Raw genomic sequence first — 115343 nt, 5'->3', positions numbered from 1 at the left:
GCCATCTAGATATACAGGAATTTATCCCTAATTCGAATCTAGCAAAAACGTTCCTTTTTGTTTGATAGCAAAGTCGCACAGAAAAGCCCAAAGCAATCAATTTTATAACAACAGATTTTTGTGGATGGAGGGCGTTGTCATGGCAAAACAATCACAGCCTATGCGCACAAAACAAACACCGCTTGGCGGCATATTCCCATTAGCGGGTTTTATCATTGGTTATGTCTATGCGATTACCATTTTAGATTCGTTTTGGCCGAGCGCCATTGTCGGGATTATCTGCTTTGGAATTGGCTTTCTGATTGAGCCTATTGTCTACCGCATCCTAGTTATCGCGCTGTGGGTTATCGCCATCATCGCGCGGCAGGCTTTGTTTAGTGCTTTATTCGATAGCGCACTGTTACTTGAGCAACCAAATGAGCCAGCCCCATATGTACAATATAAGGAGAAAAATTATGCGTAAATTAATAGTAGCTCTGGGCTTGCTCTTAGCAGTGACAGGCATCGCTCAAGCTGATGAATTTAAAGCACGGGATTTTTTGAAATGGCCTGACGTGCAAAAGAAATATTGGATACGCGGCGCTATGGACGCTCTAGGGCAAGTAGCTGCAAGTAAGAGTAAGGAAAAAGGATTGTGCGTAATGCAATGGTATTACAGCGACAAGCGCGCAGAACGAAACAGTCTCATATTGTCCAGCATGAAGAAATACCCTGATATTATTCCAAGTGCCATTATGGTCGCTTTGACAGAGCGAGAATGTGGAAAGTATTGGGATTAGAATTTTAATTCTGGTACGACAACTGGCGTTGAGTCACTGAGTTGTAGATTTGCATCTTGTCCAGACATATCAACTGTGCGCTGAATTTCTTCCATTTCTTTGGTTAATTCTTCCGTGCGTTCTTTAGATGGCGGATGTTCTACATCTCTAATCTCATGCTCAATTTCTTCTAAGCGATCACTATGACGCTGAATTTGAATATTGCGCTCTTGTGCTTTTTCAACCGTTTCTGTGCTGTCTTTGAATTCAGACCATGATGGGCTGTTGTCTTTCCATTCCACTTGCACAAATTCATCTTCGGTAAGTTTGCGGCCATCTTCGGTATAGGCACTGCCATCATCATCTAAAAATACCCGCGTACCATCAGACATTGTGCTGGCGCGCTCTAGAATATCATTGTGTTTGGCTTCAGCTAATTGCAGCGCTTCGCCAGATTCCTTGAGCGCTTCATAAACAGCGTTCTGTGTTTCATATAGAGTGCGAATGGCGTTGTCGTAGGCAGCTTTATAGGCTGCATCCAGCATTAATTGCTCAAACATGCTGAGATGGCGGCGCTCATCTTTTTTCTTCTTGTCATCGCCGTAAAAATCAACGGCGCTATCAGGAAGAAAACGTGCAATACGTTCAGCCGTTTCGCCCATGATTTCGGTGGCGTAATCCACCTTATCTTGAATATCTTTTGGTTTGCTATCCAAACCCACATGTTCAGGGCTTGCATATCCATTATCACCTACCACCCAACACCATCCTTGTTATTGTTTCGGCATAAATTATACCCTTCCAACATACAACAAAAAGGTTAAAAGAGTCAAAAAGTGCGTGATTATTGTTAGAGAGAATGAACTTACGGTTAGTCTATGAAGTATTCAACGACATCATCCGCTGATAATTCATCCGTATCGATGATGCAAAATTGGTAGTCTGGATGCGCGCTTTTAAGAACGTCTGTGACGTTTAGTGGCTCATCACCAGCAAATAAAATCCCTATCTTTATGCCCGTAATTCAGCTGAGGTGATGAACGCCTTGAGGAAAGTCGCATTAAATATCGTTAAAAACGATGCCACTCGCAAAGCCAGTATGAAGCTAAAATTCAAAATGGCTGCCTTAGACGACAATTTTAGAGCAAAACTATTGCTTGGAGTTTAATTTCCATGTGCTCTTACCGTGAATTTTTTTAGTTTCCTGAACAATAAAATTTTAGAAGTCATTCTTTTGTAATACTATTCAAATACCTTTTTATCCAAAATCCATGGAACTATTAAAAAGGAATGCACGATGACGTCTTCGATGGCAAATATTCACAGCAAAACTTTTCCAAATTTCTTTCTGTTCATAGTATTTAACTTATATAGCTGCTTGTCTTTAGCCGAGGGCTCTTCAACCGATTTCTCTGACGTGGAAGACTTAACTTCTCCGGAATATTCAATTGAAGAAATTTATGCTAACGATTTCCCTTCTTCCAATGTAAGTTTACAAACTGGTGAACTAAGTTTGTCTGTTACAGACATGAACATTCCAGGTCCCAGAGGAATGGACGTAGCGATTAAGCGAAAATATTCTTCACATTACTCCCCTGCAAACACTTTTGTTCAGTTTGGTCCAGGATGGACATTTGATTTTCCACGAATAAAAACGACTCGGTTAACTGGTCCCGGTACTTATGTCCCCGAAAGACCAAACTGTACAGAAGTTGATACAATCGAGATTTATGTGGATGGTAAAGTTCTGGGCGCTAGCATAGGGATGGCTTCTACATCAGACCTTAAAATGAACGTTTCATCTACTGCCTCATTATTGATCGGAAATTATATTCTAGATGGGTGTTCTGATAATTTTATTATAAACACACCTGATGGACGGAAGATCTCTTTTTTAAACGGTCATACCCACTATTATCAAGCAGGCAGTAGTACTGGAAACCCAGACTACCAGTCTAGGCAATACTATGTTGATAAAATAGAAGATAGGTTTGGAAATTTCGTAGACTTTAGTTACGAATATATAACTGTAACGTCAAATGGGAAGACGTTCTATAATGTCCCTCTTCTGAATAAGATAGAAAACTCAGAAGGAACAGAAATTAATATTACTTACATTGATAAGTCGACATACCCGAAAGTCTCCACCATAGCCTATGGCACAACTATATTAAATTACAGCTACGCTGGAACAAACAACAATTATTTAGATGAATTTGAAGACGGCGAAAATCAGGTTACATCATACAATTGGAGCTTATTCGATCCGCCAGGTAATTTTGATAGATCTATAATTAGTAGTATTTTATTGCCTTCCGGTGCAGAAACGATCTTTTCATTTGAAACCCTTGACCAAAACGGCTCTGAAACAGTCTGTTCCACCTATTTGCCATGTACCCCTTGTCCAGGAATTTGTTATCGGCCGGTTGTAAAAACACAAGTCGTTAGTGGAGTTGGATTAGATACAAAAACAATCACGTACTCAAGAGAGTATGAAACAAGTAATATCATCACTACTAAACAAGAAAGTAGTTCTGAAAAGTCATATGAATTTGTAAGCACTTTTAAAAGGGTGACTCAAAATCCTACTAATAGAGGCTCAGGTTTAGCTGCAACGGATGGATTGCTTTTAAGTGAGTCGATATATGAAAATAATGTGTTGAAATATACCCTTACAAACGATTGGGACTTTTTAAAATTAGGTGAAGTCGGTTGTACGAGGTTTTCAATACGAGAATTTAAAAATTGCGGCCAGTCCCGCTTAGTTAACAAAATTGAAAAATTTTACAATAGTGGTGGTATTGACGAGTTTGAAATAGAGTATTTATCTTTTGATAAATACGGGGAACCGCTAAAATGGAAAGAATCGAATAATTTTAATAGTAATGTGAGATATAATAATGTTGGATTGTCTCACAGTCGATTATTGTGGATTCTGAATCGGCAAACGTTTCACTCGATTTCCAGTACCGATAGCAACTATAAAAAAGTCTCTGGTATGACCTATCACTCCGATAGTGGTGATTACAAAGGCTTGCCAAACTACGTATATAAGAACGGAATGTTGCTTAAACGCTTCAGTTCATATCATTTATCTGGTTCGCATATTGGGGTTCCTAAATTAATCATTATTAATGATACAAATAGGCAAATTGAATTAGGGAACTATAAAAGAGGGCAAGCTCAACAATTTAAAAAGTACCTCCCTGAATCTACCGGTTTTCAATATGCTTATCGTTATGTGGATAACTCAGGACGAGTAAGCCAAATTAAAGACTATGAGAATAAACAATGTAATAACTACAGTTGGGATGACGCTTCAAGACTAATTTCCATATCTTATTGTTACGGCTCTTGGGAACCTACATTCATCACTTATTCGCTTACCTCGGGTAATGATGGTTTATCACATATCGTTTCTGGCATGCAGAAACAAATTATTCAAACAGGTAACAAGCGTTCAACTATTTATTATGATGGTTTTTATAGAAATGTTTTAGAAAGAACCCAAGATTTAACAGACTCACTTACCAATACATTTATGTATCATAAATATGATGCGTTCAATAGAAACACATATGTTAGTAAACCAAGTAATAGTTCTTCGGCTATTTATGGTACCAATCTAGATTACGATGTTCTTTCTAGAGTGCTGTTGGAAAATGACAATACGTTCAGCGGTTCAGTAACTTATGAATATCTAAATCAAAATAGGCGAAAAAGAATAGACAATAAAGGAAACGAATTTACTGATAAATTTTTAGCTTTTGGCAAACCCTATAATGAGCAATTAGTTCAAATAATTGCCCCTGAAAATACAATTACGAATATCAATTATAATGTTTTTGAAAATGTAACAAGCATAACTCAGGGGGGAATCTCTGAATGGCGCGTTTATGACAGCAAACAAAGGCTGTGTAAAATTGTTCGTCCAGACAGTGGTGCTACCGGCTTTTTGCACAATAACATTGGGTTGGTGATAACTAAGGCGTCTGGTAATAGCGTATCCACTTCAAACTCCTCTTGCGATACGTCATTTTCAAGCTCACAAAGAATCGACTATACCTACAATAATCATGGCCAAATAAAAACAATCGATTACGGAGACTCATCGTTAGATAAAACATTTGTTTATGACAGAGACAAACGTTTAGTCAAAATAGTCACAGATAGGACAGAAAACAATTACAGTTACAATCAGGTAGGGCTTTTAAGTGCAGAAAGTATGACTGTCGATGATAGATTATTCCAGTTTGTATATGGATATGACGATCTTAAAAATTTAAGCAGTATTATATATCCCGATAGTGAATTAGTAACGTTTTCTCCTAATGCTCTAGGTCAGTCTACCAATGTTGGGGCTTACGTCACTGATGCAAGTTACCATGCAAATGGGTCTATCAAACAGTTTGAATATGGAAATGGCTTTATTCATAGTCAATTACAATACAATTCAGGTTTACCTAAAGACTTTACTGATTTAAAAGGGGCAACTGTAGCCATTGACCAATATTTTGAATACGACGCTAATGGAAATATGAAATTTTTGAGAAATGATCAAAATAGAACGTATGACATTGCTTTGATTTATGATGATTTGGATAGAATAAAAACAATTAGTGATAGTTTCAAAGGGGCTGGTTTAGTCGACTATGACGAAATGGGTAATATAGAAAACTATAATATAGGTTCACAAAGCATAACGTATCACTATGACACCAACAAAAAGTTGATTAGCACATCCGGTTCTCACATTAATAACTTTTCTTACGATGACAGAGGTAATGTCAAGAATAATGGCTCAATAACATTCAATTATAATTTGGCTGGGCATACAACTTCACTCACGAAATCTGGTCAGACTTCAAGTTTTCTCTACGATGGTAATGATAAAAGAATAATAAAATACGCCGATGGTGACTCGCAATATTTTCTTTATGGATTAGATGGTACATTGCTGTATCAGCAAGACCAAAGCACGTATATCAACCATGTCTATCTTGATAAGAGACAAGTTGCAGAAAAAAGCGGAGTGTTATCGACAACGCCACCAAGTGGGATAACAAGTATTATTATAGATGGAGCTTCTCAAAACTTATACTCTTCCTCTCAAACAGCAATCTTGTTTAGTCAAAACTTGGATAACGATACTGCTGCTCCAATGCAATGGAATGCGGGAGGAAGCTCCTTAAAGATTGAGTATAAAGTTGATTTTGGAACCAGTGGAAACTCAAGCAACTATGAGGATACCGATTGGTTACACAAATATACTTATTTACCTAATGAGAGTACAGGCTCGATTAGCTTCACTTCTCACTTACCATATTCCGGTTTGTCTGGCTCAAAGGTTGGCGCGTATCCATATAACTCAAGTTCGAGTTACTACAACCCGAACAACTACGCAAAACTCCATTATCGATTTAGAACGGAAGGGCCAAATGGATCTAGCTCTTGGCGCTATTTGAAACCTATTTGGATTTATTACAATGACTAAACTAAACATTTTTTGCAAATTAAAAAACAGAAGTAACTTTTGGACATGTTTGGCTCTTGTATTAATTGGAGTTTCAAATTTTGTATACGCGGGTGTTACCTATATTCATACAGATTCGTTAGGATCCGTTGTAGCTAAATCTAATAGTAGTGGGCAGGTATGGGCCAGATACCATTACACTCCATTTGGGGAACCGGAAAGTTCAAATGGGTTAGAAGATAAGGCAAGTTTTACCGGGCATGTTTACGACGACGAATCCTCTATGATTTATATGCAGGCACGATACTATGATCCAGTCATCGGGCGGTTTTATTCGAATGATCCTGTAGATGCGTTAAGTTTTATATCTAAAGGAAATATTCATGGGTTTAATCGCTATACATACGCAAGTAATAATCCTTATAAATACACCGATCCCAATGGACGAGAACCGATTCCGTTAGAAAGACAAAATGATCAAGCGGTTAAGGATTTAGCAGCTGGAAATATTACAATGGAAGAGTTTAATCCGCCTGAAACTTTTCCTAGTTCAGGTACACAGGCAACGATTGTTGAAGTAAATTTAGCAGGCGGGCCTAGTGTTTCTTTAGAAGCAGGTTTTGTAAAAGACAGTTCAGGTAATAAAGGTATTCAATTATCTATTCAATATGGTGGAGGTACGCCAGAAGCCTCTTTAGAAGCTGGGATGGAATTAACGAACGCAGGAAATATTACAGACTTAAACGGATCATCTGGAACTCAAACTATTGGAGGTGGTGAGGGGATAGTCGGGTCTGGAAGTGCTATATTTGCTCCCACTTACACTGGTGGTTCTATTACTGGCGGTGTAGGAGTTGGTCTACCTGCTGGTACAAGCGGTGGAGTAGAGCATACTTTGATAATTCCGTTACCAAGTAGAGGGAAAAAATGAAACTAAAACAAAAGGTAGTTTTGTATTTTGCTTTGTTTGTGATTATCATTTTTATTGTTGCTGCATTCTTTATGTTTAAAGAGTCAGCAGAGTTGAGGTCATTAGAGGTTAATTTAATTGAGCACTCAAATACGTCAAAGATTTACATTTGCAATACGACTATCACTGATGATTTAGGATTCATTGGTGACTTTAAAAAAAGAAGTCAGACAAAAGTAAGCGGTTCAAGCCCAATACGTTTTTACAAGTTAGAGGTTAAAGCTGGTGACCTTAAAAATGAATTCTTTATTGGGCAAGATTCCGTTGATAGTAATTTGTTTTGGATTTATCCCTATGAAAAGCCCAAAATAATGACCCCATTGGCCTATTTGAGAACGAATACGTTGGCAGAGTCGATCAAAAATGACTGTACTGCGGTAAAAGATGAGTGGGTTAATATTTATATCCCGAAATAATAGGATTAAGACAAGTTGGACTTCCCAGCTTTCACTAGACAGTTTGTTGTTCCAAATAATACGCTTCTTCGAACTTAGCTGGTGATACACCGCCTGTATGCGAATGGCGTTTTTTGGGATTGTAAAACATTTCTATAAAGTTAAATATCTCAGTCTTCGCTTCGTCTCTTGTCGTATATATCTTCTTTCTGATCACCCGCTTTTTAAACGTAGCGAAAAAGCTCTCAGCAACAGCATTGTCGTGGCAATTTCCTCTGCGGCTCATAGAAGGAGTAAGGTTGTGCTCTTTCATAAAGGCCAAATAGTCAGCGCTGCCGTATTGACTGCCTTGATCGCTGTGTACCAATACAGTTTGTTTGGGCCGACGTTGATAAACAGCCATCAGCAATGCACGGATAACCAGATGCTTGTCCATGTTTTTATCCATTGACCAACCAACAACTCGCCGAGAGAACAAGTCTATAACCGTCGCCAAGTACAGAAACCCCTCATAAGTGCGCACGTACGTGATGTCACTTACCCACGCTGTGTTAGGCGCATCAGGGGCAAAATCACGCTCCAGTACATTGTCTGCAATCCGTGATGGCTTGCCGCCTTTGATGTATTTACGCTTATAACCGATCTGCGCTCTGAGATTATTCAGTCGCATAATCTTAGCAACTCGATGCTCGCTACAAGACTCACCCGCTTCACAAAGGTCACGATGTATCCATGGGCTACCATATGTTCCGCCGCTGGCAATATAGGACTCTTTGATCAGTTTGAGCAGGCGATTATCTTCAATTGCTCTTTTGCTTAACGGCTGCTTAAGCCATGCATAAAAACCACTACGATTGATTTTTAACACGCGGCACATGGCTAACACTGAAAATAGTTTCTGATGATCTCGGATAAAGGCGTACTTCACTCTGGCTGGCTTGCAAAGTACCTTGCGGCCTTTTTTAAGATGTCCCGTTCCTCCGTGACTCGCTTTAATTCTGCCTCTAACTTCGCTATGCGAACCGAATCATCAGAAGACTGACGAGCGATTTTATTGCCACTTAACTGGCTTCGCCAGTGATATAGCGATTTAGTTGAAATACCCAGCCGTTCAGCAACTTCCTGAACCGAATAACCACGCTCAGTAATTTGCTTAACTGCTTCAATCTTAAACTCGTCGGTATACCGTTTGCCTTTGCTCATAAACACCTCTATTTGAAGTTACATTGTAACTATTAAAAGCGTCTAGCAAAGTCTGGGAAGTCCAGTCCTCTGATTTAGTTGACGCATCCAAACCAGATAGATATGTCACAAATTCATCACTTGATATCGCGTTATTTTGCAGCTCATTTAGTTTTTGAAGGAACTTGTTCGTAGATGTAAATGATTTATTGCTTGCCAGCACAAAGAAGGTTTTTTTTACAAAATGTTTTTGAGCGTCTACATTTTCTCTACCGTCGTTTTTATCAGATATTACGGATACCCAGTTATTCAACGTCTTCCAGAGGTCAATATCTAATTCGGTTAGGTTAACGGCATTATTGTCAGCTTTCTTTTGCACAGTGTGCTTTACTTGAATTAGTACTTGATGCTCTGTATCCAGTTCAGTATGCACATCATCTAAAGCTTCAAAACCAATAGACTCATCCTTTTTCAAATTCAGTAGCTTATAAAGAAAGAAATAGTACTGAAAATCTAGACCTGCGACTAACCCAGCAGCCGAAGTTTTTTCTGTATGAGATGTACCTATCAAATCAATTCCCTTAAAATGTCAATGCCTCACTTGACCGAACTAATCATAGCGTCATTAAACACAGAAGAAAACGATTTACCAACGTCAGTTGTCAATAACTAGTAAGTGCATGATGCAGTCTTGCTCGTGCAAGTTCTTGAATTACTGCTCTTTGTCCTAAGAAGCCTTTCAATTCAAAGCAGTGTATAGTTTAGCAGATATGTCGGCTATAGCGTCAGTTCTAATCCAATAGCATGGAACAGTTCTCCGAATCGACTTTCTTGCCTGTTTGGAGACTCGGACGGTATTGCATATTCGCAACCACCTTGTCCTGTTTTGCGTAAATTATGCTCCAATTTTTTGGCGGTAGGAATAAAGTGTTGCGAACTCCCGCAACCACATTCAAGGCCTCGATTATTCGAGGCCTTTTTTGTTGCTGTATATTTTGTATTTCCTGCTGTAATTGTGCTGAAAAAAATATGATCTTCGTTTAACCGTCGCAGTCTTTCACTAGATAATATATCTTAAAAAATTCGTCTATTAAAATAACAATTCCTATGTTAACTTTCTGTAAATTAAGGATGCAATTAAAAGGAAGTTTGGATGTACCTTGTCGCCAGCAAAACAAAGCAATTAAATACGTTCGTGTTGATGATTGCCAGTGTTCTTTTCTTGAATACCTCCGTAAATGCAAAATCATTTATGTTTGAAGTAGATGTAAATGAATATTTCCCGCCGCTTATCAGAACTGATCAATCACCCTATTTACGTGATACAGATAGTGACTTCAGCCCGTCACTAGAGAGTAAATTTTATCAATTGGGCAATAAAAAATTGTATGTCACAAAGATTGAAGGGGAATACGAAGAACTATACTCACTCGATCTCTCCTCAGACGAGGTTATCCTTCCACTAAGTAATTATTACCCAAATAGCAATGAATTTAAGCGCAGCAGCATATCTATCAAACCATTCAGTAATAATGAAATATTGGTACATACAGTAAAATTAAATAATGATACCGAGCTATACATTACCGACGGTACAGTTGAGGGAACTAGAACATGGAAGCCTCCGTATCCGAAGATCTCGAATTCGCCATTCAATAATTGGCATGCTTTTCAACGATTTGAGTGGAAAAATGACAACGATGACTATTACTATTCATTTGGAGGAACTGTTTTTAAATACAATGACATAAGCAAAGAAGTGGTGTAGTTAGGTGATAGTCCTAAAATTTATTCCAATAATTCGTCGAATAGTTTCTTAGGAGGTTACTTCTATTATGAGGATAAAAAGACACATTTTTATGAAATAGTTGATTTGAGTGAATCGATTAATTTTGATGAGTCATTGTATTTTGAACAAATTGGCCGCACCGGCTTGAATATGGATATAAACATGGTTTTTCGTCACCAATTTTATTTCACTCATCGGAAAGAAGGTATCCTCTATCTTGCATCATTTAGTGCTAGAAAAGGATTAGTTGATTTGGCAAAACTCGACACTGTCCAACAGTGTCTAGAACCAGAGGGAGTTGAGCCTAAAATCAGCCAAGTTATTGAAAATGACCGTTTCATCTATTTCAAGAGCGAATTCGACAATCATCAAACCTGCATTAATCGATTTGACAAACAAAGCAATGATATAAAAATGTATTCCGACGAACAAATGGGCTTACACCATGATATCGAGATATATGCTGCTAATGACAAAGGACCGTTGATACAGGGAAACTTGCTCAAAAATAATCTAAATAGGAACCATAATTATTACAATATTTTTCAGGTGGATTTTGACTCCAATGCTGTTACGCCCCTTTTAGCCCAAACCCTGTTTTTTAGCAAATCGATTCAGCTAGTGAAGAGTGATAATGACTATCTATACCTATTTGTTACATACGAATGTGATTATAGGGAGACCTGTGACAGGAAGTCATTTTTCAGAGTAGATGTTAGCTCCTTTAGTCGTGAGACTGTAGGGGGCCGACTTAATTTTGCCGACAGGCGAAGTTGGTCAGAGATGGAATGGCCCCTTTGGAATAGCCTGTTTATTGAACAGGGAAATCTTTATTTGATGGCTGCTTTGCCGCATCCGGGTCTCTACAAAACGAATCCGGAAATGAAGTATTTTAAGTCGCTACAGCTACAAAACCTAAATCGTCATACTGAATATAGTGGTATCAATGAAATTCACGCTATTGGCAATGGATGGCTTGTAAGAAGCGATCAAAGTCGCAGCCCCACTGAACTATTCGATGCAGTTAGATATTTTGTGATTACACTTGATGGACAAAAGCATCAGATAACGCTGCCCTATGGACTCGGTTCTGATCAGGTATGGTTTAGCGGCACAGATACAGCATATATCAGTACTTCTTCAGACAATTTGTTTTCCGTAAACCTTATCGACTTTTCAAGTTTCAGTATTGATCTGGATAACATAGATACTGTTCACAATGTTATTGACGGAAAAATCTATGGTCGAGACAGAGATAACCTCGTCATTATGGACATTGCGACAGGTGAAGCTTTTGAATTTGAAAACATACCTAATACACAGTTTTTTTCCTGCACAGATCAGATCTATTCAACTTATTCGGATGGTATCTACGATCAACTTTTCCAGATCAGCGAAAATCAGGTGGAAATCGTGATTGATGAAGAACAACAAGCCAAAATCTATTCTGACACCAGTGAAACAGGTAAATTAGTCGTCATATACGCCAATGATATCAAATTGTTTGATTGTCACTCACAATCACTAACGACGGTCTATACCACACCTTTAGATGAGCAAGTGGAATATCGCCCAATAAATTATAGAACAGTTTTTTATAATCCCTTTGACCAAAATACCTATGGTATCTGGTTAAATTCATTGTATAAAATATCGATGCATAACGGCGATTTTCAATGGGTTTATCGTCGTGACCCGGCAGACGACTACAGTATTTCTTTAAGTTTTAGTTATATTCCAATCTTTGCTCAGAATGAAGTCTATCTTAGGTCACCCCCCCTCAATGATCTATATAAGGTTGAAGGTCAACAATTGCATCTCGTGTTTAACTCGGTGCTGGAAGATCAACGGACTGAGTTTTCAGATATAAAAACGTCTAGTGATGGTAAGTATCTGTATGGGAGTTATAGCGAAAGCAAACTCGACGGTATTTTCCTTAATTATGAAGAACCATTTATCTTTGATACAGAAACGGACACAATGCACAAACTGGATCTTGTCTCTGGGGTATTAAAATCTGTAAACCGAAGTAGGTTGTTCGAGGAAAGTAACGGTCTTATTGCATACCCCAAAGCAGGTATCGACAAGTCAAACGAATTAGGTGTAATTGATATAGCCTGTCTATTGGAACAATATTGTATCAACAGTGTGCTCAACCGACCGCCAATAGTATCTCAAGGCGAAGAGTTCTTCTATGAAACAGGAGACCTAATTAATATTCCTTTTCGAGCTTCAGATCCAGATTTGGATTCACTCAGTTTTGAGTTAATCAATAACCCTGATTGGATGTCGATTGACAATAATGGACTTATTCATGGCTTTATTCCAGATAGTGCAGTAGAGAAATTTGACAATGTTGAGGTAGTTGTCTCGGACGGGCAAATTCAAATGACGTCAACTCCTATTACATTTACAATAAATCCTAGGAATAGGACGCCCTTAATAAATGCTGCAAATATTCCCCAAATTGTGCTTGAGCATGGCGAGAATACTGAACTAAGTTTATTTCCCTATGTTGAAGATGTTGATGCAGATTCTCTGACGATTGTGCTTAATTCCAATATTTCTGGCGTTGAAATTGATAACAATGGGACTTTGTTGATCAATAACCCTTCTGCCGGCAATCATGCAATCGAATTTTCAGTCAGTGACTCAATATCTGAAAGCGTTAAAGGTACTGTATCACTTATTGTCAAAGAAGAGTTATCGACAAATAACCCAGCACCCAATCCAACACCAGTAACGCCTAATGAATCAGGTTCAGGTGGAGGTACATTCGGTTCTTTCTATTGGTTATTGGTTCTACTGATTTTAGGTTTACGGAAGCAAGTTATTTAATTAAGCGCAAAACGAACTACACCATGGGCGTAATGTTAAACGGACATTTTAAAGCTTTTGCGTAACCGTAGCGTGGAGCATAAAATTAATTGAAAAAAAATCAATCACTTTAGCTTTGCTTTTCGAAACTTGGAGTATAAGACAATTAAACCGCATTCCTGACCTATGAAGTAGGGTGTGATATTGTTCAGTACAGGGGATAAATTAGCATCCAAAAGTGATGCGACTAGAGTCAGAAACATAACCCAGCTTCATGCATTCAAGGCCTCGATTATTCGAGGCCTTTTTTGTTTGTGCTAGATATACATTTAACTCCATATTCTCATTTAATTGCACATTCAAATTGTGCTTGGGTTATCTGTACCGAATTTTCAATTACTCCACATAAAATACATTGTCCTGTAGTTCGTCACCTATGTTGGTATTATTGCGGATCACTTCTGCTAGGGTGACATCTTCGACGAATTCGAGTTCATCATCAGTTAAGTACCGGCTGTACCAAAAGCGATCGCCGGCCCTTAATTCGTCAAATTGCTTTACATTAATCGCGGTAAATAGCTCGCTTAGTTGTGATCCTTGAGATGTCAAAGGATCTTCGGCTAAGCCGCCGATCCAAAGCTCAATATCATCAACCGAACCATAGGCATTGAACAGTCCTGCTTGTAAACTGGTGTTGGTGGTAATGTCGGCAATACTGACTTTGGCTTCTAAATCCATTGCTATTCGCGTTTGGTTATAGGTGTTTAAACCGTGATCTCTGCCACGCTGAATATTAAGGGAAATTAAATCAAAGCCGCCAGATCCAGGGTTTCCGAATAAGAAATTTCGCAAACCATTGACCACTTGAGTATCGATGGTTTGGTGTCTTTGTTTTGCCAATCCTCGCAACACGGGATCAATATCATTTTCATTTTGGTATAAGTTTATGCCAGTAAAAAACGCATCGCGAATGGCTAGGTTACCTTCCTCAATGGTATTGCCATCTGCGTCAAGTCGTAAAATACTGTCACTTACTTCACTGTGGCCCAATCTATAGGTCGCAGCGGAAAACTCATTATAAATAGTTGGGTTGATGGTTTCATCATAGCCTTGGTAATCAGGCATACTGTTTTCACCTAGCAATGCAGGCAAATATTCGTTATAGGTAATAATTTGAATTTCGGCTATAACTAAACGTCTCGCTTGCTCATAGATTGATTCGATGGAAGCATTGGTTTGCGAAGACTGTAAAATTCTAGCAATACGATTGTGTTCACGTAGCCAAACCGTGTGCATAGCGGTGAGTACGGCTTGTTCATTAACCCGTAAGTCGCCACCGATGAAAAGGCGACTAGGATCCGCGACAAAGCCGTTTGCATTGGGGATATTATCGGAATTGAATGGCAACAGGTTGTTACTGCTGGTTGCTAAAAACGGGCTATTATCTCCAACCCTCAAGGCACTGTTGCGCTCATTATCAGAACCATAAATCATTGATCCATCTATCCAGCTAGTAATTTCATTTTCCTGTTCTCTTACATTCTCAATACTTGTACCCGTATCAGGATCGTAAATAGCACGGTTGAAAGGAATAACGACTTCTCCGCTGCCATTGGGATCAAAAAACACATCCCCTCGTGGGACGGGTATGTTCTCTTGTTCAGGTGTACTGCCATCTGTTAAGCCTATATCATGATCGATAAACTGCCCCCATTGCCATAGGTAATCACTGGTATCAAAACTGTTTTCAATGCTTTGGCCTTGGGCCTGAGAAACCAATAAGTTACTTATTTCCCGCGCACTTTTTTGAGTGCTTCCCGCCATAGACGATATTCCGTCGGTGTAGTTTGCTTCGGCAATACGTTGTAAATGGGTAAAAGTAGCGCCCCAAGTCGGATGTTGTTGATTATTACTGGTGCCGTCATAGGAGCGAATTTCTCTACCGTCTTGTTCATTCATTTGCATCTCATCTCTTCCCGGCCGATTGAGTTCATTGTTTCTTCTTACTTCAACATCTTCATCTATCCCTTGGGAAGAGCGAGTGTTACTTCCGCCTCTTTGTTGGTTGGTTTGGTTATCCTGGCTTATCTCTGCTGTTGCTAATGTTACAGCGTCTGAGTTGGAAGCAGTTTCCGATTCACCACTTCCACATGCCGAAATCATAGTCAGTTGGCCGATTGATAAGGGGATGATTAAATAACGTTTATTCATTAATTTATTCCTACTATTTTAATTTATTTATCATTTACGGCTTTTTTCCTTCTATTTGTATAGAACAGTTATATGAGGTGAATTGCGATAGGCGCTAAGGGGTAGATAGGTTAAATAAATGTTAGTTCGTGATTAATTGTGGAGTTTAGGTGTGGTTTTTGTGCAGTTTTAGCGCAGTTTACTCGAGTAAAGTGTGAAGTTTGTGTAGCAAAGATTGTAAAAGTGATTTAGATGTGTTGACAAGGAGACTACGGATAAACGCGATTAGTGACTAACTGGTGGCTGCGAGTTAAACTAGGCATTCATTCATTTTCAAAAGTAAACTTGTGTCGTCTCTTAAATATTTATCTGCGTATTCCCCTGACTTACAGCAGCAAATAACTGAATTGCTAGATTCAAACCGGTTAACCGATTATCTGCTTCAGAAGTATCCGCTGGTGAATAGCGTGCCTAACGACAATGCACTGCGTGAATATGTTCTTGAACTGAAAAATCAATACATCAAAAAGTCAGCACCGCTGAGTAAGGTGGTATTTGATAAGAAGATTCACGTTGTTGAAAATGCCCTTGGGTTGCATAGTTTTGTATCAAGAGTGCAGGGCGGTAAGCTTAAAAGTAAAAATGAAATACGCATTAGTACATTGTTTAAAAATGCACCTATTGAATTTCTTAATATGATAGTGGTACACGAACTCGCCCATTTGAAACAAAAGGATCACAACAAAGCGTTTTATCAACTTTGTTGCCATATGTTGCCCAATTATCACCAAATTGAGTTTGATGTGCGTGTTTACTTAACGCATCTTGAATACAAAGGCGAGATTTATAAAAACCTGTCACCCAATCATCAATAAGGTCCTTATGAATTATCAATTTATACGCAATTTGCAAGGTGAGCCAGAGGCTCAGTTCGAGATGGGCCATGAGGCATTTTCACGTTGGTTTACAGAAGAACTTGGAACAAGGGAAGATAACATATCTGCACTTTTTACGGCAATTGACGCATTACAGAAACACCAAATGAAAGGGTATCTGTTGGAGGGGAAAGAATTTAATCTTCGACTGGATTGTGATGAGGTAGAAGTCAGGTCAAAAGATTTGGATATGGATGGGCCTGATGAGCTGCCAGAAGGTACAGAGTTATATGATCAAGAATCTGTTTCAGGGTGTGGATTGGACGACTTCATTCAGGTTTTAAGTTCGTGGCGAGATTTTGTTTGTGGACAATAACTCGATTATTGCCAAACCATCATCAACGAAAAGTACGATTGTTGATAATTTTGTAGCACCAAAATGCCTAGAAAAAATCAGCATACTTTATCAAGATGAGTCGATGTTACTTATTAACAAGCCCAGTGGTTTGCTTTCTTTATCAGGTAAAAACCCCATAAATTCCGACTCAGTACATTTTCGGTTAGTACAAGATTACCCTTCTGCCACTATGGTTCACCGCTTGGATTTTGGTACATCAGGTATTATGGTAATTGCTCTGAATAAACAGGCTAATAGCCACTTAGGGAAGCAATTCCAGATGCGCACAGTACAAAAAACCTATGTGAGTGTGTTGCATGGACACGTTTGTCAAGATTACGGTCAAATCAGTCAACCTATCGCTAAAGATCCTAGCTTGTTTCCAAAAGTGAAAATATGTTCTATTACTGGCAAAGAAGCCATAACTCAATATACAGTGTTAGAGCGATTAGATAATCCTTGTTCCACTCGAATTCGTTTTCATCCACAAACCGGTAGAACGCATCAATTAAGGATCCACAGCGAACATCTAACGCATCCTATTTTAGGCTGTGATTTATATGGGACTGAAGAGAGTTACCAAAGAGCCAATAGACTCATGTTACATGCAGAAAGTGTAGACTTTGAACATCCTACAACAGGTAAGAAGGTGCAAGGGTTTTGCCCTGCACCTTTTTAAAATCGCATGTACAAATAGTCGCTGATTTTCGCCTTTCCTTTTAATTTGATAGCTGTTCAACTTTCTCATTGTTAAACACACAGACTTGGTTTTTTCCTTGAGATTTTGCCTGGTACAGGGCGTGATCTGCGCTTTTTATTAAAATATCACACTGCCGCTTTCTGTCTGGAATTAAACAGTGCAAACCAATACTCACAGTGGTTTTAATACTTAAATGTGTATCCTGACTTGTATCTATACAGACCATTGTTTGCTCAATTAAGTGACGAATATCTTCAGCCACTTTTGACGCACCAGCAAGGTCAGTGTTAGGAAGAATACAGGCAAACTCCTCACCACCATAGCGGGCCACTAAGTCATCAGGTCGGTGCGCGCAGGTGGTTATTTTTTCTGCCAACACTTTCAAAAATTTGTCACCTGCTTGATGGCCATAAGTGTCGTTTAACTGTTTGAAGTTATCTGCATCAATCATCAAAAGTGCTAACGGCGTTTGTTCTCGTGCACAGGATAGCCAATCAGTGCGCAGTTGGTCGTCAAATTGATAACGGTTGCTAACACCTGTCAAACCATCAACTAAGGCGAGTCTGCGCAACAAATCTGATTGGCGTTTGATTTGCGCGTGACTTTGCACCCTGGCCCATGTAATGGTGGGATTAATAGGTTTGCGAATAAAGTCGACACCGCCGACTTCAAAACCTCTGACTTCATCGGCCTCATCGATATTCGAGGTAATAAAAATCACAGGAATATGCGAAGTGAGTACGTTTTCTTTTATTTTTTCACATACTCGAAAGCCATCTAAATGCGGCATATTAATATCTAAAAGAATGATATCTGGGAGCAATTCATTTGCCATTTCAACGCTTTGTAGCCCATCGCTAGCCATGAAAATATGGAAGTCATTCTGAAAAATTTCATAAATCTGACGAACCACTAACGGCTGATCATCGGCGATGAGCATTATCGGCATTCGATGAGATATATTGCCAAAATTAACCTGTTTATTTGTCATAGTTTGTACTCTGCAAACAGTTTTTTGAGTGAGCTAAGACGAAGTCTAATGCGGGTTTGAATTTTAGCTGCTCAATAAATTTATTGAGAGTTCTCAATTCACTATGGTTGGGAAATTGAGAGCTCAATTCTTTAACGTATTGAATAATAGATAGATCATTTTTTTCTAATAAATGGATGATTTGTTTGCACTTTTCTGGAGGGAACTGGGTATTTTCGTCCTTTTGGAAATGGATAGGAGTATCCGTTTTAACAAACAATTGTTGTAAGCGTTGCAGGTTAACCGCATGCAATCTGGAAAGGGTTTCTAATTTTTCCTTAATTTGATTATTGTCTAACTGCTGGTTTTTGACCAAAGCATGAAATTGAACCACATAGTTGTAAACGTCTAAGGCACCTATTGTTCCGGCCAAGCCTTTAAGGATATGCAAAGATGAAATGATGGTTTTTGAATCACGAGAGTGTTTAAGAATATTTAATTGTTCTATAAACTCCTGAGCATATAGGGGAATTAAATTTTCTACTGCGGTATGGTTTTGACCAAATCGATCTAAGATTTGTTGTTTCAGTTCAGCATCGCTGATAACGCTGGAATCTTGCTCATTATCAACGACTGGTTGGGGGTGTTTTTGCAAAACTGCGAGTACTCCTTCACATAGTTTGTGCAAGCTAATGGGCTTAGCAATGTGAGCGTTCATGCCTGCTTCATAGCACTTCAATTGATCTTCTGCTTGGCAATCTGCTGTGGCGGCAACAATGGGTAATTCGTTAAAACGTGGGTCTAATCTAATTTGTTTAGCCGTTGTTAGTCCGTCCATGGTAGGCATATTAATGTCTAATAAGATGACGTCAAATTTTTTTGGCATTGAACGAAGAGCATGAATAACTTCCTGCCCATTTGTAACCGCTGTCACCGTCGCACCAGACAGTTCAATAAGGCCTTTGAGGGCTTCCAAGGTTAGCCTATTGTCATCAGCGATTAATATACTTAATCCGGTTAATCTTTTCACCTAAAAATTTGCCTTATGAGTTGGTGTATCAGAGACCTTTTTGGCTTTAAATTGAATTGTTCCCAATAAAAACCTCGAAATGTTCTGTCCCTTGCGGAACTCCCTTCAGACAGTAAGAGCAACATTTAGATCAAAGTAACATTTAGATCAAGGCAACATTTACACCAAAGTGAAATTAAGTGTCTGACAAAAATCGAGGTCATACTAGTTGCTGTCTGGTTTTAACAAATAGCAAAGGACTTTAGATTGTTTATTGAATTATAGAGTGATCGAAATGTGTTTATGTCAGTAAAAGTTTCACTCATGTGAAAAATTTGCAGGTTTAAGTGAGATTCAAATTCAGGTTTTCGATTTTAGGGAATATTTTAAAGTTGATAAAAAGTAATGAGTAGGGCAATGTTCTTTCACATTCCTAATAGATGTTTGCAGTTTCAACATATTGATTATTAAAGGACGATGATGTGTTAAAAGTTTTATTAGTTGATGATGACAATGAGTTTACAGACGTAGCTTATCAAATTATTGAATTCTTAGGCCATGAGGTGTCAGTGGCGGGATCATTAAAAGAAGCTCGGCAGTGGTTAGAGCATCAACAGTTTGATCATATTTTACTTGATTTTATGCTGCCCGATGGCAGTGGTTTGCACCTTATCGATGAATTAGATTTAAGCACCGGAAAACAAACCTTCATTACCTTAATTACCGGGCATCCTTCGGTAAAGGGGATGTTAGCCGGATTGTGCGGGCCTAACGTAAATTATCTAGTGAAACCTCTTCAGCGTGAAGATATTGAAGAAGTATTGAATCGTAAGTCTAAAAAAGCAGTCAAAAAAGTCAGTAAAGCGTTGCATTTTGGTTGTTTAATTGGCGAATCTGCGCCAATGCAAGAGCTGTATTTGATGATCGAGCGAGTAGCGAAAACTAACGCCAATGTCATGTTAATGGGAGAGAGTGGTGTAGGTAAAGAGGTGGTTGCTCAAGCAATTCACAGCGCGAGTAAATGCGAAGGTCCATTAATTGCGACTAACTGTGGTGCACTGTCTAAAGAACTCATTGGTAGCGAATTATTCGGCCATGAAAAAGGAGCCTTTACAGGGGCTGTGGGTCGTAAAGATGGTGTATTTGAGCGGGCTGAAAATGGAACCTTGTTCCTCGATGAGGTGACCGAAATGCCCCTTGACATGCAGCCAAATCTGCTGCGTGTACTGGAGTCAAAACGGGTCACAAGAGTAGGGGGAACAAAAGAAATCGATGTGAATTGCAGAGTGGTATCAGCAACCAATAGAAGCGTTAATGAACTGGCTGAAAGTAAGGTACTTAGGGAGGATGTGTATTTTCGGTTAGCGGTGTTTCCTATCGATATTCCAAGTTTGCGACAACGTAAAGATGATATTCCTCTCTTAGCTGAAGCCTTCTTGAATGAGCTCAATGAGGAGAATGGAACGTCTTTTGCTTGGTCTAAACCACAATTAACACGGTTAACTGATTATGATTGGCCGGGCAATGTGCGGGAACTTCGTCATGCGGTGCACAGAGCGTTCATCATGAGTGATCCTGAATCATCAACCATTGATTTACCTAGCAGTTTTGCCTCGCCTTTTGCTTCTAATTCAACATCATCGAATCAGATATCAGCTGGACAAACAATTGAAAATGTTGAAAAAGAATTAATTCGAGCGACCCTTGAAAAAGTAAATGGAAGCAAAACACTCGCGGCGGAAATGCTTGGTATAAGTACCAAGACTCTTTACAACCGTCTTCATGCTTACGGTGACTTTGAAGAATAATAGGAATTTTAATGACAATAGAACGTAATCAAAATAATGATATTAGAACCTTAGTCCATGACGCGCGAGGCCCTCTGAATCGAATTTCGATGAACGCAGAATTAGTCAAATTAGTTTTGGAAAATGATTTACCCCGCGAAAAAGCGGTTGATGCGTTAAGTAAAATTATCGCAGCTTGTCAAGATTGCAGTGACAAGCTTCAGATGATTAGTGATTCGCAAAAAGACAATAACCATTAGCGTTGTCGTTTCAACTTAGTTTAACGTTCAATTTAGTTTAACAATGAGCAACAATTTATGAGACAACGTCGTTTATTTGGAAACACTGTTTTCACTTGGTTTACCGTCACCATCATAGTGCTAGGGGTGATTAGCGTGAATGCTTATCTTGCAGTTAAAACCACGCGAGATTTAGCCAAAGTGCAGGAAAGTCTGACCAACACCGGTAATGTAATTTTAGTCCTTGATGAATTACATATTATGATACTCGCAGCGGAAAGTAGCCAACGGGGTTATCTATTAACTGAAATTGAAGAGTATCTCGCGCCTTATATTAGTTCCGTTAAGCAACTCTCTGAACAGATTGAGAAAGTGCGTGTAGTCAACGTGGAAATCGTCGGTCAAAAAGCGTTGATCGACGAAATAATTAAGCTCACCGAAATGAAAATGGATGAGATGGAAAAAGCCGTTGCCCTTGCCCAATCTGATCGGGAGCGCTCCGCAATCAGACTTGTAAAAGGGGGGGAAGGTAACGAGTTAACGAAAGATCTTGGTCAACTTTTTTCGCAAATAATCGACAATGAACTTTCTTATCGAAATTTTTTGTATAGCAAATTAAATCGCTCGGAGAAAGAATCAGTATTCACTTTTTTCACCTCTGCTATTACTAGTGCCTTGCTACTGCTAGGGTTAATAGTGTTAGCTAGGTTGAATCTAGTGAGTGAAGAGAAATTTAGAAATTCATTAGAACAGCAAAATGAGAACCTTGCATTAAAAGTAGAGGAACGAACCCAAACTTTAACCCTATACTCTGAAGAGCTCGCTCGGAGTAACCGAGAGCTTGAGGATTTTGCCTTTGTCGCTTCTCATGATCTTCAAGAGCCCCTCCGAAAAATTCGTGCATTTGGTGACAGACTCCAGTCTGACTATTCTGAAAAACTGGGTGAGAAAGGCGCAGACTATCTAAATCGCATGAAAAATGCGGCAGAACGTATGTCTAATTTAATTAGTGATTTGTTAGAGTTTTCTCGAGTTTCCACAAGAGGCAAAGATTTTACTGAAGTCGACATGTCCACAGTGATTGAAGCAATTGAAAGTGATTTAGAAATTGCCATTGAAGAAAGCAAAACCCAGCTTATTGTTTCACAGCTACCCACAATCAAAGGTGATCCCAGTCAGTTAAATCAACTATTTCTAAACTTATTGTCAAATGCCATCAAGTTTAGAAAACCAGAAGTGGCACCCATAATCGAATTGCAGTACAAACTAGAAGAAAATCCGTTAGATAATGGTATTGCTGACGGTGATATGCATGTCTTCACCATAAAGGATAACGGTGTTGGTTTTGAAAATGAATTTGCCGAAAAAATATTTGTGCCGTTTCAGAGGTTACATGGGCGCAATGAATATAAAGGAACGGGAATTGGTCTTGCGGTGTGCCGACGGATTGTTGAACGCCACGGTGGTACTATTTCTGCAACCAGTGAGTTGGGTAAAGGCTCTGTTTTTGTGATTAAATTGCCCACTGACGCAGTACTGAATAAAATTGAATCAAACTAATAATTAAGAAAGGAAATAAATGCCTTATTCAAATAAAAGGTCATTAGTCATTTTAATGGCCGACGACGACGATGATGATCGTTTGCTCGCTCAAGACGCCCTGAATGAGAGTCGAGTTCTCAATAGTCTTCAATGTGTAGAGGACGGCGTGGAGTTAATAAACTACTTAAAACGTGTGGGGAAATATGCCGACAAGGAAAAGTATCCTAGACCCGGTTTAATTTTACTCGACTTGAATATGCCTCGCAAAGACGGAAGGGAGGCCCTTGCGGAAATTAAAGCCGATCCAAACTTGAGAAGTATTCCAGTGGTGATTTTAACCACTTCAAAGGAAGAAGAAGACAAAGTGAAAGGCTACGGTTTAGGCGCGGCGTCTTATATTACCAAACCAGTAAATTTTGAAGGTTTGGTGGAAGTGATGAAAGCGTTAGGTAAGTATTGGGTTGAGATTGTTGAGTTGCCTGAAAATAGAGAATAGTCAATTAAGGTGATTGCGTAATATGGATGTGAAATCAGCACGTATCTTAATCGTAGAAGATGATGAAGATGATTATATTCTCACCCAAGATCAATTAGAAAAACTTGATCGTCATCATTTTGAAATTGATTGGGTAACGAACTTAAACGATGCGTTAGATCAATTGCAAAAAAATGTGCATGAAATTTGTCTGCTCGATTATCATCTAGGGGCCTATACTGGCATCGATGTTTTAGAAAAAGCCCAAGCTCTAGGTTCCCATGTCCCCATCATCATGCTTACCGGTCAGTCTGATGATGATCTCGATAGGCTAGCACTGAAAGCTGGTGCCGCTGACTTTTTAGTCAAGGGTGATATTACTAATGCGAGGTTCACCCGGGCTATTCGCTACGCTATTTCTCGAGCTGAGATTGAAAAAGCGCGTCAACAGAGCTTGAACGCGGAAATAGAAAGTCGCTCCAAAGACAGATTTATCGCCCATTTAAGTCATGAGTTGCGTACACCCCTCACGTCAATTTTGGGATACACCGAACTTTTGTTAAACGGTGATAAAGCTAACGATGCAAGCAAAGAGCTTTCTACAATTTTAAACAATGGCCAACACTTACTGAGTTTGCTAAACGATATCTTGGATTTGTCTAAAATTGCGGCTGGAAAACTGCAATTGAAACCAGCCAATATCAAATTAAATAGTTTTGTCGGGGATATCTTGACCTTGATGCAAATGCCTGCAAGTGAAAAAGGATTAGCGCTTAAATTTTATGCATCGGCCCTGGTACCTGAATCCATCTATGCAGATCCCACTCGTTTACGGCAAGTCATCATCAATTTACTTTTTAATGGAATTAAATTTACTGATTTTGGTGAGGTATCTCTTTGTGTGGATTTTGACCCGGCGCAGCCTGAACACATACGATTTAAAGTTTGTGATACTGGGATTGGTATCGCGGAAAGTCAAATTGACGTTATCTTCATCCCCTTTCAACAATTAGAAGATGTGACGTTAAAGAAAGAGCAGGGCGCAGGTCTAGGCTTAGCTATTGCTACTGAGCTGGTGCGGCGAATGGATGGGGAGATCAGTGTAGAATCCAAATTAGGAGAAGGCAGTGAATTTACTGTTAGCCTGAAGTTACCTATTGAGCTAAGAAGCCCCCTTGAAGCCTTAGATGTGAAAGTTTCAGACTCTCAAAGAATTGAAAAGTATCCGCAGCTTACAGGAAAAGTTCTGATTGTCGATGATTTATCTGACATAAGGCAATTGGTCGGCGAAATGTGTCGCGCCTTTGGATTAGATGTGCGTTTTGCAGCAGATGGCAGTCAGGCGATTAAGGCCATAGAAGAGCCTGAAAGTGATTTTGATCTCGTTGTTATGGACATTCACATGCCGGTCATGGATGGTCGCAAAGCCATTGTTAAAATTCGCGAACTTGGTTTTTGCAAACCGGTTTTAGCATTGACTGCTGCGAATATGAAAGGTGTAGACCTGGAACTGAAATCATTAGGTTTTGATAGCGTGATAGGTAAACCAATCGATCGTAACGTGCTTTTTCAATCAATCGCAGACCATTTGAAATCAACAAAAACGGATTGGGAATCCGAAAATCATCAAAACAAAGCACCCGAAAATATACAGCAACCACGTGTTCTAGTGGTAGAAGATGATATAGACGCGGCAGAACTCATTGTTCTTTTACTTGAGAGCCTAGGGATTACCGCCGTGATCGCCAACTCCTATCAGTCGTGTTTAAGTCTGGTTAGGCAATCGAAACAATTTACCCATATTCTACTCGACAAAAATTTACCTGATGGAAATGGTCTTAGTTTGGCAACTGAAATTGGTCAGTTTCAGTCAAATAGTGAATTGATTATTGTAAGTGGTGAAGAAATCACCAATGATGAGTTAAAACATTACGGGATCAAAAGCGCTCTGCTTAAACCTATTAACTTACAACAGCTACAAAATCTATTTGGCTAACTCATTTACTGAAATCAGCAGCGCATTAGCGGATCATAAAGTAAAAATAGTTAATCAGCGTCCGAAAATGCTAAATTTTCGCAATCAAGAAATGGTAGTGTAGAGTAATGTTTAGGCTCAATTTTAATGAGGTGTGATTATCCATGTTGAAACAACTAGCGATTAACCTTCTATACCTAATTGTGATGAGCAGTTTTCAGGCGCATGGGCAAAGCGAGCTAGGTGCGCCGCCAACCATTGTTGAAGAATCGAATGTTATCTGGAATGAGATTCAATCTTATTGGTTTGAATTCTTACAAGCATTACCGTCTGTTATTTTTGGGCTAGTGATCTTCATCATCTTTTATCTGTCTTCACGCTATATTTCAGAATGGATGCTCAAACCCTTTTCCTATATTAGTTCCAGTCTACTTATCAGGGTGGTTATTCGGCGTGTTTTTCAATTACTAATTATTTTGTTAGGCGCTTATATTTTTCTACGTTTTGCAGGCTTAAGTGAGTTTGCTGTTGCCATTTTAAGTGGTACTGGTGTGGCGGGCTTGATTATTGGTTTTGCATTTAAAGACATCGCAGAGAACTTCATTTCAAGTTTACTGCTAAGTATTCAGAAGCCATTTAAAATTGGCGATATTATCCAGGTGGAAAGTCATATAGGTGTCGTCAAGCAAGTGACTGCCAGAGCAACCACGTTACTCGATTTTGATGGCGATCATATTCAGATCCCCAATTCAACGGTATACAAGAATATTATCAGGAATATCAGTGCCAATCCTAATTCCCGGGGAAGTTTTGTTATTGGGGTGGGGTATGACTCTAGTGTCGTTGAAGCACAAAAGCTAGCAATGACCGTCTTGCAAATGACAGACGCGGTATTAGATGAACCTGAGCCTCAAGTTTTAGTTGATACCCTGGCATCTTCAACAGTCAACCTGAAAGTATACTTTTGGATCAACACCCATCAGCATAGTTTATTGAAAGTGTCTTCATTATTAATGAGAACAATATTGAATGAGTTTGAACAAGCGGGAATTAGTATGCCGGATGATGCGCGGGAAGTTATATTTCCCGAAGGCATTAAAATATCTGATGCAGATCAGTTGATTACCGCTAAATTAAAACAACAAGAAAAAGATGACCAAGAGAATAAGTTGTTGAAAAAACAAGACAATCAATTGGATAATCAAGCTTTATCATCTAAAATAGAAGGGCGAGAGCAAGCATCAGACTTTACTGAAGATTTGAGTAGTGATGCAGATAGCATTCGCAGCCAAGCTGAATCTGCGAGAAATCCTGAACAGGGGCAGAATATACTTTAGGTGAATGATTAAAAACAAGTATGGAATTTGGTGTTTAAGGATAAATGGAGTCGTCCCAATTGAATGATAAGCGAAGCACATTTTTTACAGAGTTAAAGGGCAAGGGGAAGATGCTCTACTTTGTGTTGTGTTTAATTTTTATGGGATCGATAAATGCCAAAGAGCAGATACTGCTGGTTGCAGAAGAGCATGTTCCTTATATTGGCTTGAGTCTACCTAACCAAGGCTACGTTCATCAAATTGTTACAGAAGCGTTTAATCGACAAGGAATACACGTTGATATTGTCTATTATCCCGCGGCCAGAGCACAAAAATTAGCGACTGAGGGCAAAGTTGACGGGATCCTGCCAGTTTATAAAAATAATGTTGCATCTGATAAATTTCTCTATTCAAATCCATTCCCAGGAGATGTAATCGGTTTATTGAAGCGCAAAGATACCAATGTATCCGATGACCTTGAGCAAAAAAATGTAAATGAAGTTTTTGCTGCATTGCGTGATTACCATTTTGGTTTAGTGAGAGGGAGCACATCAGAACAATTAATTAAAAAGTCGAGCACTTTAAGCAAACAATATGTGTCAAACAACCTAGTCAACATTGATAAGCTTTACGCCAAACGTATTGATTTTGCACTTATCGATAAATTCAGTGCGGGCCACTTAATTGTTTCCCAACGTCCGCATATGATTGGTATGTTAGAGTTTATCTACCCCCCTTTAGTTGATAAAGAGTTTCATGTTGCCTTTGCTAAAGATAATGCAAATGCTCAACGATATTTAGCGCTCTTTAATCAGGGGTTAGCGTCAATGGTGGCAGATGGTCGTTTGGCAGAGCTGTTGGCAATACATGGCTTTTCTCCATCTCCAAAGCTAAATAGCAGCAATAATACTAACAAAATCCCGCTGGTGATCGGCACTGTGAACAATGCTGATATGCTAATTTTAAAAGAACTTTCCACTCACTTTGAAGCAAAAAATCCAGGTATTGAACTTTCTTGGAAAGTGTTAGATGAGGGAATGTTGCGAAAGCGGTTATTAACGGATTTAGCGATTAACGCAGGGCAATTCGATATTATGACCATAGGTTCATATGAAGTCTCCATTTGGGCTAAAAATGGCTGGATAATACCAATCGACAGGCTATCTGAAAAATACGATTTAGATGATATTGTTGAAAGTGTTAAAAGTGATGTTTCCTTTAACGAAAAATTTTATGCATTACCTTTTTATGCAGAGTCTTCAGTAACCTATTACCGCACAGATTTATTTGAACAAGCCGGTATTATTATGCCGCAGCAGCCAACTTTTGCTCAATTATATGAGTTTGCTAAAAAGCTGAATGCACCTGAAAAAGGGGTTTATGGCATTTGTCTGCGCGGCAAAGCTGGCTGGGGATCCAATTTAGCACTGATTACGACTATGGTGAATAGCTATGGAGGCAGTTGGTTTGACTTAAATTGGCGTCCTCAGATTGCAACGCGGGAGTGGCACAATGCCGTTTCTATGTATATAGATTTGATTACTAATTTCGGCCCACCTAATGCTGTAGAAAACAATTATGTGGAAAATCTCAACCTGTTCCAAAAAGGAAAATGTGGAATTTGGGTCGATGCCTCTATTGCTGCTAGTTCACTGGCAGATCCAGCTCAATCCGAGTTTAGTCAGCATATTAAAATGGCAAATGCTCCAGTAGCTTTATACAAAAACGGTTCCAATTGGTTATGGACTTGGTCTTTTGCCATTCCCAGTTCATCTTCTCAGCAAGATGCTGCTTTGAAATTTGCGCAATGGGCTACATCAACTGAATATATCGACTTAGTTGCTGAACAATACGGATGGCATTTAATTCCACAGGGAACGCGTAAGTCCTTATATCAAAATGAAGCCTATATTAAAGCTGCGCCTTTTGCGCCAATTGTCATTGATACTATTAACAATATCGACTTGTATCATTCTACGTTGAAACCTAGTCCGTATTTAGGGGTTCAATATGTGCCTATTCCGGAATTTACCTCAATGGGAGACCAAGTGGGTATTTTAATTGAAAAGGCCCTAAAAAAAGAGATTACGATAGAATTTGCTTTGAAACAAAGTCAGGAATTAGTTGAAAGACAAATGCAAATATCGGGGTATTTTTAATCTTATCTTGTTTTCGTAAAATGCCGATTAAAAATACGCGCTATAAAAGCGCTATTCTACACTGAAAATCCAATCAACTACTGTTGCCATCTATCTGGAAGGTGTACAATCAGAATCTTGTATTAAGAACAAGATGTTATGAAAAAAATTGCAACTTTAGGGCCTCCAGGTACGTTCTCTGACATGGCCACTGGTATTTATACCTCCAATCAATCAGATACCTATCAAGTGGAATATTTTCCAACGATTGTTGGTACCCTCTCTGAAATAGGTAAAAGCTGTGATATCGGTATTATTCCCATCGAAAACTTCTCTGAGGGCTTTATAGCACTTGTCTTAGATGAGCTTATTGCCGCAGATTTGTATGTTGCAAGTGAAATTATACTGCCCATCAAGTTTTCAATGATCAGTAATGCCAATTCGTTATCTGAGATTCAACAATTGTATGTGCAATTTGTCGCGCGGGGCCAGTGTTTTGAATTCTTAGACGAAATTAGTCAGGCGAAAATTGTGACTACAGATAGCAATATTGAATCCCTCAATCGGTTTAAAGATGCCGACATACCTAGTGCGGCAATTGTTCCCTCTACATCTTATCGAAAAGATGATTTTCCGCTGGTAGTTGAAGAGGTGAATGATTATAAAAACAATCAAACTCGATTTTTAGTGATGTCTAAAACTGCTTTGCCAACATCACCAGAGGCGGATAAAACCAGTTTAATTGTGCTCGATGACCATGATCATCCAGGTTATCTAGGAGAAGTGCTGCTCTCTTTTTCAAAGCGAAATATCAACCTTACTTCGATAATCTCACGTCCTACGCGAAAAACCTTTGGGAAATATCACTTTTTCATCGATTTTGATGGAAATATGGATGATCCTATTGTTGCCGAAGCGTTGAGTGAGATAGGTAAAACAAATAATCTAAAGCTGCTCGGCTCTTACAAAAAAGCGAAAAGTCTTAGTTAACGCTTTTAGTAACATTGGTTGTCAATTTCTTGAGTTCCAGCTTTTTGTGGGTAAGTTTTCAAATGAGTTGCTATTTAGTTTTCGGATTCAACTTAGCGAGCCAAATGCTGGGATTTTCTTAATTTTTGCAATTTTCATCAACTGATAATTGCATTAATAAACATGATTAACATAGGTAGTTTATGTCTAGTATAACCTTATTTGCGATGCCAGGAAGTTGCTCAAGAGTGTCTTTGATTTTGTTAGAAGAAGCGAAAGCTGAATATGGTGTTCATTGGGTAAACTTAATGAAAGGCGAACACAAAACCGCTAATTTTAAGCAAATCAACCCTAAATCGAAAGTACCTGCGCTGTCTATTGATGGCGAGGTGCTGACTGAAAACCCAATGATAATCAAATATATTAGCGAACACTTTCCAGACGCTAATTTATTACCAAACGTTGATTCAGGTTTAGCTGAGTATCAACAAATCTCCGATCTATGTTTTTGTTCATCTACAATTCATCCGTTAGTGACGCGATTTTGCATTCCAGGTTTTTTTGCTGATGAGAGTTGCGCAACAAGCGTAAAACAAAAAGCCCTCGCAGCTTTACTTGAGAACTTAGCTTGGGTAGAACAAAAATTAGCGAACAGTGCTTGGTGGTATGGTGACCAATGGAGTGCTATGGATGCTTATATTTTCTGGATCATCTCTAGATTGCAGCGCTGTGATTTTAGCTTGTCAACATTACCAAATTTGGCTAGGCATACGGAAGCTATGCTGAAACGTGATGCTGTCGTCAGTGCGTTGGAAAAAGAGAAGCTAGCCAATCAATAAGGATTAAAAGCAAAGGGTTATTCGGTTTTATAAAGTTAATTCGCAAAATAACATTTTGTGGCTAAGTGTTTAAAGGTGATGGGGTCCTTCAGCTAATTTAAGTTAATTTTTGCTCGTTAGTTGTGCAAGGTAGAACACCCAGTTTGAATATAATGTGGAGTTAAAATAATCATATGAAACAACGAAGTATTGCAGGAAATTGGGTGTCTGAGATTGGTTTAGGGTGCATGAATCTGAGTCATGCATATGGTACTCCTCCCCAAGAATCTGATGGTATTGCGTTACTTGAAAAAGCATTGGATTTCGGTGTTACCCATTTTGATACTGCGGCACTGTATGGTTTTGGAGCCAATGAAAAGTTAGTGGGAAAAGTACTTAAACCCCATCGTCAGCGTATTTTCTTAGCCAGTAAATGTGGTATGCGCGCCGTGGACGGCAAACGAGTCATTGATGGCTCTCCAAAGGCCATTAGGGAAACCATAGAACAGTCTTTGTCTAGTCTGCAAACAGATGTATTAGATTTGTACTATTTGCACCGTTGGGATAAAAGTATCCCCATAGAGGAAAGTGTCGGTGAACTTTCTCGTTTGGTTGATGAAGGTAAAATCAAATCCATCGGCTTGTCAGAAGTGTCTGCTGTGACGTTACGAAAAGCCCATTCTGAGCATCCTATTTCAGCCCTCCAAAGTGAATATTCATTGTGGACACGAAATCCGGAAATTGCCTGCTTAGAAACTTGTTTGGAGTTAGATATTGCTTTTGTCGCATTTTCTCCTTTGGGAAGGGGCTTTTTAAGTGGTGATATTAATGATTCAAGTGGCTTTTTAGACCAAGATATTCGTAAAAACATGCCTCGATTTCAGGCTAATAATTTGCGAGAAAATTTATCCTTGCTTGAACAAATCCACAGTATTGCGAATGCATATAATTGCACACTCAGCCAATTAAGCCTTGCTTGGTTATTACATCAAGGTCCTCATGTCTTGCCCATTCCTGGGACCACCCAGATTGACCATTTAGCAGAAAACATGCAGGCATCAAAAATTGTGTTAAAACCGGCTGATCTTAAGCAACTTGAAGAGGTTTTTATTCATAGTGCTGTTGTAGGAGCTCGCTACCCAGCCGCCACACAATTAGAAATTGATACTGAAAAATTCTAATTTAAATACAACGTTTATTGCACATATTTGTTGCTGCCAAACAAATGTATATTGAGGGTCAAAGTTGTGAAAGCTGTGGTGTAAAAGCATGGACATTATTGTTAACGATTTTTTAAGCCCGACACTTATTATTTTGTTAGTCATAGTTGCTGGTTTTAGTTCCTTTGTTACTGCTGGCTTTGGTGCCGGAGGTGGCGTTTTTTTGCTACTTGTTATGGCTGCAGTTATGCCAATCTCTGCTGTCATACCTATACATGGCTTGGTGCAATTAGGTTCAAATGCGAATAGGGCAATTTTAACTTTCCGACATCTTGATAAAAATATGCTGCTGTATTTTGGTATGGGGGCGATTTTAGGGGCTTTATCAGCTTCCTTAGTTGTTACTCAATTACCACTGGCTATAATGAAATTATTGCTTGGTGTGTTTGTTATCTATTTATTATGGGCGAAGTTACCCACGATTAATGAAAGGTCGCGATTCTCAAAAGTTATCGTTGGCGTTGTTACCACATTTTTGTCTATGTTTGTTGGAGCTAGTGGCCCTTTGGTGGGGAGTTATATGTACATTAACAATTATGACAAACTCGCTTTCACCGCGACTTTTTCTGCATCCATGACGTTTCAACATTGTTTAAAAGCACTGGTATTTGGCGCCATAGGATTTGCTTTTTGGGATTGGTTGCCTTTAATCATTGCTATGGTGTTAAGCGGAACAGTAGGAACCTGGTTTGGAATCAAGTTGCTTAAAAAACTTCCTGCGGAAAAATTCAAGGGGGTTTTTAAACTGATCCTAACCCTTATGTCTATTCATTTAGTGTGGCAAGCTGGGGTGGCCATATATGAAGGTAAGTTCTGAGGTAAAGGTTAAGTCCCCTAGTGTAATAAGAACATAAAAAAGCCCCGAAAACGGGGCTTTTACGCTTAGTTAATACTTAAAAAGACACGGTGACCTCGTCTGAACATGCTGTGGTTTCATCACAAATCATGTAAACGAAGGTTGTGTCTGTGGCTCTACGCTCTCTATCACGATAGGTACCAGTATTTTCTACGGTCTCGAGAAGTTCGCCATTGCGATAGATGTCAACCATATCTGCGCTTGACCCTGAGTATGACAAATCGACCCGTAAGTTGCCAAAGCGTGACATATAGGCTCTATCTACTTCTACCTCAATGTCAACACTGGATACGGCAACAGATTGAACAGAAGTATCAGATTGCCCCTCTGCATCAGTGGTGGTCAAGGAAACGTCATAGCTACCCGTGGCAGGGAATATGTGAACGGGATTGACATCTACTGATGTGCTGCCGTCACCAAAGTCCCAAAGATAGCTAACTATGTCATTATTAACATCGGTACTTTCATTGGTAAAGGTTACCTGCAAGGCCTCAGATTCATAACTAAATGCCGAAACCGGTGGTGTATCGGCAACGTCACCAACACCCGTAATGGTTAATTCCCAATTATTGAGGGTGCCATTGTCACCGTTGTAGATATCAAGAACATTTAATGTCCAGTCACCGGTAGCCACTTCACCATCAAATGCACTGGATTCAAAGCTCTCGATAATGTTGTCTTCGGCGCCTCCAGTATTGGCCGTTAACACGGTTGAAGTGCCAGCTGGAGAGGTTAATGTTAAGATTAAGTCTCCACGATAGGTGTGGGTAATGTTAACAAAGGTACTGGTGCCAAAAACAGTTAGAGGATCAGCAATGGTAATCACTGAATCAATACCAATATCATCGGGATCGTCTTCGTTAGGAAGTGTAGGTATTGACGTGTTATTACTGTAAACAAAGTCGTTTAGGCCTTGAGGGAATACATATAAACCTAGGGTTTTTTCCTTAACAATGTCGCCACTTGTGCCAGTTACTATAAATTCGTAGTCGCCATAAGGGGTATCATCAAGGGTATCTACTGTGAGGGTAAAAGTGTCCCCTGGTTCAACGGTTGTTGCTGATAGCATGCCCAAACCTGACGCATCTGTTAAGGATAAACTCACTTCGCCATCCCAATCCGAAATACTACCTACTTCAAAGGTATAAACGGCACTTTCGCCTGCTGTTATGTCTAAATTAACGGGGCTAACACTAAATTTGAAGCCCGGAGTTGGATCTGCGTCTAACAGTGCCTGGTGTACATTAAGACGTTTACCTGTCACCGTGCGACCTTGCATTACCGCGTTATCGTCTCCGGTTGCCATTAACAAGCTTTTCATCTCAAGGGCAGTTAAATCTGGATTTAATGACCACACTAAAGCCGCAGCACCAGCCACATGAGGGGTAGCCATTGACGTGCCCGAGTAACTAGAATATCCGTTTCCTGGCGTGGTAGACAAAATTGCGGTACCGGGGGCAGCCATATCTACCGTTGTTAAACCCCAAGAATAACCAGAGTCGCCATCGGTTCGATTAACACTGGCTACGGCTAGGATACTGTCGTTGTCATAATTAGATGGGTAGTGGGGTAGGACATCATTATCAGTGCCATCGTTGCCTGCTGCAGCTACAAATAAAATATCTGCATCGCCAGCAGCAGTAATAGAATCTTTCAAGGCGTCGCTAAATGCACCGCCACCCCAGCTGTTGTTAAGTGCGCGTACATTAACGCCACTGTCTTTTAACGCTACAAAATAATCAATACATTCGATGGCTCCAGCGGTATCCCCGTAACCGTCTGCAGCAAGGAATTTACAGCCAGCAATTGACACTTGGTGACTAACTCCAACCACCCCAATACCGTTATTACCGGTTGCCCCAATAGTTCCGGAAACGTGCGAGCCATGTCCTTGATCATCCATAGGATCGGTATCACCATTAACAGTATCAATACCATATACATCATCTACATAGCCGTTACCGTCATTATCTATACCATCCCCCGCTATTTCACCTGGGTTCATCCACATATTATCGTTAAGATCTTCGTGTAAATAGTCTACACCAGTATCAATAACACCGATGACGATACTGCTGTCTCCAGTGGTAATATCCCAGGCTTCAGGCGCGTCGATATCAGCATCTTCAATGCCGCCACTTTGGCCTGTATTATTTAACCCCCATAATGAACCGAATTCAGTATCGTCTGGAATAAGTGCAGTTTTAACGATGTAATTTGGCTCAGCGTACAAAACGGCAGGGTCGGCCCTGAGGGTTTCAAGTGCAGTTTTTACAGATTTTCCATTGAGTTTTAGTTTTGCTATCCGACCATTCATCAAATGGGAAAAGCGATCATCAACTTCATCTCGGTTTAAATCGGTTATACGAGCAGCAACTTTGGCTCTGGCTGATTTCTTTTGGCTCGCAGAAACGCCGTCTTTATATACGACTATGACGGAATCTGATTTATACCCATGCGAACTAGCAGCAGAGGCATGGCTAATGGCTAGCGCTGGCAACAACGCTAGTGTGATTGCAGAAAGTTTGGCTTTCATAATTAAAGAATCCTAAATAAACACAAACAAACTTAGCTTTTGGCTAAGTGACGGTTATAGATTCTCCAAACAACATAACAATGAGTCTTGCATTTACACAACTTGGTTAGCGTAGACCTAGTTTGTGTAATTTTTCCACCTAAAATAGATAAAATACAACTTTTTTGGTAAGAATATTGCGCTATTTCTTGATTCTAGTACTAAAGGCTTAGTGACAACGGAAACGCTCCCCCATGCTAATTTCTCACTTAGGTAATTCCTAGTACTAAAGTGCTAACAGCGGAATTTGGTCAACTTTGTAATTTGCTTAACTATCTAATTTTTATGGTAATAATAAATACAACTTTAGGGCTATAGCGCTTAATAGCGGGTTAGGTTTAAAGTCATTCGCAGGTTTCAGAGCCGAATTTGTAGTGTTTAAGGAGTAGTAAAAGATGATAGGAAGTCTTCGCAACAAGAATAACAGACTTTGGAGTATGCACTCTCTCAATAATGTGGGGTCAGTTGTTTTTTCAGGCGCGTTACTTTTTTCATCCTCTGCTTGCTTTTCACAACAAGACTCTTTAGACCTTATAGACTCTCCTTTGACATTAAGTCTCGCTCGTACAGTCAATTCCGATGCATCGCAAAGCGTGTTAATTATTGACCAATACGGCATACACAACACAACACTTATAATTCAAACAGCCAATTCTTCAAATCATATAAATGTGACACAAAATGGTAGTAGCAATTTTGCTGACATCACACAAATTGGTGTAGGAAACTATGTTGATTTGGTGCAAAGCGGTGATGAAAATTTGCTCGAGGTTGTGCAACAAGGTGATTTTAATTTGGCAAATATAAACCAACAAGGTGAGCAGAGTTTTATTGTTCATCAAATTGGAAACGATATGGTTGTAAACATCACCCAATATAAGAAGTAAAGCTGTTTACAATGACTCATGGAGAAGAAAATGAAGTTTACAAAAACGACAGTAGCCAGTTCTATTTTGATGGCCTTATTAGCAGGGCAAGCTAGTATCGCGAATGCACAAACTGCAGTGAAAGATGACAATCCATCCATCCAATCCGATTTCATGATTGATGCTGTAGGTAACGTTATCAATTTAACTCAATCAGCTCCCACAGGAAATGCGCTGGGTAACGAAGCTATATTGATGCAAGAGGGCGATTATAACGGCCTTGATATCACCATTGTTGGTGATGCAAATATGGTTGATGCTGAACAATTAGGTGAGGGTAACCTCATTTATGGGGTCGTCACTGGTGATGAAAATGAAGTAACTTTATATCAAAATGGTATCGAAAATGATGCTGAAGTGATAGTTCAGGGTAGTTTTAATGAAGTGGAAATCTCCCAAATGGGAGACGGTGGTCCCTTTGGTTTTATCTTTAATCGTTCCATAAATGATATTACTGGTGATGATAATATTTTAATCGTGGATCAGGGGGATGGCGGTAACTGGGCGAATAACTCCATTGATGGTTACGGTAATGAAGTCGAAATTACGCAAACCGAAGATTGGCATGAATCCTATATTAGCTATCTTGTCGGTGACGGAAATGAAGTTGAAGTGGATCAAGGCGGTTACTACAACATTGCAAGTTTCTCAGAAATTACAGGCAACGATAACGAAGTAAAACTTGAATCTGACGGTGAATATAACCGAATTTACGGTTATGTATACGGTGATGATAATAGCGTAGACTTTGAACAGACTGGAGATGATAACTACGCTGAATTAGGCTTATTCGAAGGAAACGACTCAAGCGCGGAAATTACCCAATTTGGTAATTTCAACGAAGCTACTATTGATAATCTTAGTGATAATAGTGATTATGAAATAACCCAAATCGGTGATGCTAATTCTGGCTACACAGGATCTATTGGCGGTAACAATGATTTTTCAATTTTCCAAAATGGTGATCTCAACCTCGCTAGTACAGTGAACTTTGATGGGTTTTATAATCTTGTAACAATTTCCCAAGAAGGAGATGAAAATACACTATTGGCTGAAGCTGGAGTTGGAGAAGATGGTCCTAGCGGCTACTATGCCGATGATAATATTATCGATGCTGAACAAATAGGTAGTCAAAATGATGCTGTTATCCGTTTAGGTGGCAATATCGACAGTAATTATAATACCTTGGAAGTTGCACAAGTGGGTGACTTAAACGTGTTGGACTTACTCATCGATGGCTCTGAAAATTCAGTGGACATCCTACAAGAAGGTAATGATAACTGGATTGTGGGTGACGACGCATATGCAATGACTATTACTGGAGACGGAATGAGCCTATCGATCTCACAAGTGGGTAACGATAATCTCGTTACCGGCAGTATGAGTGGTGTCGGTGGTAGCATTACCGTTAATCAAGTGGGGGATTATAACGTCGCCACTATTACTCAATTGTAAAATTTAGACAAAAAATAGGGGGATTTTTCCCCCTTTTATTTTTTGCCTGAGTTATGTGTTTACAAATGAAGTTAATAAATAAAAAACAGTTCACACCATTGTCTGAGTTAAGTTTTAGGCTAAGTCGTTGGCTGTTAATTATCGGCTTAACTTTGCTCAAACCTACCTTTGCGTTAGCTGATGAGCTGGCGTTAAGTGGCTTATTACTAGACAACACAATCAGTCGTCAAGGACATGAATTCGCTAGCGAATTTGGTAAATATTGGCGAGACATACCCGATACATTTGGCCAAAATGTGCAGATAAAGGAAATTATTGTGCCCCAAGCTGGCACAAAGCTAACAGTGCACTTTGCTAACCAAACAATCTATCAAACCTACATGGGGCGCAGACAAACCCCAATCAAACAACGAGTTGAAACCGCAGTGGTTCTTTTAATCGATGCTTTGTCACGTTCAGGCATAAGTCAAAATAACCCTGATCTTGCGGATGATGAATGGTGAAAATATGCAAAAAAATAAAATAATTAGGTTAACTTTTCTCGTGGGGCTATTTTCCTCACCAATATTAGCAACTGAACTAGTTTACGAACCCATTAACCCAAGTTTTGGTGGAAATCCATTGAACGGTAGTTATCTGCTAAGTAAGGCTAATGCACAAAATACCCATAGTGCGTCAAGTAGCGAGCGTACATACGCTGAAAGCTTACAAGAATCTTTGGAAAGGGCTTATATTAATAGAATCGTCAGAGAAGTCACTGATTTGGCATTTGGAGAAGTCAGTTATGATGAAAATGGTGATCCCATTGAAAGTATATTTTCTGAAGATTCCATTTTTGTTAGTGGCGAGTTCCAAGTGGAGTTAGTTACTAGCAATCCAGATAGCATCATAGTAGAAATTACCAATATAATCACCGATGAGATAACCATCGTTGAAATACCAAGGTTTGGTTAATATGAAGCACTATGTTGTATTACTAAGCCTATTAATTTCAGGGTGCAGTTCACTGGGTAATGTTATTCCCCCTGGTACTGAAGAAGCAATAGTCATTGAAGATTCGGCCACGTTAAAAGAACTTAAGAGCTTACCTAAACCTTTTGGTTCTATCCCTGTTTCGGTTTATGCATTCAGAGATCAGACGGGTCAATACAAACCAAGTAGTGGTGCCAGTTCTTTTAGCACCGCTGTGACGCAAGGAGCAACATCTATTTTGATGCAAGCTTTAAGTGAAACAGATTGGTTTTTGCCAGTTGAGCGGGAAGGGTTGCAGAATATTCTAACTGAACGAAAGATCGTTAGAGCGGCACTGCAAGGCGAGAACAATGGGAATGAAAAAACCGAATTACCGCCTTTGACCACAGCAAAGATCATTATCGAAGGAGGCATCATTAGCTATGACTCTAATATTAAAACGGGAGGTTTTGGCGCAGAGTATTTTGGTATTAATGCATCGGAGTTATTTAGAGAAGATCAGATCTCTGTGTACATGAGAGCGATAGACGTGCGTACAGGACAAGTGTTGGTTTCTGTCTCAACCAGCAAAAAGGTGTTGAGCAAAGAAATTCGGGCAGGTTTATTCCGCTATATAAGCTACAAACGACTGGCAGAAATAGAAGCCGGTTATACAACTAACGAACCTATGTTTACTTGTGTTCAGCAAAGTATCGAAAAAGCGATTTCTGAATTAGTCTTAAAAGGCATCAATAAGGGGGTATGGAAAGCACGGGCCTAAACACTCAGGTTTCTCATGAAAAGTGCCCCACTTGCGCGAAGCTGACAATGGAAACAGCCAAGTATCAGGCTGTTTCTGCTGTCTGCCGTGACCACGTAATAAGCTCCACTCGGTTTCTGCAATCAGTTTTTCTGAAGATACTGTAGATATGGGTTTTCACCGTATTAACACTGATGTGCAGTTGGTCCGCTATTTCTTGATTTTGCGCCCCTTGGCTAATGTATTTCACTATGGTTTGTTCGCGTTTGGTTAACGATTGCTGCCAAAAGCCTGTTTGACTTCGATCGACTATTTCATTGGAAAAGTTGGCATCATTTAACAATTCATTGATGAGTAATTCCAATGCATTTCTGCGAAACCATTTTCTGTCCTGCTTTATGGTATTAATGCCTTTTATAACAATCTCTAATTTATCGTTGGCATAAAATATTCCTGCAACGCCTTGTTTAATGGCGGCAATTTCAAAGTCCAGATTACTAGAAGCATTAAAGAAAATAATTTTGATTAAGTTTTTGTATTTTAAAACCGGTACTTGATGAATTGCATTTTTATTAATTGATTTACAATCAACAAATATAACGTCGAAAGATGCAATATAATCAGATTTGGGACAAAAATTTCCAACTTGCAAATCAAAACCACAAGCGTCTACAAGATCGAGAAAGTGATTTAATTTACAGTGCCGCTTTTTGTGAATATCTTCTTTTTGTGGCGAAATAACAAACGCTCTATTTCCTTGCATAGCTTAGAGTCCTTTGAGGGTTTACCCTCTTTTTATTATCACACTTTAAGGTAGTGTAACGATTAGAATACATACATGAAGTTATAAGTTCAATCAATTTAAGGTAAAAATTTTATGTTTTAATTTGTTTGTTTTTTGTTCGTTTTGATAAGGTGGAATAAACTAAATTAAATTAGTCACTTATACAAAAGTATCAATAATCGGGTGGTTGAATTAGCGGTTTAAAGCATTCTAAAAAAAGATTGTTAGCAATTGAAATCGATAATGTTGACGCGATTCAAACGGCTCGCTCACAATTTACGAAGCTGTTTTCATATTTGTTTAACCGTTTTTATTCAGATTGAGGGCCTTACAAACCTTCAAGTGCAAGGGGCAACTTTCATTTCGTTAACTACAAGGGTAGGTTATAATGTTTATACATGATAGCTGACCTAGATATTCCTGCTGGTTATTGCTTGTATGGCAGTTTAGCGTTGGCAATAAACCTCTAAGGTGGTTTAGGTCTTGTACATCTTGTACTGCATTTGTGGGTTACCACATATATGCCACCTTAACCCTCGATACAAGACGCTTTATCAAGCCATATCAATAGTTTATAGTGCGGCTGACGGTTTATCATCAGGGGGTTGTTTTCAGTTTTAGATCAGGATTATAAATAATAAAATAACTGCACAATTGGCAGTGAATTTATCTCAATACTTAGCTATAAAGCTTACTACATAAAAAGGCCAGTTTGATGTCAGGATTAGCTCGACAAATATTACCCTCATTACCCAAAGAAGTTCGTTTACCTGAATATAATCTGGAAACAACCACTCGTGGCATTGTGCATTTAGGACCTGGTGCTTTTCATCGTGCTCATCAAGCTGTCTATACAGATTTAGCGATGTCTGCTTATGGCGGTAATTGGAAAATTGACGGTGTATCCTTACGCAGTAAAGAGCTAAGAGACCAGTTAGAAACGCAAGATAATCTTTATTCGTTAATGGTGTTGGATGACGCTCCTTATGTTCAAATTGTTGGTGCATTCAATCAGATATTTGTTTTAGGTGAGCAGCGTCAGCAAGTGATGGAAGCAATGACAGATCCTAATACCCATATTATTTCGTTAACAGTGACAGAAAAAGGATATTGCCTGAATACGAAAGGGGAGCTTGATTGGCAAAATACTGATATTAAACATGATTTGGCCGCGCCCGATGAGCCGGTTTCAGCAATTGGTTTGTTAGTGGCGGCTTTAAACATCCGTTTTAAACATGAAAATGCGCAAGTCACTATTATTAGTTGTGACAATGTATCTGGTAATGGAGATAAACTGGCGAAAGCTGTGTTGACATTCGCAGCAGAGCTCTCACCTCGTTTAGCCCAATGGATAGAAGAACATATTTGTTTCCCCAATACTATGGTCGACAGTATTACCCCTGCCACAAATGATGAACTTAGACTAAAAACCCAGCAGGAAATAGGGGTTGAGGACGCCTGGCCTATTCAACGAGAGTCCTTTAGCCAATGGGTCATTGAAAATAAATTCAGCGGCCCAAGACCTGCTTGGGATAAAGTAGGCGTGACATTTACCGATGATGTGCACAAATACGAAAAAGCAAAACTTCGGGTGTTAAATGGTACTCATTCTACCTTGGCTTATTTGGGGAGTTTATGTGCATTGGAGACAGTTTACTCTGCGATTAGTCTAGAACCAATTGAGCAGTTTATTAAAAAACTACTGGGCCAGGAAATCGTCCCGTCAATCGGACAGTCAGATAGCATGGATTTGGAACAGTACGCGGAAGATATTATACATCGCTATCACAACGAACACATACGTCATCTGTTGGCTCAAATAGCATGGGATGGTTCTCAAAAGCTTCCATTTCGTATACTCAATCCGATTCGGGATAATATGCAAAACCAACGCAGCTTCGAACTGCTTTGCGTGCCGGTGGCTGCTTGGTGTTTGTTTGTTGGTAAACGCTATTTGGCACAACAGGAGTTAGTTGACCCATTAGCTAACACCTTATTGGAACTAGCTGAAAAACACGCTGAGGATCCATTGCAACTAGCCAATGCAATACTCGATTTAACCATTATTTTTGATGATTTAGCGACCAACGAGGAATTTAGACGCATAGTTAAACGTCATGTCTCGACTTTGTTCACAATCAATCAGCAAAACTTGACTGAGACTCTAAGTCGCTTAGAAGGGTAACTAGTATCTGTTGTTACCTGCTCAGTTAGACGAATAAGGATTGTGATTTGAGCGCTTAAGCATATGACGAGGGCTAACTCACACTATAAATAATGAAAAGGTAGACGGATACATTGATTTTCCCCAAACTCAGGGAATTTAAAGGCGTTGAACATTGTTATCTGTACAATGCTTTGTATTCTTTACCTTGCAACTCAGTGCTGACGTACGTATACTATGCGCATCTTTTGAGACGGGCTCCCTCTGAATTGGATAGTAACGTCTCGATTAGTTGGTTTAACTGACTAAGAAACTGCAAGAAAAGACACTGATTTTTCCAGAATTACCTTATTAGGTGAGTCGATTCTTGCGACCACTTATTCGACGGTCCGCACAACTTCTGTTTCGCGTTTCGCACTCAGTTTGTTAGGCAGCCATAAGAGTTGAATTGTGGGTTAGGGTCCAGAAACAAAAAGCCCCGCTTGTACGGGGCTTTTTGTTGTTATTATTGGTTTACTATATCTGGGCTTTTCGCCCTTTTTTTGTATTTGGAGCTTTATTTTTGTCACAACTTGAACAAAAACTCACGGATATGCTAGTTGCACCAGTTGAAGCTACAGGCTTTGAGTTGGTGGGAGTAGAATTTGTTCGTGCTGGAAAACACTCGACGATGCGCGTCTATATAGATCATCCTGATGGAATTACTGTTGAGAATTGTGCTGACGTGAGTTTACAGGTTAGCGCTGTATTGGATGTTGAAGATCCCATTAGTACTGAATATAACCTAGAAGTATCGTCTCCCGGCATGGATAGACCGCTGTTTAAAGAAGCGCATTATCAACAGTGTGTTGGAGAGGTTGTGGCAGTGCGGTTGCGTATGCCAATGAATGATAGAAGAAACTTTAAAGGTACATTGTTAAGTGTCGACAATGGAAATCTAACGGTAGAAGTTGATGGTCAAGAATTCGTTTTAGCCGTGGCAAATATCGAAAAAGGTAATTTGGTTCCAACGTTTTAAGAAAGATTCATATTAGCGCTTTCTTAGGGAAGCAATCAGTGAGGCAACGATGAATAAAGAAATTTTGTTAGTGGCAGAAGCCGTTTCAAATGAAAAGCAGGTTCCCAAAGAGAAAATCTTTGAGGCATTAGAGTATGCCATTGCCAGCGCTACTAAAAAGAAAAATGAAGGCGAAATTGAAGTACGAGTAAATATTGACCGTGAAACCGGTGATTTTGATACTTTTCGTCGCTGGGTCGTCATTCCTGATGACCAGGTACAAGAAAATCCATATGCAGAAATAACCTTCTCTGCAGCGCAAGTTGACGATCCAGAGATTCAGCTGGGTGATTTCATTGAAGATCAAATAGAGTCAATTAAATTTGATCGAATCACAACACAAACTGCGAAACAGGTTATTGTGCAAAAAGTTCGTGAAGCTGAACGCGCACAAATGATTGCTGAATACGAAGATCGTGTGGGTGATTTGGTGACAGGTACGGTGAAAAAAGTGAATCGCGACAACGTTATTATCGATTTAGGTAATAATGCCGAAGGCGTGATTTACCGTGACGATATGCTACCTCGTGAAACCTTCCGTCCAGGTGACCGAGTACGTGGTTTACTTTACGTCATTCGTCCGGAAGCTCGCGGTGCACAGTTATTTATTAGTCGAACTCATCCAGATATGTTGGTTGAATTATTCCGTATCGAAGTACCGGAAATAGCTGAAGAAACGTTAGAAATTAAAGCCGCTGCTCGTGATCCAGGTTCGCGCGCTAAAATTGCTGTGAAAACTAATGACAAGCGTTTAGACCCTGTTGGGGCTTGCGTGGGAATGCGCGGTTCTCGTGTACAAGCGGTTTCGGGTGAACTTGGCGGTGAGCGTGTCGATATCGTGTTGTGGGATGAGAATCCTGCTCAATTCGTTATCAATGCTATGGCTCCAGCGGAAGTCGCATCAATCGTTGTAGACGAAGATGCAGGTTCGATGGATGTGGCTGTTGAAGCAGACAACCTAGCCCAGGCAATTGGTCGTAGTGGTCAAAACGTGCGTTTAGCGAGTCAGTTAACTGGCTGGACATTGAACGTCATGACCGTTGATGACTTAAACTCGAAACACGAAGAAGAAAACTCAAAAGTGTTAGGTGTATTTATCGAAAGCCTTGATATCGATGAAGATTTCGCCGCAGTTTTGGTTGACGAAGGATTCTCAACAGTTGAAGAAATAGCCTATGTTCCTGCTAACGAATTGTTAGCCATCGAAGGTTTCGATGAAGATATGGTTGAAGAGCTTCGTGGTAGAGCACGAGCGGCATTAACGACACAAGCTTTGGCAAATGAAGAGTCTCTAGAAGCTTCTGAGCCTAAAGAAGAGTTACTAAACCTCGAAGGTATGGAGCGCCATGTGGCCTACGTACTAGCAAGCAGAGGAATAACAGACCTTGAAGGCTTAGCCGAACAAGGTACTGATGAAATAAGTGATATAGAAGAATTAGACGAAGAGAAAGCCGGACAGCTAATAATGGCTGCACGTAACATCGTCTGGTTTAGTGAAGAATAAGTAAGATCAACAAGAGGAATACAGCTATATGGCAGAAGTCTCCATCGAAAAACTAGCCACCGACATAGGCACTCAAGTTGATCGCTTAGTTCAGCAGTTTGCAGACGCAGGTTTAACGAAAAAAGTGGGTGATATGATCACCGAAGATGAAAAGCGTCAGTTGCTTGATCATTTGAGTAAATCTCACGGTGGCAATGGTTCTGAAGGACCAAAGCGCATGACCTTGCAACGCAAGACAACCAGTACCTTGAGTGTTGGTAAGTCAAAAGCTGTTAAAGTCGAAGTACGTAAAAAACGTACTTACGTTAAACGTACTGATATTGAAGAAGCGCGTTTAGCAGAAGAAGAAGCTAAGCGTAAAGCGCAAGAAGCGCAGGAAAAACTTGAAGCAGAGCGTAAAGCTGCCGAAGAAGCGAAAAAAGCCGCTGAAGAAAAAGCGGTAAAAGCGGCAGAAGCAAAAGCGAAAGCAGAAGCTGAAAAAGCGGCAAGAATTGAGCAGGCTAAGAAAGAAGCAGCGGCACGTCAAAAAGAAGAAGTGCAGTTGTCTCCAGAAGAAAAAGCAGCGCAAGAAGAAGCAAGATTAGAAGCGGAGCGTATTCGCAAACTTCAGGAAGATGAAGCGCAGCGTAAACTTGAAGAAGACGCGAAGAAAGCGGCGGAAGAAGCTAAACGTTTAGCTGAAGAAAATGAGCGTCGTTGGAAAGAAGAAGAAGAACGTCGCAAAAAGCAAGAAGCTGAAGAAGTGCATTTGCACTCTAACCGTTATGCTCAAGAAGCTGAAGATGAAGAAGATGCGCAAGTAGAGCGTGGATCTCGTCGTCGTAAAAAATCGAAAAAGAATGCCGGTGCTGATCTTAAGCATGGCTTCAATAAACCTGCTCAACCCGTAGAGCGAATTGTGCGTATTGGTGAAACTATCAGTGTTGGCGAACTAGCTAGCAAAATGGCAATTAAAGCCACTGAAGTGATCAAAGCGATGATGAAAATGGGTGAGATGGTTACCATTAACCAAGTCTTAGACCAAGATACGGCGGTTTTAGTCGTTGAAGAAATGGGTCACAAATATGAATTGGTAAATGACAATGCATTAGAAGATGAATTGTTAGCTGGAAATGCTTCTGGTGATAAAGAAAATAGAGCGCCAGTAGTGACTATTATGGGTCACGTTGACCATGGTAAAACCTCATTGCTCGATTATATTCGTAGAGCGAAAGTTGCTGATGGTGAAGCGGGTGGTATAACCCAGCACATCGGTGCTTACAGTGTTGAAACGGATAACGGTCGAATTGCTTTCTTAGATACCCCTGGACACGCCGCGTTTACTGCAATGCGTGCTCGTGGTGCTACCGCAACCGACATCGTAATATTGGTTGTTGCTGCTGACGATGGTGTAATGCCACAAACAAAAGAAGCGATTCAGCATTCTAAAGCTGCGGGTGTGCCTCTGATTGTTGCCGTTAACAAAATGGATAAAGAAGCGGCCGACCCAGATCGGGTTAAGACTGAATTATCTCAACTTGAAGTTATTTCAGAAGAGTGGGGCGGCGAGCACCAATTCGTAAACGTATCTGCTAAAACAGGTATGGGCATCGACGAATTACTCGAAGCCATATCATTGCAAGCTGAACTACTTGACTTACAAGCTGTACCTACAGGTCCAGCAAAAGGTATCGTCATTGAATCTCGCCTTGATAAAGGTCGCGGTCCTGTGGCTTCAGTACTTGTTCAAGAAGGTGAGTTAAAAGCCGGTGATATTCTATTATGTGGAATTGAATACGGTCGTGTTCGTGCTATGCGTGATGAAAATGGTCATGAAGTAACTGTTGCCGGTCCATCGACTCCGGTTGAAGTACTGGGTTTATCTGGTGTACCTATTGCGGGTGAAGATGCATTAGTTGTGCAGGATGAACGTAAAGCTCGTGAAGTAGCGAGTAAGCGTAATATTAAACAGCGTGATTTGAAACTAGCTAAACAACAAAAAGCCAAGCTTGAAAACATGTTTGCAAACATGGAAGCCGGTGATGTTAGTGAATTGAATGTGGTATTAAAAGCCGATGTTCAGGGCTCTGTGGAAGCAATTTCAGAATCATTGACTAAACTTTCAACTGATGAAGTGAAAGTCATTATTGTTGGTAGTGGAGTGGGTGGTATTACTGAAACTGATGCTAGCTTAGCTGCAGCTTCAAGTGCCATTGTCGTAGGCTTTAACGTACGTGCTGATGCTTCAGCAAGACGTATTATTGAAGCTGAAGAAATCGATTTGCGCTACTACAGTGTGATTTATGACCTGATTGATGAAGTTAAACAAGCCATGAGCGGGATGCTTGCGCCTGAGTTCAAACAACAAATTATTGGTTTGGCTGAAGTACGTGATGTATTTAAATCACCGAAAATTGGGGCTATCGCAGGTTGTATGGTAACGGAAGGTAACATTAAACGCAGTGCTCCTATTCGTGTACTTCGTGAAAATGTGGTTATCTATGAAGGTGAATTAGAATCACTGCGCCGCTTTAAAGACGATGTTCAAGAAGTCCGTAATGGAATGGAATGTGGTATCGGCGTGAAGAATTACAACGATGTTAAGGTCGGTGACCAAATCGAAGTATTCGAAACCGTAGAAGTAAAACGCGAAATATAACCCTCGCGTTTCAATTAGAATTAAAACGGGGGCTTAGGCCTCCGTTTTTGACTGTAATTTAGGAGTGTCAGTATGGCTAGAGAATTTTCCCGCACTGAACGAGTTGGACAGCAAATCCACAAAGAAGTGGCCAGCATTTTCCAAAATGAATTTAAAAACCGTGATCCACGTTTAGGTATGGTCACCGTCTCGGGAGTTGATGTCTCTCGCGATTTAGCCCATGCCAAGGTTTATGTGACGTTTTTTGAAACCGATGAAGAAAAACTGAAATTGTTTAATCAAATTTTAGAAGATAACAAAGGCTTTATTCGTACTTTGTTAGCTAAGCGCATGCGCATGCGTGCAGTGCCCGCTTTGAAGTTTTATCAAGATACTTCCATTACGGAAGGTATCCGTATATCCACTTTGGTGTCTCAAACACTAAATGAAGATAAAGAACGTGCCTTAAGAGCGGGTCGAGATTTAGACAAAGAAGAACAGGAAACGGACGACAACAACTAATGGCGAGAAAGCGTAAAGGACGCGCCATAGATGGCATGTTACTCCTCGATAAGCCGTTAGGGTTATCTTCAAACGATGCACTGCAAAAGGTAAAACGTTGCTTCAATGCCGCTAAAGCGGGACATACCGGTGCCCTTGATCCTTTGGCAACCGGTATGCTACCCATATGCTTAGGAGAGGCCACAAAGTTCTCGCAGTTTTTACTGGATGCAGATAAAACCTATTCAGTTACGGCTACCCTGGGAGTGCGCACTACTACTTCTGATGCTGACGGCGAGGTGGTTGAAAGTAAACCTGTAGAGGTTACTGTCGGGCAAATTGAAAAAGCATGTTTGAGTTTTTTGGGTACTTCTGATCAAGTGCCTTCAATGTTTTCAGCTTTAAAGTATCAAGGTAAACCCCTGTACTCTTATGCAAGGCAAGGTATAGAAGTGCCGCGCGAAGCCAGAAAAATCACTATTTATTCGTTGCAAATCGAGAAGATTGAAGACAATAAAGTCCATATGATTGTGCATTGTAGCAAAGGTACTTATATTCGCTCGTTGGTAGATGATATTGGACAACTGTTAGGTTGTGGAGCTTTTGTTAGCCGTTTGCATCGCTCGAATGTAGCTGACTATCCTGCCGATAAGGTAATTACCCTGGATGCATTACAGGCAATGCGTCAGGAGATCAATGATAATGAATTAGATATCATGGATGACGCCAGTTTCGCAGCTATGGATGCACTTTTATTGGCAATGGATTCGCCGGTTAAAACCTTACCTGAAGTTGAATTGGAAGCTGAGCGAGCGAGTTATTTTTGTAATGGCAATCCAGTCAATAGCAAACAAATTATATCCATGCCGTTAGATTCTCAAGTTAGAGTATATTCGAACAATTTGTTTTTAGGGGTAGGCTTTATTGATGATAATTTGCAGGTGGCCCCTAAGCGTCTAGTTGTCAGATAAATTCACTTCCCAAAGATTATAGTACGAACAAATACACTTCTCAGGCTAAGCTACTTAAATAATCCCGTTTAGCCTGAGATTTTTATCATCAGCACAAATCACTTTTGTGATATTGGCTGGCTAATCATAACTGTGTCCGTAATTTTAAATACTGATGGCATGATATGCTCTTCTCTAGGGGACCATTGAGCAAAATGTTGTGGTAAATCTCGACTTGTTTCCACCAACCTGAACTTGGCCGAAGGCGTTTCGGTGCGATATTGAATTTTCACTTCAATAGGTAGCATATCAGTTACCACATAATGCAACACTAAGTTGTCTCGCTTTTTACTGCCTGCAAAGTCGAAGGCTTGATGATTAATTGATAATGCAAACACTTCAATGGGCGCATCACTGAGCATTCGAATTGAACTAAGAGGACGATTTGGCTTGATTGTTAATTCAAGTTGAATAACGTCACTTTTATCTACTGAGCTCGTTACCGCCACACTCGCGGGTTGGATATTAAGTGATGATGTACTACTAAGGTAATTTACGGAGCGACTCGTCCTATGGGACACTAAGCCCTTTAATCGGCTGGTATTGGTATCATCCTCAGTAAAAAAAGGCTGAGTAAAACTGTCTAATTGTGTGTTGTAAGAGAATAACATGGCTTGCTTTGTCTCAGTGTCATATAAATAGTTGATACTGCTAGGCTTTTTCCTATCTACCGAGTAATCTGCATTAATATATATACCTACAAAACTAATAAAAGCACCCGCTAAACAGAATAGTTGAATACTTCTGATCCCTTTGATTACGAAAAATACTGGTAATAAGGTCATCACTAACAAGGATGTCATTACGGTGGCAACAGATAAGTTGGCTACGCCTAAACCCACAACAAGTACCGGTATCAAGGGCGATACTATGACAATCGAAGGCAAACTAAATAGTGTATAGGTAATGGCTTTACGGTTTGCGGTGGTTCTGTACCTCAGTAAGTTGCCGAAAATGGCCAGTGGGGCAACGGCTAAAATAATGAAGAATCCTGCGCCTTTAAGAAAAATACCAATGCTAATATTACTGATCACCCAAAAGGCAATAATAGGCAAGTACCATTCAATGATTTTTATATTTCGAAATTTTTGGGACCACAATTGGTATATCCAAATACTCAACCCCAGCGTGAGTAATATGGCTGTCGCTAATATATAGTGCCCGCTGTATGGGAAACCTTGTTCAATGTCATTGAGCTGTGGGTAAAGCCAAAGCAAGCCGTGCCAAAGAATTAGTCCAAGTAATATGGCGAAGACGATATTTATGCACAGCGGGAGAGTCGCGATGAAAAGAGACTTAATGTTGATGTGCTTTTTGTTAATGGCGTTTACGCTCATCATCACAAACACAAATGCCACTAGAATACTCATTGGCAGTACCCATAGAAAGGGATATTCATATAAGGCAATGTTGGCGAAATTAAAATACACCATATCTTTGTTAGAGGTGAGTTGGTCTAAATTCGCCTTGGCAAAATAGGGCAGTAAAACGGACAAATAACTGATTTGATGATTTAAACTGGCTGCATCCAATCTATCCGGTGTATCTTGAGCAGAGTGATAATCAAAATGATCATCTATAAACGCAAAATTAATACCGTTGATATCCCTTTGTTCTCTAAATACCGTAAGATCAGTATCATTTGGTAACATTTTATAGATGCTATACATTAACGAATTCGCTGCTGGATAAACTACATTTGCATCTACCAAACTATCAATTAATTTTTTATTTCCTTGATTGGTTTCCAAAAGTACAAAGCTCGCCCCGCCGGAACCGCGAGCTTCAAAATTTAAAATCAAGCCAACCTTATCTGCTAACGGATGTCCTTTAACAATCGCTTCTGCGCCAAGTAATCCTTGCTCCTCTGCGTCAGTAAAAATAATGTAAATATCATTACTGTGCACGATTCCGCTTGCCAGAAATGCACGTACTGATTCCAATATTACAGCTACGCCGCTACCCGCATCACTTGCACCGGGCGAATAACCATTAGCGGCATCATAGTGGCTCATCAGGGCAAGAGCTTTGGTTCTTCCTGAGGGAGCTGAGGCAGGGATTTTGGCAATAATGTTAGATACATTTGCAGCGACGAAATAGTTTGAAGACAGGGCTAGGGTGGTTTGCAGTTCCACTTCTAAACCTAACTCTTCCAACTGGTTAACTAAATAGTCGCGCACCTTGGGATGATTTGCTGACCCCGTGTAATGGGGGAACTCTGATATTTTAGCAAGATGAGCTTGTATGTTAGCTGCTGAAATACCCACATGGCCTATTGTGTATTGGGCGTCATTAGTGGGCTTTTGAGCATTCCATGTCCAAACAAGCGTAAATACAATAGCCATAACTACTAGGAAACTATAGAGTCTTGAAGCGGTCTTTTCGTAATGGGGCATAAACATTCCTTGCTTAAATTATCGTAGCGTTGCACGATTTTTTCGGAATTGATAATTAGTAGCTTAATGTAAAATAGAAAAGAAACAAATTTGTGTGGGATTTATTAGAATCACTGCAATCAGTATTTATCGGTAATTTACCTTGATAAAAATAGCTACGTCGCTATAATACGCGCTCTTTCGACTCCGCTGAATTAGTGATCGGCGAGTCTTTATTAAATTTGGAGAAAAATATGTCACTAACTACTCAAGAAACAGCACAAATTATTGCCGACTTCGGTGTTAAAGAAGGTGATACAGGTTCACCTGAAGTACAAGTTGCTTTATTGACGAACAACATCAATAAGTTGCAAGGTCACTTTGCTGATCATAAGAAAGACCATCATTCTCGTCGTGGTTTATTACGTATGGTTAGTCAACGTCGTAAGTTGCTTGATTACCTTAAAGGTAAGAACGTTGAGCGTTATCAAGATCTTATCAAACGTTTAGGTCTACGTCGTTAATTCGATTAGATATCACAGAAAAGGCGCTTAACAGCGCCTTTTTTGATCCTGTATAAAAAGTGCGATTGTTTTAGGTCTGATTTTGCTGCTGTCTGAAAAATTCCTCGCGCTCAGCCTCCGTAAGAATGCCAACGAATGGCGAGTGACGTCGTATTTTATTCATTCGTTCACTTTCGACACAAAGTTGCGATATTAAAGTTGCCATATCATTTTTCAGTTCCAGTATTGACCACCAATCTAAATAAACTCCGCGATAAATCAGACCTTGTTTAAATCGAGATTCAAGTTTATCTTCAACTTGCTGGATTAACTCCGGACATTGCAGCAGCTTTTCGCCTATACGTTTATGGATAGCTAATAAATTTTCATCAATGGCACTGGGTTGTTTAGGCTTGGTTCGTGGTGCTCTCATAGCTAATTCTCAAAAGGAATGTGTTGCTAGTTATTGGTTTTCATCTAATAACGGGGCGAGCATTGATTCTAGACCATTAAGTTTAATTTCATACATTAACGCCAGTTGCTCGCCTAATTTTCCTGCAGGAAAACCTTTTTGATGAAACCAAACTAAATAAGGCTCTGGTAAGTGCAGCAGTTTTCGGCCTGCGTACTTGCCAAACGGCATTGTTTGGTTTACTGCTTGTTTTATGACTGTTGGATCAAACATTCGCTTGTTTCATTCTAATTGTGTTGTATTGAGTTTTGTTGTGTATCCCAAAGTTTTTTATACAAACCTTGATGGCTTAAAAGTTCAGTATGCGTACCTTGTTCGGCGACTTTTCCCTTATCAAGTACCACAATTTTGTCGGCATCTATAATAGTGGAAAGGCGATGGGCAATGACCACACTTGTATGTCCTTGGGATACGTCTTTAATCGCGTCTAGGATCGCTTTTTCTGACTGACTATCCAACGAAGAGGTGGCTTCATCAAAAACTAAAATGGGGGGCTTTTTTAAAATGGTTCTGGCTATTGCTACCCGCTGCTTCTCACCACCTGATAGTTTCAGACCTCGTTCACCGACTTGAGTGTCTGATCCATTCGGTAAACTGCTTACAAATTTGCGTAAATGGGCTAAATCGATAGCTTGCTGTACTTCTTCATCGCTCGCTGTAGGTCGACCATAGCGCACATTCTCAAATATGCTGTCGTTAAATAAAACCGTATCTTGGGGCACAATGCCAATAGCTTTTCGTAAGGACTGTTGTGACACTTGACTGATATCCTGATCATCTATCAGTATCTTTCCCTTTGTCACATCATAAAAACGAAATAACAGTTTAACGATTGTCGATTTTCCAGCGCCACTTTCACCTACCACCGCGACTTTTTTGCCTGGGCCTATGCTGAATGATAAATCATCCAAAATAGGACGCTCATTGTGATAACTAAACCCCACGTTGGAAAAGGTGATTTCTGCGCCAGCCACTTTTAGAGCTTTATCTTGATGTTCATTTTTCACGCTGGCAGATTTGCCAAGCAAGCCAAATAAATTTTCAATGTTAGCTAGTGAACCGCGGATTTCTCGATAAACAAACCCTAAAAAATTCAGCGGCATAAATATTTGCATAGTGAATGCATTAATTAACACAAAATCACCTATGGTCATGCGTCCATCCGCAACCCCATAAGCCGCCATTGCCATCATCGACGTCATGGCAATGGCAATGATTAATGCCTGTCCACCATTTAGTGCAAACAATGACAGTCGATTTTTCCGTCTCGCTGTTTCCCAACCTGCTAAGTCACTATCATAGCGATTAGCTTCGTAGGCTTCGTTATTGAAATATTTAACCGTTTCATAATTGAGTAAGCTATCGATGGCTCTTGTATTGGTGCTGGAGTCAGCAAGATTGACTTCACGTACGTATTTAGTTCGCCAATCTGTAGCCTTCATGGAAAATGTGATGTAGATCACCACAGATAGCAGAATCACAATGGCAAAATTGAAACCATAATTGTAAAACAACAGGCTAACTACCATGGCGATTTCTATTAATGTTGGACCAATGTTAAAGACCATAAAGCGCATTAGGAAGCTGATCCCACTTGTGCCTCTTTCAATATCTCTAGTCAATCCGCCAGTTTGCCGATTAAGATGAAAATCTAAATCCAGACTGTGCAGATGTTCGAATACACGCAAACCCACTCGGCGCATGGCCCTTTCTGTGACTCTACCGAATAAGGTATCTCTAATCTCGCCGAATAACACATTGGCTAGGCGTAACGTGCCGTAGGCTACAATCAGCGCGATAGGCGCTGAAATGAGTTGTTCTGTTTTAGAATTTAAACTATCGACCGTGTGTTTTAGCACAAAAGGAAGGCCGACACTGGCTAGTTTAGCAGCCACCAAACAAACGAAGGCGAGAAAAACCCGCTGTTTGAATTCTAATAAATAAGGCCATAATTGTTTAAGAACCAGCCAATTAACTGGAGTATCGGGATCTATTGGTATTCTACGTGAACGCATATTATTGCTGCAGGGATAAAACGTGGGTCCAGTTTATCAGAAAAGCTGAGCAACTAATTGACGGTTTTTAATTAGAATATGGCTATTATTAGTTGGGGAAAGCCAAATTTGGGATTGAGAGTAAGTTATATTCCGTTAAGCACTTTCGTGTAACATCTCTCTTACTTTTTGATAGCGCTCGAATTGCTCATCATTGAGCTCACCGTTTTCAATCACCCGAATGCAATTATCGATTAGCTTTTTAATGGAAATGTCTGCTTTATTAGTATTTTCATTCATCGTGATAGCTTGTAGTAAATTTAAAGCGATTGCGATATTTTTGGGCATTACTGTAAAGGCTTGTCTGAAAACACGCAATGCATCTTCTAAATCACCTCGGCGATAAAAGGCTACGGCAGTATTATTAAGCTCTTTAGGCGTTTGCTTAATGGTTGAACGTTCTTGCTTTTCCTGTTTTACATAGTGCAAAAATAGACTACCTTGCTTTTCATCCTTTTTACACCTTTGTTCAATCACATCCAAAATATTATTCGATTTTTCATACAAGCCCAACTCGTGAAATGCTTTCGCTTTGTCTAAAAGGGCATCCATACTTTCTAGTTCCCAATTTTCTTCCGCTAGCTGATCAAGTAAGGCTTTGGCATTTTCTTTTTCGTCTTGTAAATAAAGTAGTCGAGCATCGATCACTTTGATTTGATCGTGAAGCTCGGCTTTAGGAAATGCCGATTTAAATTGTTTGACGTACTCGTTTGCTTGTTTAAGCAAATTATAGGTTTCACTTTCATCTGCTGTCATGGCGAAGTCAATACCTGCGCGAGCTACATTTAAATAGTTTTCAGGCTTATCGTGAATTGAGTCTTTTGCGAAACGTACTATTTTTTTCGCAGCGTCAAATTGGGTTTCATAGTCATGGGTGATGCGAGACAAATCCAGCGCAGTTTTGTGGCGTCGAATATTTCGAGGGGATATTTCCGTCGCCATCACAACGCATTCTAAGGCCACATCAAAATCTTTTTGTTTAATATGTAGTGCAGATAATAAATCATAAGCTGCCAACTGCGAGTCGGATTTAAAGGCTAATTCAAGTACTAGCTTTTCAGCTTCATCATCTTCATTTAAACGAATATGGGCATTCACTAAGCCTAATTGTGCCCAGGTAAATGACTGAACATTAATAATGGCTTGATAAAATTCTTTTGCTTGATCATGATGGCCGCAAGCCAATAATAATTCTCCCTTGGTTTTTAGCGCTAAGGGGAAAAATTCTGCATTTTTCGGATCAGACAAGAACAACTCTACCTCTGCAAGTGCTTTGGAAAGTTGTCCTTTACCCATGAAACGATAGACTTTTTTAAGGGCACGTTTTCTCACTAACACTTTTGTTAAACGCTTGTCTAAATCATTTACAGTGAAAGGTTTGGCTAGAAAATCATCGGGTTGTAATTCTACTATGCTATGCACTAAATCAGAGGTGGTATCGGCACTTATAAAAATAAATGCGGTGCTTGGTTCGAGTTCGCCATTGTGTTTTAGCTGATCATAAAGGTGATAGCCGTCATGATCCTTTTTCAAGTTGTAAGAGCAGATGATCAGGTCATAGTGTTCATGCCGGATCATATTTAAGGCGTGCTGGGCTCTATCCACATAAGTAATTTTGTTAAAGCCAAGCTCTTCCAAAGAATATTTCATATATCCCTTAGCCAAAACTTGATCATCAATAACCAGTACTTTTGTATCTTTAGATATTTGCGGATTCATAAATTAATTATTTTGCGAACATATGCTTAGGTTATCGTACTTTAGCGCAATTTAATAAGGGCTTTTTGGTTTACGAGGTTAAAAATTTTGACCTATAGCACCGGAGCACCGTCATGGTAGTCAATCTAGTTAATGACAGAGTAGGGGGGATAAGAACTAAAAGTATCGCTAACAGAGTTAAAACATGGGGGAAGTGGTGGACGCTACTGCCGGCTCGGTCTGAAAGACTTGACCAGTGACCCTCGCCAGATAATTTCAAAGTATGAATGAGTAGTAATTTAAACAAAAGGAGTGGTGGACGCTACTGCCGGCTCGGTCTGAAAGACTTGACCAGTGACCCTCGCCAGATAATTTAAAACATGGGGAAGTGGTGGACGCTACTGGGCTTGAACCAGTGACCCTCGCCTTGTAAGGGCGATGCTCTCCCAACTGAGCTAAGCGTCCGATATTACTGAAGAAAAGTTGGTGGACGCTACTGGGCTTGAACCAGTGACCCTCGCCTTGTAAGGGCGATGCTCTCCCAACTGAGCTAAGCGTCCAATTTTCTTTTTTACTTGCTGTGCTTGGCAAGTGGAGCGCTATTATAGATATGCGACTTAGACTGTCAACCCTAAACTAAAAAAATATTGTCTAAATGTTGGTTTTCTATCCATTAGGTAGTGTGACCGCGTAATTTATGTACAAAAAGGCCGAAAAGTAGGGGTAATCGGGTATTAGTTTTTAAAATTGGTTTTTTTTAGACGACGTAGGCTGGTAAACTTCGCGCACTTAATTAAAAAGGAAACAATAATGTCCGTGATCACCCGTTTTGCTCCCAGTCCCACCGGTTATTTACATGTAGGAGGTGCAAGAACTGCACTTTATTCATGGTTATATGCCAAGAGTAAAGGAGGCAAGTTTGTATTACGGATTGAAGATACTGACATCGAACGTTCAACCCAGGCTGCAATAGATGCAATTTTGGAAGGAATGGATTGGTTAGGTTTGGATTATGACGATGGACCTTATTATCAAACCAAACGTTTCGACCGTTATAAACAATTGATCGATCAATTGCTCAGTGAAGGAAAAGCATATAAATGTTTTATGAGCGCAGCTGAATTAGACGAGATCCGTGAAAAGCAAATGGCCGCGGGTGAAAAGCCTCGTTATCCTGGTATTTGGAGAGATAGAACTGATCACCCCGAAGATCAACCTTTTGCCATTCGCTTTAAAAATCCATTAGAGGGAACTGTGGTTATCAATGACCATATACGTGGCAAAATAGAAATCGCCAATGCTGAATTAGACGATTTGATTATCCAACGTAGTGATGGCACTCCTACTTATAACTTTTGTGTAGTGGTGGATGATTGGGATATGGGGATCTCCCATGTAGTGAGAGGGGAAGACCATATTAATAATACTCCTCGTCAAATAAATATATTGAAAGCGTTAAACGCGCCTGTGCCAGAATATGCCCATGTATCGATGATATTAGGTGATGATGGTAAAAAATTGTCGAAACGACATGGTGCAGTGGGGGTCATGCAATACAGAGATGATGGTTATCTTCCCCAGGCGCTGTTGAATTATCTTGTGCGTTTAGGTTGGTCCCATGGTGATCAAGAAATTTTCTCTAAACAAGAAATGATTGATCTATTTGATTTAGATTCCATTGGCCAGTCCGCGTCGGCGTTTAATACTGATAAACTTATTTGGTTGAATCAGCATTACATTAAGACTCTTCCTGCTGCACAAGTAGCTGAACACGCCAAATGGCATTTTGAGCAACAAAACATTGATGTTAGTAATGGACCTGATCTTGAAGCCGTTATTGAAGCACAGGCAGATCGTGTGAAAACCTTGGTGGAGTTAGCGCAGATTAGTCGCTACTTCTATGAAGAATATGAAGAGTTTGATGCTAAGGCAGCGAAAAAACATTTACGTCCTGTTGCCAAAGAACCATTGGTCTTAGTTAAAGAAAAATTGACCAATCTTGCACAATGGACCCCAGAGTCAATTCAGAATGCGATCAATGAAACTGCCGAAGAATTAGAGATTGGTATGGGGAAAGTGGGTATGCCGTTGCGCGTTGCTGTCACAGGGGCAGGGAATTCACCTTCTCTTGATGTCACATTACACTTGTTAAAATCTGAGCAAATTGCACAACGAATCGACAAAGCGCTCATTTATATAGCAAACAGAGAAAAAACATAAAAAAATCTTAAAAAATCGTTGACATGAAAAGGTCTGATGCCTAGAATGCGCCCCGCTGTCAAGGAATGGTAGCTAGCTAAAAAAGCTTAGCCACTAGTGACATATAGCACGGGGCTATAGCTCAGCTGGGAGAGCGCTTGCATGGCATGCAAGAGGTCGGCGGTTCGATCCCGCCTAGCTCCACCAATATCATGGATTGTTTACTACCACCTAGGCCAGTAAACAGTAGATATGACAAGAATTTTATTTTGTAAGGCTCGTTATAGTTATAGGGCGGTTCACCATCCTATAATGTCGCTCCTCTCACAGGCTCGACTCGTCTTACAGAAATTTATCGAAGCTAGCTTCGATAGGAAAAATTTCTGTCCCCATCGTCTAGAGGCCTAGGACACCGCCCTTTCACGGCGGTAACAGGGGTTCGAATCCCCTTGGGGACGCCATTTTAAACAGAATACAGGATGTATTCAGTGGCCGGAAACGGCAACAAGGAACGCTTAATTCACACTCCTGGGCGAATTAAGTAAATAGTAAAGATAGAAAATTGTTTTTGTAAGGTTCGTTATAGTTATAGGGCGGTTCACCATCCTATAATGTTGCTCCTCTCGCAGGTTCGACTCGCCTTACAGAAATTTATCGAAGCTTGCTTCGATAGGCAAAATTTCTGTCCCCATCGTCTAGAGGCCTAGGACACCGCCCTTTCACGGCGGTAACAGGGGTTCGAATCCCCTTGGGGACGCCAATTAGAAAAACCGCACTTTTTAGTGCGGTTTTTTTATGTCTGAAACATAAAAGTGGAATTGTCTACAGATGGCAATGGATATCGTTGTTATGGTTAAACTTATCTAGCTAGTGCTGCAACCTAAGGCTGGTCCATATCTATGTCTTCTTATTCAACTGTATGGCTTATTTGCACAAACATCTTAGCTGTTGCATATTAGGTGCTATTCGAACTTATTGGTAATTAGCATTGAATCCATTGACTTGGATAGGCGATAAAATAGCGCACTTTTTACAAAAGCCTAGCCCAACTTATCAAAGTGAAACCACGTGTGAACCTGAAGCTTTAATTCAAACCTTAAAAAAAGGTGATGTACTGCTAATCGATGGCGTAAGCCGAGTCAGCACCGCAATTAAATATTTAACCCAATCAACTTGGTCACACGCGACCCTTTGTATTAGCGATCAATACCAAGTTGAAAATCCAGATATGACTAAAGTACAGCTACTTGAAGCGGATGTGGTGGAAGGGGTTAGGGTAGTCAATATCCAAGAATACGTGCAGCAAGGTACGAGAATTTGTCGACCTGTCGGCCTGAATCCAGAGGATATCGAAAAAGTAATTAACTATGGGCAGCAACGCATTGGCCATCAGTATGACACTAAAAATATTTTTGATTTAGCCCGATATTTAATTCAGACACCGCCTGTGCCTGTGGGCTGGCGTCGGGAAATGCTGTCGTTAGGGAGCGGCGATCCCACCAGAGCAATTTGTTCTTCTTTGTTGGCCGAAGGTTTTCAATCAATTGGCTATCCAATTTTACCGCAAAAGGTAAAGCCGGCTGCTAGTCGGGCCCGTGAATCTAAAATAAAGCACTTCTTCCAATCAAGACACCCTACTTTATTTGTCCCTAAAGACTTTGACATATCTCCTTACTTTGCCATTATAAAACCAACTATCGAACAACATTTTGACCCTTACACCTTTAATTGGGATTCCAACACTAAGGTAAAGCAAGAAAAACAACCGTCTATTGTTAAAACGGATTAACTGGAGAGCGAGATGCTTGAGCTTCGACCCAATTGTGAATGGTGCGATAAAGATTTACCGCCGGATAGTGTGGAGGCGTGTATTTGTACTTACGAATGCACCTTTTGTCAAAGCTGTGTTGATAACGTGCTAGAGAATGTTTGCCCTAATTGTGGTGGCGGTTTTAGCCCCAGGCCCATCAGACCTGCTAGCGCTTTTCGCGCGGGAGTGAGCTTGCAAAATCATCCGGCTTCTACTAAACGAGTATTCAGTCCGTATACCATCGAAGAAATAGCAGCGTTTCGTCAATCCGTTCTTGCGAAATAAACTAGACTGAATAAATAGGCTAAATCGACTAGATGAAATTGCAACCTCACAAAATAGACTCGCCATGCATTCGTAATTGTTGTTTAGATCAAGATGACGTTTGTGTTGGATGTTACCGCAGTCTTCAAGAAATTTTGGACTGGGGCAGTGCAGACGATGAGCGAAAAGTGAATATATTGATGGATTCTGAAATCCGCAAAAATCAACGAAACAAATTCTCAAATAACAGATCATAAAACGGCCATTCTTGCTACAATCCGCGACTTTGTGAAGCCCTTTAATTTAATTAGTTGAAATGAAAATAGTGTTAGCGCCTATGGAGGGCGTCGTAGATCATCTCATGCGCGATATGCTCACACAAGTTGGTGGGTTTGATTCTTGCGTAACTGAATTTGTGCGTGTCGTGGATCAACTTTTGCCTAATAAAGTGTTCTACCGTCTTTGTCCCGAATTGCATCACAGTGGATTAACACCTTCCGGTGTGCCAGTCAAAGTACAATTGTTAGGCCAAGAACCTAATTGGTTGGCAGAAAATGCCGTTAGAGCCACAGAATTAGGTTCTCATGGTGTGGATTTGAATTTTGGTTGTCCAGCTAAAACGGTAAATAAAAGCAAAGGAGGGGCTGTTCTTCTCAAAGAGCCTGAGGCGTTATTTAACATAGTGTCAGCTGTGCGTAGAGCGGTCCCAGCAGAACATCAAGTGACCGCTAAAATGCGTCTAGGTTTTGAAGATAAATCTTTAGCCATTGAAAATGCTCAGGCGATTGAATCTGCCGGAGCTAATAGCTTAGCCATACATGCGCGAACCAAAACGGAAGGGTATAAGCCGCCTGCGTATTGGGAGTGGATTGGCAAAATACGCCAGCAAACGCAAATTCCAATTATTGCAAATGGAGAAATTTGGACAAAGGCTGATGCGCTGCTTTGTCAACAGCGCTCTCAGTGTCATGACATTATGTTAGGGCGCGGGGCATTAGCCATGCCTAATTTGGCGCAAGTGATTCGCCATGACACAACAGAAATGAATTGGGAAGAGGTGAAAGCCTTGCTGTTAACTTATTCTGGATACGAAATATTTGGTGATAAGGGGCGATATTATCCGAATAGGATAAAACAGTGGTTAGGCTATTTAAAAGTGCAGTATCCACAGGCACAAGATTTATTTTTACGTATTCGTTCTTTGACTCGCTCTGCAGACATTGTGGCAGTTTTGCAGCAACCCTAATAACCTAACGTCTGAAAGGACAGGTTTTTCAACAACAATCACAGGTGATTTGAGATGGCATTGAAGCCAACAATCTATAAATTTCGTATTTCGTTAGCTGATATGGATAGGCATCATTATGATAATTTGAATTTAATCGTTGCCCAACATCCATCGGAAACAACCCAACGTATGATGGCAAGAATAGTCGCGTTTTGTATAAATGCTCGACAAGGTCTTGAGTTAACCAAAGGCTTGAGCGAAACCGCTGAACCGGACATCTGGATTAAAGAGGCAAATGACGATATTAGTCTATGGATCGAAATAGGCGAGCCAGATGTTGAAAGAATCAAAAAAGCGACGCGTTTAGCGACTAATGTCATTGTCTATAGTTTTAACACAAAGTCTGATGTGTGGTGGCAACAATCAGCTGCAAAATTTAAGCAGTTAAATGCTAAGTTTTATCGATTTGATTGGCAGCATATTTGCCAGTTAAGTGAGTTAATTGAAAGAACCATGGACATGACAGTTACCATTTCCGATCAATCTGCGTTTATCGCTAGCAACTTAGGTGAATGCGAAGTTCCATGGGATGAATTGCAAGGGGGATAATTGCAGTATCGTTCACAACTGTTATATTTAATTCTACCAAAATCCATTTTGCCTTTTGCTCTTCTGTTTTTTGAATTGGGCGGATAAGAGGGGGGGAGATGGATTTTACCATTCGTTATTCATAAAAATTAGAAAATAAGAATAAAAATAAGTAAACGAACATACTTACGGCAGGAAATCATGAAAATACTATCTACATACGCAGGGATGTCCCTTAGCGTTTTGGCTGGCGTGTTTTTGGCTGGTTGTGACGCAGAACAACCTGAAAAAGAGCCCCCGGTAACCTTGAATAAAAACCCATTCCCAAGCACTTATCAAGCCATGGAAAGTGAACCGACGTTAATTACTAATGTGCACATCCTTGATGGGATTGGCGGTTACATTGAGTCTGGCTCGGTTTTTATTAGCGACGGCAAAATACAAGCCATTGGCAAATCGGTTAGTGTACCAAATGGCACCAAAACAATTGATGGAAAAGGCCAGTGGGTCACCCCAGGCATTATTGATGTGCACAGTCATCTTGGTGTTTATGCCACGCCTGATACTGCATCCCACTCCGATGGTAATGAAATGACCGATCCTGTTACCGCGCAAGCTTGGGCTGAACACTCTATTTGGCCACAGGATCCAGGATTTCATCGTGCCCTTATGGGGGGCGTCACCAGTTTACAAATTCTACCAGGGTCCGCTAACTTAGTAGGCGGCAGAGCAGTCACGGTTAAAAACGTGCCTAATCGAGTGATCCAAGATATGAAATTTCCCGGCGCTCCTTATGGTATGAAGATGGCCTGTGGTGAAAACCCAAAACGTGTGTACGGTAAAAGAGGTGGCCCCGGAACACGTATGGGTAATGTCGCTGGCTATCGTCAAGCTTGGGCGGATGCACAAGATTATAAAAATAAATGGGATCGCTATTACGCCGAGTACGATCAAGGGAAAGATCCTAAAGTACCCAAAAGAGATTTAAAATTAGAAACGTTAGCTGGCGTACTAGACGGTGAAATCATCGTTCATATGCATTGTTACCGTGCTGATGACATGGGCACAATGCTTGATGTAATGAAAGAGTTTAATTATCAAATTGGCTCATTCCATCATGCTGTTGAATCATACAAAATCGCAGATCGTTTAAAAGAAAACAACGTTTGTTCATCAATGTGGGCCGATTGGTGGGGCTTTAAAATGGAAGCTTATGATGGCATTCAGGAGAATATTCCAATGGTTCACGCCGCAGGGGCTTGTGCCATAGTGCATTCTGATGACGATAAAGGTATTCAACGTTTAAACCAAGAAGCAGCAAAAGCTTGGGGAAATGGTAAACGTGTTGGCATTGAAATTTCACAAGCGGATGCGTGGCAGTGGTTATCTGCTAATCCTGCTAAATCATTGGGAATATTTGATCAAACTGGTTCTCTTGAGGTAGGTAAAAATGCTGATTTAGTGCTCTGGAGTGCGGATCCGTTTTCTACTTATGCGAAAACCGTCAATGTCTACATCGATGGAGCCCTTGCATTTGATCGCAATGATCCTAGCAGTTGGCCAGTCAGTGATTTTGAGTTAGGGCAGCCAGGTGAAGGAGATAGCAAATGATTAACTTACAAAAATTACGTTCATTGGCAGTACTTGCTGTTGCTTTAAATGGCCTGTTTTCAGCTTCGGCCGGTGCAAAAAATATTGCTATCGTCGATGCAACAGTTCATACCATGACAGAGCAGGGCACCTTAACCAATGCCACCGTTTTAATTAGTAACGGCAAAATTCAAACTATCCTAACGGAAACGCCTGCGTTGACTGGCTACGATATTATTGATGGTAAAGGTAAAGTTGTGACGCCTGGCTTAATTGGCGCTTACACCTCGTTAGGTTTAGTCGAAGTGAGTTCGTCGGCAGGTACTGTAGACAGCAGTGCTTCTGCTAATGCAATCAGCAATATAGGGGCTGCGTACGACGTATCTTACGCCATTAATCCCAACTCGTCGCTATTGGCTATTTCTCGTATCGAAGGGGTGACCTCTGCTGCTACTAGTATGAATAGAACTGGTCAGTTGTTCCAAGGGCAAGGGGCAATTATCACCCTTGCAGAGGGAATGACACCGCTTATGAAAAAAGCGGCGTTTGTTTCAACGGGGGTTGATAATGATGCTGCTGATGACATTGGCGGCAGCCGTGCTTCCCTATGGGTTGCCTTGGAACGAGCCTTGGATGAGGCAAACTATGTCGATGGCAAAACTTTTACTCCGCAATCTCCATGGTACGGAATGAGTAGCCTTGAAGATGCTAGAGCCTTAGTTCCGGTTATTCAAGGGGATACTCCACTGATGATTGCTGCTCATCGGGAAGCCGACCTTTTACAAATAATCGCATTGAAAGAGCGTCACCCTAAGCTGGATATTGTGGTGTTATATGCCACTGAAGGTTGGAAAGTTGCTGATCAGCTCGCGGCAGCGAATATTTCAGTTATTTTGAACCCAGAGTCGAATTTGCCCTATGAATTCGATCAATTAGCGGCCACGATGGAAAATGCAGGTCGATTACAGAAAGCCGGTGTAACCATCGCGATTGGCATGAGCACCCACAATATTCGTTTAGCGACTCAGCATGCCGGTAATGCCGTATCCCACGGTCTGCCATACACCGCCGGACTTGCAGCGCTAACCATTAATCCCGCTAAGATATTGGGAATTGACAATAAAGTGGGAAGCCTGAGCAAAGGCAAACAGGCTGATTTAGTGGTCTGGTCTGGTGATCCTCTGGAAGTGGCAGAGGGCGCAGAAGTGGTCATTATTAATGGTGAACTCGTTGATATGACCTCACGTCAAACAAAGCTGCGTGATAGGTATTTACAGCCTGCTAGCGGCAAAAGCGTGCATTACATTAGACCATAGGGGTTGTTGGTAACAAAAAACCGAGCTGTTAAAAGGCTCGGTTTTTTTTCGTCAGTTTTACTTTACTTGTAAAGCCATTGACCACTAAGCTTGGGTATTGATCACTGAACCCACTCGCGAATTTGGCGTAGGGTTGTTGTCAGTTGATGATGATGATTGCGACGGCGATTCAAGCTCAACTTGTCGCTGTTGAGTGTCAACTTGTCGCCCTTGCTGTTGTTGGCTTGCTTGCGCCACTGCACTGCTAGATGAAGAACCTACTTCCATTTTTATACTCCTCGTTGCCGAAACCTATCATCAATATAGTACAAAAAATATCAGCATGCACATTCAATCAACATTGGGTTATTTAATCCATTGTTCTAATTGTTGTTGCATATAATCGGCAATCATCGGCTGCGCTTCTAAGTTAGGGTGGATGCCATCTTTTTGCATCAGTGATTTGTCTAAAGCAATTTCCTGTAAAAAGAAGGGTATTAAAGGTAACTCATTTTGAACGGATAGCTCAGTGAACATGCCCGTGAACATTTGGTTATACCGGCGTCCGTAATTCGTTGGAATTTGCATTTGTTGTAATATAACTGCTATGCCTTGTTGTTTAGCAGTATCAATCATTGCTTGAATATTGGTTTGCATTTTTTTTACTGGATGACCTTGCAATCCGTCATTCCCACCCAATTCAATGTATAAATGGGTGGGTGAGTGTTGTTCGAGCAATCTAGGTAGCCGTGCCAGGGCACCGTCAGTGGTTTCACCGCTAATTGCAGCGTTTACAACGTTTATACCTTGGTTTTGCCAAGCATTTTGTAACAAACTAACCCAACCTTGCTCTTGCGTTAGCCCATAAGCTGCGCTTAAGCTATCGCCCAATACCAGTATTTTTACCGGTTCTGGACCCTCTGCCTGTTGAGCGTGTAAGTGATCCGAAATACTCAGTAAAAGTATAACTATTAACCCAATATTGAACAGACGACTTCTGTTTCTTTTAAACCATAAGTGCACTATGACAACAACTCCAAATGTAATGATCGAAACTAAAAATATCACCAAAGTAGTAACTACGAGCGAAGGTGAACTTCAGATCCTTCAACCAATTAGTTTTAAAGTCAAGGCTGGTGAGTCAGTTGCTATTATCGGTGCGTCGGGCTCCGGTAAATCCACACTATTGAGTTTATTGGCAGGATTGGACCAGGTGACTGAAGGCGAGATTTTCTTAGGGGGATCACCTTTGCACTCTATGGATGAAGAACAAAGAGCTAGGCTGCGTGGCGAAAAAGTTGGGTTTATTTTTCAAAGTTTCATGTTAGTTCAGAGTTTAACGGCCCTTGAAAATATTATGCTACCGGCTGAAATAGCTGGCTTAGATAATGCCAAACAACTTGGACAAGATATTCTTGAACAAGTGGGTTTAGCCCACCGTGGTAACCATTATCCTAATCAATTATCGGGTGGAGAGCAGCAACGTGTGGCCATTGCTCGGGCATTTATTACTAAACCTAAAATTCTATTTGCCGACGAACCAACCGGTAACTTGGATGCTGCTAACAGTGAAAAAGTTGAGTCATTGTTATTTGAATTAAATAGAGATTCTGACACAACCTTAGTGTTGGTTACCCATGATCCTATTTTGGCCAAACAGTGCCAGCGTCAACTTAATATGCAAGGGGGCGTATTGACGGATGTTACCTCCACAGACGCACAATCAGCCCAACAGCAGCAGGCTAGTTAAGCATGAAATATGGATTTAATTTAGCTTGGCGATTGTTCAAGCACGAAGCGAAACGAGGCGAACTCACTATTATATTGTTTGCCATTATTTTATCCGTGGCAGCGGTCTTGTCTCTTTCCTTATTTAGTGAACGACTGCAAGGTGCATTAACCGCAAAATCAGCTGAGTTTATTGCTGCCGATAGACTATTGGAGTCTGACAAACCGGTCGATCCTAGCTGGATTTCAAAAGCCAAAGAGATGGGGTTAGATACTACCCAACAAGTTTACGCCCGCTCTATGGTGTTTGGTAACGAACAAATGACCTTAACCAGTCTGCGAGCCGCTGATGATGGTTACCCTTTGAAAGGCCAATTAAAAACCTCAACAGAGGCTTTCGGCTTAGGCGAAGTGACCAAACAATTACCCGCGACGGGAGAAGCGTGGGCTGAGTCTCTGTTGCTACAGAAACTAGCTTTAAAACTTGGAGACAAAATTGAAGTAGGAGATAAAGAATTTACTTTAACCCGGGTGATAACCGATGTTCCTGATTCTGGCTTTAGTGTGTTTGGCGGCAATCCCAAGGTGCTGATTGGCCTGCAAGACTTAGCCGCTACACATATTACCGGTCCCGGCAGTAGAGTAGACTACACCTACTTTTTTGTAGGTAATAGCGCGGATTTAGATGATTATTATGATTGGTTACGCCCACAATTAAATCGCGAAATTCACTCTTGGCAATCGGTTGAGGATGATGACTCTCGATTGGGACGCTCGGTAGGCAGGGCCGAACAGTATTTTTTACTTGCTAGTTTGTTGGCAATTGTATTGGCTGCGGTATCGATTGCTGTTGCAGCGCAGCGTTATAGCCAACGTCATTACGATCCCGTGGCGATCATGAAAACCTTAGGGGCAAGTAAACAGTTAGTTCAACGCATCTACTTGTATCAAATATCCTTTATCACCCTGTTAGGGATTGTATTAGGCTCTATCGCTGGCTTCATCATTCAGCAATTGGTGGTTTTAGCCATTGCCGATAAAGTCAATGTGTCTATTGATGTGTGGCATTGGCGACCTCTGATCATTGCGGTCTTCACCGGCATGATCTGTGCGGTGTTATTCTCTCTTTATCCGTTATTAAAATTATTTTCGGTACCTCCTCTGCGAGTCCTTAGACGGGATTTAGGCGCGGGTATGAGTTCCCGTGTTTTGCAGTTTGCTGCCACGGGCTCAGCCATTTTGTTGCTCATGTGGGCCTACAGCCAGAATTTACAAATTAGCTTAATTTTATTTGTGTCTGGTATCGTTTTAGTTTGTGCGTTGTTAGCTATCACGTATGGGCTTATTGCACTGGGTAGAAAGCTCGGGCAGGGCAAAATGGGAGCATGGCAACTAGCTTGGGCTCGAATCAAACGGCGAGCCATGGACAACAGTGTGCAGCTGATCAGCTTTTCTGTGACCATTATGTTGTTGCTTGTGGTTTTGGTTATGCGTAACGACATGGTGTCACAATGGCGGGACCAACTGCCCGAAGGCACTCCCAACTATTTCATGTCAAATATTACCGAGCAACAACGACCAGGTTTAGAACAACATTTTACTCAATTAGGTGTTGAAACTGATGTTTTTTATCCTGTTGTGCGGGCAAGATTTGTATCCATTAATGGCGAAAAAATACGTACCGAAATTAGTAAAGAAGACGAAGAACAAAAAGACAGTGGGCGCAATGGCCTTGGTCGAGAAGCAAACCTAACTTGGAGTGACACACTTCAAAATGAGAATGAAATTGTTGCTGGAAAGTGGTTAGATGAATGGCAAACAGGTGACGAATATGGGGTATCTGTTGAAGAACGATTGGCTGATAGGTTAAATATAAAACTAGATGACAAACTGACATTTAATATTGGTAGTGAAGTGGTGAGTGTAACTGTCACTAGCCTGCGCAGTGTAAACTGGCAAACCATGCAACCGAATTTCTTTTTTGTGTTGCAGCCAGAAGCGATGCAAGGATATCTACCTACCTACATCACCAGTTTTCACGTTCCTACCCAAGATAAAGCAAAAATTGCCCAACTGATGCAGCCATTTTCCAGCGTTACGCTATTTGATGTAGACGCCAGAATTAATCAATTAAGAGACATAGTCGATCAGGTGTCAGTGGCGGTTGAGTTTATTTTAGTCTTGGTGCTAATTGCGGGTTCCTTGGTCTTAATTGCACAAGTTCAGGCTAGCATGGATGAACGTCAACAAGAGTTGGCAATTTTGCGTACCTTAGGGGCTAAGGGCAGCTTAATACGCGCCAGTGTGATTTACGAGTTTTTGATTATTGGCTCAGTGGCAGGATTGATGGCAGCATTCGCTAATGAACTGACGCTTTATCTGTTGCAGTCACAAATATTTGAAATGCAGGGTAAATTACATTTTGAGTATTGGATTATTGCACCCATTGTTGGAGCGGTCACAGTGGGATTGCTGGGTGCTGCAGGATGTTGGCGATTATTGGCATTGAATACCAGTCAGTTGTTGCGAAAAATGGTGTGATAACCTTATCCTTTGCCGTTACTAAAAAAGGGTTTCAATAGCCCTTTTTTAGTTATTTATTACCCAGTTGACCTTTGTTTTTTATTCTTTTGTACAGGATAGACACAGGGAAACAGAGTCAGAAAAACGCAAGGCATGGGGTTTATCTACTTCCGCCTCGGCATAAATCACCCAAGGGTGCTCGGCGGCAATTTCAAGTACATCAGAGGTCAATTTTTCCAATAAAGAAAAGCGGTTGTCTTCAACCAATTTGATAATGCGTTTGGTGATGGTTTTATAATTTAACGCATCTTCCATATCATCTGAGCCAGTGGCTTGTTCGGCATTATAGTGAATCTTAACATTTACGATAACGTCTTGTTTGTTCACTATTTCGTCTTCATTAATACCAATATAAGTGCGTAACCTTAGGTTTTTAATTCTGATAGTGGCTGGATTCAGCTTCATTTATTGTTACTTCCTTTAAAATCGCGAAATGTTGTTTAATCGTTGTGTTTTCAATAAGGCTATTATCTGCTAGTTTGTCAGCCAACATCAAATAATCCAATGTGAATCTGTATGGAAACTAAGTCGCCCACTGCGATTAAAGCAATATTAGTATTAGCCTGTGTTGTCATTATTTTAGCGGGAATTAAATCCGCCAGTGCAATCGTAGTGCCTTTTTTGTTATCAATTTTTATTGCTATGGCATGTCATCCAATCATCCATTGGGCATCTAAATATAGGGTGCCTCGTTGGTTGTCAGTCATACTAGTGATACTGCTCATTGTTATTTTTGGATTTATGTTAGCAGGTTTAGTGGGTAACTCCATGGCTGAATTTCGAGAAAACATTCCCCAATACAAACAACAATTAAGTGATGAGTTAGTTTGGGTTACGAGTAAGCTTGAGAGTCTTTTCAGTATAGAGGTCAATAGTGACTTGTTGGTTTCTTACTTAGATCCAGGAATAGCCATGAGTATGGCAACCAATATACTGACCAGCTTTGGAAGTGTATTGACTAATTTTTTACTGATCATACTTACTGTTGTGTTTATGTTATTCGAAGCCGATTCTGTGCCTAAGAAAGTACATATTGCCCTTGATGATCCTTCTATGAAAATTCAACAAATCGATAAATTTTTAGTTTCGGTTAAGAATTACTTGGTGATCAAAACCATTGTGAGTATCGGTACAGGAACCGTTATTGGCATTTGGTTATATTTCTTAGGGCTTGATCACTTTATGTTGTGGGCAGTGTTGGCGTTTCTATTAAACTACATTCCAAACATCGGATCTATTATTGCGGCTGTACCTGCAGTGCTGCTCGCATTTGTACAATTAGGTCCTGGGGTGGCGGGACTCACAGCCATTGGCTATGTGGTTACCAATACTGTGATGGGGAATGTGGTTGAGCCAAGATTTCTAGGTAGAGGCTTAGGATTATCAACCTTAGTGGTGTTTTTATCATTAATTTTCTGGGGCTGGTTATTAGGCACTGTGGGGATGCTGTTATCTGTGCCCTTAACCATGATCGTAAAAATAGCGTTAGAGTCTAATGAAGACAGTCGTTGGATTGCCATTTTACTCGATAGTGAAGATATTCCCGAAGAACAACAAGAATCCGAAGAGCTTAATCAGGCACCTGAGTAAAGGTCATTTCAATTCTGGCTCCACCTAGAGTGGAGTCAGTAATTTCCATTTTTCCATGGTAGGCAGAGATTAAATCGGTTACCACAGCCATACCAATACCTTGTCCTTCTTGATAGCTGTCTAATCGTTTTCCTCGATGCAGAAGCGCTTGCCGGTGTTGCGGTTCAATTCCCTTACCGTCATCTTCAACCGTTATACGCAATAGTTTATTAGTGTGTTGTGCAGAGACAATCACTTTTGACTTTGCCGCTTTGCAGGCGTTATCCATTAAATTCCCAAGTAATTCCAGTAAATCCGTTTGGTCGCCTCTAAATAGGCAATTTTCTGCTATCTGCGTACTAATTGTTAAACCCTTGTCAGCGTGGACTTTATTCATAGCAGCCTGCAATTTTTGTACAATCACTGACACTGAAACGGCTTGTTCCCAACCACTGCCAGCTCCGGCGACGGCACGTTTTAATTGGCGTTGAATGATATTATCTATTTGCGATAAAGGTTCACGGGCGGATGAGGGTAAATTAGGATTACCTGTTAGCACTGCTAGAGGAGTCTTTAAGCTATGAGCCAGATCACTAAGACTATTTTTATAGCGACTGCGCTGTTGCTGTTCGGTGTCGAGTAAATGGTTGATACTGCTCTTTAATTTTTCCAACTCAGGAGGATAGGTTTGTTGTAAGCGTTCAATATCACCTTCTTCGGTCTTTTTAATTTGTCGAATGAGCGCATTGATTGGACTTAACGCCATATTTAAACTGGCTATGAGTACAATTAACAATAGTAGCGCTAAAAAGCCAAGCCAATACCAAAGGGTATTTGAAAAGGTATCTCGTTCTTTTTCAAACGTGAGTTGATCTTGCACGATAAAAAAACTGACTGGAACATAATCAATATCGCCTTCAAATTCAGCAGTATAGGAATACAGAAAATAATCGGAGTGCAAGCTAAATTCGGTTAAAAATATTTCTTTACCAATAATGGGCGCATCTAACTTGGGTTGTTCAGACCAGTTTAAAGTGGATAACGATTGCCACACAATGTCATTGTTTATTTTGATAAATGCGTACAATCCAGAGCCAGGAATGTTGAGTTTGTCATTGAAGAGTTGTTCTGGCATTTCCGGTTCACCTTCGACCATTTCGAACTCAGAAATAAGGGTGAGGCTTTGGACACGCAGTTGTTCAAGCATGGATTGGCTAAGACTATCCGTATAGGCTTGTTCTAACGTCATTGCGCCTAAGGGAATAAAAAGTAGCAGTGCCAACAGAGCTGCAGCAAAACTTCTTAGGCGCAGAGATAACTTTATCATAACTCTCGATTAATTCGGTAGCCACGTCCCCGTAAAGTCTCTATGGGTTTGTATTGATTTTGTGGATCTAGTTTTTTACGTAAACGACCAACAAATACTTCAATGACATTGCTGTCTAAATCAAAATCCTGATCATAAATATGTTCGGTCAATTCAGTTTTAGACACCACTTTTTGCGGATTGAGAAAAAGGTACTCCAAAACCTTATATTCGTAGGCCGTTAGCTCCAGAGATTGGCCGTCAACCATCACTTCTTCGGCCGTTGTATCCAAGCTTATAGGGCCTTTTTCTATTAACGGATTGGCCTGGCCAGATGAGCGACGAATAAGGGCTTTTGCTCTGGCCAAGAGTTCTTCGTTATGAAACGGCTTGGTGAGATAATCATCGGCGCCAGCGTCAAGGCCTTCTACTTTTTCTTGCCACCGATCCCGTGCAGTTAAAATAAGAATTGGGCAAATCACATTGTTCTTTCTGGCATTTTTTATGACATCAAAACCATCTATGACGGGTAGTCCAATATCCACAATAGCAAGGTCATAAGGGTGCTCGGCCAGTAAATAACTGGCTTTAGCGCCATCATCGGCTAAATCGACGCTATAGCCATGCTGTTGCAGTAACTGATCTAATTGAGTTAACAGCCTACTATCGTCTTCAACTACAAGAATACGCATTATTTATCTCTACTACGTTGTTTGGTTATTTTACCTGAGCGTTTATCTACATCGACAGTGACGACCCGTCCGGTTTTTTGTAACACCTTTACCTTGTAGGTATTTTTGCTTTGGTTAACACGCAATACGCGGCCTCTAACCTTTTGCAACACTTTTTCTGCGGCTTGGGCTTTATCAATGCTGCTGTTTGATTTTTCTTGAGCTGACACTTGCCCGCCGAAACTAAGGGCAAATGCCATCAACAATAAAATCACGTTACGTCTAATGAGCACAATCAAAATGGGTTCCTGACTCGTTGGCGTTTAGTTAATGACAAAAAGTTTAATGTCTTTTCGGTGAAACCGTAACCCTGACTTTCACTGTATCACCTGGATGCGAACGCATAAAGGTCTCATAGGCTGCACCTCGATAACGATATTTTACGTCATAACCTTTGATTTTTCTTACTTTTTTTGAGGTTTGGTAAACTGTCTCACAGTGTTGAGTAACAGAGGTAGAGTACTGGGGTCCTTGGGCATGATTTCCAATTGCACCGCCTATCACAGCCCCTGCAATAGTGCTGCTTCGATTGTCGCCAATTACATTGCCGATAACGCCTCCAATCACCGCTCCTGCGACAGTTAAGTGAACACGTTGATGATTATTGTTGTTGTATCTAACCGTGCGTTTAACAGGATAGCATTGCTGCACAGGTTGTTTAACCGACGTGTATTGATAAACAGGGTTAACCTTAACGACTTTTGCATAGTCATAGCGACTATCGGCTAACGCTTGGGTAGCAGTAAAACCAAACAATAGAGTGGCAATTGAAATGCTTTTTAAATTTAACATTAGGTCTCTCCTTTAAAATCTTAGGTTCATAATAGGAGAGACTAACTGAACTATAACTGAACTAATCCTTATCCTTAAGTTAAGTTTTGTGGTTTTACACTGACTGACTATTGCCTTTTTGTAGGGGATTCACGCAAGTAGCTGAAATCGTGCTGCTTCTGTTGTTGGTATAAATGTGAATTTCTAAATCCATATTTCTTAATTTGTACCACAGTTCTAGCTTGTCCGCACTTGGGCAAATAATTTGTTGTAGATACTGTTGTTGCACGTTTTTGGCTAAATCGAGTTTTTGTGGAATTTTAATGAACGCTCTAACTTCACCAAAAGAGGTATTCGATCCCTGATAGTGCCAATCTCCCAAATGTAATGCTGAGTAGAAGGTTCGGTCCACGGTTTCCAGTGTTTGTGGATCTGCTTGATAGCTGTCTTTATCGGCAAATCGTACAATTTTCATGGAGAAAAGTTGGTTACAAGCAGAAATACTCAAGAGGATCACACACAGTAACGCAGCTCGTTTAACTAATTTAAGTGTAAATTTACCTGTTTGTTTCATTAACCAAGCCCCCGTTGTTACACAGGATATCGGCGTCGATATAAAAACCTTGAATGGGCTGAGAGGCTAAGTAATTGCTTTGTGTATATTAACCTAGGGTTAGCTATGTAGGAGAGACTGACACTTGAGGCTTAATCGAAGTTGACCTTTTTTCGCAAAGATTTGGTTTTTCCTGCTTTTTTCTTGCTTTCTACCCGTCTAATTTGTGATGACTTGGTGGGTTTAGTGGCGCGTCTAGGTTTAGGTTTTTCACCGGCTTTCTTAATAATTTCAATTAAACGGGTAATGGCGTCCTCGCGGTTTTGCTCTTGAGTACGGTAATTTTGCGCCTTTATTACTAGAATGCCGTCGTTGGTAATACGACTGTCATTGCTGTTGAGTAAACTTGTTTTGTAGAACTCTGGCAATGTAGAGGCGTTAACGTCAAAACGTAAATGAATTGCACTGGAGACCTTATTGACGTTTTGGCCGCCAGCACCTTGGGCACGAATAGCACTCATTTCAAACTGATCGTCAGATATGCTCAGATGTTCTGTAATGTCGATTCGTGCCATGCTTTTTTACCTAGGGTAATGTTTGTGAAAACGGTTTAACCACCACATTTTTAAACACGCCAGCGCCAATGTAGGGGTCTGTATCTGCCCATTGCTGGGCCGCGTCTAAACTATCAAATTCAGCGATGATCACGGAACCTGTGAATCCAGCTTCCCCTGGAGTCGGGCTATCTATGGCAGGGCAAGGACCGGCAACCACTAAACGGCCTTGTTGTTTAAGGGATTCTAGTCTTTCTAAATGGGCCGGGCGGACGCTTAGTCTAAGGGGCAAACTATTGGCTACGTCTTCTGCGTAAATCACATACAACATTGAATTATCCTTCTTATCAAATCTGTTATTTATGGGTAGCGGCTTTCATGTCAGCAACAAAGCTAGCAAGTTGTTCTAGCATTTTACTCGGGTTTTCGAGATTTTGTTCGATTATATTCACTGTGGCCGAACCCGAAATAGCACCGGCAGCACCCGCGGCAATGGCCTCTGAAACCTGTTCAGGTTTGGATATGCCAAAGCCCAATAAAGGCGGTGCAACTTGGTATTGGGTCAGCTTAGCAATTAATTCATCGGCTGGGATTGTGGCTGCAGTCTCTGCACCTGTCACGCCGGCTCTGCCGAGTAGATAAGTGTAACCTGAGGACTTTTGACCAATCTCAGCCAAGGTTTCATCACTGGCGTTTGGCGGTGCTATTAGTATCTGATCAATATTATTACCCTTAGCGATGTCTATAAATCGTTGAGCTTCACGAAGGGGAACATCCGCGATAAGAATGGAATCAACACCAGCAGCGTTTGCGGCTTGATAAAATTCAGACAAGCCTTTTTTGATGACCAGGTTGCTATATAACAAAAGCCCAATGGGAACATCCGGAAATAGCTCGCGAATTTGTTTAATCACAGCAAAACAATCTGATGGCGTAATTTTATTATTCAGGGCGCGAATACTGGCTTTTTGAATCGTTGGACCATCGGCGATAGGATCAGAATAAGGAATTCCTAGTTCCAGGGCATCAGCACCACTTTCTACTAATGTTTTTATGATATTAAACGACGTTTTTTTGTCTGGATCACCAAGCATGACGAAGGGCACAAAGGCACCTTGATTATCTTTATTTAGGCGTTCAAACATGTTGTTATAACGGCTCATTCTTGCTCTCCCAATATGTTATAAACGTGGGTTAAATCTTTATCACCCCGGCCAGATAAGTTCACCACTATGATGGTTTCCTCTTCTGCTTCATCTGCCATATTGAGGGCGTGGGCAAGGGCATGGGAAGACTCTAGGGCTGGAATAATCCCTTCTTTACGTGCTAATAACTGGAATGCATTTAGTGCTTCATCATCTGTCACTGCGGCGTATTCCGCACGACCAATGTCATGTAAGTGAGCATGTTGAGGGCCCACGGCAGGGTAATCTAAACCTGCAGAAACCGAATAGGATTCTTCAATCTGGCCGTCGTTATCTTGCATAATATAGCTGTATGCTCCGTGCAATACTCCTTTGCTACCTGTGCATATGGCCGCACCGTGATCCGGTGTGTGGATCCCTTTACCGGCAGGTTCAACACCCACTAAGCGTACTTCGGGCTCATCAATAAAATCAGCAAACATACCGATGGCATTAGAGCCTCCACCTACGCAGGCGACAACCGCATCGGGTAAACGGCCTTCTTTTTCCATGATTTGAGCCCGGGTTTCTTCACCAATCATGCGATGAAACTCGCGAACTATGGTCGGGAAGGGGTGAGGTCCAGCTGCAGTGCCGAGCAAATAATGGGCTTTATCGTATGTTGCCGACCAATCACGCATGGCTTCATTTACCGCATCTTTTAAGGTACCTGAACCAGCATTTACGGGAATCACTTCCGCGCCCATTAAGCGCATCCGAAATACATTAGGTGCTTGACGTTCAACATCTTTTGCGCCCATGTAAATCCGCGCTTTTAACCCCATCAGTGCACAAGCTAATGCGGTTGCTACGCCGTGTTGTCCTGCGCCTGTTTCTGCGATCACTTCGGTTTTACCCATACGCTTAGTTAAAATAGCTTGGCCTAACACTTGGTTGGTTTTATGGGCCCCACCATGTAATAAGTCTTCACGCTTTAAATACAGTTTTACTTTGGGGTTGCTCACCAAATTTTTCGTCAGGGTCATGGAGGTTGGACGACCTGCATAGTCTTTGAGCAGACCATTGAACTCTTCTACGAAACTAGGATCATTCTGTGCGTCGATAAAGGCTTGTTCGAGTTGATCTAATGCTGGTATGAGCAATTCTGGTACATACATACCTCCATACTCGCCAAATTTACTGTCTAAGTGATTCATATTGCTCTCTTTTCTTTAATATCTATTTAAGCTAATTAGTTGTCTATTGGCTATTGTTTAAAACTGGCTGAATTAAACCTCAATGCTGAGTTAAACTTCAGTAGCGGCGCAATAGATCAAATAATTGGCTAATCTTTTGCTGATCTTTAATGCCAGGGGCAGTTTCTACTCCTGAGTTTGCATCAAGTCCTAATACTTTTGTGGTTCGCGCTTGTTGAATGTTTTCAGGTTTCAGCCCGCCAGCTAACATCACATTATTGTTGTCTGGTAATTGGGATAACAGATGCCAATCAAATTGCTGGCCAGTGCCACCGGATTGTTTGCCCACCTTACAATCGAGTAAAAACCTATCAACAGATACTAAATCCATAACAGGTAACTCATCAGTGACGCCAAATGCTTTCCAAATTTCACAGTTAGGGGTTAATTGGGCACGTAAGTTATCAATAAAGCTCTGTTCTTCGTGTCCATGTAATTGAACTGCGGCTAAGTCTAATTGATGGGCATATTCCACTATCTTGTCGACTGTTTCGTCTACAAAGACCCCCAGATAATGAAAGGGTGCACCGGCAACAATCTTTTTTGCTTGCTCAAGGGAAATTGCTCTGGGAGACTTTTCAGCAAAGATTAAACCTCCATAGGTTGCGCCACTGCTGGCAATAAACCGGGCATCCTCTACCTTTGTAATGCCGCATATTTTAACATCACCATAAATCAGCTTTTTAACTGCACGGGTAACATCGACTTCTTCCATGACGGAACTGCCCACTAAAAAACCGTCAACCAGAGGGGCTAAACGACGGACATCTTTATTGCTATAAATACCAGACTCAGAAATCACAACGCATTCATGATCACTTTGTTTAATCAGTGGAACTAACTTTTCAGTGGTGGCTAAATTGGTACTCAAATCACGTAAATCACGATTATTGATACCAATGATTTTAGCACCTAAGGCTAAGGCTCTATGCACTTCTTCTTCATTACTGACTTCTGTCAAAACATCGAGTTGATAGTCATCGGCTAAGGCTGCAAGTTCAGCGTATTCTTGATCATTAAGCACCGATAACATAAGTAGCACTGCATCGGCATTGTGATGTCGCGCTAAATATATTTGATAAGGATCCACAAAAAAATCTTTATTTAAAACGGGTTGGCTGACACGAGCTCGTACATATTCTAAATATTCAAATTTACCCTGAAAATACTTTTCATCGGTTAATACTGAAATACATGCGGCATATGGGCCGTAGGCTGCAATAATTTCATCAAGGTTGAAATCGTCGCGGATCAATCCTTTAGATGGAGAGGCTTTTTTGCATTCAAGTACATAACCTGCATTGGGCTGTGACAAGGCTTGATAAAAACTGCGATCCGACGGCGTTAACCCGTCTTTAAAGGACGACAGTGGCAGATCTAACTTGCGCTGCACCAATTCTTCACGTTTATTAGCGCATATTTTTTCTAGTACATTTGCCACTTATTGCCCTCCTTGTTGACTAATCTGGGCAGCCGCTAAAATAGTATTAAGAGGGAGTTTGGATTGCATGGCGTCTAGCGCCATTTTAGCCCCTTGTTCATAGGTGGATGCTAACCCTGTTAATTTCAATAGCGCAGCTGCATTCATGGCTACCGCAGATTGATGGGCGATCTGACCTTTGCCAGTTAATACGGCTTCTATCAGTGCCTTATTTTCTTCAGGCTCGCCCCCTTTAATACTCTCAAGGGAGTGCTCTTGCAGACCAAAATCAGCTGGCGTTAATGTGAATTGATTAATTTCTCCATTCTTAAGCTCGGCCACTTGAGAAGGACCGTGCAAGGCCAATTCGTCCAAGCCACTACCGTGAACCACAAGGGCGTCTTCATACCCTAACAATTTTAAGGTTTTAGCAAATGGCATTACCCATTCAGGGGCGTAGACACCTATCATCATATGACTGGGTTTCGCTGGGTTCGCTAAGGGCCCCAATAAATTAAACAAAGTTCGTGTTTTAAGGGTGGTTCTAACGGGCATCGCAAATCTAATTCCAGCATGGTAATTAGGAGCAAATAAGAAACATAAGTTGGCGTCATCCAAGCAGTTTCTTGCAGTCTGTGGGCTCATACCGAGATCCATACCAAATTCTCGAAACAAATCAGCCGAACCGGATTTACTTGATACACTGCGGTTGCCATGTTTTGCCACTTTTACCCCGCAACTGGCGGCAACAATAGCCGCTGCTGAGGAAATATTAATGGTATTGTGACCATCCCCGCCGGTTCCAACAATATCGGCAAAAGGATATTCAGGGCGAGGGAAGGGCGCGGCGTTATTGATTAACGCTGCTGCTGCGCCAGCAATTTCTGCAGGCTTTTCACCTTTTATTTTCAACGCGGTTAACATGGATGAAATCACGATGTCATCTAACTCACCCGTTACCACCAATGAAAATAATGCTTCGCAATCTTGCTGAGATAAATCTTGACCCTGGTATAACGATTCCAAGTGGGAAAGTGTATTGATAGTCATGTTTATGCCTTTTGCGTTAAATAACGAATACTTTGTTCAAGAAGTTGACTGCCATGGGATGTCAAAATGGATTCAGGGTGAAATTGGAAGCCCAACATTCTATCGGCAGGATGATACACACACATGGGAATACCTTCAAAGTTGGCAATCACTTTTAATTCAGTGGGAATGTCACTCACAACTAGCGAATGATAGCGCGCCACCGGCAGTGGGTTTGATAAACCAGCGAAAAGAGCACTATTGTCATGTTGAATATAAGACGCTTTGCCATGCATAACTTGTTCTGCTCTTACGACCTGTCCACCGTAAGATTTGACAATGGCTTGATGTCCTAAACAAATTCCCAAGACTGGGAATTGCCCTTTGATTAACCCAATCAGGTCAAGCAAACAGCCCGCTTGTGACGGTTCACCTGGTCCAGGTGATAACAAGAGTAACACTTCTGAATCTTGTGCTTTTTGTTGCATCTGAGCATAGATCAATTGGGCCGAAACCGAATTTCGATAAATGATCAAATTCATTCCCATAGTGCGAAGTTCATCTACGAGGTTGTAGGTAAAGGAATCATAGTTATCTAGTAGGAAAACACTAACTGGACGACTCATAAATTGTTCTCCTTGGTGTGGGAACTGATAATCGCGGTGATCACCGCTTGTGCTTTTCCGCGAGTTTCATCTGCTTCAGATTGGGGATCAGAATCGTAAACCACGCCAGCGCCAGCTTGAATATAGGCAATATCGTTTTTGACAAATGCAGAACGAATAACAATGCAGGTATCCATGTCGCCATAACCGTTTATATACCCTACGGCGCCACCATAACTACCTCGACGCTTTTTCTCTACTTCTCGTATTAGCGATGCGGCACTGACTTTAGGCGCACCCACTAAGGTGCCCATGTTCATACAAGCTGCATAAGCGTGTAAGGCATCTAAGTCACCTCTTAATTGGCCGACAACTCGGCTGACCAAATGCATTACATGGGAATATCGATCAACTTTAAGCAAGTCTTTTACGAAGCGAGTACCAGGTTGAGACACTTTAGCCACGTCATTTCGTGCTAAATCCACTAGCATCAAATGTTCTGCTTTTTCTTTTTGATCTTCGCGAAGGTTAAGTTCAATGCGGCTATCCAAGTCCACATTGATACTGCCGTCTGTATGTTTTCCTCTAGGACGTGTACCGGCTATGGGATAAATTTCAATTTGATTGGACTGTTTATCGTATTTTAAAGCTGACTCAGGCGAGGCTCCAAACATACAAAAATCATCATCTTGCAGGAAAAACATATAAGGGCTTGGATTTTGTTTCTTTAAATTTGCATAGGCTGCATAAGGTGCGGTGCAAGGTAATTTGAAGGTACGAGAAGGAACAACTTGGAAAATATCTCCGGCCAGAATATGTTCTTTAAGGTTTAACACGTCCTGCTTGTATTCTTCATCGGATTTATCAACTTCCAACTTCATTGCAGTGGGCTCTGGTGCGGCTTGAACTGACTTGGTTTCGAGTTGGTTTAACTGACTAATGGTTTCTTCTAATTGTTGACTGACGGCAAAGTAGCTATTGCTTACATGTTGACCACTAAAGACGGTGCTGATAATTTCTGTGGTTTGTAGTTGGTGGTCTATTACCAGTAATGATTGGGCTAAATAGAACACAAAATCAGGACAAGTATTTTCGCTTTCTGGTACATCCGGCAAGGTTTCGAAGCTGGCCAGTAAATCGTAAGCGAATGCGCCGCCTAGGAATAAATTTTGCGGATGTTGGCGCAAGCATTGAATATTTTTGATAATCAAACGTAGGGCATCAAACACCGCCGGTGCCTTTAATCGTGCGTCTTCATCAAGGTTTGCATCAGGTAGGGAAAAGGTCAGGGTGAGGGCGTTATTTTTAGGGTCTGCTGTGGCGGTTACACCATCGGCAATATGTTCTTCAAACAACGGCAATACAGATATTCCATTGTCGTTTAGCCCTTGGATAAAAACGGAGTGACCATGACAGGTTAATTTTAATGCAGCGTCTAATAAGATTAAACTCTTTAAGTTATCTTTGCTGTCGATTTCTGCCGACTCAAGTAATAACGTATTTGTTTTATTGTGACATAACTGCTGATAGGCACTGAGTGGATCAGCTACGTAAGGTCCATGTTTAACAATGGTTTCGGCAATTCCGGGTTTTTCACTTAGTTGAGTTAAACTCATGTTTCACTTCTCAAGTTTGATTTTAATTTTAACGCGTTTGCGGGCAGATACGAAAAAGGCCCGATAAACGGGCCTCTTAATAATTATTTGCTCACACAAACACTCACAGCCCGCTAGTTAGGGATGTGCCACCACCAGATTTTGCTATTTGTGGAAAAAGTTGTGTGTGTCATTTGTTTTATTTCACTCTGTATATCGTAATTTTGCCCAAATTGAGGCTATGATTCGACTTTTTAGGGGATTTATTCAACTCCCAAGGCATTTAACCTGAATATTTTCTGACGTTTAACATATAATAGCGCCAGTACCCTTATAGAAGAAAACAATTCGCTCGTTGTGTCAATACATCAGACGATAAAAAGTTTAAAATTGCCCAATTAAAGCGTTATAAGATAGAAGTCATGAAAATAGATTTGCATTGCCACAGTAGTTATTCAGATGGTCGACTGACTCCCCAGGAGTTGCTAGATCGCGCTCACAATATGCAAGTGGATGTGCTGGCATTAACGGATCACGATACCGTTGAAGGAATTCAAGAACTAAGAAATCATCAGCAACAATGTAAACGAAAATTAACCGTGATTGCTGGTGTTGAATTGTCAACCAGTTGGCATGGGTTTGATATTCATATTGTTGGTTTGAACGTGGATGATAGCGACCCTGTTTTTTTATCGCGACTAGATAGTCAAAGTCAAAGTAGAGAGTTGCGAGGACAAAAAATCGCCCATAAATTAGAAAAAGCCGGTGTACCTGGCGTATACGAGGTTGCAAAACGTCTCGCAGGAATAGGACAAATTACTCGTGCGCACTTTGCACAAGCACTGGTTAAACTTAATGCCGTCAATAGCCTTGATGATGCCTTTAAAAAATATCTAGGCAAAGGCAAAAAAGCCCACGTTAAACCTGAATGGATAAGTATCCCTGAGGCAGTGAGCTGGATCCAGGAAGCAGGTGGACAAGCGATTTTAGCCCATCCTGGACATTATGATATGACAGCAAAATGGCTGCGTCGGTTAGTTGCAGAATTTAGTCAAGGGGGGGGTGATGGTATTGAAGCCAATCATATGCATTTGGCAGCCACTAAACGAGAACTGTTAGTGGAATTAGCCATCGAACATCAACTGTTGGCGTCAACCGGCTCGGATTTTCATTATCCAAGTCGTTGGACAGAGTTAGGTAAGAGTTTAGCCATATCAGAGCGCTTAACACCGGTTTGGCATGACTGGAAAAACTTGACAATGCAACAATAGATTAGGGAATTAGCGAAAACTTATGAGTCAGTATTTTTATGTTCATCCAGATAATCCTCAGCAACGGCTATTGCGCCAAGCCTGTGAAATTATTCGAAGTGGTGGTGTGATTGTTTATCCCACTGATTCTGGTTATGCCATAGGATGCCAAATGGAAGACAAGGCGGCACTTGAACAAATTTGTCGAATACGACAAATTGGCAAGCAGCATAATTTCACACTTATGTGTCGTGATATGTCAGAGTTGTCAAATTATGCACGGGTTGACAATACCGCCTTTCGACTAATTAAAAATAATACGCCCGGACCATACACCTTTATCCTTAAGGCCACAAAAGAAGTACCAAAACGGTTGCAGAATCCCAAACGAAAAACCATTGGGATCCGAGTGCCTGATAACATTATCGCCTTACAATTATTGGAAGAATTAAACGAACCCTTAATGTCGACCACATTAATTTTACCAGGTGAAACCCAAGCTGAATTTGATCCCGAAGATATTAGGGACAAATTAGAACGCCAGGTTGAATTGATTATTAACGGTGGATACTTAGGGGAGCAACCCACAAGTGTCATCGATATGTCTGAAGGCGGGATTGAGATAATCCGTGAGGGCAGCGGCGATACTAGTGTTTTTGGTTGAGTTGAAATAACCTATGACCCAAGAGTCAGCACCGAATAAGCCGCCTATTCAACAGCCGTTGCCACTGGCTTTTGTCAATGGCGAGGTAATGATTGATAAACCGGAAGATTTGTATATTCCACCGGATGCATTGGAAGTTATTTTAGAAGCATTTGAAGGGCCACTTGATTTACTTTTATATTTAATACGCAAACAGAAATTCGATATCGTTAATTTACCTGTATTACAAATTACTCAGCAGTACATGGAGTATGTTGAGGTAATGAAAGAAATAAAACTGGAGCTTGCCGCTGAATATTTATTGATGGCTGCTATTTTAGCCGAAGTGAAATCACGACTATTACTCCCTAAACGGGCAGATGTTGATGAAGACGAAGATGATCCAAGAGCGGAATTGATACGACGTTTACAGGAATATGAGGCAATCAAAATTGCGGCACAAGAAATGGACGCTTTGCCGCGAATGGAAAGAGATGTATTTACCGCTAGTGCCGAGCCAAACGAGCAAGTTGCACCCATAAAAATACAGCCGGAAGTCAGCCTTCAAGATTTGGTGCTGGCATTTCAATCGGTGATGAAAAAAGCCAAGGCCTTTGAACATCATCAAATTGAACGAGAAGTGTTGTCGACTCGAGAACGTATGAGCAGGATTTTAGAATTGTTGAATAATCATAATTATCTTGGCTTTGAAACTTTATTTTTAGTCTCCGAGGGAAAAGCGGGCGTGGTGGTGACTTTCTTAGCAATATTAGAATTGGTAAAAGAGAGTTTAGTTGAGTTGGTACAAGCACAACCTTTTAGTCAAATACATCTAAAGTTACGTGAAGCAGTAGAGGATGCATGGCAAGGCTAACCCATGAACAATTGAAACAAATTGTTGAAGCTGCAATTTTTGTTGCTGATCAGCCATTGAGCAAAGAAAAATTGCAATCTACAGTCTTGGACGGATTGAAAGTGTCGAATAAAAAACTCGATGCGGCATTAGCCGAACTCACTTTGGATTATGCGCCACGGGGTATACAACTGATTGAAGTCTCCTCTGGTTTTCGTTTTCAATCTGTAGATAGCTTAAGCCCTTGGCTAAGTAAATTATGGCAAGAACAAGCCCCTCGATATTCTCGCGCCCTTTTAGAGACATTGTCTTTAATTGCTTATCGACAGCCTATAACGCGAGGGGAAATAGAAGATGTACGCGGGGTTTCAGTAAGTAGTCATATTATTAAAACCTTAACGGAACGGGAATGGATCAAGGTGGTTGGCCACAAAGAAGTACCAGGCCGACCGTCGCTCTATGCGACGACAAAAGGGTTTTTAGACTATTTTGGCGTAAAGAGTTTAGCGGATCTACCTCCCATGCAAACCATTGAAGTGCTTCCAGAATTGGAGCAGCAACAACAAGATGAACAGCGACTAAAAACCGTGGCTGAACAAATAGAATCAGATACAGTGTCTCAAGATTCAGCGTCAGATTTGGCTGAACTAGGACCCAATAAAGAGCAATTACATTAATGAGTGAAAAACTGCAAAAAGTACTAGCAAACGCTGGTCAAGGCTCCCGTCGTGAGATGGAAAAATGGATAGAGCAGGGACGAATTTCGGTAAACGGTAATGTCGCTACTTTAGGAGATCGTGTTGAAATTACCGATCAAATTAGAGTAGATGGCCAGTTACTAACCTTGGCGCAAGAAAAGCCGGTTTGCCGTGTGCTAATGTACAATAAACCAGAAGGTGAGTTGTGTAGCCGTAAAGATCCCGAAGGACGGGCTACGGTATTTGACCGCTTGCCGAAAATAACCAATGGCCGCTGGATTGCGGTAGGGCGTTTAGATATTAACACCAGTGGTTTATTATTATTTACCAATGATGGTGAGTTGGCTAATCGATTAATGCACCCTAAGCACGAAATTGAACGAGAATATGCCGTAAGAGTGTTTGGGGAAGTGGATGAAAAAGTCATATCGCAGCTTAAAAAAGGGGTAGAACTAGAGGATGGTGTCGCTAAATTCACAACTATTCGAAGACGCCCCGGTGACGATGAAAGTCTGAATTCTTGGTATAGCGTCACATTGTCTGAAGGACGCAATCGCGAAGTAAGACGTTTGTGGGAATCCCAGGGTATGCAAGTCAGTCGCTTAATTAGAGTAAGCTATGGCGGTTTAGAGTTACAAAAACGCTTACCACAGGGGGGCTGGATAGAATTGACTTTAGAAGACGTGAATCCGTTACGCCAATCCGTGCAGCTTCCTAATGAAACCGAAAGTTTGATCAATGAAAAGCGTAATAAGCTCGACCACGTGCGTATTAGTCGTATGCGACGTTCAGTCAAAAAACACAAATTGAATAAAAACTTAAAAAGAAGAAAGTAAGCATTCAAAAATTACCAAGAAAGCACCTTATGACTTGATTCTAAGGTGCTTTTTTATGGCTTTGAACCACTTACAAAGAAACAATCAATAATCCAATGGAACATCCTAAGCCCACTGACCACACCAAACTTCTCAATATGTGTATATCTAACCAATAACAAAGGGCATAGATAAGCCGCGAGATAACAAATCCAATCGCTAAATACTGTGCAATATCACCTACATTTCTTGTGATCAACGCTGTTAATGCGCCGGGGATAAACATTATTAGTGCTTCAAAGCTATTTTCATGGACTGCGCGAGCTCGTGCGCCAAAACCGGTGAGTTTGCTTTGTTGGTCTCTTGGGGTTCGATTGTCATATCCGCCCATCTTATTTTGAGCATAGGCTAGGGGGGCTTTAAATAGAATGGGCATAACAGTGGCAATAATTAAACAGATGATTATGGTGTTCATAGAGTACTCGACTCGCTAAAAATTCTGAGTGTAATTTCAGATTAACATTTTCACCTTTGAATAAACAAACGGATATTCAATTTGCCCTGTTTATACGTCGTTTTTTAGGATTAAAAGACGATGTAAAAAAATGGCCGCTTCCTTAAACATTGAGAGCGGCCGAAGAGTCGGGAATGACATTGGGTACGATAAAAAGGGTGATTTACTTGTCGTTGTCGAATTGAAATTCAATTTTATTGAGCAATTGCGCATCATCAATATTGAGCTCAACTTCACGATACAGAATGATTTGGCCGGTTACGGTTGCACCTTGTTTTATACTTAAAGTCGGCACCGAATGCTTGCTGTTGTTACTCTTGTGGAAAATAATGTCTCCAAGCACTTGGGTATTATTGGTAAGTAGCATATTTCCAGTGTGAGTGCGCAATGAGCCTTCCACTAGAACACCATTTAGGGTGATATCGCCATTCATGGTTTCAACATCTTCTGCGACCTTTGAAGAGGTTTGCAAGCTGATATTACCGTTTACAGCCTTGACAAAACTGGCGCTGCTAAAATGCTGTTCAGCTTCAATGTCGCCATTTACTGTATTTGCGTTTTGAACAGATACATATGCGCCCATTTTGATACTGCCATTGACGGTGTCGACGCTACGAGCTGTGACGTCATCATGTAATTGAATGCTGCCGTTTACGGAGCTAACATTAGATACATGTTTACCTTGAGAAACTTCCAAATCTCCATATACGCTGCTTACACTATTGCCATGTGAGGTATCGTTACTTCCTCCCCCAACATGAATAATACAACCTGACAAAAACAAGACAGTAGAGCTGACGATTATGCCTTGTGAGAGTACTTTGAATGAATTCGCGATAAACATAATATTCCTAAGTAAGAGTAATTTTGCTAGTTTGAGTAATATTTTTGACAGAAGTTGCAGAACTCAGGCCAAGATTTTAGTGTTTTGATTTTTAAAGAGTTTTTAAATTTATCAAGTGGTGTGATCTATTTTTGTTGGCAAAATAACAATCAATTGGTCAATTAGCTATATAGCTTAGTGATTTTAACAACGGAGTTGACAGCACTAATCTATGCAAGCTCCAACATCCAACATCAGGCGTCTGAAGGTTGGATGATAGAGCCATATCCTTGGCGAGTTTTCATTGATTTTGCATACTGTTAGGTCACTTTTTCTCTAATAAAGTGATCAAACTGGACGTGTCAAATCTTCCTCCACCATTGGCTTGAACCTGGCTATAAAACTGATCGACTAAGGCTGTGAGTGGTAAATGTGCGTTTGATACCCTTGCTTGATCTAACACAATACCCAGATCTTTACGCATCCAATCTACAGCAAAGCCAAAATCAAATTGGTTGTCTAACATTGTACTTGCACGATTGTCCATCTGCCACGATTGAGCCGCACCTTTGGAAATGACTTCGACTACTGCTTCAGCATCTAAACCATTTTGTTTAGCAAAGTGTAAAGCTTCAGATAGGCCTTGTACCACGCCAGCGATGCAGATCTGATTGACCATTTTAGCCATTTGCCCACTGCCCACTGGACCTAAACGCTTTTGCATTTTTGCGTAACATCGAATTAGCGTTTCAATTTTTTGATACGTATCGGGATCAGCACCTACCATTACCGTGAGGGAGCCACTTTGGGCACCGGCTTGACCACCAGAGACTGGCGCATCGGCATAACCGATATTCTTTGACTTGGCTATTTCCGACAATTCCTGAGCAACAGCAGCAGAAGTAGTTGTATGATCAACAAAAATACTGCCCGTCTTCATCGATTTAAATGCGCCTTCACCACCTATGGTCACTTCGCGCAAGTCGTTGTCGTTACCAACACAAGCAAACACCACATCTTTGCCTTTTGCCGCATCTTCAGGGGTTAACGCTTTGTCACCTTTATACTCTGCTAACCATAGATCTGACTTGCTTTCAGTGCGATTGTATACAGTCACTTTGTGACCAGCATTAGCCAAAAATCCTGCCATAGGAAACCCCATGACACCTAAGCCAATAAAAGCGATATTAAGAGAGTGTTCTTGGTTTGACATTGGAATTCCTTGTAATATTAAGCTTGTTTGGAGCTGATCAGTGTTTCCTCAGCCTTTTTTGTTTTCAGGCCGCGACTGGATTCTAAAACATATGATTTAGGCATGAAACATTCCACTGAAGACTCCTGCATTTCTTTTTCAAATTGTTCAGGATAATCATCGGTTAATAGACAGCCTTTCACAAGGCTGGGATATATCTCATCGTAGCGCTTAATTTCTGTTTGGCTTATGCGTCGATAGATGTGTCCTCTATTGATGGAACGATAGTCAGATAATCCTGCAGAAGAGACGATGTCTAAGGTGGCGTGAACCGTTTCCTGGTGATAGCGAGCGACTCGTTGTGCTTTATCTTCAACTACGATCCCCTTAGCTAGATGTTTATTCTGGGTCGCAATGCCAGTGGGACAATGATTTGTGTTGCAAACTAAACTCTGCACACAGCCTAACGCCATCATCATGCCACGAGCGCTATTACATATATCTGCCCCTACGGCGATATTTCGTACCACGTGAAATCCGGTAAACGCCTTACCACTGGCTATAACTTTGATATCTTTTTTAAGATCAAATCCTTGTAGAATATCGCAAACATACACCAGCGCTTCCCGCAATGGCATGCCCACTGAGTTAGAGTATTCCAGTGGCGCAGCACCTGTTCCGCCTTCCCCTCCATCGACGGTAATGAAATCCGGTTTGATGCCGCTTTGAAGCATGGCTTTACACATGGCCACAAATTCACTTTTTTGACCAATACAGAGCTTAAATCCAATGGGTTTTCCGCCGGATAAATCTCGTAACTGTTGAATAAAGTCCATCATTTCAAGGGGGGAGGAAAACGCACTATGCCCTGGAGGTGAGTCAACTCGTGTACCAGGTTCGACTAACCTTATTCGAGCTATTTCAGGGGTGTTTTTGTCCGCAGGAAGAATACCGCCATGACCCGGTTTAGCACCTTGAGATAGCTTAATTTCAATCATTTTAATTGACTGTTGCTGAGCTACTCGTTGAAAAGCCTCTGGCGCAAACTTCCCCTTATTGTCACGGCATCCAAAATAGCCTGTACCAATTTGCCATACAAGATCGCCGCCATTTTCGAGGTGGTAAGGGCTCACGCTGCCTTCTCCGGTATTGTGATAAAAATTACCCAGTTTAGCCCCTTTATTTAAGGCACGAATAGCATTGGCACTTAATGCCCCAAAACTCATGGCGGAGATATTAAAAACACTGGCTTCATAAGGCTGTTTACAATCCGGTCCACCTACCTTAACTCTGGGTTCTTCCTGTGTTTCATCATAATGTATAGCGCTCACTGAATGACTGATCCATTCGTAACCTACATTTTGTGTATGCAATTTGGTTCCGTAGGGCAGGGAATCTAACTGTCCTTTTGCACGCTGGTAAATGACGGAACGAAACATTCGGTTAACGGGTACACCATCGGTTTCTGATTCAAAAAAATATTGACGTAAAAAAGGTCGAATATCTTCCATTAGCCATCTGCCATGACCTACTACTGGAAAATTTCGTAGCAGTGCATGTTTACGCTGGAAAATATCGTAGAAACCGACAATGGTAAGAGGGATAAGAATTATCAAGCCCCACAAAGAGATGGACCATAAATTCGAGGCTAAGATTAATAACCCCCAGCTTAAAAAACAAAAAACATAAAATGCGAGTCGCATAACTTTCCCCATTTGGTCACAAATCTACAGTCTAGATGACTTGATTACTTCGTGATTTATTTTATAACGATAACCTTAGATTAGATTGCACTTCCCGTATGAGTGTTTTGGGCACTTGATGTTCGTTGGCCAAATCGTGCCAACGTGACACCTGTTCTACAACCTCATCTATAATCCGATCAATTTTTCGTTTATTAAAAATTGGACTGAGCTGAGTGAAGGTATAGAAATCCTCTCTATCAAAGTTATCACGCTTACCATTTATTGACATCCAATGACTATTTACCCATCTGCTGCCTAGTTTATAGCTGTAGGCCAAATCGTAGGCTGGGGCTAAACACCATTGCTGTTCCTGGTTAAACATAAACGAAATATTTTTAGCATGATCATCATGATTTCTAGCGACAACATTAAATACCATTCTTCTAAATATTTGTTCCGCTTCTTTGGCTGATAAACGCATACGGCGAGCTACATCAAATAGTTCAGCATAAGAATAAATACCTACCTGTTTAAAGCTAACATGGGCGAGCCCATTGAGAGTTTGTACGTGTATTTTATCATTTCCAATTCGATCAAATCTTTGGGTGATAAAGTGTCGCCGTTTCCCTTCGTTTAGCAATAAACATGGCATCATATCAATTTGGCAAGCGGTTGCCATTAGATAGTATACATATTCCATTGCGCCATATCCCATGGGATCACCAAATGTTTCCTGGCTCTTGTTATGCTCACTAACACCATCAAATTTCATTAAATAATGCTTAAAGCCTTCAGGGGCATTAGTTTGTCCTGAACGTACTTGGGTAAAGTCTGAATTAAACGCCAGAACCGCTTTAGGCCTTGCGCCACCAGCACTCATACCCACAGACATTAGCGCCATCATGGCTTCTTTGTCTTCGTGACCCTGTTTATGCAAAGACACATTAAATTCAGAGCGTTGATTCACAATGTCTTGTGCTATTTCTACCAGGTTTTCAACCTCTAGTTGTTGGGATGAGTTGAGGTTTTTGTGACGAGTCGCGGGGGCAAAGGTTAACGCGCCCATGCCACGAGTTCCGGTGTATTTTAATCGTTGAAGAGGGGTGATATCACTGGGTGATTTTCCCTGTGAAGCAACCCAGGCATTCATCACAGCGTTACCAAAGTCATCAGGCAATGAGTCTGCAACTAAACCAGGTAAACCTTTAAATGCATTAAAATCAGTTTCTGGAAAAGTATATATTTGTTTCGATAATGGCATCTTAATCGGGGACAACTGTATCCCGCGTTTAATAAATTCAGTTGAATACTCAAATGCACCTAATTGCTTATCAAGATCATAACTTACTGCGCCAACTTGTTGATCCTGATAATTTACGATAACGACTTCATTTACCATGCTGCATCACCTTTTTTCGTAGCTGGATTATTGCCTGATGCCCGTTGTCTTTTTTGGCCCTGCCGTTTGGCTAATTGAATAGGTGATTCTGTTGGAATAGGAATAAATAGATCTAGCTGTTTAGTTAAGCCTAATGCAACTAAAATTGCGACCACAGTCTCTAATTGAGCCTGGCCTTTTTCTGCACGCATAATAACTTTTCTTGAGAGGCCTGTTTTATCTGCAATATCTTGTTGCGTTAAATCTGCATTTAATCGCGCTTGTTTGAGGCGGTCGCCTAGATTAGTGATAATTTCTTTGACTAACATAATAATTTTAAAGTCATCCTAATGGGACGTTAACCAGGGGTTTCCCATATAATGTCCCTAAATAGTTACTTTATCAAGAAAAGTTTTAATGTTCCATTTTGGTTACATTATGATGATTTTTGTATTTAATGGTCTTTTATTGGGACTTTAATGTAGTATGGGTTACAAGATGCTATTTTCAAAAAAACTCTTGATTTCAACGGGATCTAAATCAATGCCTTGGGACTCTAACCACTCAACAGCTTCATCAATAGAATCAAAGAAAGCGTAATTAACATCCATGGCCCTATAACCTGACGAGAGTTGCTGCTTAATTGTATTACTTACATCTGAATTAAGGATCACTACTGCAATGGACGTTATGCCATATTTTTTACGAAATTTTGTTTGCTCTAAAAAAATCTCATAGGCTGAAGGAGGGAATAAACTCTCACCATACAGGCAACTTAACTGTCCCCAAGGGCGAGTACTGTCAATAAATTCTATACTCGAACTGGTGGTTTGAATGCCTTTCTCAAGGGCTTCGTCATTCCAAGGCCCTCGACCACTAAATAGTAAAACCTGTCGGAAATTACCTACAACGTAATCACCATGTTCCCATAATTTCATTAGACCTCAGTTACTCTTTCAAGTTTACTTAGCACATCATCCTTTCAAAACTATGCTGGATGAAGCGTTATTGACAAAATAATTAACCTGAAGGTTAAAATAATAGGCTAACGTAAACAAGTTGATTTTTTACTTAAACAACTTTTAATTATCCATTAACCCCGTTTGAAAAAGTAAAAGGCAGGTATGGCCGTTACCCCTTTTTCAAGAATATCGTTACCATCGGCTAAGTGAATCTTAGGGGTAGGCGCGTATACATCTCCAAAAGATGGCCCTGTTACTACTACTTTTTGCGATAGAAGCTTCTGCAGTTCAATTGGCAGTCGACCAGTAAATACGATGGCTTCGGGATCGAGTAAACTTTGAATCGCTTTTAATGGAAACTTCATTGCTTCCACACAGGCTGTCACCCAAGACATAATATTCGTGTCTTGGCGGTCTATGGCAGACTGTATTTTTTCAGGAGTGGCTTCTTCACCCCACACAGCAGTTAAATGTTTATAAAGTGAGCCTAAGGTGGGCCTCAAAAGGGATTTATCACTGCTAAACAATGCGGAAATTTCCCCAGCATTTCCATAAGCGCCATCAACAACTTCACCATCAAAAACAAATCCTCCCCCTACATCTAGGGTAAATAACATTAAATAGAAGCTTTGTAATTTTGCGCCTTTCTGGGTGAGAGAAAAACCAATGGAAGCTGCGTTACCGTCATTTTCAACAAAACATTGATGGCCGTATTTTTTAGCAAAGGTTTCTTGGAAATTCACCACCGACCAGCCTTGAGGATCTTGCTGGGAACAAATGCATCCTTCTACATTGGTAAAAAAGCCAGAAATAGAAATACCAATTCCCAATACATTAATGCCTGAAGCCAGTTCCGCAAACAATTTATCAAGCATGGCTATCGCCGCTTTAATTGCTAATTCAGCCGATAAAAACGTACCATCTTGACAAAACCTAACAATATTCGTGCGGTCAAGATCATCTAATAAAACAACGACCCTATCGTGTTCAAATATGACACCGACACTTGCGAACACCCCAGGTTGTAAGGTTAAGTAGGTGGCAGGTTGGCCTCGTTGACCGGCTATCTTAGAATGCTCAGCGACTATCCCTAAAGATATGAGATGTTTAGTCAAACGAGTTAAAGTTTGATTTGATAAACCCGTTGATTTAGCAATTTCCGCCCTTGTGGCTTTCCCATTTCTTCGAATATTCTCTATTACTTTCTTGTGACTACTATTTAGCTGTTTTTCAATTGACGAAATAGAGCTGACTGTTTGTTGCGTGTGCACTTATATCTCCTTGTGGGATGTAAATGACAGATTTCAATGGTGATCATCAAATACGTCCATCAAAGTAGAATACCAATATGGAAACTTAATTACCATATTGATATTTAAGTCTGCAGAATATACAGGTTCGACCAACTGTTATATATCAAGTGTTTTTATGTAACCACATGATATTTATCTATTTAATTTTATTTTTCAGTTTATTAATGAAATATTAAATATTGCAGTGGTAATTAAGTGTTGACACTTTACCCAACTTTCCGCTAGTTTAATTACCAGAGTGGTAATTAATAATTATAAATACACCGTCAACATTGAGGAAAATTCATGAGCAGAACACTTGTTACTCCCAACAGAATTAAATTCAGTAAGATCTCCACTGCAGTACTTTTAGGCATGTTAAGCAGCGCGTCTGCCAACCTTTACGCCCAAGAGTCAAACGAAGGTGAAATTGAAGCAATCACCATAAAAGGTGTGCGCGGAAGCCTATTAAAATCCCTAAATCAAAAAAGATTCGCAAATAAAGTGGTGGATGTTATTACCGCTGAAGATATTGGTAAGTTTCCAGAAGCTAACTTGTCTGAAGCAATTCAACGTGTACCAGGTGTCACCTTAAACCGAAATCCTACCGGTGAAGGGACTGCAATAAACTTACGTGGCCTTGGCCCTGAATTTACTTCAACCGAAGTGAACGGCATGTTAGCTGGGGGAAGCGATGGAACACGTGGCTTCTCTTTCGAAATTTTTCCTGCAGAATTATTTAACAGTGTAGAAATATCCAAATCGGTGACAGCAGACCAAGTGGAAGGGGGAATCGCTGGAAGCGTGTCTCTTTATACACCGGATCCGTTAGCCACCCAAGATCCAGTGCTCAATGTTTCTGTTTATAATAACTACAGTGACAATACCGGCACAAACAGCCCTAAAGCTTCCGTTGTGTTTAACCAAAACTGGGATGATACTTTTGGTATCAATGCCGCATTGGTTTACTCAGATACTGATATGCAAAATAACGAAGTACGTGGCAGTAGCCATAGTCCATTATCTGCCGTATGGGCCGGACCTGACGTGGGTGAAGAAGGTGGCGCTACTCAAGAGCAATTGGACGCATTGTATCCTCGTATCGAAAGTTTTGGTTACACTTCTGAGGAACGTGAAACCCTCGGTGCAGTTTTAGGTCTGCAATGGCGTCCTAATGATGATCTTGATATTAAAGCAAGAGCCCTTGTTGGTAAGATTGATGGTGACCGAGTTGAAACCATTTTGGATGCACCCTCAGAGAGTAATATTACCGCAGTGAGCAACACTGTAATAGAAAACGGTGTGGCAACTCAAGCAACGTTGACCGGTGTGCAACAGCGTGTTGGTGCAAGACAAGAGGCAATTGATGAAGAGGTTAACCAATTCACTTTAAGTGCAGATTGGCACATCTCAGATAGCTTGACGTTTTCACCTTATATTGGCCATTTCAGTCGTGAAAAGACTAACAGTAATGACTTGTTTTCATTTCGTAGAATGGAAGAGGACGGGAATTTCTATCCAGCTGATGTAAGTTACATTATGCGCGACTACTACCTAGAGTGGTCGACGCCGGATACCGACTTTGCTAGCAATCCAGAAGAGTTTGTTGTTAATGTATTCATTCGTCGTCCCCTTGAAACTAAAGATTCTAACAATACTTTGAAGTTGGATTTTGAATACGACAATGGCGACTTAATGAAAGTCGATTTTGGTTTGCGTTTTACCGACAGAGAATTGGAACAACAGCAAACTAGGACAAATATCAGAGCTGAAAATTTCTTAGCTGATGGTGTTACTCCTCTCAATCGTCGCACCGACTTACCCACTTTAGCGGATGTATATACTCCATTAGATCGTTTTATAGTGGATGGTGCTGATTTTGCTCCATCAACACTAGTTGGCGGCGATCCTGCACAAATTCTATCAACTTTCTTTAATGCCGATGGTTCGCCCATTGATGGTTTATACGAAGATGTAAATGAACCTTTTGAACTAATCAACAGCTTTGAATTGCAAGAACAAACCATTGCAGCCTATGCCCAGGCAAATATTGAAGTAAGTGAAAAACTAACTTTAAGTACTGGTTTACGTTTTGTTCGAACTTTGCAAACTATTGATTCACAGGTGACTACTGACTCCTCAGATGTAAATGCGTTTACTCCCGTTACCTTGAAAAGCGATTATCAAGAGATTTTACCTAACATGAACTTACGTTATGCATTGAATGACGATATGGTAGTGCGAGCGGCTTACTTTAAGAGTTTAACGCGTCCAGCGCTAGGTGAATTGGCTGCGTTCGAAAGCTTTAACGGCATCGATGAAGGGGGCGGTCTTGGTTCTCGTGGTAACCCTGATCTGCAACCGTTTACAGCGGATAACTATGACATTGGTTTTGAGTGGTACTTTACCAGTGAAGCTGTGGCAGCGATCAGTATATTCTATAAAGATTTAGATGGATTCATTGATACCTCATCGACTACAGAAATTAGAGAATTTCCCAGACAAAGTGATGGCGTGATTGTTAGTGGTCCTATTATCTTTACCCAACCAGCAAACGGCGTTGGTGCAACTATTACAGGTATTGAGTTAGCTTATCAATCTAGATTGGGATTCATCAGTGAGTCTTTAGATGATTTTGGTTTGTTGGCAAACTACACAATGATTGATAGCGCTGCTCAATATTCAGATGAAGGTGACGTACGTAACTCTGGTTTACCTGGATTATCAGAAAGTAGCTACAACTTAGCCTTGTATTATGATGTTCCTAACTTTAACGCCAGACTGTCTTACACATGGCGTGATGAATACTTAGTGGAATTTGCTTCAACTGCGGGTATTCCTCAATGGCAAGAAGAGTATGGACAGCTTGATTTCTCCGCTAGTTACAATGTGACTGATGCACTGCAAATACAAGTGCAAGGGTTAAATCTGTTGACTGAGCAAGAAGTTAATCGTTCAGTGCAAAATACTCCGTATGATCTTGCACAAATTGATAGACGCTTTGTTATTGGTGCTCGATATTCGTTTTAAGCACCGAAGCGAGATTAAGGAGCATCATTTGATGCTCCTTAAGTAACTCTATCTAAATACCTATCTAAACTAACATTTCTTATCGAGTGAAAAATCATGCCGAAGTTAGGTTTGTCAATTAGTTGCTCTGCGATCCTTTACGCACTGCTGATAAATGCTTGTACAACAATGTCGAATACGAAGACAGACTTGCCAACTTTGTTAGAGCAAGCAACCCAAAACCAAATAGCACCTGGGTTGCGCTATTTTAAACTGGATAGAGGTGAAATGTCTGGCTACTTTCAGTTAACTAGTCCAGTGTTGTCTGCCAGTGATGCTGAAGTCTTAGTCGATAGGTTGAACAAACAACTATTGGTAAACAACGCCAATAATAGCTCTCAAAGCTTAGAAGTTAAGATGCTTGATTTAATTGAAAAATCTCCAGAAGGCACTGACTTAGGAAAGTTGGTAACCATTAGTCAATTTCACTCCGTAACACAAGCGCAAGATATGCAACAAGATCTTGCTGAGAAGGGCTTTCAATTGCGTGCTTCCCATAGTAGCCAACGCAGTGGTGGCATGGGTAAGCAAGCAATCAGTATTCTTAAATTGGTACCATCTCAATACACAGGTGCATTGCGCTCATTTTTAGCTGAACAGCACATATCGGGAGTTGAAAAAACATCGGTAATAGCCAAAAGAAATCAAGGGATTGCAGCAGTTAATGGTGGTTTTTTTGCGTTTAACCCAAGTCAAGGAGTTATTGGCGATGTGGCGGGTATCGGGGTAATCAACGGTACCTTAGTGAGCGAAGCTGTGGCCGGCAGACCCGCTCTGTTAATCAAAAATAAACCATCACTATCTGTCGATATTTTAACAAATGTGCAATCTCATATTAGCCTGACAGTTGAAGAAGAAGTGTTCCATGTGGATGGCATAAATCGCTTAGCGGGAAAAATATTTAACTGTGGTTTTGATCATCCTAAAGTTGTTGCTATCCATGACTATGTTTGCCACAAAGCAGATGAGATCATCGTCTATAACCATTTTTTTGGCGGTCTTAATGAAGTTTTAAACAACAGCGAGTTTTACTTTTTCGTGGATGAAAATGATGCTGTCTATTTTAACTTGGCTAACACGTCAGAGGCTTTACCTAAAGGGCACCGCCTTGTTGTTGCTTCAGGCGATTCAGCTTCGAAATTAACAAAGCATATTTCACCAGCAGTTAAAGTAGCCATCACTCAGCGGATAACCAGTGATTCAGGTGAGTTGAGGTTAAGCAAGGGTATGTATCTGGTTAATGGTGGACCGACCCTATTAATTGATGGTAAGCAACCGATTTCTCAGCGCAGTAAGCAAGGTTGGGGAGTGAGCAATGTTGATAATGCCACTGCTGCAATTGATGCCCGAGACGAAATTTCGCCAGCATCCTCAACAAATAATCGAGTCAGTTTTTACCAAAATTGGGTGTTACAACGCCATCCCCGCACAGCCGTAGGCGTTACTGAAACGGGTGATGTCTATGTGGTGGTCGTGTATGGACGAGATCCGTTTAAAAGCATAGGCGCGTCAATCACAGAAATGTCAGAGCTTATGCTGGAATTGGGTGTTCAAAAGGCGATAAATCTCGATGGCGGCGGTTCCAGTGTGATGGTGGTAAATGGCCAGATAACCGGAAAGCCATCTGATAAAGACGGGGAAAGGGCAGTCGCTGAAGCGTTGATATTTACAGCGAATAAAAAGGTTTAGAAGTGGTAACGGGAATAAAAAATACAGTGAGAAAGAATTTAACTTCGGATGATTCCCTTATATTAGGAATTGATGGTGGTGGAACGAAATGCAAAGCCGTTTTGATGTCACCGGATAATGTCGTTTTAGGTGAGGGTACGGCAGGGCCTGGAAACCCAGTTTATGGATTAGAGCAGGCGAAAGAATCTATAAAAAGCAGTGCAATTATGGCTTTACAACAAGCTGGTATGAGCCCTAGGGAATTGGTGAATATTACCCTTGGAGTAGGTCTTGCCGGTGTGAACCTCCCTAAGCATTACGACAACATTATGAATTGGCAGCACCCATTTAAACAAATTTTTTTGGCAACGGATTTATTAATTGCCAGTTTAGGAGCCCACGACGGTGGAGATGGTGCCGTAATAGTGTCAGGAACGGGGTCCTGCGGATTTTCTTATGTCAATCAGAAGTCGACAATATTAGGCGGACATGGCTTTCCCCAAGGCGACAAAGGTAGCGGGGCTTGGTTTGGTTTAAAAGCCGCAGAACTGGTTCTGTTATCACTTGATGGGTTCGCTAAGCCCACACAACTTGCCGAAATCATGTTGGCTCAGCTTAACTTGAAAAATAGCGCAGAACTCACTGAAAAAGTTGCGGGTAAACCAGCGTCATTTTTTGCTCAACTAGCAAATTGCGTGTTTGTTGCGGCCGATGCCAAAGATGAATTAGCCTTATCCATCGTTAAAGAGGGCGCAGATTATATTAATACAATGGCGGAAAAATTGATGAACACCCATCCCCCTAGAATGTCCCTTATTGGAGGCTTAGGAAGGTCACTATTTCCACATTTAGGCCGAAGGGTTCAACATACTCTGTCTGCTCCCTTGTCGTCTCCAGAAGTAGGTGCTGTCTATTTTGCCAGACAAAATATCAATGGTTTCATACCTGAAAAATTAGTTTCAATCGTTACATAAATAAGAGTTTTACATGACCCAAACAATAATGGAAAAAGAAGCGCGGCAAACCCCAAGTGTTATTCGCCAGCAAATTCAACAAAATCATAAAACTATCACGGCGATTGCCGAAAAGCTGCATGCATTTGACCCTAAAATGGTAATGATAATTGGTCGAGGGTCATCAGATCATGCAGGTGTATTTGCCAAATATCTAATTGAAATTGAAGCGCAAATTCCAACCTTTGCAGCTGCACCTTCGGTTTCTAGCGTATATAACAAACAACTCGCTCTAGATAAGGCTTTAGTGATTGTTATTTCCCAGTCTGGACGCAGTCCAGATATATTAGCCCAAGCAAAAATGGCAAAAAAAGGCGGTGCATATTGTATTGCTCTGGTGAATGATGAAAGTTCGCCTTTACAAGATATAGTGGATGATGTTTTACCATTAAAGGCAGGCAAAGAAGAGTCGGTGGCGGCCACTAAAAGCTATCTTTCAACTCTCTCTGCGCTATTGCATTTAGTTGCAACCTGGACAAACAATCAAGGTTTACTTGACTCCCTAAATGAATTACCGAGTTTACTTGAAGCAATTATTGATTCACCCTCACAATTGATACCAACGGATGTTGATAACGTCAATAACTTAGTCGTATTGGGACGGGGACTGGGTTTTGCGGTTTCTAAAGAAATTGCATTGAAACTTAAAGAAGTATGCAGTATCCACGCAGAGGCGTTTAGCAGCGCTGAGTTTTTGCATGGCCCTATTACCTTGGTAGAACAAGGTTTAGCAATTTTAGACTGTCTGGTTTTGGACGAAAGTGAAGGGGCTCATCGGGAACAAATCAATGAAGTAAAACGACGAGGAGCTCAGGTTTTGCATCTACATCAAAACAGCTTGGCAGCCCATCCGCGGATTGCGCCTTTATTGGTGTTACAGCGTTTTTATATTGATGTCGCCCAGCTTTCAACACATCGTGGTTTAAATCCTGATGTGCCTTTGGGTTTGAATAAAGTCACCAAAACATTATGACCCAGAAAGTGAGATTGCACGTTCGAAAATTATTTGATGGACAGGCATACCATAGTGATCAAGTGCTGGTGATTGAAGGCAGAAATATCATTGCAATGGATCAGGATACTTCGCAAGTTGATATTGTGCTTAACGGTCTCGTAGCTCCTGGGTTCGTAGATTTACAAGTAAATGGTGGTGGTGGTGTATTGTTTAATGCCCAGCCAAACGTGGCGTCTTTAAAGATCATCTTTGCGGCTCACGCTAAGTTCGGCACGACAGGGTTAATGCCCACGGTGATTACCGATGATATCATTACTATGGAAAAGGCGGCTGATGCAGTTGCTGAAGGGATTAGCCAAAACCTTCCAGGGATCTTGGGGATACATTTTGAAGGCCCGCATATTTCTACAAGAAAAAAAGGTGCCCATAGTCAGCAATATATTCGTCCGATTACAGATCGAGAGTGGGCGCTGTTTAAACGTAAAGATCTAGGTAAAATTATCGTCACTCTAGCACCAGAAATGGTGCCTGATGAGCAAATAAAAGCCTTAGTTAGCTTAGGTGTTAAAGTCTGTATCGGGCACAGTAATGCTGATGCGGTGACGACCAATAAAGCCCTCGAAAGCGGAGCCAGCGGTTTTACCCATTTGTTTAATGCCATGTCGCCAATTTCGGCCAGAGAGCCTGGCGTAACAGGTGTCGCATTAACTTCTGAAGTGGCACGTTGCGGATTAATCGTAGATGGTCATCATGTGGATGATCTGAATATTCGACTAGCCCTCAAAGCTAAACCTACGGGGGGGATATTTTTAGTAACCGATGCTATGCCACCAGTGGGAACAGATGCTAAGGAATTTGAATTTTTTGATCGGCACGTAACAGTAAAAGATGGACGACTAATATCTACAACCGGGGAATTAGCAGGTGCAGCCATCGATATGGCATCCTCGGTAAGATATTGTCATTTTAAATTAGGTATTTGTTTGGATGAATCCATTCGATTAGCTAGCCAATATCCTAAAGATTATTTATCAGATTCACCTGTAAAAAGCGGTTCGACAGTTCAACTTGCACCAGGAATGCTCGCCAATTTTATTCAATTGGATGAGCAACTCGTTGTGCAGTCAACATGGGTAAACGGCAATAAGGTCTTTTCCACAGAAACAATGGCTAATGAGGTCTAAAATTATGCAAACTCTAACAACCAATAAAACCAGTACCTTTGTTCCAATGATCGTTGTTGGTATCTTGTTTTTTATTTTTGGTTTCGTTACTTGGCTTAACGGCTCATTAATTCCATTTCTTCAATTAGTCTGTGAACTAAATGAGTTTGAAGCTTTGTTTGTGACCTTTTCATTTTATATCGCTTACACGGTGATGGCGTTACCCATGTCCATCATTCTTAAAAAGACTGGCTATCGAAACGGTATGGCGCTAGGGCTTGGCATAATGGCGGTTGGCGCTTTACTTCATATACCCGCAGCTATTACTGCAAACTATGCCTTTTTTCTCATAGCCTTGTTTGTGTTAGCTGCAGGTTTAACCATATTACAAACCGCTTCAAATCCTTACATTGTATACTTAGGACCGGTTGAAAGTGCTGCAATGCGCATCAGCATCATGGGGTTAATTAACAAAAGTGCCGGCGTTTTAGTTCCTATTCTATTTACGTCTTTAATATTATCAGACATGGGAAATTACTCAGAAGATGCTCTTAGCGGTCTGTCTGAGGTAGCAAAAAATCAGCGTTTAATGGAATTATCACATAATCTAATCGTGCCATATGTGTTAATGGCCATCGCGCTGGCCGTTTTGATTGCCTTAGTGAAGTTCTCTGCGTTGCCTGAAATAAAATCGACTAACAGTGATTCTGAAGAAAGTGGCAGCAAAACATCCATTTTTCATTTTCCTCATACAGTGTTAGGCGCAATTGCGTTGTTTTTCTACGTAGGGGTAGAAGTGATTGCAGCGGATACCATTGGTCTTTACGGTTCCGCATTAGGAGTAAGTAACTTTGCAGGTTTAACCTCATTTACCATGGTGTTTATGGTCATTGGTTATCTGGTTGGCGTTACATGTATTCCGCGATTTGTCTCTCAAGAAAACGCGTTAGTAGCTTCAGGCATTGCCGGCTGTTTGTGTATCTTGGGTATTGTATTTTCTTCTACTCAATCTACAGGTATTGCCGACGTACTGTGGGGATGGTCTGGTATACCAGTTATTCCTAACACCATCACTTTTGTGGCATTAATGGGCCTAGCTCACGCTTTGGTGTGGCCGTCTGTATGGCCTTTAGCGTTAAAAGGGTTAGGGAATTACTCGGCTCAAGGCTCAGCGTTACTAATTATGGGTATCTCTGGTGGTGCAATTTTACCTTTATTATTTGGTAAAATCTCCCACGAAATTGGAGATTTACAATCTGCTTATTGGATTGGTTTACCATGTTATTTATATATTTTCTTTTACGCTTTTCGCGGACACGCTATCCGTTCATGGAAATAGTAGTTTAAATCTTAACCATCATTAAAAAATAGGCTCAGTATGAAATGTAAAATTGGATTGCTCTCGTTGTCACTAGTGCTTTTTGGATGCAATGATCAACAACAGACAAATCAAACCACTTTGGTTCCAGAAAAACCTAAAAATATTATTATGGTCGTGGGGGATGGCATGGGGCCAGCCTATATTAGTGCATATCGATATTTTCACGATGATCCTAATACTGCGGGAATGGAACAAACGGTTTTTGACCGCACTTTAGTGGGCATGAGTAGTACTTATCCAGCCTCAGTTTCAGGATATGTTACAGATTCTGCGGCCGGTGCTACTGCGTTATCTGCCGGGGTGAAGACTTACAACGGTGCCATTGCAATGGATGTTAACAAACAACCAGTTACCACAGTGTTAGAAGTATCAAAGCGTCTAGGTAAGAAAACTGGCGTGGTAGTCACCAGTCAGGTAAATCATGCTACACCTGCAGGCTTTATGTCCCATAATGTTGCCCGTGGAAACTACGATGAAATTGCCGATAGTTATGTCGAAAATTACCAGATGTATGATGTAGTGCTAGGAGGGGGCTGGAAATTCTTTTTACGTGAAGACAGAGACTTAGTCAGTGAGTTTAAGGAACTGGGTTATCAATATATTGATGATTATGCCGATTTAGAGACGGTTCAACAAGACAAGCCGTTATTTGGCTTGTTTGCTGATGTTGGTTTGCCATGGGCGTTGGACGACAGTGATCCTAATCGTTTAAAAACGATGACATCAACTGCGTTGAACCAACTTGAAAGTGATAAGGGATTTTTTATGTTGGTAGAGGCAAGCCAGGTTGATTGGGGCGGTCATAGCAACGATATCGCAGCTGCTATGGGAGAAATGCAAGATCTTGCCAGCACTCTGGAAATGCTCGAAGACTATGTTGCTCAGCATCCTGATACCTTAGTTGTGGTAACGGCTGACCACAGTACAGGCGGTATGACCTTAGGAGCCAATGGAAAGTATCAGTGGAACCCTGAAATTTTGCGTACCATGAAGCATTCACCTAGTTACATTGCTGAGCAACTGTTACACACTGATATTACGCCAGAACTTGCTGCTGAGTTACTAAACTTTAAGTTAACTGAATCTGAGCTTGCGCTGTTAAACAGCAGCAAAAATATTGCCGAAGATAACCCGTCTTCAACCAGCGAGGGAAATCCTTACGCAGATGCATCGGCTGACGCCGTAAAAAAATCGCTTTACGTCAATATCAAACATATTATTGATGCACGCACTCTTACCGGTTGGACATCAGGCGCTCATACGGCGGTAGACGTGCCAGTATTTGCATTTGGCAGCCATAGCGAATCCTTTGTAGGGCTAAGCAACAATACAGATATTGCCAAAACCGTATTTTCGTTGCTTGAACAGAAATAACCTAAGCTAAAAGTAGAGGTTACCGCGCATTTTACGGCGTAGTAACCCAACTTTTATTGGCTAATTAATAATGGAGATTGGCTTCAGGAACTATACTTTTTCTGAGTCACTCTCGTCTAAGTTCAATGCCAGCACCTCGCAGTTGAGTTCAGCCAAAATGGACTCAGCCGTATTTCCTAAAAAAGCTGCCGAAATGCCTTTTCGTGCTACTGTTCCTAAAATCACCAATTCTGCATCTATTTGTTTAACAACATTCGGGATGACTTTTTCAGGCATGCCAGCTACAACGTGTTTTTTGGCCATGTTGATGTCATGGTCTTTTTCCATACTATCGAGTTTATCACTGTGAAATTGAGCACTGTTGGCACTGAGTTTTTCTAAATTTATGGTAGGGAAATCGATGGCAGCACTCATGTTATGCACCATATAAGCACTGACGGTGTGTATTTCACTGTCACTTATCTGAGCAAACAGTTTTGCTGATTCTAAGATATCTTGATTCAACGCCACATGTTTTTCGTCTTTGGCTAACACATCAACCGCTGCTAAGATAGGTGCGTTTGTCCAACTTGAATGTTTTACCAGCAACAAGGGGGCTTTACAATACCGTAGTAAGTGCCTGTCGATTGGCATGGCAAAGGGATTAATGCTCATGGAGTCTGCGGTAATACGTTTAATAACCAGATCCGGTTGAATTCTCTCAACAGCATCTTCTATACCTTCATACACCTCGCGACACCATTCAACATGAGTGGTGCAACGAATATTCTTTTTCTCTAGATCTTCAGCAATGCTATTGAGATAAAGATAACGGTCTGCAACATATTGTTTCTTCATTTCTTTGCGATGGTCGCTTGAAAGTACGTCGGTTAGCTCTAAAATTGGCTCGTAAATTACATTCAAAAGGTGGATATGCACCTCATTATTCAACTCGGCAAATTTTAAAGCTCGAAGCAATGCCTCGTGCTGTTTACGTTTACCACTGATTACAACTAGAATTTTTTGCGGTGCTTGCATAGTAATCTCCATTAAAGAATCAAGATGATAGGTTTCGACCATACACCGATTATTAATTGACTATTTGATGTCGATCAAACTTGATGAACAAAGAGTTTAGTCGAATATCTTTTGTAAATAGCATTATTTAACCGCTGTTCACTGTGTTTTTATTTTTTCTGGAGAAGAAAGCGCTTCAAAACCATTAACCAAATCAGCAAGTTCTTCATCAATGGCACTTTGTCTAAGTTTATTAAATGACTTTTGCATTTGTTCTTGTAGCTCTTCTATATTTTTTTCAGCCCGTTGCATGGCGATAAGGCGACTCGCATTTTCGCTTGCGAGTGATTCAATGCATCCTCTAAAAATTGAGGTGAATATGTATTCTCTTATTAGTTTGCTAACGGTTGTTGCAGGTTCAACTAGAAGTTGGGGGAGGCATCTGGTAGGCCAAGGTCGGGAAACAAATTCGTGTTTCCATGCGTGGTCAAAAGGCAAAATCCGTTGATAGCATGGCCCGTAATTAGGTTTGTCTAAGGTACGATTAAAAAACAAATAAACTTCTTTCAAGTGTTTGTTTGTCTGAAGCTCTTCAACTTCCAGTAAAATCTCTGCTACAAATGAGGTAATACTGTCTATTGAGTTGGGGAGTGAAAAATGTCTTCCTAGTAAGGCTTTTTCTCCTTCGAGTAAAGATCGTACCCGTTCTCCAGCGGTCAAAATTACCTGAGTTGCAGCAAAGTCCTTGCGCTTTTCGTTTAGAAAATTGACTAAAATATCGTTGAATTGGCCGACTAATCCTTGGTCTGAGCCGATGACAATAATGCCTATTTGAGACTTGTGAGCTGCTGATTTTGAGATTCTATCAGTTGTTGGGTAATCACTTTTATCGGTATTGATAAAATATGCTGTCAATCCTAATTGCACGGTTCGATAGTAATCATCCAGTGAAAGGACGGCATTTTCATATTGGTTGATGTTTGCAGCTGCCATAGCTTTCATGGTTCTTACCACTGATTTTAAATCAGTTGCACTCACAATTTTACGTTGTAAATCACTATTCGATTCACTCATATCATGATTCGCCGTTAACCGCTTTGTGGTTAGCGTCAGTCTCGGAATCTCTTTGTAAAGGTGTTAAAACCTGTTTGAACATAGAAGAAATAAGTCCTAGTTCATCTTCCTTGAGGGGTTGCGCTAATGTTAATTTGCTTTGAATATCCTGATTAAGGGTAACTAACCCGTCTAGCACGGCATCTTGCGCCTGTTGAAGAGACGCTAGTGGAATTCCATCAAAGAAATGATGTGTAAGGGCTAAGAGTACAAGAATTTGTGCTGATACTGATAGGGGCGAGGATTCTGGTTGTTTCAGACATGCTCTAATGCGCTTTCCATGCTCTATCGTTGCTAGGCTACTTTCATCCAAACGGGCACCAAAGCGCGCAAATGATTCTAATTCTTCAAATTGCGCATATTCTAATTTCAATGTGCCTGAAACCGCTTTAAAACCAGCATGTTGGGCTTTTCCTCCCACTCTGGAAACGGATTTTCCCACATCAACAGCCGGTAATATCCCTAAATCAAATAATTTAGGCGATAAATAGATTTGCCCATCGGTAATTGAAATTAAGTTAGTGGGTATGTAGGCAGACATATTTTGTTCTTCCGTCTCAATAATAGGTAAGGCCGTAAGCGAGCCTCCGCCATTTTCTTCGTTTAAATGAGTTGAACGCTCCAGTAAACGTGAGTGCAAATAAAAAATGTCACCTGGAAAGGCTTCTCTTCCCGGAGGGCGGCGAAGCAATAATGATAGCTCCCGGTAGGAACGAGCGTGACGGGTTAAATCATCATAAACGATAAGTACATCCTTGCCAGCGTGCATGAAGTATTCGCCAATACTGGTTGCAGCGTAGGGAGCAATATAATCTAAGCCGGGAGGATCACTACCTTCTGTTGCCATAACAATTGTGTATTCAAGGGCATTATGTTGCTTTAGAGTGGCGATAGTTTTCGCAATGGATGAGGATTTCTGGGCGATAGCGCAGTAGATACATATGACATTTTTGCCATGCTGGTTAAGAATAGTATCAATGGCAATTGACGTTTTGCCAGTTTGACGGTCGCCCATAATGAGTTCCCGTTGTCCCCGGCCTACGGGCAGTAGGGCATCTAACACTTTAATTCCCGTTTGTAACGGCTCGGTCACTGGTAACCGTGACATGATCTCTGGAGCGGGACGCTCTATGGGTAAACGCGGAGTTTGTGAAAGCTGACCTTTGTTGTCCATAGCGTGGCCAAGTGGGTCGATAACACGGCCTAATAAGTGTTCGCCCACGACAATGTCCATTACCCGCCCAGTCCGTTTTACTTGATCCCCTACGCTTAACTGACAATAGTCTCCTAGCAGTACCACGCCGACTTCGTCTTCATCTAAATTAAATGCAATACCGTAAATATTGTTTGGGAAAAGCACCAATTCTTCAAAGCCAACACCCGGTAGCCCGGTCACCGAGGCTATTCCTGGGGATACGCTGTTAACAATTCCGACTTCTTCCAGTAAGCAGTTGATCTTTCCGTGAGCATTGGACTGATTCAGCTGATCAAACAGTAAATCATACTGTTGTTTTAAACTTGCTTGCGGTTCCTGTTTCATTTTTGTTTCTGCGCTTTAGTTAATTTAACCGATACTTGATTGCGGTGTGTCTGAACTTTCTACCTGGGTTGCTTTGATAATATGCTCTGAAGTGAGTTTAGGTTGTTGCTGCAGAAGATTTGTTTGCATTGAGTCTAGGTAACTTTGTGTGCTCCAAGGAACCTTCCAACCATCAAAAACAACTTCGATGCCACAAATTAATTCTGGCGTAATCTTGTAGGTAAACTGAAGTTCTCTAAGCGTATCTTTTGCATCAACTTTTTTTGTATAGGTTCGATGAAACCATTGTTGCAAAGAGTCTTTTTGTGATGAAGTTAGTTCGAAGGAGCTGTGAATGTATATTTGCGGTGTATTCGAATTCACCGCTCTATTTATCTCGTTGTGTTGTTCAGTATTCAAGCTGTTAAGTTGTCCCATCAATTTGTTGAACATTAAGGTTTGTAACTGAGTATCAGCAAGATCATGGAGTACTCTTTGACTAGTGGCAAAGACCTCCTGCATGCTTCTTTGCACAATTTGGTGCTGTAAAGCTTGTATTTCTTGTTCAATTCCATGCAGGCGAGTTTCCAGAATTTCAGCTCCTTGTTGTTGCACCATATTCAGCAATTCTTGACTTTTAACTTTGGCTTCTTGGTGGGCTTTATTGATAATTTCCCGGCGTTGATCTTCAATTTGACTTAATTTAACTTGATACTCTGATTGCAGGGCCTTGGCTTTCTCATTTTTGCTATTCGCATCATTCAAAATTTGCGCTATTTTGGTTTCTCGTTTGTTCAAACCTGCAATAATTGGGTGATACAAAAAGCGTTTCAACAACCACAGCAAAATTAAAAAGTTAAGGGTTTGAGCTACTAGGGTAAACCAATCAATTGGCATTTTTAACTTCCTGCTTTATCGACAAAATAGTTCCAAAATGGATTACTAAACAGCACAATCATGGAAACCACAAAACAATAAATAGCCGTTGATTCAATCATCGCTAAACCTACAAACAATGTTCGCGTTATGGTTGATGAGGCATCGGGTTGTTGAGCGAGGGCTTTTAATGCATTTGCGATAGCAGACCCTTCCGCTAATGAAGGGCCAAGTACCCCTATACCAATCGTCAGTCCTGCAGTTATGATCGAACAAATTGCAATTAGGGTGAGGTTATCCATTGTTTTTCTCCTGTACAGAAACGGATATTGAAGTGTGTTGTTGCGAGTTTTGCTGGTCTTCGGCTGTGGCTGCGGCAATATACACAGCTGCCAGAATAAAGAAGATATAGGCTTGTACCATGCCGGTTAATAACCCTAATAAAGACATAATGATAGGGAACACAAAAGGCGATATTACGAGTAAAATTGCCAAGATCATGCTCCCGCTCATCATATTCCCAAATAAGCGTACGGATAACGCTAAAGTACGAGAAAGCTCACCTATAATATTAAACGGCAGCATAAAAAAGTTGGGTTGAGCATATGAGCGCAAATATTTCATCAAGCCTTGTTGTTTTATTCCGTAAAAAGGAACTGAAATAAACACACAGAGTGACAGTGCAATTGTGGTGGATAAAGAACCGGTTGGGGGCTCATAATTTGGAAATATTGTGAGTAAATTAGCCATCGCAATAAACAAAAACAAGGTACCTAAAAACCCTATGTATTTTGCGGGGTTACGCAAACCTGCTTGGTTTATTTGTTGGATAATAGTCACCACCAAGACTTCTAAACCATTTTGCCAGCGACTCGGTCGCAATTGACTATTTAAATTGCGGGTAATGAGGTAAGCGCAAAGTACTAAAATGAACATTATCAACCAAGTAAAAACGATAGTGGCATTGAGCTTTAAAAAACCAAATTGCCAATAGATGATTTCATCGGGTGTAATATGCATTGTTCTAACCTTTTTTCAGTTACTTCTTATCAGTTTGAAAATCGTTGGTTTAGTTTTGTCTTGTGATCATGCAGGCTCTGGTTTTCCACTAACGGCCAATACTCTATTGATAATAACTCGACCAATTAAGAAACCTAGCAGACATAAAATCAGCAGCCAAAACTGTTGATTTGAAATAAAGTAAAAGCCAACCAGGGTTATGCTCATACGCAATACAAATCCGCCAATGAACCAGCGTTCAGGGTGGGGCGATTGCAGTCCTTTTTGTACCGTAAACCATAAGCTGTAAAAAAAACTACTACCTAAAATGACACCTGCAACTAAGGCAAATAACATACTGTAGTGTTCTATCATGGTTTGTCCTCCTCTTCTGAAATAGCGTTATTTTTTGGGGGAGCACTCTCATCACCAATTGCGCGGTGTTCTTTGCTTACCCAGCCCCAAGCCGTAAAACAACCAATGGCTAAACCTGCGAGTAATAACGCTAGGGTCCAAGAACGTTGATTGTCGAAGTTGTTGTCTATCCAAATCCCTAAAATCACACCAAGAAAAGTGGGGACCGCCACCGACCAACCAATCATTCCCATCATCCCCAAACCAAACCATACGCCGGGGGATGAACGGCGTTTAGCCCTTAATTTTAGTTGTGCTTTTGTTTCAACTTGTTTTACTAAAGAATGCCTTGTTTGTTTTTGGGGTTGCTGTTTAACGCCAGTTTTACTCATGGTTAATCAATCTTTCGATATAGATGAAAACTGTTTTAAGAAAGTGGTTTCCAATTTGGCTAATACACTTCGCAATTCCAACTGTTCCTGATCCGCCTTTAAAAACTCTTGTTCCACTGTTTGGTGTAATTGCTCTAAAGAACTCCCAACGACAGCTCTGCGCACTGATATGAGAACTTGCTTGCCAGTTTTAACTAGCATCCCTTCGTCTACTGCGATATAGGAATGCTGATTAGCTAAGTTTTGATAGGTTAAAATTCCAGGGACAACGGGTGTCACACAATCAAGCCTATTCGCTAATATCCCGAAGCTGCCTTCTGGTGTTTCTACAACCACACTAACCACATCTTGTAATTCCAAAAAGACCTGGTTGGGGAGTAAAATTTTAACTAGCATGGTGATTTTCCTGTTGCTCAGGCTCAACATTATTGGTTTTGGGTTTTGATGCTTCATTGATGTCACCAATCATGTAGAGCGCGCTTTCTGGATACTCATCAAAACTACCCTGTAAAATTTGCTCGCAGCCACTGAGGGCATTTTCTAGGCTTACAAATTTCCCCTTCATTCCAGTAAATTGTTCAGTAGTGAAAAAGGGCTGGGTAAAAAAACGTTCTAAACGGCGAGCTCGGATAACAATTTTACGATCCTTATTGGCAAGCTGTTCTAATCCAAGCATTGCTATAATGTCTTTTAATTCATCATATTGGGCTAAAACTTCTCTCACTTCTTGGGCTATTTTGTAATGCCGCTCACCCACGATATTGGCTGTGGCCAAGCTGGAGCTGGATTGCAGTGGGTCGATTGAAGGGTATAGGCCTTCACTGGCCCGTTTGCGTGAAAGTACTAAGGTGGCTGACAGATGGGAGAATGTGTGTGTGGCTGCAGGGTCAGTAAAGTCGTCAGCGGGGACGTATACTGCTTGAATAGAGGTAATAGCGCCATTTTGCGTATTTGCAATGCGTTCTTCTAAACCGGATAGTTCGGTTCCTAAGGTGGGTTGGTATCCCATTCGAGAGGGCATTTGCCCCATTAACCCTGAGACTTCTGAACCAGCTTGAATAAAGCGAAAAATGTTGTCGATTAATAGCAGCACATCTTTATGCTCATCATCACGAAAGTATTCTGCCATGGTTAGCGCACTATGACCGATACGAAAACGGCTGCCCGGTGGTTCGTTCATCTGTCCGAATAACATGACCATGCTATCTAATACGCCAGCTTCCTTCATTTCCCGGTAGAGCTCTTCTCCTTCGCGGCAACGCTCACCAATCCCACAAAATATACTTACCCCTTGTTGATGGCTTACCATATTGTGGATCATTTCCGTTAATAGTACGGTTTTACCCACACCAGCCCCGCCAAACAATCCTGCCTTCCCCCCCCGTTCAAGGGGACACAAAACATCAACAATTTTGATCCCAGTTTCAAAAATTTGTAACTGGCTAGACAGTTTAGACAAAGGGGGAGGAGCTTGGTGGACACTGCGGCGCTGGCATTGATGATCAAAGTCTTTCCCATCTATGGGCTTGCCGAACACATTAAACATGCGCGATATATTTTGTTTGCCAATGGGAACAGTTAGAGGCTGACCTGAGTTTTCAGCTTGCATTCCTCTGGCTAATCCTTGGGTAGGAGTAAGGGCGATAGTACGAACCTTGTTGCCAGGTAATTGGGTTAGTACTTCTAAGGCGATAGCGCGATTTTTAGCATAAATAATAGTATGGATAGCTGGTGGTTTATGTTCAAATTTAATTTCTACAATACTTCCACGCACGGCACTCACCACGCCAAATTGCTTGGGACTGTGCTGCTTCGACTTTGTTACCGTATTAGTGGGTTCCATTCTTGACATTAACGATCTGCCTTAGTCTAGAAGAAAATTATTTTTTACCGATGCTACCAAGTGATTACTAAATTTATTTACCCTTGATTTAGCTTGTTTCAAACTATCTTAAAAATGCCTACTTTTACGCTAATTAAAATTTAGAAATCGGAGGTCGTTTTTAAATTTTCAACGCCAAAACTGATGCCTAAACAAAGTGCGCTTTGTAAGGTAATGTTATCTTTAGCGACCCCTTTTGTTTGATTTGCCACTTGTTCTAACGGTACGCTGGTCAATTGATTTTTCTGTTGAACTACCACTCGGCCATATAACTTTTCAGCGACGAGTCTAGCGGCAAATGCACCAACGTTTGTTGCAAAAATCCTGTCATTTGCAGTGGGAGATCCACCGCGTTGAATATGCCCTAAAGCGGTGGCTCTTACTTCACCTTTCAAGCGCGTTTCCAATTGCCCCTTTAATACATCTGAAATGCCCCCCAGACGGATTGGATCTGGGCTATCTGAAATCGTTTCTTGCACAGCCATAGCACCATTTTTAGGCTTAGCACCTTCAGCAACAACAATGATTGAGTAGTGTTGCTCACTGGCCCGTAATTCACATGCCTTCACTATTTCATCAAGATCGTATGGAAACTCGGGGATCAAAATGACATCTGCACCACCGGCGACACCTGCATGCAGTGCTATCCAGCCTGCGTAGCGGCCCATGGTTTCAAGGATCATAATGCGTTTATGTGAGTGCCCTGTTGTACGCAGTCTGTCAATGGCTTCGGTGACAATTGAAACGGCAGTTTGAAAGCCAAACGTGCGCTCAGTACACATTAAATCGTTATCAATGGTTTTAGGCACACCAACAATATTCATCCCCAGCTTAGACAGCTCATAGGCAATGGACATAGTGCCATCCCCCCCAATCATCACCACTGCGTCTAAACCTAGCTTATGATAATAAGACATCACATCTGCCGAGCAGTCTCTGCCTTGATAATCAAAAGGATTGGCTTTATTGCTAGTGCCTAAAATCGTACCACCTAGAGGAAGGATCCCACTGCAATCTGCATAGCTAAGTTGACGAACATGACGTTTCAATAAACCATCAAAACCATCTTCAATACCTATAATTTCAGCATTATTGTTTAGCATTAATGATTTCGCTACAGCTCGTATTGCAGCATTTAAACCCTGACAATCACCACCGCCAGTAAGAATGCCTATGCGCATTTATCAACTTCCTAGGTTTATTCAATATCAATGTCGTGTTGTATGTTGAGCATTAATTATTTTCAGACTTTACCACTATAGTGTGATTACGCTATTAGTAATAACCCTTAGTTTGGTCAATTATGTAGACGCAATTTACAGCGTTTAAATCACTCTAGAATATGGGAAGATATTCCCTTAAAGACTATTGAGGGATGATTCAAGCATAAAAAAAGACGCTAAAAAGCGTCTTCATTTGTGTGTTTTTACGGCTAGATAGGGTTAGATTCCCATCCCTTTTACAAGCTGGCAATGGTATCCGCCTTGTTGTATTTTCCGCTGGTCAAAAAGCTATTCATTTTTTCTGGGTTTTCACCGTATTGTTCGACGAAATTAACCAGATCAAGTTCATTGCATTTAACATTTTCAACAACGAAACGTTTGCTTAAACGCGAGTCGTTAATTGCTTTGGATAATTTAGCTTTGCTGCCTTTAGTTGCGGCAACACATAATTTGGTTGTAATAGAATTATCAGTAGGGACTATTACGTTTGAAGCATTTGCTAGTCCAATTGAGCTGATGGCTAAAACTGAAATTGCGATTGATTTAGTTAATGTATTCATTGTTTTTTTTCCTTTGGTCTTAGTTTGGTGTAGCGATTGTGATTCACAGTACATAGAGCAAAGGAAATGCCAAAAATTATTTTTGTTTATAATCAATGATTTAGTTATTTTCATAAAATATAGGAATGAGTTTATTAGTTATTTTGACTATGTCAATTTATGTTTTGACCAAAAAATAGCAATTTTAACAAATGAGTACTATTTTGCTAAGAATTGGGCCGTTTGGCAGATGTCATTCTATAACAGTGTGCAATTGTTGATGGGGTAATAATAATTACACACTTTAGAGAGGAGGGGATTTTACTTAGTCTGTCTGATGAAGAAGCCTGTATCTTTGCTTAATTTTTGAGGGAATTAAATAGTGTTACAAGTTGCACTAATTTGTGAGGGCTTAAGGAGAAAACAACAAGGTTTTATTATTTAAAAACCCATGAACTCCGTAGCTCCTCAACAAAAGAATTTGAAAGTACTTAGTCACGTTTTCCTTATGCAACTGAGATTAATTAGCTGGTTCCTAAGGCCTGTTGATCTTTGCTGTACATATTTCACTCAGCAATACATCGGCAACCACATCATCGAAAATGCCAGTGAAACCATACTGGCATAATTCCTTGCTAACTTTTCATACCTCGTTGAT

The 115343-nt window shown here is 40.8% G+C and carries 105 protein-coding genes, 5 tRNA genes and 1 pseudogene; 59 read left to right on the top strand and 52 right to left on the bottom strand.

The genetic code is table 11. The features are described from left to right. Nucleotides 1-139: 139 nt before the first annotated feature. Entirely contained in the window at nt 140-463 is a 324-nt protein-coding gene (locus ACYVIL_RS14425) for a hypothetical protein (RefSeq protein ID WP_460313018.1), read from the top strand. Beyond that, a complete protein-coding gene (locus ACYVIL_RS14420) occupies nt 456-779 on the top strand; it encodes a hypothetical protein (protein WP_460313016.1) in 324 nt (107 codons plus the stop codon). The genes ACYVIL_RS14425 and ACYVIL_RS14420 overlap by 8 nt, the downstream gene beginning before the upstream one ends. Here the strand turns inward: ACYVIL_RS14420 and ACYVIL_RS14415 are convergent. Next, entirely contained in the window at nt 776-1516 is a 741-nt protein-coding gene (locus ACYVIL_RS14415; protein ID WP_460313014.1) for a hypothetical protein, read from the bottom strand. The genes ACYVIL_RS14420 and ACYVIL_RS14415 overlap by 4 nt on opposite strands. Nucleotides 1517-2055: 539 nt before the next feature. Here ACYVIL_RS14415 and ACYVIL_RS14410 point away from each other — a divergent pair. From ACYVIL_RS14410 to ACYVIL_RS14400, 3 genes are read left to right on the top strand one after another with little or no spacing between them, the layout of a single operon-like run. Continuing rightward, nucleotides 2056-6252, top strand: coding sequence for a DUF6531 domain-containing protein (locus ACYVIL_RS14410; protein WP_460313012.1), 4197 nt, complete (start codon nt 2056-2058; stop codon nt 6250-6252). Further along, complete coding sequence (locus ACYVIL_RS14405; RefSeq protein ID WP_460313010.1) at nt 6245-7162, top strand: RHS repeat-associated core domain-containing protein; 918 nt, start codon at nt 6245-6247, stop codon at nt 7160-7162. The genes ACYVIL_RS14410 and ACYVIL_RS14405 overlap by 8 nt, the downstream gene beginning before the upstream one ends. Continuing rightward, entirely contained in the window at nt 7159-7617 is a 459-nt protein-coding gene (locus ACYVIL_RS14400; protein WP_460313008.1) for a hypothetical protein, read from the top strand. Before ACYVIL_RS14405 ends, ACYVIL_RS14400 begins: the two co-directional genes overlap by 4 nt. Before the next feature lie 34 nt (nt 7618-7651). Here the strand turns inward: ACYVIL_RS14400 and ACYVIL_RS14395 are convergent. Both ACYVIL_RS14395 and ACYVIL_RS14390 read right to left on the bottom strand, forming a co-directional pair. Continuing rightward, a protein-coding gene (locus ACYVIL_RS14395) for an IS3 family transposase (RefSeq protein ID WP_460313006.1) occupies nt 7652-8799 on the bottom strand; the annotation gives its coding sequence in 2 pieces (ribosomal slippage) (nt 7652-8565 and nt 8565-8799; 1149 coding nt in all). Further along, nucleotides 8765-9349, bottom strand: coding sequence for a hypothetical protein (locus tag ACYVIL_RS14390; protein WP_460313004.1), 585 nt, complete (start codon nt 9347-9349; stop codon nt 8765-8767). Before ACYVIL_RS14390 ends, ACYVIL_RS14395 begins: the two co-directional genes overlap by 35 nt. A gap of 582 nt (nt 9350-9931) precedes the next feature. Here ACYVIL_RS14390 and ACYVIL_RS14385 point away from each other — a divergent pair. Together ACYVIL_RS14385 and ACYVIL_RS14380 are read left to right on the top strand one after the other, a co-directional pair. Continuing rightward, nucleotides 9932-10546, top strand: a complete 615-nt coding sequence (locus tag ACYVIL_RS14385) for a hypothetical protein (RefSeq protein ID WP_460313002.1) — start codon at nt 9932-9934, stop codon at nt 10544-10546. Between the two features lie 105 nt (nt 10547-10651). Then, complete coding sequence (locus ACYVIL_RS14380; protein WP_460313000.1) at nt 10652-13405, top strand: hypothetical protein; 2754 nt, start codon at nt 10652-10654, stop codon at nt 13403-13405. Nucleotides 13406-13780: 375 nt separating this feature from the next. Here the strand turns inward: ACYVIL_RS14380 and ACYVIL_RS14375 are convergent, their stop codons facing one another. Further along, on the bottom strand, nt 13781-15595 hold the full coding sequence (locus ACYVIL_RS14375; RefSeq protein WP_460312998.1) for a peroxidase family protein: 1815 nt from the start codon (nt 15593-15595) through the stop codon (nt 13781-13783). 326 nt (nt 15596-15921) lie between these two features. Between ACYVIL_RS14375 and ACYVIL_RS14370 the strand changes: the two genes are divergently transcribed. From ACYVIL_RS14370 to ACYVIL_RS14360, 3 genes are read left to right on the top strand one after another with little or no spacing between them, the layout of a single operon-like run. Then, a complete protein-coding gene (locus ACYVIL_RS14370) occupies nt 15922-16449 on the top strand; it encodes a M48 family metallopeptidase (RefSeq protein WP_460312996.1) in 528 nt (175 codons plus the stop codon). Between the two features lie 7 nt (nt 16450-16456). After that, on the top strand, nt 16457-16825 hold the full coding sequence (locus tag ACYVIL_RS14365; protein WP_303474197.1) for a YacL family protein: 369 nt from the start codon (nt 16457-16459) through the stop codon (nt 16823-16825). A 7-nt stretch (nt 16826-16832) separates the two neighbouring features. Further along, complete coding sequence (locus ACYVIL_RS14360; protein ID WP_460313046.1) at nt 16833-17525, top strand: RluA family pseudouridine synthase; 693 nt, start codon at nt 16833-16835, stop codon at nt 17523-17525. Between the two features lie 40 nt (nt 17526-17565). On the opposite strand, the gene ACYVIL_RS14355 is transcribed toward ACYVIL_RS14360, so the two are convergent. Both ACYVIL_RS14355 and ACYVIL_RS14350 read right to left on the bottom strand, forming a co-directional pair. Beyond that, entirely contained in the window at nt 17566-18537 is a 972-nt protein-coding gene (locus ACYVIL_RS14355; RefSeq protein WP_460312994.1) for a GGDEF domain-containing protein, read from the bottom strand. After that, a complete protein-coding gene (locus ACYVIL_RS14350; protein ID WP_460312991.1) occupies nt 18527-19546 on the bottom strand; it encodes a response regulator in 1020 nt (339 codons plus the stop codon). Before ACYVIL_RS14350 ends, ACYVIL_RS14355 begins: the two co-directional genes overlap by 11 nt. Nucleotides 19547-20007: 461 nt before the next feature. On the opposite strand from ACYVIL_RS14350, the gene ACYVIL_RS14345 reads away from it, so the two are divergent. From ACYVIL_RS14345 to ACYVIL_RS14295, 11 genes are all read left to right on the top strand, one after another. Continuing rightward, nucleotides 20008-21333, top strand: coding sequence for a sigma-54-dependent transcriptional regulator (locus ACYVIL_RS14345; protein WP_460312989.1), 1326 nt, complete (start codon nt 20008-20010; stop codon nt 21331-21333). 11 nt (nt 21334-21344) lie between these two features. Next, nucleotides 21345-21572 (top strand): histidine kinase, encoded by a 228-nt coding sequence (locus tag ACYVIL_RS14340; protein ID WP_303474203.1) that lies wholly within the window; start codon nt 21345-21347, stop codon nt 21570-21572. A gap of 57 nt (nt 21573-21629) precedes the next feature. Continuing rightward, the gene (locus tag ACYVIL_RS14335) at nt 21630-23111 is read left to right on the top strand and encodes a sensor histidine kinase (RefSeq protein WP_460312987.1); all 1482 of its coding nucleotides are present in this window, start codon (nt 21630-21632) and stop codon (nt 23109-23111) included. A gap of 19 nt (nt 23112-23130) precedes the next feature. Then, a complete protein-coding gene (locus ACYVIL_RS14330; RefSeq protein WP_303474205.1) occupies nt 23131-23589 on the top strand; it encodes a response regulator in 459 nt (152 codons plus the stop codon). Between the two features lie 22 nt (nt 23590-23611). Further along, complete coding sequence (locus ACYVIL_RS14325; protein WP_460312984.1) at nt 23612-25564, top strand: response regulator; 1953 nt, start codon at nt 23612-23614, stop codon at nt 25562-25564. Between the two features lie 143 nt (nt 25565-25707). Next, nucleotides 25708-26880 carry a mechanosensitive ion channel family protein gene (locus tag ACYVIL_RS14320; RefSeq protein WP_460312982.1) on the top strand — a complete coding sequence of 391 codons (1173 nt, stop codon included), beginning with the start codon at nt 25708-25710 and terminating at the stop codon, nt 26878-26880. A 59-nt stretch (nt 26881-26939) separates the two neighbouring features. Next, nucleotides 26940-29018, top strand: coding sequence for an extracellular solute-binding protein (locus ACYVIL_RS14315; RefSeq protein ID WP_460312980.1), 2079 nt, complete (start codon nt 26940-26942; stop codon nt 29016-29018). A gap of 138 nt (nt 29019-29156) precedes the next feature. Continuing rightward, nucleotides 29157-29987 carry a prephenate dehydratase gene (locus ACYVIL_RS14310; RefSeq protein ID WP_303474209.1) on the top strand — a complete coding sequence of 277 codons (831 nt, stop codon included), beginning with the start codon at nt 29157-29159 and terminating at the stop codon, nt 29985-29987. Nucleotides 29988-30169: 182 nt separating this feature from the next. Beyond that, nucleotides 30170-30805, top strand: coding sequence for a glutathione S-transferase family protein (locus tag ACYVIL_RS14305; RefSeq protein ID WP_460312978.1), 636 nt, complete (start codon nt 30170-30172; stop codon nt 30803-30805). Between the two features lie 173 nt (nt 30806-30978). Further along, nucleotides 30979-31965, top strand: coding sequence for an aldo/keto reductase (locus tag ACYVIL_RS14300; protein WP_460312976.1), 987 nt, complete (start codon nt 30979-30981; stop codon nt 31963-31965). Nucleotides 31966-32053: 88 nt separating this feature from the next. Continuing rightward, the gene (locus tag ACYVIL_RS14295) at nt 32054-32821 is read left to right on the top strand and encodes a sulfite exporter TauE/SafE family protein (RefSeq protein ID WP_460312974.1); all 768 of its coding nucleotides are present in this window, start codon (nt 32054-32056) and stop codon (nt 32819-32821) included. A 76-nt stretch (nt 32822-32897) separates the two neighbouring features. Here ACYVIL_RS14295 and ACYVIL_RS14290 read toward each other — a convergent pair whose 3' ends face one another. Then, nucleotides 32898-35396: a S8 family serine peptidase gene (locus ACYVIL_RS14290; protein ID WP_460312972.1), complete on the bottom strand. Its 2499-nt coding sequence runs from the start codon at nt 35394-35396 to the stop codon at nt 32898-32900. Between the two features lie 434 nt (nt 35397-35830). Here ACYVIL_RS14290 and ACYVIL_RS14285 point away from each other — a divergent pair, with 434 nt between their 5' ends. The 5 genes from ACYVIL_RS14285 to ACYVIL_RS14265 all read left to right on the top strand — a co-directional run bounded on the left by ACYVIL_RS14285 (nt 35831) and on the right by ACYVIL_RS14265 (nt 39548). Then, nucleotides 35831-36322: a curlin subunit CsgB gene (locus ACYVIL_RS14285; RefSeq protein ID WP_460312970.1), complete on the top strand. Its 492-nt coding sequence runs from the start codon at nt 35831-35833 to the stop codon at nt 36320-36322. A 30-nt stretch (nt 36323-36352) separates the two neighbouring features. Then, entirely contained in the window at nt 36353-37816 is a 1464-nt protein-coding gene (locus ACYVIL_RS14280) for a curlin (protein WP_303474215.1), read from the top strand. Between the two features lie 65 nt (nt 37817-37881). Further along, nucleotides 37882-38319 carry a CsgE family curli-type amyloid fiber assembly protein gene (locus tag ACYVIL_RS14275; RefSeq protein WP_460312967.1) on the top strand — a complete coding sequence of 146 codons (438 nt, stop codon included), beginning with the start codon at nt 37882-37884 and terminating at the stop codon, nt 38317-38319. Nucleotides 38320-38323: 4 nt separating this feature from the next. Further along, the gene (locus ACYVIL_RS14270; RefSeq protein ID WP_303474217.1) at nt 38324-38770 is read left to right on the top strand and encodes a curli assembly protein CsgF; all 447 of its coding nucleotides are present in this window, start codon (nt 38324-38326) and stop codon (nt 38768-38770) included. A 1-nt stretch (nt 38771) separates the two neighbouring features. Continuing rightward, nucleotides 38772-39548 (top strand): CsgG/HfaB family protein, encoded by a 777-nt coding sequence (locus tag ACYVIL_RS14265; RefSeq protein ID WP_303474218.1) that lies wholly within the window; start codon nt 38772-38774, stop codon nt 39546-39548. A gap of 64 nt (nt 39549-39612) precedes the next feature. Here ACYVIL_RS14265 and ACYVIL_RS14260 read toward each other — a convergent pair whose 3' ends face one another. Continuing rightward, nucleotides 39613-40290, bottom strand: coding sequence for a helix-turn-helix transcriptional regulator (locus ACYVIL_RS14260; protein WP_303474219.1), 678 nt, complete (start codon nt 40288-40290; stop codon nt 39613-39615). Nucleotides 40291-41026: 736 nt separating this feature from the next. On the opposite strand from ACYVIL_RS14260, the gene ACYVIL_RS14255 reads away from it, so the two are divergent. The 6 genes from ACYVIL_RS14255 to truB all read left to right on the top strand — a co-directional run bounded on the left by ACYVIL_RS14255 (nt 41027) and on the right by truB (nt 49125). After that, nucleotides 41027-42496 carry a mannitol dehydrogenase family protein gene (locus tag ACYVIL_RS14255; protein ID WP_460312964.1) on the top strand — a complete coding sequence of 490 codons (1470 nt, stop codon included), beginning with the start codon at nt 41027-41029 and terminating at the stop codon, nt 42494-42496. Nucleotides 42497-43037: 541 nt separating this feature from the next. Beyond that, nucleotides 43038-43493 carry a ribosome maturation factor RimP gene (rimP, locus tag ACYVIL_RS14250; RefSeq protein ID WP_303474222.1) on the top strand — a complete coding sequence of 152 codons (456 nt, stop codon included), beginning with the start codon at nt 43038-43040 and terminating at the stop codon, nt 43491-43493. A 49-nt stretch (nt 43494-43542) separates the two neighbouring features. Continuing rightward, complete coding sequence (nusA, locus tag ACYVIL_RS14245; RefSeq protein ID WP_303474223.1) at nt 43543-45036, top strand: transcription termination factor NusA; 1494 nt, start codon at nt 43543-43545, stop codon at nt 45034-45036. Nucleotides 45037-45064: 28 nt separating this feature from the next. Next, on the top strand, nt 45065-47674 hold the full coding sequence (infB, locus tag ACYVIL_RS14240; protein WP_303474224.1) for a translation initiation factor IF-2: 2610 nt from the start codon (nt 45065-45067) through the stop codon (nt 47672-47674). Between the two features lie 72 nt (nt 47675-47746). After that, on the top strand, nt 47747-48175 hold the full coding sequence (gene rbfA / locus ACYVIL_RS14235) for a 30S ribosome-binding factor RbfA (RefSeq protein WP_303474225.1): 429 nt from the start codon (nt 47747-47749) through the stop codon (nt 48173-48175). After that, a complete protein-coding gene (truB, locus tag ACYVIL_RS14230; RefSeq protein ID WP_460312961.1) occupies nt 48175-49125 on the top strand; it encodes a tRNA pseudouridine(55) synthase TruB in 951 nt (316 codons plus the stop codon). Before rbfA ends, truB begins: the two co-directional genes overlap by 1 nt. 98 nt (nt 49126-49223) lie before the next feature. On the opposite strand, the gene ACYVIL_RS14225 is transcribed toward truB, so the two are convergent. After that, complete coding sequence (locus tag ACYVIL_RS14225; protein ID WP_460312959.1) at nt 49224-51560, bottom strand: M20/M25/M40 family metallo-hydrolase; 2337 nt, start codon at nt 51558-51560, stop codon at nt 49224-49226. A gap of 233 nt (nt 51561-51793) precedes the next feature. On the opposite strand from ACYVIL_RS14225, the gene rpsO reads away from it, so the two are divergent. Then, on the top strand, nt 51794-52063 hold the full coding sequence (gene rpsO, locus ACYVIL_RS14220; protein WP_216047418.1) for a 30S ribosomal protein S15: 270 nt from the start codon (nt 51794-51796) through the stop codon (nt 52061-52063). Between the two features lie 70 nt (nt 52064-52133). On the opposite strand, the gene ACYVIL_RS14215 is transcribed toward rpsO, so the two are convergent. The 6 genes from ACYVIL_RS14215 to ACYVIL_RS14190 all read right to left on the bottom strand — a co-directional run bounded on the left by ACYVIL_RS14215 (nt 52134) and on the right by ACYVIL_RS14190 (nt 56826). Then, nucleotides 52134-52475, bottom strand: a complete 342-nt coding sequence (locus tag ACYVIL_RS14215) for a hypothetical protein (RefSeq protein ID WP_460312956.1) — start codon at nt 52473-52475, stop codon at nt 52134-52136. A 30-nt stretch (nt 52476-52505) separates the two neighbouring features. Next, nucleotides 52506-52727, bottom strand: coding sequence for a DUF3820 family protein (locus ACYVIL_RS14210; protein ID WP_303474229.1), 222 nt, complete (start codon nt 52725-52727; stop codon nt 52506-52508). A gap of 14 nt (nt 52728-52741) precedes the next feature. After that, nucleotides 52742-54529: an ABCB family ABC transporter ATP-binding protein/permease gene (locus ACYVIL_RS14205; RefSeq protein WP_303474230.1), complete on the bottom strand. Its 1788-nt coding sequence runs from the start codon at nt 54527-54529 to the stop codon at nt 52742-52744. A gap of 135 nt (nt 54530-54664) precedes the next feature. After that, complete coding sequence (locus tag ACYVIL_RS14200; protein ID WP_460312954.1) at nt 54665-56287, bottom strand: response regulator; 1623 nt, start codon at nt 56285-56287, stop codon at nt 54665-54667. Nucleotides 56288-56655: 368 nt separating this feature from the next. Continuing rightward, nucleotides 56656-56731, bottom strand: a tRNA-Val gene (locus ACYVIL_RS14195). A 19-nt stretch (nt 56732-56750) separates the two neighbouring features. Continuing rightward, nucleotides 56751-56826: transfer RNA gene (locus ACYVIL_RS14190), tRNA-Val, on the bottom strand. Nucleotides 56827-57076: 250 nt separating this feature from the next. Between ACYVIL_RS14190 and gltX the strand changes: the two genes are divergently transcribed. From gltX to ACYVIL_RS14135, 11 genes are all read left to right on the top strand, one after another. After that, nucleotides 57077-58486: a glutamate--tRNA ligase gene (gene gltX, locus ACYVIL_RS14185; protein ID WP_460312952.1), complete on the top strand. Its 1410-nt coding sequence runs from the start codon at nt 57077-57079 to the stop codon at nt 58484-58486. A 110-nt stretch (nt 58487-58596) separates the two neighbouring features. Further along, a tRNA-Ala gene (locus tag ACYVIL_RS14180) sits at nt 58597-58672 on the top strand. Between the two features lie 178 nt (nt 58673-58850). After that, nucleotides 58851-58926 (top strand) — tRNA-Glu (locus ACYVIL_RS14175). Nucleotides 58927-59149: 223 nt separating this feature from the next. After that, nucleotides 59150-59225: transfer RNA gene (locus ACYVIL_RS14170), tRNA-Glu, on the top strand. A 228-nt stretch (nt 59226-59453) separates the two neighbouring features. Next, a complete protein-coding gene (locus ACYVIL_RS14165) occupies nt 59454-60254 on the top strand; it encodes a YiiX/YebB-like N1pC/P60 family cysteine hydrolase (protein ID WP_303473800.1) in 801 nt (266 codons plus the stop codon). 12 nt (nt 60255-60266) lie between these two features. Beyond that, nucleotides 60267-60560 (top strand): DUF1272 domain-containing protein, encoded by a 294-nt coding sequence (locus tag ACYVIL_RS14160; protein WP_460312950.1) that lies wholly within the window; start codon nt 60267-60269, stop codon nt 60558-60560. Between the two features lie 32 nt (nt 60561-60592). After that, nucleotides 60593-60796, top strand: a complete 204-nt coding sequence (locus tag ACYVIL_RS14155; RefSeq protein ID WP_303473802.1) for a DUF1289 domain-containing protein — start codon at nt 60593-60595, stop codon at nt 60794-60796. A 59-nt stretch (nt 60797-60855) separates the two neighbouring features. Further along, a complete protein-coding gene (locus ACYVIL_RS14150; protein ID WP_460312948.1) occupies nt 60856-61785 on the top strand; it encodes a tRNA-dihydrouridine synthase in 930 nt (309 codons plus the stop codon). 54 nt (nt 61786-61839) lie between these two features. Next, entirely contained in the window at nt 61840-62376 is a 537-nt protein-coding gene (locus ACYVIL_RS14145; RefSeq protein WP_303473804.1) for a YaeQ family protein, read from the top strand. Between the two features lie 180 nt (nt 62377-62556). Next, complete coding sequence (locus tag ACYVIL_RS14140) at nt 62557-63966, top strand: amidohydrolase (RefSeq protein WP_303473805.1); 1410 nt, start codon at nt 62557-62559, stop codon at nt 63964-63966. After that, a complete protein-coding gene (locus ACYVIL_RS14135; RefSeq protein WP_460312946.1) occupies nt 63963-65261 on the top strand; it encodes an amidohydrolase family protein in 1299 nt (432 codons plus the stop codon). The genes ACYVIL_RS14140 and ACYVIL_RS14135 overlap by 4 nt, the downstream gene beginning before the upstream one ends. An 84-nt stretch (nt 65262-65345) precedes the next feature. Here ACYVIL_RS14135 and ACYVIL_RS14130 read toward each other — a convergent pair whose 3' ends face one another. Together ACYVIL_RS14130 and ACYVIL_RS14125 are read right to left on the bottom strand one after the other, a co-directional pair. Beyond that, the gene (locus tag ACYVIL_RS14130) at nt 65346-65528 is read right to left on the bottom strand and encodes a hypothetical protein (RefSeq protein ID WP_460312944.1); all 183 of its coding nucleotides are present in this window, start codon (nt 65526-65528) and stop codon (nt 65346-65348) included. Nucleotides 65529-65606: 78 nt separating this feature from the next. After that, the gene (locus ACYVIL_RS14125; protein ID WP_303473807.1) at nt 65607-66263 is read right to left on the bottom strand and encodes an arylesterase; all 657 of its coding nucleotides are present in this window, start codon (nt 66261-66263) and stop codon (nt 65607-65609) included. 1 nt (nt 66264) lies between these two features. On the opposite strand from ACYVIL_RS14125, the gene ACYVIL_RS14120 reads away from it, so the two are divergent. After that, on the top strand, nt 66265-66990 hold the full coding sequence (locus ACYVIL_RS14120) for an ABC transporter ATP-binding protein (RefSeq protein ID WP_460312942.1): 726 nt from the start codon (nt 66265-66267) through the stop codon (nt 66988-66990). A gap of 2 nt (nt 66991-66992) precedes the next feature. Further along, a complete protein-coding gene (locus ACYVIL_RS14115) occupies nt 66993-69509 on the top strand; it encodes an ABC transporter permease (protein ID WP_460312940.1) in 2517 nt (838 codons plus the stop codon). A gap of 81 nt (nt 69510-69590) precedes the next feature. Here ACYVIL_RS14115 and folX read toward each other — a convergent pair whose 3' ends face one another. Then, nucleotides 69591-69956, bottom strand: coding sequence for a dihydroneopterin triphosphate 2'-epimerase (folX, locus tag ACYVIL_RS14110; RefSeq protein ID WP_303473809.1), 366 nt, complete (start codon nt 69954-69956; stop codon nt 69591-69593). A 111-nt stretch (nt 69957-70067) separates the two neighbouring features. On the opposite strand from folX, the gene ACYVIL_RS14105 reads away from it, so the two are divergent. Further along, nucleotides 70068-71141 carry an AI-2E family transporter gene (locus ACYVIL_RS14105; RefSeq protein WP_460312938.1) on the top strand — a complete coding sequence of 358 codons (1074 nt, stop codon included), beginning with the start codon at nt 70068-70070 and terminating at the stop codon, nt 71139-71141. On the opposite strand, the gene ACYVIL_RS14100 is transcribed toward ACYVIL_RS14105, so the two are convergent. From ACYVIL_RS14100 to ACYVIL_RS14040, 13 genes are all read right to left on the bottom strand, one after another. Next, nucleotides 71122-72447, bottom strand: coding sequence for an ATP-binding protein (locus tag ACYVIL_RS14100; protein WP_460312936.1), 1326 nt, complete (start codon nt 72445-72447; stop codon nt 71122-71124). The genes ACYVIL_RS14105 and ACYVIL_RS14100 overlap by 20 nt on opposite strands. Beyond that, nucleotides 72444-73118 carry a response regulator transcription factor gene (locus ACYVIL_RS14095; RefSeq protein WP_303473812.1) on the bottom strand — a complete coding sequence of 225 codons (675 nt, stop codon included), beginning with the start codon at nt 73116-73118 and terminating at the stop codon, nt 72444-72446. The genes ACYVIL_RS14100 and ACYVIL_RS14095 overlap by 4 nt, the downstream gene beginning before the upstream one ends. Further along, the gene (locus tag ACYVIL_RS14090; RefSeq protein WP_460313044.1) at nt 73118-73390 is read right to left on the bottom strand and encodes a PepSY domain-containing protein; all 273 of its coding nucleotides are present in this window, start codon (nt 73388-73390) and stop codon (nt 73118-73120) included. The genes ACYVIL_RS14095 and ACYVIL_RS14090 overlap by 1 nt, the downstream gene beginning before the upstream one ends. 49 nt (nt 73391-73439) lie before the next feature. After that, a complete protein-coding gene (locus tag ACYVIL_RS14085) occupies nt 73440-73949 on the bottom strand; it encodes a glycine zipper 2TM domain-containing protein (RefSeq protein ID WP_460312934.1) in 510 nt (169 codons plus the stop codon). A 94-nt stretch (nt 73950-74043) separates the two neighbouring features. After that, nucleotides 74044-74502: a hypothetical protein gene (locus tag ACYVIL_RS14080; RefSeq protein ID WP_303473814.1), complete on the bottom strand. Its 459-nt coding sequence runs from the start codon at nt 74500-74502 to the stop codon at nt 74044-74046. A 131-nt stretch (nt 74503-74633) separates the two neighbouring features. Beyond that, nucleotides 74634-75056 carry an alternative ribosome rescue aminoacyl-tRNA hydrolase ArfB gene (gene arfB / locus ACYVIL_RS14075; RefSeq protein ID WP_303473815.1) on the bottom strand — a complete coding sequence of 141 codons (423 nt, stop codon included), beginning with the start codon at nt 75054-75056 and terminating at the stop codon, nt 74634-74636. Nucleotides 75057-75066: 10 nt separating this feature from the next. Then, on the bottom strand, nt 75067-75366 hold the full coding sequence (locus tag ACYVIL_RS14070; RefSeq protein ID WP_303473816.1) for a YciI family protein: 300 nt from the start codon (nt 75364-75366) through the stop codon (nt 75067-75069). 25 nt (nt 75367-75391) lie between these two features. Then, complete coding sequence (trpA, locus tag ACYVIL_RS14065; protein ID WP_460312931.1) at nt 75392-76198, bottom strand: tryptophan synthase subunit alpha; 807 nt, start codon at nt 76196-76198, stop codon at nt 75392-75394. Further along, nucleotides 76195-77376, bottom strand: a complete 1182-nt coding sequence (trpB, locus tag ACYVIL_RS14060; RefSeq protein ID WP_460312929.1) for a tryptophan synthase subunit beta — start codon at nt 77374-77376, stop codon at nt 76195-76197. Before trpB ends, trpA begins: the two co-directional genes overlap by 4 nt. A gap of 97 nt (nt 77377-77473) precedes the next feature. Continuing rightward, nucleotides 77474-78856 (bottom strand): bifunctional indole-3-glycerol-phosphate synthase TrpC/phosphoribosylanthranilate isomerase TrpF, encoded by a 1383-nt coding sequence (gene trpCF, locus ACYVIL_RS14055; RefSeq protein WP_460312927.1) that lies wholly within the window; start codon nt 78854-78856, stop codon nt 77474-77476. Further along, nucleotides 78857-79885, bottom strand: a complete 1029-nt coding sequence (trpD, locus tag ACYVIL_RS14050) for an anthranilate phosphoribosyltransferase (RefSeq protein WP_460312925.1) — start codon at nt 79883-79885, stop codon at nt 78857-78859. A 2-nt stretch (nt 79886-79887) separates the two neighbouring features. Next, complete coding sequence (locus ACYVIL_RS14045) at nt 79888-80490, bottom strand: aminodeoxychorismate/anthranilate synthase component II (RefSeq protein ID WP_460312923.1); 603 nt, start codon at nt 80488-80490, stop codon at nt 79888-79890. Next, the gene (locus ACYVIL_RS14040; protein WP_460312921.1) at nt 80487-82085 is read right to left on the bottom strand and encodes an anthranilate synthase component 1; all 1599 of its coding nucleotides are present in this window, start codon (nt 82083-82085) and stop codon (nt 80487-80489) included. The genes ACYVIL_RS14045 and ACYVIL_RS14040 overlap by 4 nt, the downstream gene beginning before the upstream one ends. 401 nt (nt 82086-82486) lie before the next feature. On the opposite strand from ACYVIL_RS14040, the gene ACYVIL_RS14035 reads away from it, so the two are divergent. From ACYVIL_RS14035 to rluB, 5 genes are read left to right on the top strand one after another with little or no spacing between them, the layout of a single operon-like run. Further along, nucleotides 82487-83335, top strand: a complete 849-nt coding sequence (locus ACYVIL_RS14035) for a PHP domain-containing protein (RefSeq protein WP_303473824.1) — start codon at nt 82487-82489, stop codon at nt 83333-83335. Nucleotides 83336-83357: 22 nt separating this feature from the next. Beyond that, complete coding sequence (locus ACYVIL_RS14030) at nt 83358-83978, top strand: L-threonylcarbamoyladenylate synthase (protein ID WP_303473825.1); 621 nt, start codon at nt 83358-83360, stop codon at nt 83976-83978. Between the two features lie 13 nt (nt 83979-83991). Continuing rightward, nucleotides 83992-84831: a segregation and condensation protein A gene (locus tag ACYVIL_RS14025; RefSeq protein WP_460312918.1), complete on the top strand. Its 840-nt coding sequence runs from the start codon at nt 83992-83994 to the stop codon at nt 84829-84831. After that, nucleotides 84819-85487: an SMC-Scp complex subunit ScpB gene (scpB, locus tag ACYVIL_RS14020; protein WP_460312916.1), complete on the top strand. Its 669-nt coding sequence runs from the start codon at nt 84819-84821 to the stop codon at nt 85485-85487. The genes ACYVIL_RS14025 and scpB overlap by 13 nt, the downstream gene beginning before the upstream one ends. Continuing rightward, entirely contained in the window at nt 85487-86344 is an 858-nt protein-coding gene (rluB, locus tag ACYVIL_RS14015) for a 23S rRNA pseudouridine(2605) synthase RluB (protein WP_460312914.1), read from the top strand. The genes scpB and rluB overlap by 1 nt, the downstream gene beginning before the upstream one ends. A 70-nt stretch (nt 86345-86414) precedes the next feature. On the opposite strand, the gene ACYVIL_RS14010 is transcribed toward rluB, so the two are convergent. From ACYVIL_RS14010 to ACYVIL_RS13975, 8 genes are all read right to left on the bottom strand, one after another. Further along, the gene (locus ACYVIL_RS14010; RefSeq protein WP_303473829.1) at nt 86415-86798 is read right to left on the bottom strand and encodes an MAPEG family protein; all 384 of its coding nucleotides are present in this window, start codon (nt 86796-86798) and stop codon (nt 86415-86417) included. A 202-nt stretch (nt 86799-87000) separates the two neighbouring features. After that, nucleotides 87001-87681, bottom strand: coding sequence for a DUF4097 family beta strand repeat-containing protein (locus tag ACYVIL_RS14005; protein WP_460312911.1), 681 nt, complete (start codon nt 87679-87681; stop codon nt 87001-87003). A gap of 304 nt (nt 87682-87985) precedes the next feature. After that, nucleotides 87986-88873: an NAD(P)-dependent oxidoreductase gene (locus tag ACYVIL_RS14000; RefSeq protein WP_460312909.1), complete on the bottom strand. Its 888-nt coding sequence runs from the start codon at nt 88871-88873 to the stop codon at nt 87986-87988. 17 nt (nt 88874-88890) lie between these two features. After that, the gene (locus ACYVIL_RS13995; RefSeq protein WP_460312907.1) at nt 88891-90555 is read right to left on the bottom strand and encodes an FMN-binding glutamate synthase family protein; all 1665 of its coding nucleotides are present in this window, start codon (nt 90553-90555) and stop codon (nt 88891-88893) included. 61 nt (nt 90556-90616) lie between these two features. Further along, nucleotides 90617-91936, bottom strand: a complete 1320-nt coding sequence (locus ACYVIL_RS13990; protein WP_460312905.1) for a type II toxin-antitoxin system HipA family toxin — start codon at nt 91934-91936, stop codon at nt 90617-90619. Further along, entirely contained in the window at nt 91930-92244 is a 315-nt protein-coding gene (locus ACYVIL_RS13985) for a helix-turn-helix transcriptional regulator (protein WP_303473836.1), read from the bottom strand. Before ACYVIL_RS13985 ends, ACYVIL_RS13990 begins: the two co-directional genes overlap by 7 nt. Nucleotides 92245-92406: 162 nt before the next feature. Next, nucleotides 92407-92853 carry a hypothetical protein gene (locus tag ACYVIL_RS13980; protein ID WP_460312903.1) on the bottom strand — a complete coding sequence of 149 codons (447 nt, stop codon included), beginning with the start codon at nt 92851-92853 and terminating at the stop codon, nt 92407-92409. Nucleotides 92854-93008: 155 nt separating this feature from the next. After that, nucleotides 93009-94148: an ROK family transcriptional regulator gene (locus ACYVIL_RS13975; protein ID WP_303473838.1), complete on the bottom strand. Its 1140-nt coding sequence runs from the start codon at nt 94146-94148 to the stop codon at nt 93009-93011. 327 nt (nt 94149-94475) lie between these two features. Here ACYVIL_RS13975 and ACYVIL_RS13970 point away from each other — a divergent pair, with 327 nt between their 5' ends. The 7 genes from ACYVIL_RS13970 (at nt 94476) to ACYVIL_RS13940 (ending at nt 104792) form a co-directional block, all read left to right on the top strand. Beyond that, nucleotides 94476-97199: a TonB-dependent receptor gene (locus tag ACYVIL_RS13970; RefSeq protein WP_460312900.1), complete on the top strand. Its 2724-nt coding sequence runs from the start codon at nt 94476-94478 to the stop codon at nt 97197-97199. A 168-nt stretch (nt 97200-97367) separates the two neighbouring features. Continuing rightward, entirely contained in the window at nt 97368-98927 is a 1560-nt protein-coding gene (locus ACYVIL_RS13965; RefSeq protein ID WP_460312898.1) for a phosphodiester glycosidase family protein, read from the top strand. A gap of 26 nt (nt 98928-98953) precedes the next feature. Continuing rightward, complete coding sequence (gene nagK, locus ACYVIL_RS13960) at nt 98954-99880, top strand: N-acetylglucosamine kinase (RefSeq protein ID WP_303473841.1); 927 nt, start codon at nt 98954-98956, stop codon at nt 99878-99880. A 13-nt stretch (nt 99881-99893) separates the two neighbouring features. Then, nucleotides 99894-100892, top strand: coding sequence for a glucosamine-6-phosphate deaminase NagB-II (nagB-II, locus tag ACYVIL_RS13955; RefSeq protein ID WP_303473842.1), 999 nt, complete (start codon nt 99894-99896; stop codon nt 100890-100892). After that, the gene (gene nagA, locus ACYVIL_RS13950) at nt 100889-102058 is read left to right on the top strand and encodes an N-acetylglucosamine-6-phosphate deacetylase (RefSeq protein ID WP_460312895.1); all 1170 of its coding nucleotides are present in this window, start codon (nt 100889-100891) and stop codon (nt 102056-102058) included. The genes nagB-II and nagA overlap by 4 nt, the downstream gene beginning before the upstream one ends. Nucleotides 102059-102062: 4 nt before the next feature. Beyond that, complete coding sequence (locus ACYVIL_RS13945; protein WP_460312893.1) at nt 102063-103376, top strand: sugar MFS transporter; 1314 nt, start codon at nt 102063-102065, stop codon at nt 103374-103376. A gap of 39 nt (nt 103377-103415) precedes the next feature. Then, nucleotides 103416-104792: an alkaline phosphatase gene (locus tag ACYVIL_RS13940; protein ID WP_460312891.1), complete on the top strand. Its 1377-nt coding sequence runs from the start codon at nt 103416-103418 to the stop codon at nt 104790-104792. A 90-nt stretch (nt 104793-104882) separates the two neighbouring features. Here the strand turns inward: ACYVIL_RS13940 and uspE are convergent, their stop codons facing one another. The 13 genes and pseudogenes from uspE to ACYVIL_RS13875 form a co-directional block, all read right to left on the bottom strand. Then, nucleotides 104883-105809, bottom strand: a complete 927-nt coding sequence (gene uspE / locus ACYVIL_RS13935) for a universal stress protein UspE (RefSeq protein WP_303473847.1) — start codon at nt 105807-105809, stop codon at nt 104883-104885. A 138-nt stretch (nt 105810-105947) separates the two neighbouring features. Continuing rightward, nucleotides 105948-106862: a F0F1 ATP synthase subunit gamma gene (locus tag ACYVIL_RS13930; protein ID WP_303473848.1), complete on the bottom strand. Its 915-nt coding sequence runs from the start codon at nt 106860-106862 to the stop codon at nt 105948-105950. 1 nt (nt 106863) lies between these two features. Continuing rightward, on the bottom strand, nt 106864-108441 hold the full coding sequence (locus ACYVIL_RS13925; RefSeq protein ID WP_460312889.1) for an alternate F1F0 ATPase, F1 subunit alpha: 1578 nt from the start codon (nt 108439-108441) through the stop codon (nt 106864-106866). 24 nt (nt 108442-108465) lie between these two features. Beyond that, entirely contained in the window at nt 108466-109317 is an 852-nt protein-coding gene (locus ACYVIL_RS13920) for a F0F1 ATP synthase subunit B family protein (RefSeq protein ID WP_460312887.1), read from the bottom strand. Nucleotides 109318-109319: 2 nt separating this feature from the next. Beyond that, the gene (locus ACYVIL_RS13915) at nt 109320-109598 is read right to left on the bottom strand and encodes a F0F1 ATP synthase subunit C (protein ID WP_303473851.1); all 279 of its coding nucleotides are present in this window, start codon (nt 109596-109598) and stop codon (nt 109320-109322) included. Beyond that, nucleotides 109591-110316: a F0F1 ATP synthase subunit A gene (locus ACYVIL_RS13910; protein WP_460312885.1), complete on the bottom strand. Its 726-nt coding sequence runs from the start codon at nt 110314-110316 to the stop codon at nt 109591-109593. The genes ACYVIL_RS13915 and ACYVIL_RS13910 overlap by 8 nt, the downstream gene beginning before the upstream one ends. 66 nt (nt 110317-110382) lie before the next feature. After that, on the bottom strand, nt 110383-110670 hold the full coding sequence (locus tag ACYVIL_RS13905; RefSeq protein WP_303473853.1) for an N-ATPase subunit AtpR: 288 nt from the start codon (nt 110668-110670) through the stop codon (nt 110383-110385). Further along, nucleotides 110667-111041 carry an AtpZ/AtpI family protein gene (locus ACYVIL_RS13900; RefSeq protein ID WP_460312883.1) on the bottom strand — a complete coding sequence of 125 codons (375 nt, stop codon included), beginning with the start codon at nt 111039-111041 and terminating at the stop codon, nt 110667-110669. The genes ACYVIL_RS13905 and ACYVIL_RS13900 overlap by 4 nt, the downstream gene beginning before the upstream one ends. Before the next feature lie 6 nt (nt 111042-111047). Next, nucleotides 111048-111437, bottom strand: coding sequence for a F0F1 ATP synthase subunit epsilon (locus ACYVIL_RS13895; protein ID WP_460312881.1), 390 nt, complete (start codon nt 111435-111437; stop codon nt 111048-111050). Next, on the bottom strand, nt 111427-112884 hold the full coding sequence (gene atpD, locus ACYVIL_RS13890) for a F0F1 ATP synthase subunit beta (protein ID WP_460313042.1): 1458 nt from the start codon (nt 112882-112884) through the stop codon (nt 111427-111429). Before atpD ends, ACYVIL_RS13895 begins: the two co-directional genes overlap by 11 nt. 140 nt (nt 112885-113024) lie before the next feature. Beyond that, the gene (locus ACYVIL_RS13885) at nt 113025-114104 is read right to left on the bottom strand and encodes a 6-phosphofructokinase (protein WP_460312879.1); all 1080 of its coding nucleotides are present in this window, start codon (nt 114102-114104) and stop codon (nt 113025-113027) included. A 278-nt stretch (nt 114105-114382) separates the two neighbouring features. Next, nucleotides 114383-114706: a DUF3718 domain-containing protein gene (locus ACYVIL_RS13880; protein ID WP_460312877.1), complete on the bottom strand. Its 324-nt coding sequence runs from the start codon at nt 114704-114706 to the stop codon at nt 114383-114385. Nucleotides 114707-115255: 549 nt separating this feature from the next. Further along, a pseudogene (locus ACYVIL_RS13875) lies at nt 115256-115343 on the bottom strand (IS5/IS1182 family transposase); the annotation flags it as partial.

The organism is Aliiglaciecola aliphaticivorans (assembly GCF_054782055.1).
The sequence above is the reverse complement of the archived record's forward strand: the minus strand, read 5'-3'. Positions and strand labels throughout refer to the sequence as shown.

Coding starts and splice junctions, on each gene's coding strand:
- ACYVIL_RS14425 (WP_460313018.1), top strand. CDS start 140: ATGGCAAAACAATCACAGCCTATGCGCACAAAACAAACACCGCTTGGC.
- ACYVIL_RS14420 (WP_460313016.1), top strand. CDS start 456: ATGCGTAAATTAATAGTAGCTCTGGGCTTGCTCTTAGCAGTGACAGGC.
- ACYVIL_RS14410 (WP_460313012.1), top strand. CDS start 2,056: ATGACGTCTTCGATGGCAAATATTCACAGCAAAACTTTTCCAAATTTC.
- ACYVIL_RS14405 (WP_460313010.1), top strand. CDS start 6,245: ATGACTAAACTAAACATTTTTTGCAAATTAAAAAACAGAAGTAACTTT.
- ACYVIL_RS14400 (WP_460313008.1), top strand. CDS start 7,159: ATGAAACTAAAACAAAAGGTAGTTTTGTATTTTGCTTTGTTTGTGATT.
- ACYVIL_RS14385 (WP_460313002.1), top strand. CDS start 9,932: ATGTACCTTGTCGCCAGCAAAACAAAGCAATTAAATACGTTCGTGTTG.
- ACYVIL_RS14375 (WP_460312998.1), bottom strand. CDS start 15,595: ATGAATAAACGTTATTTAATCATCCCCTTATCAATCGGCCAACTGACT.
- ACYVIL_RS14365 (WP_303474197.1), top strand. CDS start 16,457: ATGAATTATCAATTTATACGCAATTTGCAAGGTGAGCCAGAGGCTCAG.
- ACYVIL_RS14355 (WP_460312994.1), bottom strand. CDS start 18,537: ATGACAAATAAACAGGTTAATTTTGGCAATATATCTCATCGAATGCCG.
- ACYVIL_RS14340 (WP_303474203.1), top strand. CDS start 21,345: ATGACAATAGAACGTAATCAAAATAATGATATTAGAACCTTAGTCCAT.
- ACYVIL_RS14335 (WP_460312987.1), top strand. CDS start 21,630: ATGAGACAACGTCGTTTATTTGGAAACACTGTTTTCACTTGGTTTACC.
- ACYVIL_RS14330 (WP_303474205.1), top strand. CDS start 23,131: ATGCCTTATTCAAATAAAAGGTCATTAGTCATTTTAATGGCCGACGAC.
- ACYVIL_RS14325 (WP_460312984.1), top strand. CDS start 23,612: ATGGATGTGAAATCAGCACGTATCTTAATCGTAGAAGATGATGAAGAT.
- ACYVIL_RS14320 (WP_460312982.1), top strand. CDS start 25,708: ATGTTGAAACAACTAGCGATTAACCTTCTATACCTAATTGTGATGAGC.
- ACYVIL_RS14310 (WP_303474209.1), top strand. CDS start 29,157: ATGAAAAAAATTGCAACTTTAGGGCCTCCAGGTACGTTCTCTGACATG.
- ACYVIL_RS14305 (WP_460312978.1), top strand. CDS start 30,170: ATGTCTAGTATAACCTTATTTGCGATGCCAGGAAGTTGCTCAAGAGTG.
- ACYVIL_RS14300 (WP_460312976.1), top strand. CDS start 30,979: ATGAAACAACGAAGTATTGCAGGAAATTGGGTGTCTGAGATTGGTTTA.
- ACYVIL_RS14295 (WP_460312974.1), top strand. CDS start 32,054: ATGGACATTATTGTTAACGATTTTTTAAGCCCGACACTTATTATTTTG.
- ACYVIL_RS14290 (WP_460312972.1), bottom strand. CDS start 35,396: ATGAAAGCCAAACTTTCTGCAATCACACTAGCGTTGTTGCCAGCGCTA.
- ACYVIL_RS14285 (WP_460312970.1), top strand. CDS start 35,831: ATGATAGGAAGTCTTCGCAACAAGAATAACAGACTTTGGAGTATGCAC.
- ACYVIL_RS14280 (WP_303474215.1), top strand. CDS start 36,353: ATGAAGTTTACAAAAACGACAGTAGCCAGTTCTATTTTGATGGCCTTA.
- ACYVIL_RS14275 (WP_460312967.1), top strand. CDS start 37,882: ATGAAGTTAATAAATAAAAAACAGTTCACACCATTGTCTGAGTTAAGT.
- ACYVIL_RS14270 (WP_303474217.1), top strand. CDS start 38,324: ATGCAAAAAAATAAAATAATTAGGTTAACTTTTCTCGTGGGGCTATTT.
- ACYVIL_RS14265 (WP_303474218.1), top strand. CDS start 38,772: ATGAAGCACTATGTTGTATTACTAAGCCTATTAATTTCAGGGTGCAGT.
- ACYVIL_RS14260 (WP_303474219.1), bottom strand. CDS start 40,290: ATGCAAGGAAATAGAGCGTTTGTTATTTCGCCACAAAAAGAAGATATT.
- ACYVIL_RS14255 (WP_460312964.1), top strand. CDS start 41,027: ATGTCAGGATTAGCTCGACAAATATTACCCTCATTACCCAAAGAAGTT.
- nusA (WP_303474223.1), top strand. CDS start 43,543: ATGAATAAAGAAATTTTGTTAGTGGCAGAAGCCGTTTCAAATGAAAAG.
- infB (WP_303474224.1), top strand. CDS start 45,065: ATGGCAGAAGTCTCCATCGAAAAACTAGCCACCGACATAGGCACTCAA.
- rbfA (WP_303474225.1), top strand. CDS start 47,747: ATGGCTAGAGAATTTTCCCGCACTGAACGAGTTGGACAGCAAATCCAC.
- truB (WP_460312961.1), top strand. CDS start 48,175: ATGGCGAGAAAGCGTAAAGGACGCGCCATAGATGGCATGTTACTCCTC.
- ACYVIL_RS14225 (WP_460312959.1), bottom strand. CDS start 51,560: ATGCCCCATTACGAAAAGACCGCTTCAAGACTCTATAGTTTCCTAGTA.
- rpsO (WP_216047418.1), top strand. CDS start 51,794: ATGTCACTAACTACTCAAGAAACAGCACAAATTATTGCCGACTTCGGT.
- ACYVIL_RS14215 (WP_460312956.1), bottom strand. CDS start 52,475: ATGAGAGCACCACGAACCAAGCCTAAACAACCCAGTGCCATTGATGAA.
- ACYVIL_RS14210 (WP_303474229.1), bottom strand. CDS start 52,727: ATGTTTGATCCAACAGTCATAAAACAAGCAGTAAACCAAACAATGCCG.
- ACYVIL_RS14205 (WP_303474230.1), bottom strand. CDS start 54,529: ATGCGTTCACGTAGAATACCAATAGATCCCGATACTCCAGTTAATTGG.
- ACYVIL_RS14200 (WP_460312954.1), bottom strand. CDS start 56,287: ATGAATCCGCAAATATCTAAAGATACAAAAGTACTGGTTATTGATGAT.
- gltX (WP_460312952.1), top strand. CDS start 57,077: ATGTCCGTGATCACCCGTTTTGCTCCCAGTCCCACCGGTTATTTACAT.
- ACYVIL_RS14160 (WP_460312950.1), top strand. CDS start 60,267: ATGCTTGAGCTTCGACCCAATTGTGAATGGTGCGATAAAGATTTACCG.
- ACYVIL_RS14155 (WP_303473802.1), top strand. CDS start 60,593: ATGAAATTGCAACCTCACAAAATAGACTCGCCATGCATTCGTAATTGT.
- ACYVIL_RS14150 (WP_460312948.1), top strand. CDS start 60,856: ATGAAAATAGTGTTAGCGCCTATGGAGGGCGTCGTAGATCATCTCATG.
- ACYVIL_RS14145 (WP_303473804.1), top strand. CDS start 61,840: ATGGCATTGAAGCCAACAATCTATAAATTTCGTATTTCGTTAGCTGAT.
- ACYVIL_RS14140 (WP_303473805.1), top strand. CDS start 62,557: ATGAAAATACTATCTACATACGCAGGGATGTCCCTTAGCGTTTTGGCT.
- ACYVIL_RS14135 (WP_460312946.1), top strand. CDS start 63,963: ATGATTAACTTACAAAAATTACGTTCATTGGCAGTACTTGCTGTTGCT.
- ACYVIL_RS14130 (WP_460312944.1), bottom strand. CDS start 65,528: ATGGAAGTAGGTTCTTCATCTAGCAGTGCAGTGGCGCAAGCAAGCCAA.
- ACYVIL_RS14120 (WP_460312942.1), top strand. CDS start 66,265: ATGACAACAACTCCAAATGTAATGATCGAAACTAAAAATATCACCAAA.
- ACYVIL_RS14115 (WP_460312940.1), top strand. CDS start 66,993: ATGAAATATGGATTTAATTTAGCTTGGCGATTGTTCAAGCACGAAGCG.
- folX (WP_303473809.1), bottom strand. CDS start 69,956: ATGAAGCTGAATCCAGCCACTATCAGAATTAAAAACCTAAGGTTACGC.
- ACYVIL_RS14105 (WP_460312938.1), top strand. CDS start 70,068: ATGGAAACTAAGTCGCCCACTGCGATTAAAGCAATATTAGTATTAGCC.
- ACYVIL_RS14100 (WP_460312936.1), bottom strand. CDS start 72,447: ATGATAAAGTTATCTCTGCGCCTAAGAAGTTTTGCTGCAGCTCTGTTG.
- ACYVIL_RS14095 (WP_303473812.1), bottom strand. CDS start 73,118: ATGCGTATTCTTGTAGTTGAAGACGATAGTAGGCTGTTAACTCAATTA.
- ACYVIL_RS14085 (WP_460312934.1), bottom strand. CDS start 73,949: ATGTTAAATTTAAAAAGCATTTCAATTGCCACTCTATTGTTTGGTTTT.
- ACYVIL_RS14080 (WP_303473814.1), bottom strand. CDS start 74,502: ATGAAACAAACAGGTAAATTTACACTTAAATTAGTTAAACGAGCTGCG.
- arfB (WP_303473815.1), bottom strand. CDS start 75,056: ATGGCACGAATCGACATTACAGAACATCTGAGCATATCTGACGATCAG.
- ACYVIL_RS14070 (WP_303473816.1), bottom strand. CDS start 75,366: ATGTTGTATGTGATTTACGCAGAAGACGTAGCCAATAGTTTGCCCCTT.
- trpA (WP_460312931.1), bottom strand. CDS start 76,198: ATGAGCCGTTATAACAACATGTTTGAACGCCTAAATAAAGATAATCAA.
- trpB (WP_460312929.1), bottom strand. CDS start 77,376: ATGAATCACTTAGACAGTAAATTTGGCGAGTATGGAGGTATGTATGTA.
- trpD (WP_460312925.1), bottom strand. CDS start 79,885: ATGACTATCAATACACTTTCCCACTTGGAATCGTTATACCAGGGTCAA.
- ACYVIL_RS14045 (WP_460312923.1), bottom strand. CDS start 80,490: ATGAGTCGTCCAGTTAGTGTTTTCCTACTAGATAACTATGATTCCTTT.
- ACYVIL_RS14040 (WP_460312921.1), bottom strand. CDS start 82,085: ATGAGTTTAACTCAACTAAGTGAAAAACCCGGAATTGCCGAAACCATT.
- ACYVIL_RS14035 (WP_303473824.1), top strand. CDS start 82,487: ATGAAAATAGATTTGCATTGCCACAGTAGTTATTCAGATGGTCGACTG.
- ACYVIL_RS14030 (WP_303473825.1), top strand. CDS start 83,358: ATGAGTCAGTATTTTTATGTTCATCCAGATAATCCTCAGCAACGGCTA.
- ACYVIL_RS14025 (WP_460312918.1), top strand. CDS start 83,992: ATGACCCAAGAGTCAGCACCGAATAAGCCGCCTATTCAACAGCCGTTG.
- scpB (WP_460312916.1), top strand. CDS start 84,819: ATGGCAAGGCTAACCCATGAACAATTGAAACAAATTGTTGAAGCTGCA.
- rluB (WP_460312914.1), top strand. CDS start 85,487: ATGAGTGAAAAACTGCAAAAAGTACTAGCAAACGCTGGTCAAGGCTCC.
- ACYVIL_RS14010 (WP_303473829.1), bottom strand. CDS start 86,798: ATGAACACCATAATCATCTGTTTAATTATTGCCACTGTTATGCCCATT.
- ACYVIL_RS14005 (WP_460312911.1), bottom strand. CDS start 87,681: ATGTTTATCGCGAATTCATTCAAAGTACTCTCACAAGGCATAATCGTC.
- ACYVIL_RS14000 (WP_460312909.1), bottom strand. CDS start 88,873: ATGTCAAACCAAGAACACTCTCTTAATATCGCTTTTATTGGCTTAGGT.
- ACYVIL_RS13995 (WP_460312907.1), bottom strand. CDS start 90,555: ATGCGACTCGCATTTTATGTTTTTTGTTTTTTAAGCTGGGGGTTATTA.
- ACYVIL_RS13990 (WP_460312905.1), bottom strand. CDS start 91,936: ATGGTAAATGAAGTCGTTATCGTAAATTATCAGGATCAACAAGTTGGC.
- ACYVIL_RS13985 (WP_303473836.1), bottom strand. CDS start 92,244: ATGTTAGTCAAAGAAATTATCACTAATCTAGGCGACCGCCTCAAACAA.
- ACYVIL_RS13980 (WP_460312903.1), bottom strand. CDS start 92,853: ATGAAATTATGGGAACATGGTGATTACGTTGTAGGTAATTTCCGACAG.
- ACYVIL_RS13970 (WP_460312900.1), top strand. CDS start 94,476: ATGAGCAGAACACTTGTTACTCCCAACAGAATTAAATTCAGTAAGATC.
- ACYVIL_RS13965 (WP_460312898.1), top strand. CDS start 97,368: ATGTCGAATACGAAGACAGACTTGCCAACTTTGTTAGAGCAAGCAACC.
- nagB-II (WP_303473842.1), top strand. CDS start 99,894: ATGACCCAAACAATAATGGAAAAAGAAGCGCGGCAAACCCCAAGTGTT.
- nagA (WP_460312895.1), top strand. CDS start 100,889: ATGACCCAGAAAGTGAGATTGCACGTTCGAAAATTATTTGATGGACAG.
- ACYVIL_RS13945 (WP_460312893.1), top strand. CDS start 102,063: ATGCAAACTCTAACAACCAATAAAACCAGTACCTTTGTTCCAATGATC.
- ACYVIL_RS13940 (WP_460312891.1), top strand. CDS start 103,416: ATGAAATGTAAAATTGGATTGCTCTCGTTGTCACTAGTGCTTTTTGGA.
- uspE (WP_303473847.1), bottom strand. CDS start 105,809: ATGCAAGCACCGCAAAAAATTCTAGTTGTAATCAGTGGTAAACGTAAA.
- ACYVIL_RS13930 (WP_303473848.1), bottom strand. CDS start 106,862: ATGAGTGAATCGAATAGTGATTTACAACGTAAAATTGTGAGTGCAACT.
- ACYVIL_RS13925 (WP_460312889.1), bottom strand. CDS start 108,441: ATGAAACAGGAACCGCAAGCAAGTTTAAAACAACAGTATGATTTACTG.
- ACYVIL_RS13920 (WP_460312887.1), bottom strand. CDS start 109,317: ATGCCAATTGATTGGTTTACCCTAGTAGCTCAAACCCTTAACTTTTTA.
- ACYVIL_RS13915 (WP_303473851.1), bottom strand. CDS start 109,598: ATGGATAACCTCACCCTAATTGCAATTTGTTCGATCATAACTGCAGGA.
- ACYVIL_RS13910 (WP_460312885.1), bottom strand. CDS start 110,316: ATGCATATTACACCCGATGAAATCATCTATTGGCAATTTGGTTTTTTA.
- ACYVIL_RS13905 (WP_303473853.1), bottom strand. CDS start 110,670: ATGATAGAACACTACAGTATGTTATTTGCCTTAGTTGCAGGTGTCATT.
- ACYVIL_RS13900 (WP_460312883.1), bottom strand. CDS start 111,041: ATGAGTAAAACTGGCGTTAAACAGCAACCCCAAAAACAAACAAGGCAT.
- ACYVIL_RS13895 (WP_460312881.1), bottom strand. CDS start 111,437: ATGCTAGTTAAAATTTTACTCCCCAACCAGGTCTTTTTGGAATTACAA.
- atpD (WP_460313042.1), bottom strand. CDS start 112,884: ATGGAACCCACTAATACGGTAACAAAGTCGAAGCAGCACAGTCCCAAG.
- ACYVIL_RS13885 (WP_460312879.1), bottom strand. CDS start 114,104: ATGCGCATAGGCATTCTTACTGGCGGTGGTGATTGTCAGGGTTTAAAT.
- ACYVIL_RS13880 (WP_460312877.1), bottom strand. CDS start 114,706: ATGAATACATTAACTAAATCAATCGCAATTTCAGTTTTAGCCATCAGC.